Origin of the sequence: Thermocatellispora tengchongensis (assembly GCF_014202315.1) — a bacterium.
GTDB lineage: Bacteria > Actinomycetota > Actinomycetes > Streptosporangiales > Streptosporangiaceae > Thermocatellispora > Thermocatellispora tengchongensis.
The window spans coordinates 1-115,343 of record NZ_JACHGN010000018.1 but is presented as its reverse complement, the minus strand read 5'-3'; the positions used below and the strand labels follow the sequence as shown (position 1 = coordinate 115,343).

At 74.6% G+C, this 115,343-nt stretch carries 6 protein-coding genes (1 of these 6 running past the window's edge); all 6 read right to left on the bottom strand.

Annotated elements, in window-relative coordinates; all coding sequences use genetic code 11:
* Positions 1 to 25,639, bottom strand: the 5' portion of a protein-coding gene (locus tag HNP84_RS55475) for a type I polyketide synthase (RefSeq protein ID WP_281396388.1). It extends 11,159 nt beyond the left edge of the window; only the first 25,639 of its 36,798 coding nucleotides appear in the window; it begins with the start codon at positions 25,637 to 25,639; its stop codon lies beyond the left edge, outside the window.
* Between the two features lie 27 nt (positions 25,640 to 25,666).
* On the bottom strand, positions 25,667 to 46,918 hold the full coding sequence (locus tag HNP84_RS53955) for a type I polyketide synthase (RefSeq protein ID WP_185054384.1): 21,252 nt from the start codon (positions 46,916 to 46,918) through the stop codon (positions 25,667 to 25,669).
* A gap of 28 nt (positions 46,919 to 46,946) precedes the next feature.
* Entirely contained in the window at positions 46,947 to 63,698 is a 16,752-nt protein-coding gene (locus HNP84_RS55470) for a type I polyketide synthase (RefSeq protein ID WP_281396387.1), read from the bottom strand.
* Between the two features lie 200 nt (positions 63,699 to 63,898).
* Entirely contained in the window at positions 63,899 to 83,965 is a 20,067-nt protein-coding gene (locus HNP84_RS53935) for a type I polyketide synthase (protein ID WP_185054383.1), read from the bottom strand.
* Between the two features lie 28 nt (positions 83,966 to 83,993).
* On the bottom strand, positions 83,994 to 103,103 hold the full coding sequence (locus tag HNP84_RS53930) for a type I polyketide synthase (RefSeq protein ID WP_185054382.1): 19,110 nt from the start codon (positions 103,101 to 103,103) through the stop codon (positions 83,994 to 83,996).
* A gap of 27 nt (positions 103,104 to 103,130) precedes the next feature.
* Positions 103,131 to 115,334: a type I polyketide synthase gene (locus tag HNP84_RS53925; RefSeq protein ID WP_312926480.1), complete on the bottom strand. Its 12,204-nt coding sequence runs from the start codon at positions 115,332 to 115,334 to the stop codon at positions 103,131 to 103,133.
* Positions 115,335 to 115,343 lie beyond the last annotated feature (9 nt).

Sequence of the window (115,343 nt, the reverse complement as noted above, 5' to 3'; positions counted from 1 at the left end):
CCACGGCGGCGGCAGCACCCGAGATCACCACCGACGACGGACCGTTCACCGCCGCCAGGGACACCCCCTCCACCCCGGCCAGCTCCGCCAGGACCTCGGCCTCGCTCGCCCCGATGGCGGCCATCGCCCCACCCGACGGCAGGTCCTGCATCAGCCGCGCCCGGTTCGCCACCAACCGGCAGGCGTCCCGCAGGGTCAACACCCCGGCCGCATACGCCGCCGCGATCTCACCCACCGAATGACCGGCCACCACGTCCGGGACGATCCCGGCCGCGGCCAGCAGCGCGACCAGACCCACCTCCACGGCGAACAGGCCCGTCTGGGCGAACAGGGTCTGGTCCGCACGCTCCAGTCCGGCGCCGTCGTCCCCGACGCCCAAGACCACGTCCCGGACCGCCACATCCAGCTCGGCCTCCAGCAAGGCGCACGCCTCATCGAACGCCGCCGCGAACACCGGACTGGCCTCATACAACTCACGGCCCATACCGGCCCGCTGCGCACCCTGACCCGCGAACACGAACCCGACCCGCCCCGGCCCACCGGCAGGAGCCGCACCCGAGACCGCACGGCCCACCGACCGGCCCGCCGACACCGCCTCCAGACCACTCACCAGCTCGCCGCGATCGCCACCCCACACCGCCGCGCGATGCTCAAAGATCGACCGCGTCGTCGCCAGCGACCAAGCGACATCCGCCGGGTCCAGCTCCGGACGCGCGACGACATGGCTCAGCAGCCGGCCCGCCTGCGCGGCCAGTGCCTGCGCCGATCGTCCCGACACCAGCCACATCAGCGGCCCGCCCGTCAGCACCGGCACCGGCGCTTCCTCGACCGTCACCGTGTCGGCGTCCTCATCCGCAGGAGGTGACTCCAGCTCCGGAACGAGCAGGGGCGCTTCTTCGATGATGACGTGCGCGTTCGTGCCGCTGATCCCGAACGAGGACACACCCGCCCGGCGCGGACGCCCATCCGCCGGCCATTCCTGCGGCTCGGCCAGCAACCGGATGTTCCCCGCCGTCCAGTCCACATGCGGCGACGGCTCATCGGCATGCAAGGACTTGGGCAGCAGGCCGTGCTGCATCGCCAGCACCATCTTCATCACCCCGGCCGCACCCGCCGCGGCCTGGGTGTGCGCGATGTTGGACTTCACCGATCCCAGCCACAGCGGCCGGTCTTCGGGCCGGTCCTGACCGTAGGTGGCCAGCAGCGCCTGCGCCTCGATCGGATCGCCGAGCACCGTGCCGGTGCCGTGCGCCTCGACCGCGTCCACGTCGGCGGCCGAGAGCCGGGCGCTGGCCAGCGCCGCCCGGATCACCCGCTGCTGGGCGGGTCCGTTCGGCGCGGTCAGGCCGTTGGAGGCGCCGTCCTGGTTGATCGCGCTGCCGGCCACCACCGCCAGCACCGGATGCCCGTTCCGGCGGGCGTCGGACAACCGTTCCAGTACCAGCACGCCCACGCCCTCGGCCCACCCGGTGCCGTCCGCACCCGCCGAGAAGGACTTGCACCGGCCGTCGGAGGCCAGGCCCTGCTGCTCGGCGAACGCCGCGAACGCCGCCGGCGTCGCCATCACCGTCACCCCACTGGCCAACGCCAGCGAACACTCCCCCGCCCGCAACGCCTGCGCCGCCAGATGCAACGTCACCAGCGACGAAGAGCATGCGGTGTCCACCGTCACCGACGGCCCCTCCAGGCCCAGGACGTAGGAGACCCGGCCGGACAGCACCGCGCCCGCGGTACCGGTCAGCAGGAAGCTCTCCGAACCACTGCCTTCCAGCCCCACGCCATACCCGGTCGGGGTCCCACCGGCGAACACGCCGGTCTGGCTGCCGCGCAGGGACCGCGGCTGGATCCCGGCCCGCTCCAGCGCCTCCCAGGAGGTCTCCAGCAGCAACCGCTGCTGGGGATCCATCGCCAGCGCCTCACGCGGGCTGATCCCGAAGAACCCCGGATCGAACTCACCCGCGTCATACAAGAACCCACCCTGAGCCGTCGCACCGTCCAGACCCGGCGCCCCCAGAAGACCGATGTCCCAGCCCCGGTCCACCGGGAAACCCGACACCGCGTCCGTCCCCGAAACCACCAACTCCCACAACTGCTCCGGGCTACGCACCCCACCGGGATAACGACACCCCATCCCGACGATCGCGATCGGGTCGCCGTCCACCACCGTCGCCATAGGCACGGCCGGAACATCGGGCGCATCGCCGAGCAGTTCCGACCTCAAATGCCGCGCCAACTGGGCCGGAGTCGGATAGTCGAAGATCAGCGTCGCCGGGAGCCGGACCCCGCCAAGGGCCGAGAGCCGGTTGCGCAGCTCGACCGCGGTCAGGGAGTCGAAGCCGACATCGCTGAAGGCCCGGTCGGCCTCGATCGCCTCCGGAGTCGGGTGATGCAGCACCGCCGCCGCCTCCGCACGGACCAGCTCGGTGAGGATCTCCTCCTGCTCCTCCGACGGACGACCCACCAGCCGCACCGCCAGCTCACCCGCAGGCCGGGACTCCCCGACAACGGCACCACCGGCGGGAACGAACGCCCGGATATCGGGCAACTCCCGCAGGAAGGGCACCTGCGCCGGATCACTCAGGGCGGCCGCGATCTGGGACCAGTCGATGGCCGAGACCGTCAGCCCGGCCTCACCGTCCTCCAACGCCTGCCCCAGCACCTGCAAGGCAACATCGGGGTCCAGCGCACTACTGGGCCCACCGGCCACGCGACGCGCCACGGTCGCATCGGACTGGGCCATTCCGCCGCCGGCCCACGCCCCCCAGGCGAGCGAGGTCGCGGCCAGGCCACGACCACGCCGGTTATCGGCCAGCGCGTCCAGGAACGCGTTCGCCGCCGCGTAGTTGCCCTGACCACCGGCGCCGAACGTCGCCGCCGCCGAGGAGAACAGCACGAACGCCGACAGATCCAGATGCGCCGTCAGCTCATCGAGATGAACCGCCCCGCCCGCCTTCGCCGCGAGCACATTCCCCAGCCGGGCCGGGCTCATCCGGTCCAGCACCCCGTCATCCAGCACACCCGCGGTATGCATCACCCCGGCCAAAGCCGGACCATCCGCCGCGATCCACTCCAGCAGAGCGGCCACCTCGTCCTTGCGGGCCACGTCACCGGCCAGCACGGCCACGGCCGTCCCGGCGGCGGCGATCCGCGCGGCCAGGCCGGCGATCCCCGCCGCGCCCGGACCCGAACGGCTCCACAACACCACCCGCGCCGCACCACGCTCCGCCAGCCACACCCCCACACGCCCGCCCAGCGCACCGGTACCGCCGGTCACCAGCACCGTGCCCCGGGAGAAGGAGTCACGGACGCTGGAATCGGGCGCACCCACCGGACGGGGAGCCCGCACCAGCCGCCGGCCGAAGATACCGGCGGCACGGATCGCGACCTGGTCCTCACCACACCCGGCCAGCACACCCGCCAGCCGCGTCGCCGCCCGCGCGTCCCACGTCTCCGGCAGGTCTACCAGCCCGCCCCACCGATCCGGGCTCTCCATCGCCAGAACCCGGCCCAGCCCCAGAACCTGGGCCTGAACCGGACTCGACACAAACTCCCGGGCACCGGCGGCCACCGCACCCTGGGTCACCATCCACAGCGGCGCGTTAACCCCGGCATCTCCCAGGCCCTGCATCAGGCCCACCGAGCCGGCCAGACCCGACGGCACGAACGCGTGATCGGGCAGCGGCGCCTCCTCCAACGCCAGCAGCGACAGCACCCCGGCCACCAGACCGCCCTCGGCCACCTCACCGATCCGCGCCGCCAGCACCTCCCGCGAGACATCCTCCGCAGCGACCGGCGCCACAACGGCCCGCGCCCCCTGAGCGCCCAGCGCCCGGACGCATTCGGCGGCCAGGTCCACACCCGACGGACCGGCCACCACCAGCCACGTGCCACTCAACCGGGACAGCTGCGGATCGGCGACCGGCACCCACGAGACCCGGTACCGCACATCCGCGACCGCCGACGCCTCGCGGTCCCGCTGCCGCCAGGAGGCCAGCACCGGCAGCACCTCGCTGAACGGCTGCTGCGCGTCTACTTCCAGGGCACCGGTCAGTCCAGCGAGGTCGCCGCGCTCGACCGCGGCCCAGAACTGCGTTTCCGCCTCCGTCCCGCTGCCGATCTGGGGCCGCAAGGCGGCCTGCGCCAGCGAGATCTCCGGCCAGAACCGCTGCTGCTGGAACGCATACGTCGGCAGGCCGACCCGCTGCCCGGCCGGCAGCACCGCCGGCCAGTCCACCTTCACGCCCTGAACGTGCGCCTGAGCCAGCCCGGTCAGCACCGCCTCGGCCGCCGGGACGCTCGGGTTCAGCACCGGAATGAAGCGCGCATCCGACTCCTGGTCGAGAACCGACGCCCCCATCCCCGACAAGGTCCCGTCCGGGCCGATCTCGATGAACACCGAGACCCCAAGACCGGCCATCGTCGCCACCGCATCGGCGAACCGGACCGGCTGCCGCGCCTGAGCCGCCCAATACCCGGCCTCCGGCACCGCGATCAGCTCACCCGACAGTGCTCCCACCCACGAAACCTTCGGCGCAGCAAGCTCCAGACCCGCCGCCACCTCGCCCAGCTCATCCAGCACCGGGTCCATGAGCGCCGAATGGAAGGCATGGCTGACCCGCAGCCGCCGCACCCGCCGGCCCCGGCCCCGCCAGTCTTCGACGATGCGTTCCACCGCGGCGGCCTCACCGGAGATCACGACCGATTCCGGGCCGTTCACCGCCGCCAGGGACACCCCCGGCTCACCCTCCAACGCGGCAGCCATCTCAGCCTCGCTCGCCCCGATGGCCGCCATCGCCCCACCCGACGGCAGGTCCTGCATCAACCGCGCCCGGCCGGCCACCAACCGGCACGCGTCCTGCAAGGTCAACACCCCGGCCGCATACGCCGCCGCGATCTCACCCACCGAATGACCCGCCACCACGTCCGGCACGATCCCAGCCGCCCCCAGCAGCGCGACCAGACCCACCTCCACCGCGAACAGGCCCGTCTGCGCGAACAGGGTCTGGTCCGCACGCTCCGGCCCGGCGCCGTCGTCCCCGACGCCTCCCAGGACCACGTCCCGGACCGAAACCCCCAGCTCGGCCTCCAGCAGGGCGCACGCCTCATCGAACGCCGCCGCGAACACCGGACTGGCCTCATACAACTCACGGCCCATACCGGCCCGCTGCGCACCCTGACCCGCGAACACGAACCCGACCCGCCCCGGCCCACCGGCAGGAGCCGCGCCCAGAAGCAGCCGGCTGACGGACCGGCCCGCCGACACGGCCTCCAGACCACTCACCAACTCGGCCCGATCAGCACCCCACACCGCCGCGCGATGCTCAAAGGCCGACCGCGTCGTCGCCAGCGACCAAGCGACATCCGCCGGGTCCAGCTCGGGGCGCGCGACGACGTGGCTCAGCAGCCGACCCGCCTGCCCGGCCAGTGCCTGCGCCGATCGTCCCGACACCAGCCACATCAGCGGCCCGCCCGACAGCACCGGCACCGGCACCGGCACATCCTCCACCGGCATGCCGTCGAAGAAGCCCTCACCGATCGCATCCTCCGCCACCGGCTCGGGCGCTTCCTCGATGATGACGTGCGCGTTCGTGCCGCTGATGCCGAACGAGGACACACCCGCCCGCCGCGGACGGCCGTTCGCGGGCCATTCCTGCGGCTCGGCCAGCAATCGGATGTTCCCCGCCGTCCAGTCCACATGCGGCGACGGCTCATCGGCGTGCAAGGACTTGGGCAGCAGGCCGTGCTGCATCGCCAGCACCATCTTCATCACCCCGGCCGCGCCCGCCGCGGCCTGGGTGTGGGCGATGTTGGACTTCACCGATCCCAGCCACAGCGGCCGGTCTTCGGGCCGGCCCTGACCATAAGTGGCCAGCAGCGCCTGCGCCTCGATCGGGTCACCCAGAACCGTGCCCGTGCCGTGCGCCTCCACCACATCCACGTCCGACGTCGACAACCGGGCGCTGGCCAGCGCCGCCCGGATCACCCGCTGCTGCGCGGGACCGTTCGGCGCGGTCAAGCCGTTCGACGCCCCGTCCTGGTTGACCGCGCTGCCGGCCACCACCGCCAGCACCGGATGCCCATTACGCCGCGCATCCGACAACCGTTCCAGTACCAGCACGCCCACGCCCTCGGCCCACCCGGTGCCGTCCGCACCCGCCGCGAACGACTTGCACCGGCCGTCGGAGGCCAGGCCCTGCTGCTCGGCGAACGCCGCGAACGCCGCCGGCGTCGCCATCACCGTCACCCCACTGGCCAACGCCAGCGAACACTCCCCCGCCCGCAACGCCTGCGCCGCCAGATGCAACGTCACCAACGACGACGAACACGCCGTGTCCACCGTCACCGACGGACCTTCCAAGCCCAGGACGTAGGACACCCGGCCGGACAGCACCGCGCCCGCGGTGCCGGTCAGCAGGAAACTCTCCGAACCGCTGCCTTCCAGACCCACGCCATACCCGGTGGGGGTCCCGCCGGCGAACACGCCGGTCTGGCTGCCCCGCAGGGACCGCGGCTGGATCCCGGCCCGCTCCAGCGCCTCCCACGAGGTCTCCAGCAGCAACCGCTGCTGCGGGTCCATCGCCAGCGCCTCACGCGGGCTGATCCCGAAGAACGCCGGATCGAACTCACCCGCGTCATACAGAAAGCCACCCTGAGCCGTCGCACCGTCCAGACCCGGCGCACCCAGAAGACCGATGTCCCAGCCCCGGTCCACCGGGAAACCCGACACCGCATCCGTGCCCGAGACCACCAGCTCCCACAACTGCTCCGGGCTACGCACACCACCGGGATAACGACACCCCATCCCGACGATCGCGATCGGGTCGCCATCCACTACCGCCACTGCAGGTGCAGCGGCGGCGGCCGGAACATCGGCCACATTGCCCAGCAGTTCCGAGCGCAGATACCGGGCCAGTTGCACCGGGGTCGGATAGTCGAAGATCAGCGTCGCCGGCAAGCGGACCCCTGCGAGAGCGGAGAGCCGATTGCGCAGCTCCACCGCGGTCAGAGAGTCGAAGCCCACATCGCTGAAGGCCCGGTCGGCCTCGATCGCCTCCGGAGATGGGTGATGCAGCACCGCCGCCGCCTCCGCGCGGACCAACTCGGTGAGGATCTCCTCCTGCTCCTCCGCAGCACGACCCACCAGCCGCACCGCCAGCTCACCCGCAGGCCGGGACTCCGCCACAACGCCACCACCGGCGGGAGCGAACGCCCGGATGTCGGGCAGCTCCCGCAGGAAGGGCACCTGCGCCGGATCACTCAGGGCGGCCGCGATCTGGGACCAGTCGATGGCCGAGACCGTCAGCCCGGCCTCACCGTCCTCCAGCGCCTGCCCCAGCACCTGCAGCGCCAGATCCGGATCCAGCGCACTGCTCGGGCCACCGGCCACCCGCCGCGCCACGGTCGCATCGGACTGGGCCATACCGCCGCCGGCCCACGCCCCCCACGCCACCGACGTCGCGGCCAGGCCACGACCACGCCGATTGTCCGCCAGCGCGTCCAGGAACGCGTTCGCCGCCGCGTAGTTGCCCTGACCACCGGCGCCGAACGTCGCCGCCGCGGAAGAGAACAGCACGAACGCCGACAGATCCAGGTCCGCCGTCAGCTCATCGAGATGAACCGCGCCGCCCGCCTTGGCCGCGAGCACGTTGCCCAGCCGGGCCGGGCTCATCCGATCCAGCACCCCGTCATCCAGCACACCCGCGGTATGCATCACCCCGGCCAAAGCCGGACCATCCGCCGCGATCCACCCCAGCAGCCCGGCCACGTCGGATCGGCTCGCCACGTCACCCGCCATGACAGCCACGGCCGTCCCTGCTGTGGCCATCCGCGCGGCCAGCCGGGAAACTCCCGCGGCCTCCGGGCCGGAGCGGCTCCACAGCACGACCCGCGCGGCGCCACGCTCGGCCAGCCACACACCCACACGCCCGCCGAGCGCGCCGGTACCGCCGGTCACCAGCACGGTGCCCCGCGCGAAGGAATCCCGCACCGCCGACTCGGGCGCCCCCGCAGGACGAGGAGCCCGCACCAACCGCCGGCCGAAGATCCCCGCGGCACGGATCGCGACCTGGTCCTCACCACACCCGGCCAGCACACCCACCAGTCGCGTCGCCGCCCGCGCGTCGAACACCACCGGCAGATCGACCAGCCCGCCCCACCGATCCGGACTCTCCATCGCCAGAACCCGGCCCAGCCCCAGAACCTGAGCCTGCACCGGACGCGACACCCACTCCCCCGCACCGGCAGCCACCGCACCCCGAGTGACCATCCACAGCGGCGCCTCGATACCGGCGTCTCCCAGAGCCTGCAGCAGGCCTACCGAGCCGGCCAGACCCGACGGCACGAACACATGGTCGGCCAGCGGCGTCTCCTCCAGCGCCAGCAAGGACACCACCCCGGCCACCGGACCGCCCTCGGCCACCTCACCGATCCGCGCCGCCAGCACCTCCCGCGAGACATCCTCCGCAGCGACCGGCGCCACCACGACCCGCGCCCCCTGAGCACCCAGCGCCCGGACGCACTCGGCAGCCAGGTCCACACCCGACGGACCCGCCACCAACAGCCAGGTCCCCGCCAGGCGGGGCACCTGCGGATCGGCGACCGGCACCCACGAGACCCGGTAGCGGACATCGGCCGCCCGCGCCTCCTCACGCTCCCGCTGCCGCCACGACGCCAGCACCGGCAGCACCTCGTCGAGCCGGCTTCCGGCATCCACCTCCAAAGCACCGGCCAGCCCGGCCACATCACCACGCTCAACTGCCGCCCAGAACTGCGCCTCCATCGCCGACCCCGAACCGGCCGACAGCACGCCCGCACCGGCACCCGGCGCCAGCGAGACCTCCGGCCAGAACCGCTGCTGCTGGAACGCATACGTCGGCAGGCCGACCCGCTGACCGGCCGGCAACACCGCCGGCCAGTCCACCTTCACACCCTGAACATGCGCCCGGGCCAGGCCGGCCAGCACCGCTTCGGCCGCGGGCAGCGACGGGTTCAGCATCGGGATGAACGGCACCTCTTCGGTGAGCGTGGCCGGGCCCATGCCCGACAGGGTTCCGTCCGGGCCGATCTCGATGAACACCGAGACCCCCAGACCGGCCATCGTCGCCACCGCATCGGCGAACCGGACCGGCTGCCGCGTCTGAGCCGCCCAATACCCGGCCTCCGGCACCGCGATCAGCTCACCCGAAAGCGCTCCCACCCACGAAACCTTCGGCGCGGCAAGCTCCAGACCCGCCGCCACCTCACCCAGCTCATCCAGCACCGGATCCATCAACGCCGAATGGAAGGCATGACTCACCCGCAGCCGCCGCACCCGCCGGCCCCGGCCCCGCCAGTCTTCGACGATGCGTTCCACCGCGGCGGCCTCACCGGAGATCACCACCGACGACGGGCCGTTCACCGCCGCCAGCGACACCCCCGGCTCACCCTCCAACGCGGCGGCCATCTCAGCCTCACTTGCCCCGATCGCGGCCATCGCCCCACCCGACGGCAGGTCCTGCATCAACCGCGCCCGGTTCGCCACCAACCGGCAGGCATCCTGCAGGGTCAACACCCCGGCCGCATACGCCGCCGCGATCTCACCCACCGAATGACCCGCCACCACATCCGGGACGATCCCGGCCGCGGCCAGCAGCGCGACCAGACCCACCTCCACGGCGAACAACCCGGTCTGCGCGAACAGAGTCTGGTCCGCACGCTCCGGCCCGGCGCCGTCGTCCCCGACGCCTCCCAGGACCACGTCCCGGACCGAAACCCCCAGCTCGATCTCCAGCAGATCCGCCGCCCGATCAAACGCCGCCGCGAACACCGGGCTGGCCTCATACAACTCACGGCCCATACCGGCCCGCTGCGCGCCCTGACCCGCGAACACGAAGCCCACCCGGCCCACCCGGCCCGCCGGGACCACGCCCGAGATCACACCTGCCACCCGCTCACCGGCGGCCAGCGCTCCCAGCCCCATGACCAGCTCATCCGCGCCGGCGCCCAGCACGACCGCCCGGTGTTCGAAGATCGACCGAGTGGTCGCCAGCGACCAGGCCACGTCCGCCGGGTCCAGATCCGGGCGCGCGACGACATGGCTCAGCAGCCGACCGGCCTGCGCGGCCAGCGCCTGACCCGACCGCGCCGACACCAGCCACGCCACTGGTCCATCTGCCAGCACCGGCACCGGCGCATTCTCCGCGGGCATGCCGCCGGGCAAGCCCTCACCGATCGCTTCCTCCGCCACCGGCTCGGGCGCTTCCTCGATGATCACGTGCGCGTTGGTGCCGCTGATCCCGAACGAGGACACACCCGCCCGGCGCGGACGGCCATCCGCGGGCCATTCCTGCGGCTCGGCCAGCAACCGGATGTTCCCCGCCGTCCAGTCCACATGCGGCGACGGCTCGTCGGCGTGCAAGGACTTGGGCAGCAGGCCGTGCTGCATCGCGAGCACCATCTTCATCACCCCGGCCGCGCCCGCCGCGGCCTGGGTGTGGGCGATGTTGGACTTCACCGATCCCAGCCACAGCGGCCGGTCTTCGGGCCGGTCCTGACCGTAGGTGGCCAGCAGCGCCTGCGCCTCGATCGGATCGCCGAGCACCGTGCCGGTGCCGTGCGCCTCGACGGCGTCCACGTCGGCGGCCGAGAGCCGGGCGCTGGCCAGCGCGGCCCGGATGACCCGCTGCTGGGCAGGACCGTTCGGCGCGGTCAGGCCGTTCGACGCCCCGTCCTGGTTGATCGCGCTACCGGCCACCACCGCCAGCACCGGATGCCCATTACGCCGCGCGTCAGACAGCCGTTCCAGTACCAGCACGCCCACGCCCTCGGCCCACCCGGTGCCGTCCGCACCGGCCGAGAAGGACTTGCACCGGCCGTCGGAGGCCAGGCCCTGCTGCTCGGCGAACGCCGCGAACGCCGCCGGCGTCGCCATCACCGTCACCCCACTGGCCAACGCCAGCGAACACTCCCCCGCCCGCAACGCCTGCGCCGCCAAATGCAACGTCACCAGCGACGAGGAGCATGCCGTGTCCACCGTCACCGACGGCCCCTCCAGGCCCAGGACGTAGGACACCCGGCCGGACAGCACCGCGCCCGCGGTGCCGGTCAGCAGGAAACTCTCCGAACCACTGCCTTCCAGCCCCACGCCATACCCGGTCGGGGTCCCGCCGGCGAACACGCCGGTCTGGCTGCCCCGCAGCGACCGCGGCTGGATCCCGGCCCGCTCCAGCGCCTCCCAGGAGGTCTCCAGCAGCAACCGCTGCTGCGGATCCATCGCCAGCGCCTCACGCGGACTGATCCCGAAGAACCCCGGATCGAACTCACCCGCGTCGTAGACGAACCCGCCCTGAGCCGTCGCGCCATCACCCAGCAGGCCAGCATCCCAGCCCCGATCCACCGGAAAGCTGGATACCGCGTCCGTCCCCGAAACCACCAACTCCCACAACTGCTCCGGGCTACGCACCCCACCGGGGTAGCGGCAGCCCATCCCGACGATCGCGATCGGGTCGCCGTCCACCACCGCCGCCGCCACAGGCACGGCAGCGGCCGGAACATCGGCCACGTCGCCGAGCAGTTCCGACCTCAGATGCCGCGCCAACTGGGCCGGGGTCGGATAGTCGAAGATCAGCGTCGCCGGCAAGCGGACCCCTGCGAGAGCGGAGAGCCGATTGCGCAGCTCCACCGCGGTCAGTGAGTCGAAGCCGACATCGCTGAAGGCCCGGTCGGCTTCGATCGCCTCCGGAGTCGGGTGATGCAGCACCGCCGCCGCCTCCGCACGGACCAGCTCGGTGAGGATCTCCTCCTGCTCCTCCGACGTACGGCCCACCAGCCGCACCGCCAGCTCACCCGCAGGCCGGGACTCCCCGACAACGGCACCGCCGGCGGGAACGAGCGCCCGGATGTCGGGCAGTTCTCGAAGGAAGGGCACCTGCTCCGGATCGCTCAGGCCCATGGCGATCTGGGACCAGTCGATGGCCGAGACCGTCAGCCCGGCCTCACCGTCCTCCAACGCCTGCCCCAGCACCTGCAAGGCAACATCGGGGTCCAGCGCACTACTGGGCCCACCGGCCACGCGACGCGCCACGGTCGCATCGGACTGGGCCATTCCGCCGCCGGCCCACGCCCCCCAGGCGAGCGAGGTCGCGGCCAGGCCACGACCACGCCGGTTATCGGCCAGCGCGTCCAGGAACGCGTTCGCCGCCGCGTAGTTACCCTGACCACCGGCGCCGAACGTCGCCGCCGCCGAGGAGAACAGCACGAACGCCGACAGATCCAGATGCGCCGTCAGCTCATCGAGATGAACCGCCCCGCCCACCTTGGCCGCGAGCACATTCCCCAGCCGGGCCGGGCTCATCCGGTCCAGCACCCCGTCATCCAGCACACCTGCGGTATGCATCACCCCCGCCAGCGCCGGACCATCCGCGGCGATCCACCCCAGCAGCCCGGCCACCTCGGATCGGCTCGCCACGTCACCCGCCATGACCGCCACGGCCGTCCCGGCGGCGGCGATCCGCGCGGCCAGGCCGGCGACTCCCGCCGCGCCCGGACCCGACCGGCTCCACAACACCACCCGCGCCGCGCCACGCTCGGCCAGCCACACCCCGACACGCCCGCCCAGCGCCCCGGTACCGCCGGTCACCAGCACCGTGCCCCGGGAGAAGGAATCCCGCACCGCCGACTCGGGCGCACCCACCGGCCGAGGAGCCCGCACCAACCGCCGGCCGAAGATACCGGCGGCACGGATCGCGACCTGGTCCTCACCACACCCGGCCAGCACACCCACCAGCCGAGCCGCGGCCCGCGTGTCGAACGCCACCGGCAGGTCTACCAGGCCGCCCCACCGGTCCGGGCTCTCCATCGCCAGAACCCGGCCCAATCCAAGGACGTGGGCCTGCACCGGACTCGACACCGACTCCCGGGCACCGGCAGCCACCGCACCCCGAGTGACCATCCACAGCGGCGCGTCAACCCCGGCATCTCCCAGGGCCTGCACCAAGCCCACCGATCCAGCCAGACCGGATGGCACGAACACGTGATCGGGCAGCGGCACCTCCTCCAACGCCAGCAACGACAACACCCCGGCCACCCGGCCGTCCCCGGCCACCTCACCGATCCGCCCCGCCAGCACCTCCCGCGAAACGTCCTCCGCGGCGACCGGCACCACGACCGCATCCGCCCCCCGAGCACCCAGCACCCGGACACACTCCGCGGCCAGATCCACACCCGACGGGCCCGCCACCACCAGCCAGGTCCCCGTCAGGCGCGTCGGCTCCGGATCGGCGACCGGCACCCACGAGACCCGGTACCGCACATCCGCGACCGCCGACGCCTCACGCTCACGCTGCCGCCACGACGCCAGCACCGGCAGCACCTCGTCGAGCCTGCTTCCGGCATCCACCTCCAAAGCACCGGCCAGACCGGCCACATCACCACGCTCGACCGCCGCCCAGAACTGCGCCTCCATCGCCGACCCCGAACCGGCCGGCAGCGCACCCGCCCCAGCCCCGGGTGCCAGCGAGATCTCCGGCCAGAACCGCTGCTGCTGGAACGCGTACGTGGGCAGATCAACCCGCTGTCCAGGCTCCAGTACGGCCGCCCAGTCGACCGGCATCCCCACAACATGGGCCTGGGCCAGAGCGGCCAGCACGGCCTCGGCCGCGGGCAGGGACGGGTTCAGCATCGGGATGAACGGCACCTCTTCGGTGAGCGTGGCCGGGCCCATCCCCGACAGAGTTCCGTCCGGGCCGATCTCGATGAACACCGAGACCCCGAGACCGGCCATCGTGGCCACCGCGTCCGCGAACCGGACCGCACCACGCGCCTGCTCCGGCCAGTACCCGGCCTCCGGCGCCGTCACCACCTCGCCCGAGAGTGCTCCCACCCAGGTCACCGTCGGCGACGCATGCTGCAAACCGGCGGCCACCTCGCCGAGCTCATCCAGCACCGGGTCCATGAGCGCCGAATGGAAGGCATGGCTCACCCGCAGCCGCCGCACCCGCCGGCCCCGCTCCCGCCACTCCCGCACAACCTCATCGACCGCCGCCTCGTCACCAGAGACGACCACCGACGACGGGCCGTTCACCGCCGCCAGCGACACCCCCTCCACCCCGGCCAGCCCCGCCAGGACCTCCGCCTCACTCGCCCCGATCGCGGCCATCGCCCCACCCGACGGCAGGTCCTGCATCAACCGCGCCCGATTCGCCACCAACCGGCAGGCGTCCCGCAGGGTCAACACCCCGGCCGCATACGCCGCCGCGATCTCACCCACCGAATGACCCGCCACCACGTCCGGGACGATCCCGGCCGCGGCCAGCAGCGCGACCAGACCCACCTCCACGGCGAACAGGCCCGTCTGCGCGAACAGAGTCTGGTCCGCACGCTCCGGCCCGGCGCCATCGTCCCCGACGCCTCCCAGGACCACGTCCCGGACCGAAACCCCCAGCTCGATCTCCAGCAGATCCGCAGCGCGATCAAACGCCGCCGCGAACACCGGGCTGGCCTCATACAACTCACGGCCCATCCCGGCCCGCTGCGCACCCTGACCCGCGAACACGAACCCGACCCGCCCCGGCCCACCGGCAGGAGCCGCACCCGAGACCGCACGGCCCACCGACCGGCCCGCCGACACCGCCTCCAGACCACTCACCAGCTCGCCGCGATCGCCACCCCACACCGCCGCGCGATGCTCAAAGATCGACCGAGTGGTCGCCAGCGACCAAGCGACATCCGCCGGGTCCAGCTCCGGGCGAGCGACGACGTGGCTCAGCAGCCGGCCCGCCTGCGCGGCCAGTGCCTGCGCCGATCGTCCCGACACCAGCCACATCAGCGGCCCGCCCGCCAGCACCGGCACGTCCTGAGCCGTCGCCTCGTCGGCGGCATCCGCGCCCTCGGGCACCGATTCCAGCTCCGGAACGAGCGAGGGTGCTTCCTCGATGATGACGTGCGCGTTCGTGCCGCTGATGCCGAACGAGGACACACCCGCCCGGCGCGGACGGCCATCCGCGGGCCATTCCTGCGGCTCGGCCAGCAACCGGATGTTCCCCGCCGTCCAGTCCACATGCGGCGACGGCTCGTCAGCATGCAACGACTTCGGCAGCAGACCGTGCTGCATCGCGAGCACCATCTTCATCACCCCGGCCGCACCCGCCGCGGCCTGGGTGTGCGCGATGTTGGACTTCACCGATCCCAGCCACAGCGGCCGATCCTCCGGCCGGCCCTGACCATAAGTCGCCAGCAACGCCTGCGCCTCGATCGGGTCACCCAGCACCGTGCCCGTGCCGTGCGCCTCCACGACATCCACGTCCGAGGTGGACAGCCGGGCGTTGGCCAGCGCCGCCCGGATGACCCGCTGCTGGGCGGGTCCGTTCGGCGCGGTCAGGCCGTTGGACGCGCCGTCCTGGTTGATCGCGCTGCCGGCCACCACCGCCAGCACCGGATGCCCATTACGCCGCGCATCCGACAACCGCTCCAGCACCAGCACGCCCACGCCCTCGGCCCACCCGGTGCCATCCGCACCCGCCGCGAACGACTTGCACCGCCCATCCGAGGCCAGGCCCTGCTGCTCGGCGAACGCCGCGAACGCCGCCGGCGTCGCCATCACCGTCACCCCACTGGCCAACGCCAGCGAACACTCCCCCGCCCGCAACGCCTGCGCCGCCAAATGCAACGTCACCAACGACGACGAACACGCCGTGTCCACCGTCACCGACGGCCCCTCCAGACCCAGCACATACGACACCCGGCCCGACAGCACCGCCCCTGAGGTGCCCGTCAGCAGGAAACTCTCCGAACCGCTGCCTTCCAGACCCACGCCATACCCCGTCGGGGTCCCACCGGCGAACACACCGGTCTGACTGCCGCGCAGCGACCGCGGCTGGATCCCGGCCCGCTCCAGCGCCTCCCACGAGGTCTCCAGCAGCAACCGCTGCTGCGGATCCATCGCCAGCGCCTCACGCGGGCTGATCCCGAAGAACCCCGGATCGAACTCACCCGCGTCATACAAGAACCCACCCTGCGCCGCGGACAAGGCGGCACCATCGAGCATGCCGATGTCCCAGCCCCGATCCACCGGGAAACCCGACACCGCATCCGTCCCCGAGACCACCAGCTCCCACAACTGCTCCGGACTGCGCACGCCACCGGGGTAGCGGCAGCCCATCCCGACGATCGCGATCGGGTCGCCGTCCACCACCGTCGCCATAGGCACGGCCGGAACATCGGGCGCATCGCCGAGCAGTTCCGACCTCAGATGCCGCGCCAACTGGGCCGGGGTCGGATAATCGAAGATCAGCGTCGCCGGCAGGCGCACCCCCGCGAGAGCGGAGAGCCGATTGCGCAGCTCCACCGCGGTCAGAGAGTCGAAACCCAGATCGCTGAAGGCCCGGTCGGCTTCGATCGCCTCCGGAGTCGGGTGATGCAGCACCGCCGCCGCCTCGGACCGAACCAGCTCGGTGAGGATCTCGTGCTGTTCGGCCAGCGGACGTCCCGCCACCCGTACGGCCAGTTCTCCGGCCGTACGGGACTCGGTAGTAGCGGCACCGCCCGCAGCGACTAACGCCCGGATGTCGGGCAGCTCCCGCAGGAACGGCACCTGCTCCGGATCGCTCAGCCCCATGGCGATCTGGGACCAGTCGATGGCCGACACCGTCAGGCCGACCTCGCCGTCCTCCAGCGCCTGCCCCAGCACCTGCAACGCAACATCGGGGTCCAGCGCAGTACTGGGCCCGCCGGCGACCCGACGCGCCACCGTCGCATCGGACTGAGCCATACCGCCGCCGGCCCACGCCCCCCAGGCGAGCGACGTCGCGGCCAGGCCACGACCACGCCGATTGTCCGCCAGCGCGTCCAGGAACGCGTTCGCCGCCGCGTAGTTGCCCTGCCCACCGGCACCGAACGTCGCCGCCGCGGAGGAGAACAGCACGAACGCCGACAGATCCAGACCCGCCGTCAGCTCATCGAGGTGAACCGCGCCGCCCGCCTTGGCCGCGAGCACGTTGCCCAGCCGGGCCGGGCTCATCCGGTCCAGCACCCCGTCATCCAGCACACCCGCGGTATGCATCACCCCGGCCAGCGCCGGGCCGTCCGCGGCGATCCACCCCAGCAGCCCGGCCACGTCGGATCGGCTCGCCACATCACCCGCCATGACCGCCACGGCCGTCCCGGCGGCGGCCATCCGCGCAGCCAGCCGGGAGATTCCCGCGGCCTCCGGGCCGGAGCGGCTCCACAGCACGACCCGCGCGGCGCCACGCTCGGCCAGCCACACCCCCACACGCCCGCCCAGCGCGCCGGTACCACCGGTCACCAGCACCGTGCCCTGGGAGAAGGAGGCACGGACGGTGGAATCGGGGGCACCCACCGGACGAGGAGCCCGCACCAGCCGCCGGCCGAAGATGCCGGCGGCACGGATCGCGACCTGGTCCTCACCACACCCGGCCAGCACACCCACCAGCCGGCCCGCCGACCGCGCGTCCCACGTCTCCGGCAGGTCTACCAGGCCGCCCCACCGATCCGGACTCTCCATCGCCAGAACCCGGCCCAGCCCCAGAACCTGGGCCTGCACCGGACGCGACACAAACTCCCGCGCACCGGCGGCCACCGCGCCCTGGGTGACCATCCACAGCGGCGCCTCGATACCGGCATCTCCCAGGGCCTGCAGCAGGCCCACCGATCCGGCCAGACCCGACGCCACATAGGGGTGATCGGGCAGCGGCGCCTCCTCCAATGCCAGCAGCGACAACACCCCGGCCACCCGGCCGTCCCCGGCCACCTCACCGATCCGCGCCGCCAGTACCTCCCGCGAGACGTCCTCCGCGGCGACCGGCACCACGACCGCATCCGCTCCCCGAGCACCCAGCGCCCGGACACACTCCGCGGCCAGATCCACACCCGACGGACCCGCCACCACCAGCCAGGTCCCCGCCAGGCGGGACACCTGCGGATCGGCGACCGGTGCCCACGAGATCCGGTAGCGGACATCGGCCGCCCGTGCCTCCTCACGCTCACGCTGCCGCCACGAGGCCAGCACCGGCAGCACCTCACTGAACGGCCGCTGCGCGTCCACCTCCAGGGCACCGGCCAGCCCGGCCACATCGCCGCGCTCCACCGCCGCCCAGAACTGCGCCTCCATCGCCGACCCCGAACCGGCCGACAGCACGCCCGCACCGGCACCCGGCGCCAGCGAGATCTCCGGCCAGAACCGCTGCTGCTGGAACGCATACGTCGGCAGATCAACCCGCTGCCCGGCCGGCAACACCGCCGGCCAATCCACCTTCACACCCTGAACATGCGCCTGAGCCAGGCCGGCCAGCACCGCCTCGGCCGCCGGGACGCTCGGGTTCAGCACCGGAATGAAGCGCGCATCCAACTCCTGGTCGAGAACCGAGGCACCCATCCCCGACAAGGTTCCGTCCGGGCCGATCTCGATGAACACCGAGACCCCAAGACCCGCCATCGTCGCCACCGCATCGGCGAACCGGACCGCACCACGCGCCTGCTCCGGCCAGTACCCCGCCTCCGGCGCCGTCACCACCTCACCCGAGAGTGCTCCCACCCAGGTCACCGTCGGCGACGCATGCTGCAAACCGGCGGCCACCTCGCCGAGCTCATCCAGCACCGGGTCCATGAGCGCCGAATGGAAGGCATGACTCACCCGCAGCCGCCGCACCCGCCGACCCCGGCCCCGCCACTGTTCAGCGATGCGCTCAACGGCGGCGGCCTCACCCGAGATCACCACCGACGACGGACCGTTCACCGCCGCCAGCGACACCCCCGGCTCATCCCCCAACGCGGGGGCGATCTCGGCCTCACTCGCCCCGATCGCGGCCATCGCCCCACCCGACGGCAGGTCCTGCATCAACCGGGCCCGGTTCGCCACCAGCCGGCACGCATCCTGCAAGGTCAACACCCCGGCCGCATACGCCGCCGCGATCTCACCCACCGAATGACCGGCCACCACGTCCGGCACGATCCCAGCCGCGGCCAGCAGCGCGACCAGGCCCACCTCCACGGCGAACAGGCCGGTCTGGGCGAACAGGGTCTGGTCCGCACGATCGAGTCCGGCGCTGTCGTCCCCGGCCCCCAGGACCACGTCCCGGACCGCCACATCCAGCTCGGCCTCCAGCAGGGCGCACGCCTCATCGAACGCCGCCGCGAACACCGGAGACGCCTCATACAACTCACGGCCCATCCCGGCCCGCTGCGCGCCCTGCCCCGCGAACACGAACCCGACCCGGCCCGGCCCACCGGCAGGAGCCGCACCCGAGACCGCCCGCCTCACCGACCGGCCTGCCGACACCGCCTCCAGACCACTCACCAGCTCGCCGCGATCGCCACCCCACACCGCCGCGCGATGCTCGAAGGTCGACCGAGTGGTCGCCAGCGACCAGGCCACATCACCCGGATCCAGCTCCGGATGACCGGCCACATGGGTCACCAACCGGCCCGCCTGCCCGGCCAGCGCCTGCGCCGATCGTCCCGACACCAGCCACATCAGCGGCCCGCCCGCCAGCACCGGCACCGGCGCATTCTCCGCGGGCATGCCGCCGGGCAAGCCCTCACCGATCGCATCCTCCGCCACCGGCTCGGGCGCTTCCTCAATGATCACATGCGCGTTGGTGCCGCTGATCCCGAACGAGGACACACCCGCCCGCCGCGGACGACCATCCGCCGGCCACTCCTGCGGCTCGGCCAGCAACCGGATGTTCCCCGCCGTCCAGTCCACATGCGGCGACGGCTCATCAGCATGCAAGGACTTCGGCAGCAGGCCGTGCTGCATCGCCAGCACCATCTTCATCACCCCGGCCGCACCCGCCGCCGCCTGAGTGTGCGCGATGTTGGACTTCACCGACCCCAGCCACAACGGCCGATCCTCCGGCCGGCCCTGACCATAGGTCGCCAGCAACGCCTGCGCCTCGATCGGGTCACCCAGCACCGTGCCGGTGCCGTGCGCCTCCACCACGTCCACATCGGCGGCCGACAGCCGGGCACTGGCCAGCGCCGCCCGGATCACCCGCTGCTGGGCAGGACCGTTCGGCGCCGTCAGGCCATTCGACGCCCCGTCCTGGTTGACCGCGCTACCGGCCACCACCGCCAGCACCGGATGCCCATTACGCCGCGCATCCGACAACCGCTCCAGCACCAGCACGCCCACGCCCTCGGCCCACCCGGTGCCATCCGCACCCGCCGCGAACGACTTGCACCGCCCATCCGAGGCCAGGCCCTGCTGCTCGGCGAACGCCGCGAACGCCGCCGGCGTCGCCATCACCGTCACCCCACTGGCCAACGCCAGCGAACACTCCCCCGCCCGCAACGCCTGCGCCGCCAAATGCAACGTCACCAGCGACGAGGAGCATGCCGTGTCCACCGTCACCGACGGCCCCTCCAGGCCCAGGACGTAGGACACCCGGCCCGACAGCACCGCACCCGCGGTACCGGTCAGCAGGAAACTCTCCGAACCACTGCCTTCCAGCCCCACGCCATACCCGGTCGGAGTGCCACCGGCGAACACGCCGGTCTGACTGCCCCGCAGCGACCGCGGCTGGATCCCGGCCCGCTCCAGCGCCTCCCACGAGGTCTCCAGCAGCAACCGCTGCTGCGGATCCATCGCCAGCGCCTCACGCGGACTGATCCCGAAGAACCCCGGATCGAACTCACCCGCGTCATACAAGAACCCACCCTGCGCCGCGGACAAGGCCGCGCCATCGAGCATGCCGATGTCCCAGCCCCGATCCACCGGGAAACCGGATACCGCGTCCGTCCCGGAGACCACCAACTCCCACAACTGCTCCGGACTGCGCACGCCACCGGGGTAGCGGCAGCCCATCCCGACGATCGCGATCGGGTCGCCATCCACCACCGCCACTGCAGGCGTAGCGGCGGCGGCCGGAACATCGGCCGCATCACCCAGGAATTCCGATCGCAGGTACCGCGCCAGTTGAGCCGGGGTCGGATAGTCGAAGATCAACGTCGCCGGGAGCCGGACTCCACCAAGGGCGGAAAGCCGATTGCGCAGCTCGACCGCGGTCAGGGAGTCGAAGCCGACATCGCTGAAGGCCCGGTCGGCCTCGATCGCCTCCGGAGACGGGTGATGCAGCACGGCCGCCGCCTCCGCACGGACCAGCTCGGTGAGGATCTCCTCCTGCTCCTCCGACGGACGACCCACCAGCCGCACCGCCAGCTCACCCGCAGGCCGGGACTCCGCCACAACGGCACCGCCGGCGGGAACGAGCGCCCGGATGTCGGGCAGTTCTCGAAGGAACGGCACCTGCTCCGGATCACTCAGGCCCATGGCGATCTGGGACCAGTCGATATCCGACACCGTCAGGCCGGCCTCACCGTCCTCCAGCGCCTGCCCCAGCACCTGCAGCGCCAGATCCGGGTCCAGGGCCCTGGTCGGCCCGCTGCCGATCCGCTGCTCCACCGTCGCGGACTGGGCCATACCACCGCCGGCCCACGCCCCCCACGCCACCGACGTCGCGGCCAGGCCACGACCACGCCGATTGTCCGCCAGCGCGTCCAAGAACGCGTTCGCCGCCGCATAGTTACCCTGACCGCCGGCGCCGAACGTCGCCGCCGCGGAAGAGAACAGCACGAACGCCGACAGATTCAGATGCGCCGTCAGCTCATCGAGATGAACCGCCCCGCCCGCCTTGGCCGCGAGCACATTGCCCAGCCGGGCCGGGCTCATCCGGTCCAGCACCCCGTCATCCAGCACACCCGCGGTATGCATCACCCCGGCCAACGCCGGACCATCCGCCGCGATCCACCCCAGCAGCCCGGCCACCTCGTCCTTGCGGGCCACGTCACCCGCCATGACCGCGACCGCCGTCCCCGCGGCGGCCATCCGCGCGGCCAGAGCGGCGATCCCCGCCGCGCCCGGACCCGACCGGCTCCACAACACCACCCGCGCCGCGCCACGCTCGGCCAGCCACACCCCGACACGCCCGCCCAGCGCGCCGGTACCACCGGTCACCAACACCGTGCCCCGCGCGAAGGAATCCCGCACCGCCGACTCGGGCGCACCCACCGGACGAGGAGCCCTCACCAACCGCCGACCGAAGATCCCCGCGGCACGGATCGCGACCTGATCCTCACCACACCCGGCCAGCACACCCACCAGCCGGCCCGCAGCCCGCCCGTCGAACACCACCGGCAGATCGACCAGCCCGCCCCACCGATCCGGACTCTCCATCGCCAGAACCCGGCCCAGCCCCAGAACCTGGGCCTGCACCGGACGCGACACAAACTCCCGCGCACCGGCGGCCACCGCGCCCTGGGTGACCATCCACAGCGGCGCGTCAACCCCCGCATCTCCCAGGGCCTGCACCAGGCCCACCGATCCGGCCAGACCCGACGCCACATAGGGGTGATCGGGCAGCGGCGCCTCCTCCAACGCCAGCAACGACAACACCCCGGCCACCCGGCCGTCCCCGGCCACCTCACCGATCCGCCCCGCCAGCACCTCCCGCGAGACATCCTCCGCGGCGACCGGCACCACGACCGCATCCGCTCCCCGAGCACTCAGCGCCCGGACACACTCCGCGGCCAGATCCACACCCGACGGACCCGCCACCACCAGCCAGGTCCCCGCCAGGCGGGACACCGGCGGATCGGCGACCGGTGCCCACGAGATCCGGTAGCGGACATCGGCCGCCCGCGCCTCCTCACGCTCCCGCTGCCGCCACGAGGCCAGCACCGGCAGCACCTCACTGAACGGCCGCTGCGCGTCCACCTCCAGGGCACCGGCCAGCCCGGCCACATCGCCGCGCTCCACCGCCGCCCAGAACTGCGCCTCCGCCTCCGTCCCGCTGCCGATCTGAGGCCGCCCGGCCGGCGTCTGCGAACTCTGCGGCCAGAACCGCTGCCGCTGGAACGCGTAGGTGGGCAGGTCAACCTGCTGTCCGGGCTCCAGTACGGCCGCCCAGTCGACCGTCACCCCCTCGACATGGGCCTTGGCCAGGCCGGTCAGCACCGCGTCGGCCGCCGGGACGCTCGGGTTCAGCATCGGGATGAAGCGCGCATCCGACTCCAGAGCCGACGCGCCCATCCCCGAAAGGGTTCCGTCCGGGCCGATCTCGATGAACACCGAGACCCCAAGACCCGCCATCGTGGTCACCGCATCGGCGAACCGGACCGCACCACGCGCCTGCTCCGGCCAGTACCCCGCCTCCGGCGCCGTCACCACCTCACCCGACAACGCCCCGACCCACGTCACCGACGGCGACGCATACGCCAGACCCGCAGCCACCTCACCCAGCTCATCCAGCACCGGATCCATCAACGCCGAATGGAAGGCATGGCTCACCCGCAGCCGCCGCACCCGCCGGCCCCGGCCCCGCCACTCCTCGACCACCCGCTCCACAGCGGCGGCCTCACCCGAGATCACCACCGACGACGGGCCGTTCACCGCCGCCAGGGACACCCCCTCCACCCCGGCCAGCTCCGCCAGGACCTCGGCCTCGCTCGCCCCGATCGCCGCCATCGCCCCACCGGACGGCAGGTCCTGCATCAACCGCGCCCGGTTCGCCACCAACCGGCAGGCATCCTGCAGGGTCAACACCCCGGCCGCATACGCCGCCGCGATCTCACCGACCGAATGACCGGCCACCACGTCCGGGACGATCCCGGCCGCGGCCAGCAGCGCGACCAGACCCACCTCCACAGCGAACAGGCCGGTCTGCGCGAACAGGGTCTGGTCCGCGCGGGCGGACCCGGCGCTGTCGTCCCCGGCCCCCAGGACCACGTCCCGGACCGCCAGACCCAGCTCGGCCTCCAGCAGGGCGCACGCCTCATCGAACGCCGCCGCGAACACCGGACTGGCCTCATACAACTCACGGCCCATACCGGCCCGCTGCGCGCCCTGCCCCGCGAACACGAAGCCCACCCGGCCCACCCGGCCCGCCGGGACCACGCCCGAGATCACTCCTGCCGCCGGATCGCCGGCGGCCAGCGCCGCCACGCCCGACACCAACTCGTCCGCGTCGGCGCCCAGCACGACGGCCCGGTGTTCGAAGGTCGACCGCGTCGTCGCGAGCGACCAGGCCACGTCCACCGGGTCCAGGCCCGCGCCCTGTTGTACGAGGCTCGCCAGCCGCGCCGCCTGGGCCGCCAGGGCCGCTTCGGTGTGCCCGGAGACCAGCCAGGCGGGAGGGGTCCCCGTCAGCACCCGGGGGGACCCGTCGGGCGTCGCGGCCGAGTCGGCCGCGACGTCGTCTTGAGAATCCTGGCCCTCGCGCCGGCCGCCGGAGCCGGCTGGGGGCGCCTCCTCGATGATCACGTGGGCGTTGGTGCCGCTGATCCCGAACGCCGACACGCCCGCCCGCCGCGGGCTGTCGCCCGCCGGCCACGGCACCGGCTCCGACAGCAGCCGGACGTGACCGGCACTCCAGTCCACGTGCGGGGAGGGCTCTTGTGAGTGCAAGGACTTCGGCAGCATGCCGTGTTGCAGGGCCAGCACCATCTTGACGACCCCGGCCGCGCCCGCCGCGGCCTGGGTGTGCGCGATGTTCGACTTCACCGATCCCAGCCACAACGGCCGGTCCTCCGGCCGGTCCTGACCGTAGGTGGCCAGCAGCGCCTGCGCCTCGATCGGGTCACCCAGCACCGTGCCGGTGCCGTGCGCCTCGACGACGTCCACGTCCGAGGTGGACAACCGGGCGCTGGCCAGCGCCGCCCGGATCACCCGCTGCTGCGAGGGGCCGTTCGGCGCCGACAATCCGTTCGACGCGCCATCCTGGTTCACCGCGCTGCCGCGCACCACCGCCAGTACGCGATGCCCGTGCCGGCGCGCGTCCGACAACCGCTCCAGCACCAGGATGGCGGCTCCCTCGCCCCAGCCCGTGCCGTCCGCCCCGGCCCCGAACGACTTGCACCGGCCGTCGGAGGCCAGCCCTTGCTGCTCGGCGAACGCCGCGAATCCCACGGGCGTCGCCATCACCGTCACGCCGCCGGCGAGTGCCAGCGTGGACTCCCCCGACCGCAGCGACTGCAGCGCCAGATGCAGGGCCACCAGCGACGATGAACACGCCGTGTCCACCGTCACCGACGGCCCCTCCAGACCCAGCACGTACGAGACCCGTCCGGAGATCACGGCGCCGGAGGTACCGGTCAGCACGTATCCCTCCGAGCCGCTGCCTTCCAGGCCGGCGCCGTACCCGGTGGGCGTCCCCCCGGCGAACACCCCGGTCTGGCTGCCGCGCAACGACCGCGGATCGATTCCCGCCCGCTCCAACGCCTCCCATGACGTCTCCAGCAGCAACCGCTGCTGCGGGTCCATCGCCAGCGCCTCACGCGGACTGATCCCGAAGAAACCCGGATCGAAATCACCCGCGTCGTGAATGAACCCTCCCTGAGCCGCGGATGACATCGCGCCGTCGAATCCCGGCGCACCCAGCATGCCGCTGTCCCAGCCTCGATCCACCGGAAAAGCCGACACGGCGTCCGTACCCGAAACCAGGAGCTCCCAGAAATCTTCCGGGGCACGGACACCACCCGGGAATCGACAACCCATCCCGACAATCGCGATCGGCTCGCTCAATGCCGCGATGAAGCGCTTGTTCTGACGCCGCAGACGCTCGTTGTCGACCAGCGATCCCCGCAGTGCGGCAATCAGCTCTTCCGTGGACGATGCCATCGTGGGCTCCTGTTCAATCTTCTTTTCGTGCATTTAAGTGAGTGATCCGGGCTCGGGGCGTCAGAGGAGATCTTCGGAGCCGGCGCGGTCGCGGGCGATCCTGATCAGATCGGCGACATCCATGTCCTCGATGCTCACGGATTCTTCATCCGGTTCCGGTGCATCTTCTGGGACCTTGGCCAGTTCGAGGATGGATTCGAGCAGTCCGGCGCTTCTCAGCAGGCTGAGCGGAACGGACGAAAGGATCTTTCTGACTTCGGCCTCTTCGGTATTCTCGGTGCCACTTTCGCCTATCGACGGGAGGAGTTCCGACTTCAGATACCGGGCCAGCCCCTCGGGGGTCGGATAGTCGAAGATCAGCGTGGCGGGCAGCCGCTGACCGGTGGCGGTGGACAGCCGGTTGCGCAGTTCGACCGCGGTGAGGGAGTCGAAACCCAGGTCTTGGAAGGCCTGCCTGGCGCCGATGGAGTCGGGGGACTCGTGTCCGAGCACCGTCGCGACCTCGGCCCGGACCAGGTCGGTCAGGATCCGGTCCTGCTCTCCCGGGGAAACGGCGGTCAACCGCTCGATCAACGGGCCGCGTGCCGCTCCCGGAACCTCGTCCTCCCCAGCGGCGGCCTCGCTGAGGACCCGGCGTACCTCGGGCAGGTCACCAAGCAGAGGACTGGATCGACGCAGGTTGAAGACCGGAACGAAACGCTCCCAGTCGATATCGGCGACCGTCACCGACCGCTCACCGCCGTCCAGCGTCGCGGCCAGCGCGGCGATTGCCCGATCCGGATCCATCGTCCGGATGCCCATCCGCTCCATCGCAGTCCTGGCATCCCCACCGGCCCGGGCGCCCATTCCGCCGCCGCCCCACAGGCCCCATGCCACCGACGTGGCCGCCAGACCACGCCCCTGGCGGTTCTCGGCCAGCCCATCGAGGTAGGCGTTGGCCGCGGCATAGGCCGACTGGTGCCCGCTGCCCCAGATGGCGGCGATCGAGGAGAACAACACGAACGCGTCCAGGTCGAGCCCGGCCGTCAGCTCGTCCAGATACGCCGCCCCGGCCGCCTTCGGCGCCAGCATCGCCTCCAGCTCCCGCGCCCCGGCGGCCTGCAACGCACCGCCCTGTTCCGCCCCGGCGGCGTGGAAGACCGCGCTCAGCGGCACATCACCGGCCCCGATCCAGGCCAGCAGCCCGGCCACCTGCGCCCGCTCGGCGGTGTCACAGGCGATCACCTCGGTCCGGGTTCCGGCCGCCGCCAGCTCGGCGGCCAGCGCGGCGACACCCGCCGCCGCCGGGCCCGACCTGCTGGACAGCACCACCCGCCTCGCACCGCGTCCAGACACCCATCGGGCCACCCGGCCACCGATCGCGCCGGTGCCGCCCGTCACCAGGACGGCGCCGCCAGGCGCCCACGGCCGGCCCGCGCCCGGCCGCCCACCCTGGACCAGACGGCGGGCCAGGATTCCCGAGTTCCGGATCGCCACCTGATCCTCACCGCACCCGGCGAGCACCGCGCCCAGCCGGGCCACGACGCGATCGGCCGGCTCCAGCGGCACATCGATCAGGCCACCCCACCGATCCGGGAACTCCAAAGCCGCCACCCGGCCCAGTCCCCACACCTGCGCCTGCACCGGACTGTGCACACTCTCCCCGGCACCGGTGGCCACCGCCCCCTGGGTCACCACCCACAACGGCGCGTCCACCCCCGCGTCCCCGAGCACCTGGATCAGCCCCTGAGTGGCGGCCAGACCGCCCGGCACCGACGGGAACCCTGGTATCGGGGCCTCCTCCAAGGCCAGCAGCGACAGCACCCCGCCGATCGGCCGCGCCGGGCCATCGGCCGTATAAAGGGCCTCCCCCGTCGCCGACCGGACCTCGCTCAGCCGGACACCCAGCGTCTCCCGGTCCACATCACCGGCACCGACCTCGACCTGAATCGCCGTCGCCCCCAGGCCGGTGAGCATCTGCACGCAGTCGCCTGCCAGGTCGAGGCCCGACGCACCGGTCACCACCAGCCAGGTTCCGGTCAGGGAGGCCGGTTCCGGGTCGGTGACCGGCGTCCAGGTGATCCGGTAGCGCCAGTCCGCGACCGCCGACGCCTCACGCTCCCGCTGCCGCCACGACGCCAGCACCGGCAGCACCTCACTGAACGGCCGTTCCGCGTCCACCTCCAGGGCGGCCGACAAACCGGCCAGATCACCCTGCTCGACCGCGGCCCAGAACTGCGACTCCGCCGCCGTTCCGCTCCCCGCCGTGATCTCGGCCGGGATCGTCACCGGCTCGGCCCAGAAGCGTTTGCGGGCGAAGGCGTAGGTCGGCAGATCGATCCGCCGTCCGGTGGGCAGGACGGCGGGCCAGTCCACGTCCACTCCCCGGATGTGGGCGCGGCCGAGCGCGGTCAGGACCGAGGCCGAGGCCGGCGTGCTGGGGCGGAGCATCGGGATGAAGTCCGGCTCGTCGCCCTGGTTCTCGTCGGGGAGGGTGAGCGCCGTCGATCCCATCGCGGAGAGGGTTCCGTCCGGGCCGATCTCGATGAACACCGAAACACCCAGCGCGGCCATCGCGTTCACCGCGTCCGCGAACCGGACCGGCTGCCGGGCCTGGGCCGCCCAGTATCCGGGCTCCGGGGCCGTGACCAGCTCACCCGTCAGGGCGCCCACCCACGGCACCGCCGGCTTGCGGTGCCGCAGACCGGCGGCCAGCTCGTCCAGTTCCGGCAGCACCGGGTCCATCCGGGCCGAGTGGAAGGCATGGCTCACCCGGAGCCGGCGCACCCGCCGGCCCCGCTCCCGCCACAGTTCCACCATCTCATCGACGGCGGCCGCATCGCCCGAGACGACCACCGACTGCGGCCCGTTCACCGCCGCCAGCGACAGCCCGGAAACGCCGTCCAGCTCGGCCAGGATCTCGGCCTCACTCGCCGCGATCGCCGCCATCGCCCCACCCAGTGGCAGCCCCTGCATCAGCCGGGCCCGGGTCGCCACCAGGCGGCACGCATCCTCCAGGCTCAGCACTCCGGCCGCGTACGCCGCCGCGAGTTCACCCACGGAATGACCGGCCACCACGTCCGGGACGATCCCGGCCGCGGCCAGGACGGCGACCAGGCCGACCTCCATCGCGAACAGGCCCGTCTGGGCGAAGACCGTCTGGTCGGCCCGGGCCGTGTTCACCGCGTCGCCCGCGGGCGAGGCGCCGTTCAGATCACGCACATCGGGGACGCTGAGGACGACGTCCCGGATGGCCACTCCGAGCTCGGCTTCCAGCACATCGACGACCCGATCGAACGCCGCCGCGAACACCGGGCTGGCCGCGTACAGTTTCTGGCCCATCCCCGCCCGCTGGGCCCCCTGCCCGGCGAACAGGAACCCGACGCGCCCCGCCCGGAGGGCCGGAACCTCGCCCGTGAGCACGTTGCCGGCCCGCTCGCCCGCGGCCAGTGCCATCGAACCCCACAGCAACTCGGCCATGTCCGCCCCCAGCACCACGGCCCGGTGCTCGAACACGGACCGGGTCGTGGCCAGCGACCAGCCCACGTCGACCGGGTCCAGGTCCCCGCCCTCGTGCACCCGCGCCGCCAGCCGCCGCGCCTGTCCGGCCAGGGCGTCCGGCGTGCGGGCCGAGAGCAGCCACGCCAGGGGGGCGTCGGCGAGCACCTCCGGCCGGTCGGCCGGCGCGCTCGCGGTGCCGTCCGGCGGCGTGTCCGCACGGTCGCCCGGCGCTTCCTCGATGATGAGGTGGGCGTTGGTGCCGCTGATCCCGAACGAGGACACACCGGCGCGGCGAGGACGCTCGCCCACCGGCCACGGCGTCGCCTCGGTCAGCAGCCGGGCCTCGCCCATGGTCCAGTCCACGTGCGGCGACGGCTCCTCCGCGTGCAGGGTGGGCGGCAGGATCTCGTTCTCCAGCGCCAGCACCATCTTGATCACACCGGCCACGCCGGCGGCGGCGCCGGTGTGCGCGATGTTCGACTTCACCGATCCCAGCCACACCGGCCGGCCCTCGGGCCGGTCCTGGCCGTAGGTGGCCAGCAGCGCCTGGGCCTCGATCGGGTCGCCGAGCACCGTGCCGGTGCCGTGCGCCTCGACCGCGTCCACGTCGCCCGTCCGCAGCCGGGCGTTGGCCAGGGCGGCCCGGATCACCCGCTGCTGGGACGGCCCGTTCGGCGCGGTGAGCCCGTTCGAGGCGCCGTCCTGGTTCACCGCGCTGCCGCGGATCACGGCCAGGACGCGGTGGCCGTTCCGCTGCGCGGCGGAGAGCCGTTCCAGCAGGATGATGGCGGCGCCCTCGCCCCAGCCGGTGCCGTCCGCCGACGCGCCGAAGGACTTGCAGCGCCCGTCGGAGGCGAGCCCGCCCTGGCGGGAGAACTCGGTGAACAGCCCCGGCGTCGCCATCACGGTGGCGCCGCCGGCCAGGGCGAGCGTGCACTCGCCCGACCGCAGCGCCTGGCAGGCCAGGTGGATGGCCACCAGGGAGGAGGAGCAGGCGGTGTCCACGGTCACCGCCGGGCCTTCCAGCCCGAGCGCGTAGGACACCCGGCCGGACATGACGCTGCTCGCGCTGCCGGTGATCCCGTAGCCCTCCTGACCGATGGCGTACCAGGACCCGCCGTAGCCGCCGGCGAAGACGCCGGTCGCGCTGCCCCGCAGGGTCGCCGGATCGATCCCGGCGCGTTCCAGGGCCTCCCAGGAGGTCTCCAGCAGCAGCCGCTGCTGCGGGTCCATGGTGAGCGCCTCTCGGGGGCTGATACCGAAGAACCCGGGGTCGAACTCGGCCGCGTCGTAGAGGAATCCGCCGAGCCGGGTGGTCGAGGCCGCGCCGTCGGAGCCGGCGGCGTAGACGGTCTCGACGTCCCAGCCCCGGTCCGTCGGGAATCCGGAGATGGCGTCGGTGCCGGTCCGCAGGAGTTCCCAGAAACGCTCCGGGGTGTCGGCGCCGCCGGGGAACCGGCAGCCGATGCCGACGATCGCGATCGGCTCGTCCGGCGCCGCCGCGGTCACGGCCGGCAGCTCGGGCCGGGCCCCTTGGCCGGGCCGGCCCTGCTGCTGCAGCTCGGTGCGCAGGTGGGCGGCCAGCACCGCCGGCGCCGGGTAGTCGAAGATCAGGGTCACCGGCAGTTTCAGCCCGGTGACGGCGGCCAGCCGGTTGCGCAGCTCGACGGCGGTCAGCGAGTCGAATCCGACGTCCCGGAACGCCCGGCCGGCCTCCATCATCTCGGCCGGGGCGTGGCCGAGCACGGCCGCGGCGTGGGCGCGGATCAGGTCGGTCAGCGTACGGTCCACCTCGGCCGGGGACAGGCCGGCGAGCTGCGCCCGCAGCGCCTCCCCTGCCGTCCCGCTCGCCGCGATCGGGCGGTTCGAGCCGCCGGACAGGGTCCGGAGCAGGGGCGGGACCAGGGCGTTGGTACCGGCCTGCGCGACCTGGGCCCGCAGGGCGGCCACGTTGAGCCGGGCAGGGACCAGCAGGGCGTCGCCCAGGGTCAGGGCGAGGTCCAGCAGCGCCAGCCCTTCCTCGGCGGACATCGCCCCGACGCCGCCGCGGGTCATCCGGTCGCGGTCGTTCGCGCTGAGGTGGCTGGTCAAGCCGCTGACGTCCGCCCACAGACCCCAGGCCAGCGAGACCGCGGTCAGACCGGCGCCACGGCGGTAGGCGGCCAGGGCGTCCAGGAAGGCGTTGCCGGCCGCGTAGTTGCCCTGCCCGGCGGCGCCGAACGTCGCCGCCGCGGAGGAGAACAGGGCGAAGAAGTCGAGGTCCAGCCCGGCGGTGAGCCGGTGCAGGTTCCAGGCGGCGTCCGCCTTGGGGCGCATCACGGCGTGGACGCGTTCGGCGGTCAGCGACGTGATGATGCCGTCGTCGAGCACGCCCGCGGTATGGACGACCCCCGTCAGCGGAGTGTGGGCCGGTATCCGGGCCAGCAGACCGGCCAGGGCGGCCGGATCGGCGACATCGCAGGAGACGACCTGCACGCCCGCCCCGGATTCGGCGAGACCGGCGGCGAGAGCGGCGACGCCGGCGGCCGACGGGCCGCTGCGGCCGGCCAAGAGCAGCCGGCTCGCGCGGCCGGTCACGGCCAGGTGCCGGGCGACCAGTCCGGCCAGGGTGCCGGTGCCGCCGGTGATCAGCACGGTCCCGGCCGGGTCGCGCGGCGGCTTCGCCGGGGCGGGGACGGCGGCCCGGCGGACGAGCCGGCGACCGTACCCGTGACCGGCGCGGATCGCCAGCTCCGGTTCGCCTGATCCGAGAGCGGCCGCGAGCACGCCGATCGCCGCGGCGGTCTCCGCCGGATCGGCGCTCTCGACGCCGTCGGTCGGATCGGCCGGCAGGTCGGCGAGGATCAGACGGCCGGGATTCTCCGACTGCGCGGAGCGGACCAGACCCCAGGCGGCGGCGGCCGGAAGGTCGGTGATCGCGTCGCCGGGCCTGGCTGCGACGGCCCCGCGGCTGACGATGACCAGCCGGGCCTCGTCCAGGGCGTCCAGCGCCAGCCACTGCTGGATCAGTTCCAGCACCTCGGCGGTGGTCCTGCGCGCGGCCTCGGCCGGGCCGGCTTCGCCCGCCGCCTCGGTGCCGCCGATGCAGGCCAGCACCAGTTCCAGGCCCGGCCGGCCCGGTACGCCGGTTCCGGCGGCTCCGGTTCCGGCGGCTTCGGTTTCGAGGGACTCGGTTTCCAGGGACTCGGTTTCCAGGGCTTCGACGAGCGCGGTGAGGTCGGCGTGGGCGTCGACGTCGACCCCGGCCGCGACCAGCGAGCGGGTGAGGTTCAGCCGGTCGTCGCCGATGACGGCCCAGCGGCCGGCCGAGGCGGCCACCGGAACCGGCACGGGGACCCAGTCCACGCCGAACATGGCGTCGCGCGCACGGGCGGCGCCGGTCCGCAGCCTGTCGGCCGGGACCGGCCGCAGCGTAAGGGATGTCACCGACACCACCGGGGCGCCGGTGGCGTCGACCGCGACCAGCGACACTCGTCCGTCGCCGGGCCGGGCGTCGGCGGGGCGGCTGAGCCGGGCCCGCAGCGTCGAGGCTCCGGCGGCGTGCAGGGTCATCTCGGTCCAGCCGGCCGGCAGGAGGATCTCGTCGGGACCAGCGCTCGGCCAGCCGTCGCCGGCGAGCGCGACCGCGTCCAGGATCGCGGCCGGCAGGGCCGGGTGCAGCCCGAACGTCGCCGCACTGGTCTCGTCGGGCAGGGCGACCTCGGCGAGGATGTCGTCCCCGTCGCGCCAGGCGGACCGGAGCGGGCCGTCCGCGGCGTCGTCGCCGCTGAGGAGCGGGATCGCACCGGCCGGCGGCCAGATGCCGTAGTCGCCGGACGGCGACGCGTCCCGGGCCGGGTCCAGCCGCCCCTGGGCGTACCGGGTCCAGGGGTCGTCGGTACGCGCGCGCCGGGCGTAGATCTCGACGGTCCGCTGCCCGTCGCCGTCGGGGCCGCCCACGGTGACCTGGACCTGCAGCGGCGCGCCGGCCTCGATCACCAGCGGCCCGGCCGCGGCGAGTTCGGCGATCCAAGGGCATCCGGCCTGGTACCCGGCCACGACCGCCAGCTCGGTGAGCACGGTCGCGGCCGCCGTGGGCTCGGCGAGCCAGGGCTGCTCGGCGAGGCTGAGGCGCCCGGTGATGACCAGCCCGTCGGCGTCGGCGAGTTCGACCGCGGCGCCGAGCAGCGGGTGGCCGACCGGGTCGAGCCCGGCGGAGCTGACGTCCACGGCGCCGGGCAGGGACGGCCGGTACCAGTACCGCTCGTGCTGGAAGGCGTAGGTCGGCAGGCTGATCCGGCGCGCGGTCGGGAGCACCTTGGCCCAATCGACGGCGACGCCGTGCGCGTGCACCTCGGCCAGGGCGGCCAGGACCCGGACCGGGCCGCCGTCGTCGCGCCGGAGGGTGCCGGTGACCACCCGGCCGCCCTGCGGCTCGGCAGGCTGGTCGGGGCCGGGGGCGTCGAGGGTGGCCTGGACGGCGGTGGTCAGCACCGGATGCGGGGAGGTCTCGACGAAGACCGTGTAGCCGGCGTCGCCCAGCACCTGGACGGCCTCGGCGAACTGGACCGGGGCGCGCAGGCTGGCGTACCAGTAGCCGGCGTCGGCCTCGATCCCCTCCAGGATCTCGCCGGTCATGGACGACGCCATCGGGATGCGTCCGGCCCGGGGGGTGATCGGCTCCAGCAGGGTGAGGATCTCCTCGCGGAGCTCCTCGACCTGGGGGCCGTGGGAGGCGTAGTCGACCGGGAGCCGGCGGGCCCGGACCCCGGCCGCCTCGCACTCGGCGGCGAGTTCGTCCAGGGCGTCCGGGTCGCCGGAGACGACGGTGGCGTCCGGGCCGTTGACCGCGGCGATGTCCACCCTGCCTTCGCGCGAGACCAGCCGGTCCGCGACCGCTTCGGCGGACTCGGCGAGCGAGAGCATGCCGCCGCGCCCGGACAGCGCGGTCAGCGCGCGGCTGCGCAGGGCCACGACCCTGGCGGCGTCCTCCAGGCTGAGGATCCCGGCCACGTACGCGGCGGCGATCTCGCCCTGGGAGTGCCCCAGCACGGCGTCCGGGTGCACCCCGGCGGCCTGCCACACCGCCGCCAGCGACACCATCACCGCCCACAGGGCGGGCTGGACGACATCGACCCGGTCCAGGCTCGGCGCGCCCTCCCGGCCGTGCAGCACGTCGTCCAGGGACCAGTCCACGTACGGAGCCAGCGCCTGACCGCACTCGGCCAGCCGCGCCGCGAACACCGGCGACGACTCCGCCAGCTCCCGGCCCATCCCGGCCCACTGCGAACCCTGGCCCGGGAACACGAACACCACGCGCCCGCCGCCGCCACCGGCCGGGACGGTCCCGGTCACGACCGCGGCCGACGGCAGGCCGGTCGCGACCGCCGTCAGCCCGGACAGCAGTTCCTCCCGGCTGTGCCCCAGGACGACGGCCCGGTGCTCGAACACCGATCGGGTCGTGGCCAGCGACCATCCGATGTCCGCGATGCCGGCGGCCTTGGCGGTCTCGTCGGCCCCGAGGAACTCGGTCAGCCGGGCCGCCTGCTCGGCCAGGGCGGCGGCGGTGCGCCCGGACACCAGCCAGGCGGTGCCGTCCGACACCACTGACGGTTCGGCCGGCTCGGGGTTCTCCGCCGGAAGGGCGGCCTCCTCGATGATGACGTGGGCGTTGGTGCCGCTCATCCCGAACGACGACACCCCGGCCCGGCGGGGGCGGTCGCTCACCGGCCACGGCCTGGCCTCGGCCAGGAGTCGGACGTCTCCGGCCTCCCAGTCGATGTTCTCCGCCGGCTCGTCCGCGTGCAGGCTGCGGGGCAGTTCCTGATGCCGCAGGGCCAGCACGATCTTCATCACCCCGGCCGCACCGGCCGCGCTCTGGGTGTGGCCGAGGTTGGACTTCACCGAACCGAGCCACAGCGGCCGGTCCTCGGGCCGGTTCTGCCCGTAGGTGGCCAGCAGCGCCTGCGCCTCGATCGGGTCGCCGAGCACCGTGCCGGTGCCGTGCGCCTCCACCACGTCGATGTCCGTGGCCGTCAACTTGGCGTTGGCCAGGGCGGCGCGGATCACCCGCTGCTGGGACGGGCCGTTCGGCGCGGTCAGGCCGCTGGACGCGCCGTCCTGGTTCACCGCGCTGCCCCGGATCACGGCCAGCACCGGATGCCCGTTACGCCGCGCGTCCGACAACCGCTCCAGCACGATCATCCCGGCGCCCTCGGCCATGCCCATGCCGTCGGCGTGGGCCGAGAACGCCTTGCACCGCCCGTCCTGGGCCAGGCCGCGCTGACGCGAGAACCCGACCAGCGCCCCCGGCGTCGCCATGATGGTCACCCCACCGGCCAGGGCCAGCGAGCACTCCCCCGCCCGCAGCGCCTGCGCCGCCAGGTGCAGGGCGACCAACGAGGAGGAGCAGGCCGTGTCGACGGTGACCGCCGGGCCTTCCAGGCCGAGGGTGTAGGAGACGCGCCCGGAGATGACGCTGGTCGAGGCGCCGGTCATCAGGTGTCCCTCGGAACCGCCCCCGCCGGACGCGCCGTAACCCCACGACGAACCGCCGGCGAAGACCCCGGTGTGCGACCCGCGCAGGCTGAGCGGGTCGATCCCGGCCCGTTCCAGCGCCTCCCACGAGACCTCCAGCAGCAGGCGCTGCTGCGGGTCCATCGCCTGGGCCTCGCGAGGGCTGATCCCGAAGAAGCCGGCGTCGAACTCGGCCGCGTCGTGCACGAACCCGCCCGAGCGGGCGTAGGACGTGCCGGTCTTCTCCGGGTCGGGGTCGTAGAGGGCGTCGAGATCCCAGCCGCGGTCGCCGGGCAGGTGCGTGATCGCGTCCTCGCCGGCGGAGAGCAGCCGCCACAGTCCTTCGGGGTCGTGGATGCCGCCGGGGAAGCGGCAGCCCATCCCCACGATGGCGATCGGTTCTCCCGTCGCGGGCGCGCTGATCGCCGGGACGGACGCGTCCTGCACCAGGACGCCGAGCAGTTCGGCTCCCAGGTGCCCGGCCAGGACGGTCGCGGTCGGGTAGTCGAAGACGAGGGTGGCCGGCAGCCGCAGCCCGGTGGCCTCGTTCAGCCGGTTGCGCAGCTCGACCGCGGTGAGCGAGTCGAACCCCATGTCGCCGAACGCCCGGCCGGGCTCGATCGCATCGGGTGACGCGTGCCCCAGCACGGCCGCGACATGGGTGCGGACCAGATGGAGCAGCATCCGGTCGCGTTCGGCCACCGGCACCCGGGCGAGCTGCTGCCGCAACGCGCTGGACCCGGCGCCCGAGTTCACCGCCGACGTCACCCCGGCGCGGATCGGGCCGGCCAGCCCGTGCAGCAGCGGCGGCAGGCTTCCACCGCGCGCGGCCACCGCCCGCAGTCCGGCGACGTCCAGCCGGAACGGCACGAGCAGCGGCTCGTCCCGGGTGAGGGCCAGGTCGAACACGGCCAGGCCCTCCTCGGCACCCAGCTCGGCGGTCCCGCCGCCGGTGGCCCGGGCCAGCAGGCCCTTGCTCAGGTTCCGGCCGATCCCGGCCCCGGCGACCCACGCTCCCCAGGCCAGCGACAGGCCGGGCAGCCCGGCCGCCCGGCGGTGGGCGGCCAGGCCGTCCAGGAACGCGTTGCCGGCCGCGTAGTTGCCCTGGCCGCCGCTGCCGAACGTGGCCGCGGCCGAGGAGAACAGGACGAACAGGTCCAGGCCGAACCCCTCGGTCAGCTCGTGCAGGATCCAGGCCGCGTCGGTCTTGGGGCGCATCACGGCATCGACGCGCTCCGGGGTCAACGACCCGATCACGCCGTCGTCGACGATCCCGGCGGTGTGGACGACGCCGGTCAGCGGGTACGCCGCGGGGAGGCCGGCCAGGAGCCCGGCCATGGCGGCACGGTCGGCGGCGTCGGCGGCCACGACGTGGACGTCGGCGCCCGCCTCGGCGATGCCGGCGGCCACGGCGGCCGCACCGGAGGCCGCCGGGCCGGAACGGCTGACCAGCAGCAGGTGCCGCGCCCGGCCCGTCGCGGCCAGATGCCGGGCGGTCAGGGCGGCCAGCGTGCCGGTACCACCGGTGATGAGCACCGCGCCCGGAGTCCGCTCCGATCCGGCCGCGCTGGATTCGCCGGAGTCCGTCGAGCCGGCAAGGGCGGCCGGGCGGACGAGGCGGCGTCCGTAGCCGCGCTGATCCCGGACGGCCAGTTCCGGTTCGCCGGCGCCGAGCGCACCGATCACGCTCGCCCAATCCGGGTTCTCACCGCTGGGCAGATCGACCAGCACGATGCGGCCGGGGTTCTCCGACTGCGCCGACCGCACCAGGCCCCAGACCGCCGCGGCGCCCAGGTCGGTCACGTCCTCACCGGGCCGGGCCGCGACCGCGCCGCGGGTGACGACGACCAGGCGGCCGTCGGCGAGCGGCTCCAGGGTCAGCCACCGCTGGAGCAGGGCCAGGACCTCGTTGGTCAGGTGCCGGGCCGTCCGCCCCGGATCGGAACCATCGATCTCGCCGGTGCCGGCGGGGAGAAGCAGCACCTCGGGGATCGGGTCACCGGAATCGGTCAGCGCGGTCAGGTCCGGGTACGCGGCCGGCTCCATTCCGGCCGCGGCCAGGCCCTCGGTCAGGCCGAGACGATCGGGGCCGACCACGGCGCACCGCCCGGCCGCCGCCGGTTTCGCGGCCGGGAGCGGGACCCACTCCACGCCGAACAGCGCGTCCCGTACGGCATCGCCTGCTCCCGGCGCCGCCACCGGCCGCAGCACCAGCGAGCCGACGGAGACGACCGGCGTCCCGGCGCCGTCCACGGCCAGCAGCGACACCGCGCCGGTCGCGTCCTGCCGCAGCCGGGCCCGCAGCATCGTCGCGCCCGCCGCGTACAGCGACACGTCCGACCAGGCGAACGGCATCCGCGGGCCGGCGTCGGCCGGGGAGGTCAGCCAGACCGCTTGCAGCGCGGCGTCGAGCACGGCCGGGTGCAGGCCGAAGGCCGCCGTGTTCGTGCCGGTCCCGTCGGGCAGGGCCACTTCGGCGAAGACGTCGCCGCCGCGCTGCCAGGCGGCGCTCAGTCCCCGGAACGCCGGGCCGAAGCCCTGCCCGGCCGCCTCCAGCGCGTCGTACAGACCGTCCACCGCGAGCGGAGTGGCGCCTTCCGGCGGCCAGGCGGCGAAATCGGCCGTGTCCAGGCCGGCCGCCGGCCCGGACGGGCCCACCCGCCCGGCGGCATGCCGGGTCCAGCCCGTGCCGGCGTCCTGCGGCCGGGCGAAGATCTCCACATCCCGCAGGCCGTCCTGGTCCGGGCCGCTCACGGTGACCTGGACCTGGACCTCCTCCTCGGGGAGCAGGATCAGCGGGGCGGCCAGGGTCAGCTCATCGATCCGGGTGCACCCGGCGAGGTGACCGGCCACCACGGCCAGCTCCACGTAACCCGTTCCGGGGAAGAACGCGGTCCCGCCCAGAACGTGATCGGCCAGCCACGGCTGGGTCCGGGCCGACAGCCGTCCGGTGATCACCAGGCCGTCGCCGTCGGCCAGCTCGACCGCCGCGCCGAGCAGCGCGTGACCGACCGAGTCCAGACCGGCCGAGCGCAGATCCCCGGCGCCCGCCGCCGGCGGCGAGGGCCAGAACCGCTGATGCTGGAACGCGTAGGTGGGCAGGTCGATCCGGGCTCCGCGGGCCAGAACCGCGGGCCAGTCCACGGCGACCCCGCGGACGTGGACCTCGGCCAGGGAGGCCAGCATCCGCGCGGCGCCGCCGTCGTCACGGCGCAACGTCCCGGCCACGACGGGCGCCGAGGTGGACCGGGCTTCGCCGCGGGTGCCGGCCATGCTCTCCAGGGTGGCGCCGATGGCCGCGGTCAGGACCGGGTGGGCCGACACCTCGATGAAGACCCCGTACCCGCCCTGGCGCAGCACCCTGACGGCGCGGTCGAACCGGACGGACGCGCGCAGGCTGGCGTACCAGTAGTCCGCGTCGGCCTCGGGTCCGGCCAGGTGCTCGCCGGTCATCGCCGACACCATCGGCAGGGTGGCCGGCCGCGGGGCGATCCCGGACAGCACGCGCAGGACCTCGTCCCGGATCTCGTCCACCTGCGGGCCGTGCGAGGCGTAGTCCACCGGCAGGATCCGGGCGCGGACGCCGTCACGCTCGCACTCGTCCCGCAACCGCCGCAACGCGCCGGGGTCGCCGGAGACGACGGTCGCGTCCGGGCCGTTGACGGCCGCGATCGCGACCTGGCCGCCGTGTGACGCCAGGCGGGCCTGAACCAGCTCGGCGGGCTCGGCGATCGAGAGCATGCCGCCGCGGCCGGACAGCGCGGTCAGCGCCTGGCTGCGCAGTGCCACGACCTTGGCGGCGTCGTCCAGGGTGAGGATTCCGGCGACGACGGCGGCGGCGATCTCGCCCTGGCTGTGACCGACGACGGCGTCCGGCCGCACCCCGGCGGCCTGCCAGACCTCGGCCAGCGACACCATCACCGCCCACAGCGCGGGCTGGACGACGTCCACACGGTCCAGGCCGGGCGCGCCCTCGCCACCGGCCAGGACCTCGCTCAGCGACCACTCGACGTACGGGCTCAGCGCCTGCTCGCACTCGGCCAGGCGGGCGGCGAAGACCGGGCTGGTCCGGGCCAGTTCCCGGCCCATTCCGGCCCACTGCGAGCCCTGGCCGGGGAAGACGAACACGGTCGGGCCGGGGGTGGCGGCCACGCCGGTGATCAGGCCGGCGGCCGGGTGGCCGGCGGCGAGCGCGGACAGGCCGCTCAGCAGCTCGTCGCGGGTGCCGCCGAGGACGACGGCGCGGTGCTCGAAGGTGGACCGGGTGGTGGCCAGGGACCAGCCGACATCGGCCGGGGTCGCCTCCGGGGCGGCGCCGACGCGGGCGGCCAGGCGCTCGGCCTGGGCGGCCAGGCCGGCCTGGGTCTGGGCGGAGACGAGCCACGCGGCCGGCGGGGCCGGGGCGTCGTCATCGCCGCCGGTCACGGTGTCGTACGCGATCACGGCCGGGCCGGGTGCCGGGGCCGGCGTGGGCGCGGCGGCCGGGGCCGGCGGGTCCTGGATGATCATGTGGGCGTTGGTGCCGCTGATGCCGAAGGAGGAGATCCCGGCCCGGCGGGGGCGGCCGTTCGCCGGCCAGGGCACCGGCTCGGTGAGGAGCCGGATGTCCCCCATGCTCCAGTCGATGTGCGGGGACGGTTCTGCGGCGTGCAGGGTGACCGGCAGCTCGCCGTGCTGCAGGGCGAGGACCATCTTCATCACCCCGGCCACGCCGGCGGCCTGCTGGGCGTGACCGATGTTCGACTTCACCGAGCCCAGCCACAGCGGCCGGCCCTCGGGACGGTCCTGGCCGTAGGTGGCCAGCAGGGCCTGTGCCTCGATCGGGTCGCCCAGGGTCGTTCCCGTGCCGTGCGCCTCGACGGCGTCCACGTCGGCGGCGGACAGACCCGCGGTGGCCAGGGCGGCCCGGATCACCCGCTGCTGGGACAGGCCGTTCGGCGCGGTCAGCCCGTTGGAGGCGCCGTCCTGGTTGATCGCGCTGCCGGCCAGCACGGCCAGGACCGGGTGCCCGTTGCGGCGGGCATCGGACAGCCGTTCCAGGACGACCATGCCGGAGCCCTCGCCGAGCCCCATCCCGTCGGCGTCGGCGGAGAACGCCTTGGACCGGCCGTCGGCGGCGAGTGCCCCCTGCTGGGAGAAGCTGAGGAACTCGGCCGCGTCGACCATGACCATCACACCGCCGGCCAGGGCCAGCGAGCACTCCCCCGTCCGCAGCGCGGTGGCGGCCAGGTGCAGGGCCACCAGGGACGACGAGCAGGCCGTGTCCACCGTCACCGCAGGGCCCTCCAGGCCGAGGGTGTAGGAGACGCGCCCGGAGATCACGCTGGGGATGTTCCCGGTGAGCAGGTGCCCCTCGGCGCCGTCGCCGGTGACGCCCAGGGCCGAGTATCCGGACGCGGCGGCGCCGACGAAGACGCCGGTCATCGTGCCGCGCAGCGAGGCCGGGTCGATCCCGGCGTGTTCGAGCGCCTCCCAGGAGGTCTCCAGCAGCAGCCGCTGCTGCGGGTCCATGGCGATGGCCTCGCGCGGGCTGATCCGGAAGAACGCGGGGTCGAAATCGCCGGCGCCCTCGATGAACCCGCCCTCGTTGGTGTAGGAGGTGCCGGGGTTGTCGGGGTCGGGGTCGTAGAGGGCGGCGGTGTCCCAGCCCCGGTCGGCGGGGAACCGCGAGATCGTGTCCGTGCCGGTGCTGAGCATCCGCCACATGTCGTCGGGGCTGTTGACGCCGCCGGGGAACCGGCAGCCCATGCCGACGATGGCGACCGGATCGCCGGTCACCGCGGCCACCGCGGCCGGGGCGGCCGCGGGCCCGACGCCGGCCAGCCGGTCGCCGATGTGGCGGCTCAGGGCGCGCGGGGTGGGGTGGTCGAAGACGAGGGTGGCGGGCAGCCGCAGGCCGGTGGCCGCGTTCAGCCGGTTGCGCAGCTCGACGGCGGTGAGGGAGTCGAAGCCGAGTTCGGCGAAGGTCCGGCTCGGCTCGATCGCGTCCGGGGAGGCGTGCCTGAGCACGGCGGTGACGTGGGTGCGGACGAGCTCGCCCACGATCCGGTCGCGTTCCGCCGCCGGCACCCGGGCCAGTCGCTGGTGCAGCGCGCTGGACCCGGCGGTGTTCACGGCCGCACCCGGGCGGATCGGCCCGGCCAGTCCGTGCAGCAGCGGCGGCACCGCTCCACCGCGGGCGGCCGCGGCCCGGAGCGCGGCGACGTCCAGCCGGAACGGGACCAGCACCGGCTCGTCCCGGCCCATGGCCAGGTCGAGCAGGGCCAGCCCTTCCTCGGCCCCCAGCTCGGCGGCGCCGTCGCCGGTGGCGCGGGCCAGCCGGGCACCGCTCAGGTTCCGGCCGATCCCGGCTCCGGTGACCCACGATCCCCAGGCCAGCGACAGGCCGCTGCGGCCGGTGGCCCGGCGATGGGCGGCCAGCCCGTCCAGGAACGCGTTGCCGGCCGTGTAGTTGCCCTGTCCGGGCCCGCCGAAGGTGGCGGCGGCCGAGGAGAACAGGACGAAGAAGTCCAGGTCGTGGCCCTCGGTCAGCTCGTGCAGGATCCAGGCCGGATCGGTCTTCGGCCGCATCACCGCCTCGACGCGTCCGGGGGTGAGTGATCCGATCACGCCGTCGTCGATGATCCCGGCGGTGTGCACGACGCCGGTCAGCGGATGCGTGCCGGGGAGCGCCGCCAGCAGTCCGGCCACGGACGCGCGATCGGCGACGTCGGCCGCGGCGATCCGCACGTCGGCGCCGGCCTCGGCGAGGCCGGCGGCCAAGGCGGCGGCCCCGGAGGCGGCCGGGCCGGAGCGGCTGACCAGCAGCAGGCGCCGGGCGCGGCCGGTGGCCGCGAGGTGCCGGGCGGTCAGGCCGGCCAGCGTGCCCGTACCGCCGGTGATCAGGACGGTGCCGGGGACCCGCTCGGCCGCATCGGGCTCGCCGGACGGCTCCGTGGCCGGCGGGACGGCGGCCGGGCGGACCAGGCGGCGTCCGTGGGCGCGCTGATCCCGGATCGCCAGCTCCGGTTCCGCGGAACCGAGCGCACCGGCGAGCACCCCCACCGAGAGCGGGCTCACGGCCGTGCCGTCTTGTGGGCTCTCGCCCGTGCCCTCTTGGGGGCTCTCGCCCGTGCCCTCTTGAGAGCTTTCGCCCGTGCCCTCTTGTGGGCTCTCGCCCGTGTGCTCCCCGGCGGGCAGATCGACCAGGACGAACCGGTCCGGGTTCTCCGACTGCGCCGACCGCAGCAGGCCCCAGACCGCCGCCGCCCCCAGGTCGGCCACGTCCTCGCCCGGCAGGGCGGCGACGGCGCCGCGGGTGACGACGACCAGGCGGCTGTCGAGCAGCGGCTCCGACGTCAGCCAGTGCTGCGCCAGCTCCAGCGCCTCGACGGTGAGCCGCCGGGCCTCCTGCGCCGGGTCGCCGTCGGCGGTCCGGGCGCTCTCGATCCCGGCCAGCACGACCTCGGGTACGGGGTCGCCGGACTCGGCCGCCGCGGCGAGCGAGGCCATGTCCGGATAGATGGCGAGTTCCACCCCGGCCTCGGCCAGCGCCGCGGCCAGACCGAGGGAGTCGGCGCCGACGACGCCCCAGCGTCCGACCGGAGCCGCCGACACCGGAACCGGGACCCACTCCACGCCGAACAGCGCGTCGCGCGGCGCGTGTCCGGCCGTCCGCGCCGGGGACGCCACCGGCCGCAGCTCCAGCGAGCCGACGGAGACGACCGGCGTCCCGGCGCCGTCCACGGCCAGCAGCGACACCGCGCCGGTCGGGTCCTGCCGCAGACGGGCCCGCAGCATCGTCGCGCCCGCCGCGTACAGCGAGACGTCCGACCACAGGAAGGGCATGTGCGGGACGGCGCCGGCATCGGGCCGCTGGGTCAGCCAGGCCGCCTGCAGCGCCGCGTCCAGGACGGCCGGGTGCAGGCCGAAGGCCGCTGCGCTGGTGGCGGCCTGCTCCGGGAGCGCCACCTCGGCGAAGACGTCCTCGCCGCGTCGCCAGACCGCGGTCAACCCCTGAAACGCCGGGCCGAAGTCCTGTCCGGCCTCCGCCAGCGCCTCGTACAGGCCGTCGAGCGGGATCGGATCGGCGTCCTGCGGCGGCCAGACCGCGAAGTCAGCGGTGTCCGAATCGGCCGGTGCCACCGCGGCGACCCGTCCGGCCGCGTGCCGGGTCCACTCGCCCCCGGCGTCCGCCGGCCGGGCGAAGATCTCCACCCCGCGCAGGCCGTCCTGGTCCGGGCCGCTCACGGTGACCTGGATCTGCACCTCCTCGTCGGGGAGGAGCACCAACGGGGCGGCCAGGGTCAGCTCGTCGATCCGGGTGCAGCCGACCAGGTAGCCGGCGACGACGGCCAGCTCCACATAGCCGCTCCCGGGGAAGAACGCCGTGCCGCCGACCATGTGATCGCCCAGCCACGGCTGGGCGCGCACCGACAACCGCCCGGTCAGGACCAGGCCGTCGCCGTCGGCCAGTTCCACCGCGGCGCCGAGCAGCGGATGGCCGACCGGGTTCAGGCCGGCCGACCGCAGATCCCCCACGCCTCCGGACAGCGACGACGGCCAGAACCGCTGACGCTGGAACGCGTAGGTCGGCAGGGCGACCCGGGCTCCGGTGGGCAGGACGGTGGTCCAGTCCACGGGGACGCCGTGGACGTGGACCTCGGCCAGCGACGCCAGCAGCCGGGCCGGGCCGCCGTCGTCCCGCCGCAGCGTCCCGGTCACCACCGGCGCGGCGCCCTCGGGCCCGCCAAGGCCCTCCAGGGTGGCGGCCATCGCCGCCGTCAGCACCGGATGCGGCGAGACCTCGATGAACACCCCGTACCCGTCACGGGCCAGACGCTCGACACCGCGGCTGAACTGAACCGTGGCGCGCAGGCTCTGGTACCAGTACTCCGGGCCCGCCTCCCCGCCATCGAGGTAGTCGCCGGTCATCCCGGAGACGATCGGGATCGCCGCCGGGCCGGGGGTGATGCCGTCCAGGACGGCCAGGACCTCGTCCCGGATGCCCTCCACCTGCGGGCCGTGCGGCGCGTAGTCCATCGGCACGAACCGGGCCCGCACCCCATCACGCTCACACTCGGCCGCCAACGCCTGCAAAGCGTCCACCGCACCCGACACCGTGACGGCCTCCGGCCCGTTCACCGTCGCCACCGACACCCGCCCGTCCCCGCCACGCAGCCGGGCCTCCACGGCCTCCAGCGACGCGGCGATCGACAGCACGCCGCCCCGGCCGGCCATCGCCATCATCGCCTGACCACGACGCGCCACGACCCGCGCGCCGTCGGACAGGGACAGCACCCCGGCCACACACGCGGCCGCGATCTCCCCCTGACTGTGACCGATCACCGCATCCGGACGGACACCCGCCGCCTCCCACACCGCCGCCAGCGAGACCATCACCGCCCACAACGCCGGATGCACCACATCGATCCGCGACAGACCCGGAGCACCGGGACCGGCGGCCAGAACCTCGGCCAGATCCCAGTCCACAAACGGAGCCAACGCCCGCCCGCACTCCGCCAGCCGCGCCGCGAACACCGGACTCGTCCGGGCCAGCTCCTGACCCATGCCGACCCACTGGCCACCCTGACCGGGGAAGACGAACACCTTCCGGCCGGGGCTGCCCCCGGCCGGGATCGCGCCGCTGACCAGACCGGCCGCCGGTGCGCCGGCGGCGAGCGCGTTCAGGCCGGCGGTCAGTTCGTCGCGGCCGGCGCCGATGACGACGGCGCGGTGCTCGAACAGGGAGCGGGTGGTGGCCAGCGACCAGCCGATGTCCGCGGGGTCCGGGCCGGTCGTCCTGGCGCCGAACTCGGCCAGCCGGGTGGCCTGGGCGGCCAGTGCGGCGGCCGTCCGGGCGGACACCAGCCAGGCCGTGTCCGGGCCGGTGAGGACCTTCGGCTTCGGCTCATCGGTCACGGGGGCTGCCTCGCCGCCCGCGTCCGCGGGGCTGTCGCCGGCCGCCTCGTCCGGGGCCTCCTCGACGATGAGGTGGGCGTTGGTGCCGCTGATGCCGAAGGCGGAGATCCCGGCCCGGCGCGGCCGGGTCCTGCCCGTGGCGTCGTCCGCGCCGGGCTCCCAGGGCCGGGGGTCGGTGAGCAACCGGACCTCGCCGGCCGTCCAGTCCACCCGGGGCGTGGGTTCGTTGACGTGCAAGGTGCGGGGCAACCGCCGGTGCCGCAGGGCCTGCACCATCTTGATCAGGCCGGCGGCCCCGGCGGCGGCTCCGGTGTGGCCGATGTTGGACTTCACCGAGCCGAGCCAGAGCGGCCGGTCCGCGGGCCGGTCGCGACCGTAGGTGGCCAGGATGGCCTGGGCCTCGATCGGGTCGCCGAGCACGGTGCCGGTGCCGTGCGCCTCGACCGCGTCCACCTCGGACGGGGACAGGCGGGCGTTGGACAGCGCGGCGCGGATGACCCGCTGCTGGGCCGGGCCGTTGGGGGCGGACAGGCCGTTGCTGGCGCCGTCCTGGTTGACGGCGCTGCCGCGGATCACGGCCAGCACCTGGTGACCGTTGCGGCGCGCGTCGTCGAGGCGTTCCAGCAGGAACATCCCGGCGCCCTCGCTCCAGCCGACGCCGTCGGCGGCACCGGCGAAGGCCTTGCAGCGCCCGTCCGCGGCCAGGCCGCCCTGCTCGGCGAAGTCGGCGAAGGAGTCGGGGTTGGCCAGGACGGTCACGGCGCCGGCCAGCGCCATCGAGCACTCCTGCGAGCGCAGCGACTGGCAGGCCAGGTGGAGGGCGACCAGCGCCGACGAGCAGGCCGTGTCCACGGTCACCGCCGGGCCCTCCAGGCCCAGCGTGTACGCGATCCGGCCGGAGATCACGGCGGTCAGGCCGCCGGTGAGCATGTACCCCTCTGTGCCCTCGATGCCGGCCACGCTCACGCCGTACCCGGAGTTGGTGCCGCCCGCGAAGACACCGGTCTTCGACCCGCGCAGGCCGGCCGGGTCGATCCCGGCGTGCTCGATGGTCTCCCAGGCGACTTCGAGCAGCATCCGCTGCTGCGGGTCCATGGCCAGGGCCTCACGCGGGCTGATGCCGAAGAAGCCGGGGTCGAACCGCGGCGCGTCCTGGACGAACCCGCCGGCCTTGACGTACTTGGTCTCCGTGCCCGCGACGACGGCCTCCCAGCCGCGGTCGTCGGGGAACTCGCTGATCGCGTCGCCGCCGGCGGCCACCAGGTCCCACAGTTCCTCCGGGTTGTTCACCCCGCCCGGAAACCGGCAGCCCATGCCCACGATCGCGATCGGCGCCCAGGTCGAGGCGGTCAACTGCCGGTTGCGCCGGCGAAGCCGCTCCGTTTCCTTCAGGGAGGCCCGCAGGGCGTCGAGAACCTTGTCCGCCGGCATGGTCATTTCGACAACCTCCACGAATCACAGAGCATCAGTAGTCAGCACCTTCGGAATCCAGCGCCATGCGGACCAGGCTCTCGGCGTCGAGCTCGTCGATGTCGTCGGCGCGGGCGTCCCCGCCGGAGCCCGCGGTTTCGCTGTCGGGGTCGGCCAGGCGCATGAGGGCGTCGAGGATTCCGGCGTCGCGGAACCGGGACATCGGGGTGGTGGCCAGGATGCGCCGGAGCGCTTCCTCCTCGGCGTCCACGCCGCCGGCGCCGTCGAGCACCAGGCACTCACGCAGGTACTCCGCCACCGCCGCCGTGGTGGGGTAGTCGAAGACGACCGTGGCGGGCAGTTTCAGGCCGGTCGCCGCGTTCAGCCTGTTGCGCAGCTCGACCGCGATCATCGAGTCGAACCCGAGGTCGCTGAAGGCGCGGCGAGGCTCGATCGCCTCGGGCGAGCCCTGACCGAGGACGGCGGCCACGTGCGCCCGGACCAGGCCGAGCAGCGTCCGCTCCTGATCCTCCGGCGACAGCTCCGCCAGTTGCCGGCGCAGGGCCTCGGTGACCTCGGCGTGGTCGTCCTCCGGCTCCGCCGCGGCCACGGACCCGGCCAGGCTCCGCCACACGGGCGCCGGTTCCCGGCCTGTCCCCGGCTCGGCCGGGGCGCGCAGCCGGCCCAGGTTCAGCCGCGCCGGCACCAGGAAGTCCTCCTCGCGCTCCAGCACGAGATCGAGCAGCGCCAGCGCGTCGTCCTCGCTCAGGTCGCCGACGGCGGCAGGGCGCGTGTCCGGCGGCGGTTCGGAGGCGGGGCCGGAGCTTCCGCCGGACGACGGTCCCCAGGCCAGCGCGACGGCGGGCAGGCCGGCCGCGCGGCGGTGGGCGGCCAGGGCATGCAGGAAGCCGGCCTGGGCGCTCATCCGGCCGGTCGCCTCGGGGGCGCCGAGGACGGCGGTGAGGGTGGAGAACAGGACGAACGCGTCCAGGTCGAGATCGGCGGTGAGCCGGTGCAGGTTCCACGCCGCATCGGGCGCGGCCGGGTCGTCGCCGTCCTCGGCCTCGTGGATCACGATCCGCACCGGGGCCTCGGGCGCCGCCAGGGCGGCGAGGCCGGGACGGTCGTCCCGGGCGGCCAGGTCGCAGGCGACGATCCGGACGCCGGCCCCGGCGGTGGCCAGGGCGGCGGCCAGGGCGGCGGCGCCGGGGGCGGCCGGGCCGGGACGGGTGGCCACGGTCACGGCCGCGGCCCGGCCGGTCCGGGCCAGGTGACCGGCGGCGCGAGCCGCCGCCGTCCCGGGTCCGCCGGTGACCAGGACCGTCCCCGGCGTGTGTTCCGTGGGCGGGTTCGTGGGGATGACGCCGCCGGCCGGGCGGGTCAGGCGCCGTCCGTACACCGTGTCGCCCCGCAGGGCGAGTTCCGGCTCGTCGGAGGTCAGGGACGCGGCGAGCATGCTCAGCCGGTCGTTCGCGCCGTCGTTCCCGGGCGACAGATCGGCCAGGATCAGGCGGCCCGGGTGCCGCGACTGGGCCGAGCGGACCAGCCCCCAGACGGCGGCCCCGGTCAGATCCGGCGCGGGCTGGTCCGGCCCGGTCGCGACCGCCCCCCGGGTCACCAGCACCAGGCGGGCCCCGGCCGGCGATTCGAGCGCCGGCCACCGCTGTACCAGGGCTTCGACCTCGCCGGTCACCCTGCGGACGGCCTCGCCCGGTCCCTCGGCGGTCTTCGCCGCCGTCTCCAGGCAGGCGACGACGAACTGCGGGACCGGTTCACCGCCCTCGACGGCGGCGGCCAGGGCGTCCAGGTCCGGATGATCGGCCACGGTGGCGCCGGCCGCGCGCAGTCCCGCGCCGAGTCCGATGAGGTCGGCTCCGATCACCGCCCACGGTCCGGTGACCGCGACGGTGGGATCGGGGATCGGCACCCAGGACAGGCCGAACAGGGCGTCGCGCAGGGTGTTCCCCGCCATCCGGAGCTGACCGGCCGTCACCGGCCGCAGCGCCAGCGAGGCGACGGACGCGACGGGCATGCCGGTGCCGTCCGCCGCGGTCAGCGACCAGCCGTCGGAGCCGGAGCGGAGCCGGACCCGCAGCCGGGACGCGCCCGGCGAGTACACCGAGAGGCCGGTCCAGGAGAACGGGACCCGGGTCCCCTCCCCCGCCGTCTCGCCGGGGCCGGGGAACAGCGCCGTGGCCTGGAAGGCGGCGTCGAGCAGGGCGGGGTGGATTCCGAACGCGCCGGCCTGGGCGGCGACCGGTTCGGGCAGCGCGACCTCGGCGACGATGTCGTCCCCCTGCCGCCACGCGGCACGCAGGCCGCGGAAGGCCGGGCCGTACGCGTGCCCGGCGGCGGTCTGGGCGTCGGCGAGGCCGGAGAGGTCGATCGGTTCGGCGCCGGTGGGCGGCCAGGTGAGGAATTCCCGGGCCAGGGCGGGCTCGGCCGGGCGGGCCGGGGTCAGCACGCCGCTCGCGTGCCAGGTCCAGGCCGGGGCGCCGTCGGCCGGCTCGCTCATCGGGTCGCCGGGGTTCTCGGTGCGGGCGTAGATCTGGACGGTACGCCGGCCGGGCTCAGGGCCGTCCTCCGGGGCGCCGAGGGTGATCTGGACCTGGGTCGGGTGGTCGGCGGACAGCACCAGCGGCGCGGTCAGGGTGAGCTTCTCGATCCGGGGGCACCCGGCGTGGTGACCGGCCACGACCGCGAGTTCGGCGAGCGCCGTGCCCGGCAGCACCACGATCCCGGCGACCGCGTAGTCGGCCAGCCAGGGCTGGGCGCGCAGCGACAGCCGGCCGGTGACGACCAGTCCCTCGCCCTCGGCCAGTTCGACGCTCGCGCCCAGCAGCGGGTGACCGACCGATTCGAGACCTGCCGAGGTGAGGTCCCCGGCCCCGGACGCGACCGGCGCAGGCCAGAACCGCTGGGACGCGAACGCGTAGGTCGGAAGGTCCACCCGCTCGGCCTCGGCCAGGACCGCACTCCAGTCCACCGCGACACCGCGCACGTGCACCTCCGCCAGGGAGGCCAGCAGCCGCGCCGGGCCGCCGTCGCCCCGGCGCAGGGTCCCGGTGACCACCGGGTCGGTGGTTGCGGACAGTCCTTCGAGGGTGGCGGTGACCGGGGCGGTCAGCACCGGGTGAGGAGAGGTCTCGACGAACACCCCGTACCCGGCCCGGCCCAGTGCTTCGATCGCGCGGGAGAACTCCACGGTCGCGCGCAGGCTGGCGTACCAGTACCCGGCGTCCATCTCCGGGCCTTCCACGAACTCGCCGCTCATCGCCGACACCATCGGGACCCGGCCCGGCTGGGGAGTGACACCGTCCAGCAGCTTCAGGATCTCCTCGCGGAGTTCGTCCACCTGGGGGCCGTGCGAGGCGTAGTCCACCGGCAGCATCCGCGCCCGGACACCCTCCCGCTCACATGCGGCCAGGACCTCCGCCAGCGCGTCCGGATCACCCGAGACCACCGTCGCGACCGGGCCGTTCACCGCCGCGACCGACACCCGCTCACCCCACGACTGCACCCGGCTCCGGACGGCGGTGACGGACTCGGCGATGGAGAGCATCCCGCCCCGGCCCGACAACGCGGTCAACGCCCGGCTCCGCAACGCCACGATCTTCGCGGCGTCATCCAGCGACAGAATCCCCGCGACCACCGCAGCGGCGATCTCGCCCTGGCTGTGGCCGACGACCGCGTCCGGTTCCACTCCGGCGGCCTGCCACACCGCGGCCAGCGACACCATCACGGCCCACAGCACCGGCTGCACGACATCCACCCGGTCCAGGCTCGGCGCGCCCTCCCGGCCGTGCAGCACGTCGTCCAACGACCAGTCCGCGTACGGAGCCAGCGCCCGGCCGCACTCGGCCAGACGGGCCGCGAACACCGGCGACGACTCCGCCAGCTCCCGGCCCATCCCGGCCCACTGCGAGCCCTGGCCGGGGAAGACGAACACCACGCGGCCGGTGCCGCCGCCGACCGGGACCTCCCCGGTGACGACGCCGGCGGCCGGCAGGCCCGCGCTCACCGCCGACAGGCCCGGCAGCAGTTCCTCCCGGCTCCGGCCGGTGACCACGGCCCGGTGCTCGAACACCGACCGGGTGGTGACCAGCGACCAGGCCACGTCGGCGGCGTCCAGTTCGGGACGGGCCGCGACGAATTCGGCCAGCCGGGTCGCCTGACCGGCCAGCGCGGCGCGGGTCCGGCCGGACACCGGCCACGCCGTGATGGAGCCGGTGAGGACGGGAACGGACCCGATCTCGGCCCTGTCCGGCGGAACCGGGGCGGGAGCCTCCTCCATCAGCAGGTGGACGTTCGTGCCGCTGATCCCGAACGACGACACCCCGGCCCGGCGCACCCGCCCGTTCGCGGGCCACGGCTGGGCCTCGGCCAGCAGCCGGATGTCACCTTCGGTCCAGTCCACGTGGGTGGACGGCCGGTCGGCGTACAGGCTGCGCGGCAGTTCCTGGTGTTGCAGGGCCAGCACCATTTTGATCACGCTGGCCACCCCGGCGGCGCACTGCGTGTGCCCGATGTTGCTCTTCACCGAGCCGAGCCAGAGCGGACGCCCGTCGGGACGGTCCTGCCCGTAGGTGGCCAGCAGCGCCTGCGCCTCGATCGGGTCGCCCAGCTCGGTTCCGGTGCCGTGGGCCTCGATCGCGTCCACGTCGGCCGGGGACAGCCCGGCGTTCGCGAGCGCGGCCCGGATGACGCGCTGCTGGGAGGGGCCGTTCGGCGCGGTCAGGCCGTTGGAGGCGCCGTCCTGGTTCATCGCGCTGCCGCGGATCACGGCCAGCACCGGGTGCCCGTTCCGCTGAGCGTCCGAGAGCCGTTCGATGACCAGCATGCCGACGCCCTCGGCCATGCCCATGCCGTCGGCCATGGTCGAGAACGCCTTGCACCGTCCGTCGGCGGCCAGGGCCTGCTGCTGGGAGAAGCTGACCAGGCCGCCCGGGGTCGCCATGATCGTGGCTCCGCCGGCCAGCGCCATCGTGCACTCCCCGGCCCGCAGCGCGGCCACGGCCATGTGCAGGGCCACCAGCGAGGACGAGCAGGCGGTGTCGATCGTGACCGCGGGCCCTTCCAGGCCCAGCGTGTACGAGATCCGCCCGGACATCACGCTGGCGGCGGTGCCGGTCATCATGTGGCCGGCCAGTTCGAGCGGCAGGCCGGCACCGTACCCGGAGAACGCCGCCCCCACGTAGACGCCGGTCGCGGAGCCGCGCAGGGTGGCCGGGTCGAGACCGGCCCGCTCCAGCGCCTCCCACGAGGTCTGCAGCAGCAGCCGCTGCTGCGGGTCCATGGTCAGGGCCTCGCGCGGGCTGATCCCGAAGAAGCCGGGGTCGAAATCGGCGGCGCCGGTGATGAATCCGCCCTGGCCGGTGTTCGCGCCGCCGTGGCCGAGGTCCGGGTCGGTCAGGCCGGCGGTGTCCCAGCCGCGGTCGCCCGGCAGCGGGGAGATCGCGTCGGTGCCGGCGGCCAGGAGTTCCCAGAATCCTTCGGGGTCTCGGACGTCGCCGGGGAAGCGGCAGCTCATGGCCACGATCGCGATCGGCTCCGTGGCCGCGGCGGTCACGGCCGGCGCGACCCTCACCAGGGCGCCTTCGCCCAGGAGCCGGCCCCGCAGGTGGTCGGCGAGGGCCGAGGACGAGGGGTGGTCGAACACCACCGTGGCCGGCAGCCGCAGGCCGGTGGCGGTGGAGAGCCGGTTGCGCAGTTCGACCGAGGTCAGGGAGTCGAAGCCGAGGTCGCGGAAGGCGCGGCGCGGCTCGACGGCCTCGGGCGAGGTGTGTCCGAGGACGGCGGCCGCGTGGCCGCGGACCAGGTCCAGGAGCAGCCGGTCCCGGTCCGGTCCGGAGCGTTCGGCGAGCTGCCGGCGCAGCGCCTCCGCGGCCGATCCTCCGCGCGCGCCGGCCGCGGACGCCATCGGCGGCCGGGCCGGGCCGCCGGTGAGGGCCCGCCACAGCGGGGCGAGTTCGGTGCCCATCGCGGCCTGCGCCCTGATCCCGGCCAGGTCGAGCCGGGCCGGGACCAGGAGGGCGTCGTCCCGGGTCAGGGCCAGGTCCAGCAGGCCGAGCCCCTGTTCGGCGCTGAGGGCGCCGACGCCGCCTTGGGCGATCCGGTTCACGTCCTGGGCGCTGAGGTTCTCGGTCATGGCGCTGGCGTCGGCCCACAGACCCCAGGCCAGGGAGACGGCGGGGAGCCCGGCCGCGAGCCGGTGGGCGGCCAGAGCGTCGAGGAAGGCGTTGGCGGCGGCGTAGTTGCCCTGCCCGGCGGCGCCGAAGGTGGCGGCGCCGGCCGAGAACAGGACGAAGGCGTCCAGGTCCATGCCCTGGGTGAGTTCGTGCAGGTTCCAGGCGGCGTCGGCCTTGGGCCGCATCACCGCGTCGATCCGGGCGGGAGTCAGCGACCCGATCACGCCGTCGTCGAGGACGCCGGCGGCGTGGACGACGCCGGTCGGTTCCTCACCGGCCAGCACCGTGGCCAGCGCGGACCGGTCGGCGGCGTCACCGGCGACGACGCGCACGCCGGCGCCGGCCGTGGCCAGCTCGGCGGCCAGGGCGGCGGCGCCGCGGGCGGCCGGTCCCGACCGGCTGGTCAGCACCACCCGGGCGGCGCGTCCGGTGGTGGTCAGATGCCGGGCGACCAGGCCGCCCAGGGTTCCGGTCCCGCCGGTGATCAGCACCGTGCCGGGGCGGCGGACGGCGGCGGGGCCGGGCGGGACGGTCAGCACGATCTTCCCGACGTGCCGGGCCTGGCTCATGAACCGGAACGCCTCCGGCGCCCGGCGCACGTCCCAGACCCGCATCGGGGGCATCGCCAGGGTGCCGGCCGCGACCAGCCCGGTGGTCTCGGCCAGGATCTCGGTGAGGCGCTCCGGCGGGGCGTCGCCGGTGACGAAGGGCCGGTAGTCGACGCCCGGGTGCTCGCGGGCGAGCTCGGCCGGGTCCCGGAGGTCGGTCTTGCCCATCTCCAGGAAGGTGCCGCCGCGGGGCAGCAGCCGCAGCGACGCGTCGGTCAGCTCCCCGGCCAGGGCATTGAGGACGATGTCCATGCCCTCGCCGCCGGTGGCGGCCAGGAAGGCGGTCTCGAACTCGGCCGTCCGGGACGAGGCGATGTGGTCGTCGTCCAGGCCCATCGCCCGCAGCGCGGGCCACTTGGCCGGGCTCGCGGTGGCGTAGACGTCGAGGCCAAGGTGCCTGGCCACGGCGACCGCGGCCGTTCCGACGCCGCCGGCCGCGGCGTGCACGAGCAGCCGCTGACCGGGCCGCGCGGCGGCGAGGTCGACCAGCGCGTACCAGGCGGTCGAGTAGGCGATCGGTACGGTGGCGGCCTCGGCGAACGACCAGTCCGCCGGCATCCGGGTCAGGAGGCGGGCGTCGGCGACGGTGAGCGGGCCGGCGCCGCCGGCCGCGATCCCGAGCACGCGATCCCCGGCGCTCAGGTGGGTCACCCCGGGGCCGGTCTCGGTGACGATGCCGGCGATCTCGGTGCCGACCGGCGCCTCCACCGGGTACATGCCGAGGGCGATCAGGACGTCGCGGAAGTTCAGGCCGGCGGCGCGCACGGCGATCCGGGCCTCCCCGGGCCGCAGCGGCGCGGTCGCCTCCGGGTACGGCACGAGGGCCAGGCCGGCCAGGGTGCCCTTCTCGGGGGCGTCCAGCCGCCAGGGGCCGGTGGCCGGCGGGGTCAGCGGCGGTGCGGCCGAGCGCACCAGCCGCCGCCCGTACGCGGTGTGATCGCGGATGGCGAGTTCCGGTTCGCCGGAGCCCAGCGCGGCGGCGAGCACGCCGAAGGCGTCACCGCCGGTACCGGCCGCGGGGACGGCGTCGGCGCCGGGCGCGGGGAGATCGGCCAGGATCAGCCGGTCGGGGTTCTCCGACTGCGCGGAGCGGACCAGGCCCCAGACGGCCGCGGCGGCCGGATCGGCCACCTTCGCGCCGGCTTCGGTGGCGACGGCCCCGCGGGTGACGATCACCAGCCGGGCCGGCGCGAGCGCGTCCAGGGCGGCCCACTGCTGGAGGAGGCCGAGCGCGTCTGCGGTCAGCCGCCGGGCGGCCTCGGCCGGGCCGGCGGCGTCACCGGTTCCGTCGATGCCGGTGAAGACCAGGTCGGGGATGGGCTCGCCGGCGTCGATCGCCTGGGCCAGGTCGGTCAGGCCGGCGTGTCCGCGCGTCTGGACGCCGGACGCGGTGAGGCCGGCGGCCAGCCCGAAGGGATCGGCGCCGATGACGGCCCAGGTCCCGGGGGTGGCGTCCGGGGTGGTGCCGGTGGCGCCGACCGGCGTCCATTCGACGGCGAACAGGGAGTCGTCGAGGGCGCTTGCGGCCGTCTGGAGGGCCCCGGCGGCGACCGGGCGCAGCACCAGCGAGTCGGCGCGGACCACGAGCGCGCCGGTGGTGTCGGTCGCGACGAGCGCGATCCCGCCGCCGGCGGCGTCCTGCCGCAGGCGGACCCGCAGCCGGGCGGCGCCGGCCGCGTACAGGGACAGCCCGGTCCAGGCGAACGGCAGCAGGACCTCCTGTCCCCCGGCGGCGAGGGGGCCGGTCCAGGCGTCCCCGGCCAGCCCGGCGGCGTGCAGGGAGGCGTCGAGCAGGGCCGGGTGCAGGCCGAAACCGGCGGCGTCGTCGGCCGCCTCCTCAGGTAGGGCGACCTCGGCGAAGATGTCGCCTCCGCGCCGCCAGGCCGAGCGCAGTCCGCGGAACGTCGGCCCGAACGCGTAGCCGCCCTCGGCCTGGGCCTCGTACCGGCCGGTGAGGTCCACCGCTTCGGCGCCCTCCGGCGGCCAGACCTGGAAATCGCCGGGCTCGTGGTCCGCCGGGGCCGTGGCCGGGGCGAGCAGACCGGCGGCGTGCCGGGTCCAGGCCGCGTCGCCGGCCGCGTCCTCCGCCTGGCCGTACACCTCGACCGCCCGGTGGCCCCGCTCGTCCGGGGCGCTCACGGTGACCTGCACCCGGACCGCGCCGTCGGGGGGCAGGACCAGCGGCGCGGCCAGGGTCAGTTCCTCGATCCGTGGGCAGCCGGCCTGGTATCCGGCCCGTACGGCGAGCTCCACGAACGCCGTCCCGGGCAGCAGGACGGTTCCGGCGATGGCGTGGTCGGCCAGCCAGGGCTGGGACCACAGCGACAGCCGTCCGGTGAACAGTAGTCCCTGGCCGCCGGCCAGTTCCACGGCCGCGCCCAGCAGCGGATGGCCGGCCGCGGCCAGGCCCAGGGCGTTGGCCCCGGCGGAGGTGGCCGCCACCGGCTTCGGCCAGTACCGCTGACGCTGGAACGCGTACGTGGGCAGGCCGACCCGGGCCCCGGTGGGCAGGACCGTGGTCCAGTCAACGGGGACGCCGTGGACGTGGACCTCGGCCAGCGACGCCAGCAGCCGGGCCGGGCCGCCGTCGTCCCGCCGCAGCGTCCCGGTCACCACCGGCGCGGCGCCCTCGGGCCCGCCCAAGCCTTCCAGGGTGGCGGCCATCGCCGCCGTCAGCACCGGATGCGGCGAGACCTCGATGAACACCCCGTACCCGTCACGGGCCAGACGCTCGATGCCGTGCGTGAACCGGACCGTCGAGCGGAGGCTCGCGTACCAGTACTCGGCTCCCGCCTCGGACCCGTCCAGGTAGTCCCCGGTCATGCCCGAGACCATCGGAATCAGGGCGGGGCCGGGGGTGATGCCGTCCAGGACGGCCAGGACCTCGTCCCGGATGCCCTCCACCTGCGGGCCGTGCGGCGCGTAGTCCATCGGCACGAACCGGGCCCGCACCCCATCACGCTCGCACTCGGCCGCCAGCGCCTGCAAAGCGTCCACCGCACCGGACACCGTGACGGCCTCAGGGCCGTTCACCGTCGCCACCGTGACCCGCCCGTCCCCGCCGCGCAGCCGGGCTTCGACGGCCTCCAGGGACGCGGCGATGGAAAGCACGCCGCCCCGGCCGGCCAAGGGGATCATGGCCTGGCCACGGCGGGCCACGACCCGGGCGGCGTCGGACAGGGACAGCACCCCGGCCACACACGCGGCCGCGATCTCCCCCTGACTGTGACCGATCACCGCATCCGGACGGACACCCGCCGCCTCCCACACCGCCGCCAGCGAGACCATCACCGCCCACAACGCCGGATGCACCACATCGATCCGCGACAGACCCGGAGCGCCGGGACCGGCGGCCAGAACCTCGGCCAGATCCCAGTCCACAAACGGAGCCAACGCCCGCCCGCACTCCGCCAGCCGCGCCGCGAACACCGGACTCGTCCGGGCCAGCTCCTGACCCATGCCGACCCACTGGCCACCCTGACCCGGGAAGACGAACACCACCGGCCCGGCGGCCCCGGCGGTGCCGGTGACGACCCGGGGCGACGGTTCGCCGGCCGCGAGCGCGGCCAGAGCGGCCATGAGGTCGTCGCGGTTCTCGCCGTGCACCACGGCCCGGTGCTCCAGCGCGGTGCGGGTGGTGGCCAGCGACCAGCCGACGTCGGCCGGGTCGAGCTCCGGGCCGGCGTCGAGGTGGGCGGCCAGCCGCCGGGCCTGGTCGGTCAGGCCGGCCGGGGTGTGTCCCGACACGAGCCAGGCCAGGGCTCCGGCGGTGAGGACCTTGGGCTCGGACGGCTCCGCGCCGTCGCCGTGGTCCGGGCCCTCGGCGGCCTCGGCGGGCTCGGCGGGCTCGGCGGCCGGGGGCTCTTCGAGGATGACGTGGGCGTTGGTGCCGCTGATCCCGAAGGACGAGACGCCGGCCCGGCGGGGGCAGCCGCCCGGCGTCCAGTCCGCCGGCTCGGTCAGCAGCCGGACGTCACCGGCCGTCCAGTCCACGTGCGGGGACGGCACGTCCGCGTGCAGGGTGGCCGGCACCAGGCCGTGCTGCAGGGCCAGGACCATCTTCATGATCCCGGCCGCGCCGGCGGCCTGCTGGGTGTGCCCGATGTTGGACTTCACCGACCCCAGCAGCAGCGGCCGGTCCTCGGGCCGGTCCTGCCCGTAGGTGGCCAGGATGGCCTGGGCCTCGATCGGGTCGCCGAGCGCGGTCCCGGTGCCGTGGGCCTCGATCACGTCGATGTCGCCCGGCCGCAGCCCGGCGCTGGCCAGGGCCGCCCGGATCACCCGCTGCTGCGACGGGCCGTTCGGCGCGGACAGGCCGTTGGAGGCGCCGTCCTGGTTCACCGCGCTGCCGGCCACCACCGCCAGGACGGGGTGCCCGTTCCTGCGGGCGTCGGAGAGCCGTTCCAGTACGAGCACCCCGACGCCCTCGGCCAGGCTCATACCGTCCGCGTCGGCCGAGAACGCCTTGCAGCGGGCGTCGGCCGCCAGCGCGCCCTGCTGGGAGAAGCCGATGAACTCGGTCGGGTCGGTGATCACCATGACGCCCCCGGCCAGGGCCAGGTCGCACTCGCCGCCGCGCAGGGCCTGCGCGGCCAGGTGCAGCGCGACGAGGGCCGACGAGCAGGCGGTGTCCACCGTCACCGCCGGGCCTTCCAGGCCGAGCGTGTAGGAGACCCGGCCGGAGATCACGCTGGTCAGGTTCCCGATCATCAGATGGCCTTCGGAACCCGCCACCCCGGCCCCGAAGCCGGCCAGGCCGGCGTACCCGGAGGACGACGCGCCGGTGAAGACGCCGGTCAGCGAGCCCCGCAACGTCGCCGGATCGATCCCGGCCCGTTCCAGGGCCTCCCACGACGTCTCCAGCAGCAGCCGCTGCTGCGGGTCCATGCCCAGCGCCTCGCGCGGGCTGATCCGGAAGAACGCTGGATCGAAGTCGGCCATCCCGGTGATGAAACCGCCCTCGGGGGCGTACGACGGCTCGCCGGAACCGGGGCCGGCCAGGCCGGTGAGGTCCCAGCCGCGGTCGGCCGGGAAGCCGGAGATGGCGTCCCTACCGGTCGCCAGCAGCTCCCACAGCGCCTCGGGGCTGTCCGCGCCGCCGGGGAACCGGCAGCCCATCCCCACGATCACCACCGGGTCGTCCGACGACACGGGGGTCACTCGCGGCTGGTCCGCCGTCAGGGCCGCCGACCCGATCAGCCGGGTCAGGATCTCCCTGGCCAGCAGCAGCGGGGACGGATAGTCGAACACCACGGTCGAGGGCAGTTGCAGGCCGGTGGCCTGGTTCAGCCTGCCGCGCAGCTCCACCGCCGTCAGCGAGTCGAACCCCATGTCCCGGAAGGCCCGCGTGGCGTGGACGGCGTCCGGTGAGCTGTGGCCCAGGACGGCGGCCGCGTGCCCGCGCACCAGGTCCGTCACGATCCGCTCGCGCTGCACCGGCGACACTCCGAGCAGGCGGGCGAGCAGACCGGCCGCCTCGCCCGACACCGCGACGGCCCCGGTTTCGGCCACCGCCTGACGGGCCTCGGGGATCTCGTCCAGCAGGCGCCAGGACCGGGCCGCGTTGAACACGGCCGAGAACCGGGGCCAGTCCACGTCGGCGACGGCCAGCGCGGTCTCGTCGGCGGCCAGCACCTGGCTCAGCGCCACCAGGGCCCGTTCCGGGTCCAGGAGCCGCAGGCCCTGACGGCGCAGCCGGTCCGGGATCAGGCTCTGCGGCAGCCATTCGGCGGCGGGAACCGGCTCGCCCGGCCCCCCTGTGGCGATCTCGTCGAATCGGCCGCCCGAATCCCACACGCCCCAGGCCACCGAGGTCGCGGGCAGGCCGCGGGAGCGCCGGTTCTCGGCCAGCGCGTCCAGGTAGGCGTTGGCGGCGGCGTAGGAGCCGTGATCGCTGACGCCCCAGGTGGCGGTGATCGAGGAGAACAGGACGAACGCGTCGAGATCCAGGCCGGAGGTCAGTTCGTCCAGGTGGGCCGCCCCGGCGACCTTGGCGCCGCAGGCGAGGGCCAGCTCGGCGACGTCGATGTCCCGCAGCGGGGTGAGCTCGACGGCGACCGCCGCGTGGATCACCACCGACAGCGGAGGCGCCACCGCCGGGATCCAGCGCAGGAGTCCGGCGACGCTGTCGCGGTCGGACACGTCGCACACGGCCATGGTCACGGCGGTGCCGGCTTCGGCCATGGTCGCGGCCAGGGTCGCGGCGCCGGGGGTCTGCGGGCCGCGGCGGCTGACCAGCACCGTGTGCGGTACCCGCGAACGGGACAGCCAGGCGGCCAGGTCCGGGCCGATCGCGCCGCCGGCCCCGGTCACCAGCACGCTGCCGCGGGTCGTCCACGACGGTTCGGGGTCGGTCCGGCGGGTGGCCGAGCGGACCAGCCGCCGGGCCCGGATGCCGCCGGGCCGGATCACGATCTGGTCTTCACCGCATCCGGCCAGCACGGCGCCCAGGCGATCGGCGGCCGGTTCGTCGAGCACGGGCGGCAGATCGACCATGCCGCCCCACCGGTCCGGGTGCTCCAGGCCGGCGACCCGGCCCAGGCCCCAAACCTGGGCCTGGATCGGGTTGGTCAGCGGCTCGTCCGGGCCCGCCGCGACGGCGCCCTGGGTGAGCAGCCACAGCGGGGCCGCGATCCCGGCGTCGCCGAGCGCCTGGACCAGGGCGAGGGTGCCGGCCAGGCCCGCGGCCACGACCGGCTGTCCGGCCAGCGGCGCCTCGTCCAGCGCCAGCAGCGAGAGCACCCCGGCCGGCGGCGCGGCCGATCCGGCGGCCGTGGCGAGCCGCGCGGCGAGCGTCTCGCGGTCGAGCGCGTCCGGAGCGACGTGCAGCGTGACGACATCGGCGCCGCGGGCGGACAGGGCCCGTACGACCCCGGCGGTCAGGTAGTCGTCCGCGTCTCCGGGGCCGGCCGGCTCGGAGGCGGGGGCCAGGACGAGCCAGGTTCCGGACAGGGTGGCCGGCCCGGGGTCGGCGACCGGCACCCAGGCCACCCGGTACCGCCAGTCGGCCACCGCCGACCGCTCGCGCTCGCGGCGGCGCCAGGAGGCCATCGCCGGAACGACGTCGCTGAACGGCCAGCCCTCCTCGACCGAGAGCGCGCCGGCCAGGCCGGTCACGTCCTCGGCCTCGACGGCGGCCCAGAACCGGGCCTCGCCCTCCGACACCGGGTCCGTCCGGCCCGTCGCGGACCCGTTGTGCGCGCCGGCCGGAGCCGGCTTCGGCCAGTAGTACCGGCGCTGGAACGCGTAGGTCGGCAGGTCGATCCGCTCGCCCTCGGCCAGCACCGACGGCCAGTCCACGGCGACGCCGCGTACGTACACCTCGGCCAGGGACGCCAGCAGCCGGGACGGCCCGCCGTCGTCGCGGCGCAGCGTCCCGGACACGACCGGCACGGTCAGGGCGCCGGTCTCGAAGGTGGCGGCTATCGCGGTGGTCAGGACCGGGTGCGCGGAGACCTCGATGAACGCGTCGTACTCGGCCCGGCCCAGCATCTCCACGGCCCGGGAGAACTGCACCGGCGCCCGCAGGCTGGCGTACCAGTACCCGGCGTCCGCCTCGGGGCCCTCCAGGTGGTCGCCGGTCATCGCCGAGACCATCGGCAGCCGGCCCGGCCGCGGGGTGATGCCCGCGAGCAGGCTCAGCACCTCGTCGCGGATCGCGTCCACCTGCGGCCCGTGGGAGGCGTAGTCCACCGGCAGCAGGCGGGTCCGCACCCCGCCCCGCTCGAACTCGGCGGCCAGCTCGGCCAGGGCGGCGGGCTCACCGGAGACGACCGTGGCGCTCGGTCCGTTGACCGCCGCCACCGACAGCGATCCGCCGCTCGAACCCAGCCGGCCGGCGACGGCGTCGGCCGGGGCGGCGATGGACAGCATGCCACCGGCTCCGGACAGGGCGGTCAGGGCCCGGCTGCGCAGCGCGACCACCTTGGCCGCGTCGTCCAGGGACAGGATCCCGGCCACCACCGCCGCCGCGATCTCACCCTGCGAATGCCCGACCACGGCATCGGGCTTCACCCCGGCGGCCTGCCACAGCTCAGCGAGCGAGACCATCATGGCCCACAGCACCGGCTGCACCACATCGACCCGGTCGAAGCCGGGCGCCCCCTCCCGGCTGGCCAGGACGTCGTCCAGGGACCAGTCCACGTACGGGGCCAGCGCCTGCCCGCACTCGGCCAGCCGCGCCGCGAACACCGGCGACGACTCCGCCAACTCCCGGCCCATCCCCACCCACTGCGACCCCTGGCCGGGGAAGACGAACACGACCCGGCGGGAGGGCTCGGCGACGCCGGTCACCACCGCGGCCGACGGGGCCGAGGCGGCCAGCGCCGACACCGCTGCGACCAGCTCGTCGCGGTCGTCGCCGAGCACGACGGCGCGGTGGTCGAGGGCCGCGCGGGTGGTGGCCAGCGACCAGGCGACATCCACCGGGGTCGCCTGCGCCGCGCGCGCGTTGAGGTGGGCGGCCAGCCGCGACGCCTGGGCCCGCAGGCCGTCGGCGCTCTGGCCCGACACCAGCCAGCCCACCGTGCCGCTGTTCAGCACGGGCGGTTTCGCGGGCTCGGCGGGGGACGCCGCCTCGCCGCCGGCGGGCTCATCGGCGTCGCCGGGGGTGGACTCGCTTGTGGCGGGAGCCGGAGCCGGCGGCTCCTCCAGGATGACGTGGGCGTTGGTGCCGCTGATCCCGAAGGCGGAGACGCCGGCCCGGCGTGGCTCCCCGCCGACCGGCCACGGCACCGGCTCGGTCAGCAGCCGGACGTGCCCGGCCGACCAGTCCACGTACGGGGAGGGGTCTTCGGCGTGCAGGGTGCGGGGCAGCAGGCCATGCCGCATGGCCAGCACCATCTTGATCACGCCGGCGACGCCGGCGGCCGACTGGGTGTGGCCGATGTTCGTCTTGACCGAGCCCAGCCACAGCGGCCGGTCCTCGGGCCGGTCCTGGCCGTAGGTGGCCAGGATGGCCTGGGCCTCGATCGGGTCGCCGAGCACCGTGCCGGTGCCGTGCGCCTCGACCGCGTCCACCTCGGCGGCCGACAGCCGGGCGTTGGCGAGCGCGGCCCGGATCACGCGCTGCTGGGAGGGGCCGTTGGGCGCCGTCAGCCCGTTCGACGCGCCGTCCTGGTTCACCGCGCTGCCGCGGACCACGGCCAGCACCCGGTGGCCGTTGCGGCGCGCGTCGGACAGGCGCTCGACGACGAGCATGCCCACGCCCTCGCCCCAGCCGGTGCCGTCGGCGGCGGCGGAGAACGCCTTGCACCGCCCGTCGAAGGCGAGGCCGCCCTGCCGGGAGAACTCCGCGAACGTCCCCGGCTCCGCCATCACGGTCACGCCGCCGGCCAGAGCCAGCGTGCACTCGCCCGAACGCAGCGCCTGGACGGCCAGGTGCAGCGCGACCAGGGAGGACGAGCAGGCCGTGTCCACGGTCACGGCCGGGCCTTCGAGCCCGAGCGTGTACGCCACCCGCCCGGAGATCACGCTGGTGGCGTTGCCGGTGACCACGTAGCCTTCGGCGTCACTGGCGGGCACCGCCGCGCCGTAGGCGGAGAAGCCGGCGCCGGCGAACACGCCGGTGGCGGTGCCGCGCAGCGTGCCGGGATCGATGCCCGCGTGTTCCAGGGCCTCCCAGGACGTTTCGAGCAGGAGCCGCTGCTGCGGGTCCATGGCCAGTGCCTCGCGCGGGCTGATCCCGAAGAAGCCGGCGTCGAAGCCCGTCGCGTCGTAGACGAACCCGCCCTGACGGGTCGTCGATGCCTCGGAGCCGGGAGTGGCGCCGTAGACGCCCTCGGTGTCCCAGCCGCGATCGACCGGGAAGCCCGAGATCGCGTCCACGCCGGTGGCGAGCAACTGCCAGAAGCCGTCAGGATCCCCGACCCCACCCGGGAAACGGCAGCCGATGCCGACGATCGCCACCGGTTCCTGGGCGCGATCCTCCAGTTGCCGCACCCGCCGGCGGGCCTTGCGCAGGTCGGCCGTGGCCCGCTTCAGGTAGTCGAGAAATTTCGCTTCGTTGTCCATGGAAACGGCTCCTCGCACATCGTCCCGGCGTCGGCCTTGACGCCGAGCCTTTTTCAACCGCCTCTTCCCATGGGGTGGGAAGGCCGCCCGGAATCGAGTTGTGACCAGGGTCGCCTGGCACGACTCGATTCCGGCCCCTCGGCTCTCGGCCCGCTTCCCTGCTCCGAGCGGACGGGATGAGGTTGAAAAAGGGGCACTCGTTAATCGGCGAGCTCGTTGTCGAGAAGATCGAAGATGTTCTCGACCGTGGCTGCCTCGATGTCGTTGTCGGCCGCGTCGCCGGCCGCCGCGTCGTGATCGCTCTCCAAGGTCAGCAGCAGAGCTTTCAGACGCGCGGCCAGTGCGGCTCGCGCACCATCACCGGAGGGAACTCCCTTGATCAGCTTTTCAAGTTTGCCGACTTCGTCCAGGACGGCCGAGCCCGAGCCGGCCTGGTCATAGCCGATCTCCCGTTTGATGTATTCAGACAGGGCGGCCGGCGTCGGGTAGTCGAATGCGAGGGTCGCGGGCAGTTTCAGCCCGGTGGCGGCGTTCAACCGATTCCGTAGCTCCAAAGCGGTCAGCGAGTCGAATCCCAGATCCTTGAAAGCCCGTCCGGCTCCCACGGCGTCGGCCGAGGAATGACCGAGAACGGCGGCCGCATGCGTGCGAACCAGGTTCATTAGTATCCGGTCGCGGTCGGATTCGGCTACCGCGTTCAACTGCTGCCGCAGCAGCCGCCCCGCTTCCGCGCCGCCGGCGGAGGACGCCGGCCGCAGCGGGTTGCCGGTCAGGGTGCGCCAGAGCGGGGCCGGCGGCTCGCCTCGGGCGGCCTGGCCTCGCAGGGCGGCCACGTTCAGCCGGGCCGGGACCAGCAGCGCCTCGTCCCGGGTCAGGGCCAGATCCAGCAGGGCCAGGCCGTCCTCGGCCGTGATCTCGCTCATCAGGCCGCGGCCGGCCCGCTGCCGGTCATCGGCGCTGAGGTGCCCGGTCATCGCGCTGGCGTCGGCCCACAGTCCCCAGGCCAGCGAGATCGCGGGCAGCCCGGCCGCCCGCCGGCCGGCGGCCAGGGAGTCGAGGAAGGCGTTGCCGGCCGCGTAGTTGCCCTGTCCGGGAGCGCCGAAGGTCGCGGCCCCGGCCGAGAACAGCACGAACGCCTCCAGATCGGCGCCCTGGGTCAGTTCGTGCAGGTTCCAGGCGACGTCGGCCTTGGGCCGCATCACCGCGTCGATCCGCTCGGTGGTCAGCGATCGGATCACGCCGTCGTCCAGGACCCCGGCGGTGTGGACGACGGCGGTCAGCGGGCCCTCGCTCCGGGCGAGCACCGCGGCCAGAGCGGGCCGGTCGGCGGCGTCAGCGGCCAGGATCCGCACCCCGGCCCCGGCCTGCGCGCAGTCGGCGGCCAGGAGCGCGGCCCCCTCGGCGGACGGGCCCGAACGGCTCAGCAGCGTCAGCCGCCCGGCCCGCCCGGTCGCCGCCAGGTGCCGGGAGACCAGTGCCCCCAGCATGCCGGTTCCCCCGGTGATCAGGACGGTGCCGCGGCCGGGCTCCCGCGCGTCCCCGACGAGGTCCGCGTCCGGCTCCGGCCGGCTCGCCGGGCGGGTCAGCCGCCGCCCGTAGGCGCCCTGGTCGCGGATCGCCAGTTCCGGCTCCTCGGACGCGACGGCCGCGGCCAGGCGCCCGATCGCGTCCGCGCCGCCGTCCGCCGGGAGATCGATCAGGACCAGGCGGCCCGGCTCCTCCGACTGCGCGGAGCGGACGAGCCCCCACACCGAGGCCGCGGCCAGGTCGGTGACCGGCTCGCCGGGCCGCGCCGCGATGGCGCCCCGTGTCAGGATCACCAGCCGGGCTTCGGACAGGGCCGGGAGCGTGAGCCAGTGCTGGACCAGGCCCAGGGTCTGGCCGGCGATCAGCCGGGAGGTCTCGGCGACGCCGGGGGCGGCCTCGCTGCCCGCCGTGGCGGTCTCGGTGCCGATCTCGGCCAGCACCAGGTCCGGTGCGGGCAGTCCGGCCTCGATCGCCTCGGTCAGGGCGGCCAGGTCCGGATGGGTCTCCAGCGTCACGCCGGTGGCGGCGAGCCGGTTGCCGGCCGCCTCGATCCCGAACGGGTCGGCGCCGATCAGCGCCCATCGGCCGGCGGACGACGTCTCGGCGCCGCCGACCGGGATCCATTCGACGCCGAAGAGGGCGTCGCGCAGGCCGTTGGCGGCGGCTTGCAGGGCTCCGGCCGCGATCGGCCGCAGCACCAGGGACTCCACCGACACGACGGGACGGCCGGTGGGATCGGCCGCGTCCAGGACGAGGCCGCCGGCGCCGTCCTGGGAGAGCCGGACCCGCAGCGTGGCCGCGCCGGCCGCCTGGAGCGAGACTCCGGTCCAGGCGAAGGGCAGCCGCACGCCGTCCGATTCGCCGCCGTCCGATTCGCCGCCCTCCGATCCGCCGCCGTCCGATCCGCCGGCAGCCTGGCCGGTACCGGTGAGCAGGCCGGCCGCGTGCAGGGACGCGTCCAGCAGGGCCGGGTGGATGCCGAACCGGGCGGCGTCGGAGGCGGCGGTGTCGGGCAGGGCGATCTCGGCGAAGACGTCGGCACCGCGCCGCCAGGCCGCCCGCAGGCCGCGGAAGACCGGCCCGTAGCCGTATCCGCCCGCGGCCTGGGTCTCGTACAGGCCGGAGACATCGACGGCTTGCGCGTCCGCAGGGGGCCAGACCAGGAAGTCGGCGGGCTGCGGCAGGTCGGCGGGCCGGTCCGGCGCGAGCCGCCCACTGGCGTGCTGGGTCCACGGGACGCCCTCGGACTCGTCGGGGCGGGAGTAGATCTCGACGGTCCGGTGTCCGTCCTGATCCGGTGCGCCGACCGTGACCTGAACCTGGACCGCGCCGGTGGCCGGCAGGACCAGCGGCGCCGCCAGGGTCAGCTCGACGATCCGGGCACACCCGGCCTCGTACCCGGCCCGCACCGCGAACTCCACGAACGCCGTGCCCGGCAGCACCACCGTGCCGCCGACGGCGTGATCGCCGAGCCAGGGCTGCGAGCGCAGGGACACCCGTCCGGTCAGGACCACCCCTTCCCCGCCTGCCAGTTCGACGGCCGCGCCGAGCAGCGGATGGCCGACCGCGCCCAGCCCGGCCGACCGGACGTCCCCGGCTCCGCCGAGGGACATCCGGGACCAGTAGCGCCGGTGCTCGAAGGCGTACGTGGGCAGGTCGATCCGCCGTCCGGCGGGCAGCACCTTCGGCCAGTCCACGCCCACGCCGTTGACGTGAGCCTCGGCCAGCGACTGCAGGAGCCGGGCGGGACCGCCGTCGTCGCGGCGCAGCGTCCCGGCCACCACCGGCGTCCGGTTGGAGCCGCCGTCCTCGGCCCGCTCCAGGGTGGCGGTGATCGCCGCGATCAGCACCGGGTGCGGCGAGGACTCGATGAACACCCGGTATCCGGCCCGGCCGAGCGTCTCGATCGCCGCAGAGAACCGCACCGGCGCGCGCAGGCTCGCGTACCAGTAGTCGGCGCCGAGCTGGGAGGCGTCGAGGAACTCTCCGGTCATCGCCGACACCATCGGCAGCCGGGCGGGCCTCGGGGTGATCCCCGCGAGTGCGGTGAGCACGTCGTCCCGGATGGCGTCCACCTGGGGGCCGTGGGAGGCGTAGTCCACCGGCAGGACCCGGGCCCGTACGCCGTCGTGCTCGCACTCGGCCGCCAGTTGCTCGATGGCGTCCGGGTCGCCGGAGACGACGGTGGCGTCGGGTCCGTTGACCGCCGCGACCGTCAGCCGGCCGTCCCGGGCCGCGACCCGGGCCTCCACGGCCTGCGCCGGTTCGGCGACGGACAGCATGCCGCCGCGCCCGGACAGCGCCGTCAGCGCCTGGCTGCGCAGGGCCACGATCTTGGCGGCGTCGTCCAGGGAGAGGATCCCCGCGACGCAGGCGGCGGCGATCTCGCCCTGGGAATGCCCGACCACCGCATCCGGTTCGACGCCGGCCGCCGACCAGACCTCGGCCAGCGACACCATGACCGCCCACAGTGCGGGCTGGACGACGTCGGCCCGGTCCAGGCTCGGCGCGCCTTCGGCTCCGGCCAGTACGTCGTCCAGGGACCAGTCCACGTACGGGGCCAGCGCCTGACCGCACTCGGCCAGCCGGGCCGCGAACACCGGCGACGACTCCGCCAGCTCCCGGCCCATGCCGAGCCACTGCGACCCCTGGCCGGGGAACACGAACACCGCGCGCCGGTCGCCGGCCGGGACCGTCCCGGTCACGACCCCGGCGGCCGGCTCACCGGCCGCCAGCGCGGTCAGCCCGGCGATCAGGTCGCCGGCTCCGGTGCCGGTGACCACGGCCCGGTGCTCGAACGCCGCCCGGGTGGTGGCCAGCGACCAGGCGATGTCGGTGATGTCGGCGATGTCGGCGATATCGGTGATGTCGGCGATGTCGGTGATGTCGGCGACGCCCGTGACGTCCCCGGCGTCGGGTGCGGGGCCGGCCTGGCAGTGCTCGGCCAGCCGGTGCGCCTGCCGGGCCAGGCCGGCGGCGGTCTTGGCGGACACCAGCCATGCGGCCGGCCCGCCGGTGAGGACCGGCCGCCCGGCGCCGGCCGTCCCGGTCTCCGTCGCCGAGTCGTCCTGCTCGTCCGGTTCTTCGAGGACGGGCGGCTCGCCGGGGGCGGGCGGTTCCTCCAGGATGATGTGCGCGTTGGTGCCGCTGACCCCGAAGGACGACACCCCGGCCCGGCGCGGCCGGCCGTTCACCGGCCACGGCACCGGCTCGCTCAGCAGCCGCACGTCGCCGGCCGACCAGTCCACGTGCGGGGACGGCTCCTGCGCGTGCAGGGTGGCGGGGAGAACCTCGTGCCGCATCGCCAGGACCATCTTGATGATCCCGGCCACGCCGGCGGCGGCCTGGGTGTGACCGATGTTCGACTTCACCGAGCCGAGCCACAGCGGCCGGTCGCCGGCCCGGTCCTGCCCGTAGGTGGCCAGCAGGGCCTGCGCCTCGATCGGGTCGCCCAGCACCGTGCCGGTCCCGTGGGCCTCGACGGCATCGACGTCGGCCGGGGTCAGCCCGGCGTCGGCCAGCGCGGCGCGGATGACCCGCTGCTGGGACGGGCCGTTGGGGGCGGTGAGCCCGTTGGAGGTGCCGTCCTGGTTCACCGCGCTGCCGCGGACGACCGCCAGCACCCGGTGGCCGTTGCGGAGCGCGTCGGACAGCCGCTCGACGACCAGCACCCCGACGCCCTCACCCCAGCCGGTGCCGTCGGCGCCCGCCCCGAAGGACTTGCACCGGCCGTCGCCTGCCAGGCCCTGTTGCACGGCGAACTCGGCGAACGCCCCGGGGGTCGCCATCACCGTCACCCCGCCGGCCAGGGCCAGCGAGGACTCCCCCGAGCGCAGCGACTGGCAGGCCAGGTGCAGGGCGACCAAGGACGAGGAGCACGCCGTGTCCACGGTCACGGCCGGGCCCTCCAGCCCGAGCGTGTAGGCCACCCGTCCGGAGATCACGCTGGTGGCGCTGCCGGTGAGGAAGTAGCCCTCGGCGCCGGCGGAGTCGCCGGAGGGGTGCAGGCTCATCCCGTAGCCGGACGACCAGGCGCCGGCGAACACCCCGGCCGCGGTGCCGCGCAGCGATCCGGGGTCGATTCCGGCGTGTTCCAGGGCTTCCCACGAGGCTTCCAGCAGGAGCCGCTGCTGCGGGTCCATCGCCAGCGCCTCGCGGGGGCTGATCCCGAAGAACGCGGCGTCGAAATCGCCCGCGTCGTAGACGAACCCGCCGACCGGGGTGAACGAGCCGGCCTCGCCGCCCCCGGCGTCGAAGGTCTCCCAGCCGCGGTCGGAAGGGAAGCCGGAGATGGCGTCGGTGCCCGTGGCCAGCAGGGTCCAGAAGTCGTCGAGGGTGCCCGAGCCGCCGGGAAGGCGGCAGCTCATCCCGACGATGGCGATCGGCTCGTCGGACGCCGCCGCCACCTGGGCCGGGACCGGGGCCCCGGCCTGCTCGCCGGTCAGGCCGGCGCGCAGGTGCTCGGCCAGCGCGGCCGGGGTCGGGTAGTCGAAGACCGACGTGGCCGGGAGCTTCAGGCCGGTGGCCGTGTTCAGCCGGTCGCGCAGTTCCACGGCGGTGAGCGAGTCGAAGCCGACGTCCTTGAACGCCCGGCCGGCCTCCACCGCGTCGGGCGAGGGATGCCCGAGGACGAGCGCCGCCTCGGTCCGGACCAGATCGGTCAGGATGCGGTTCTGGTCGGGCCGGGCGAGGCCCCGCAGCCGCTGCCCCAGCTCGCTCGCGGCGCCGGTGGCCTGGCCGTCGCCGTCGGAGGCGGGTTCGGACAGCGCCAGCCGGACCTGGGGCAGTTCGCTGATCAGAGCGCTGGGCCGGTGCAGGGTGAACACCGGGGCGAAGCGGGCCCAGTCCAGGTCGGCCACGGTGACCAGACCCTCGCCGTGGTCCAGGACGGTGGCCAGCGCGCCGACGGCCGGCTCGGGGTCCATCTCCCGCAGGCCGAGCCGTTGCAGTTGGGCGCCGCCTTCGCCCTCGCCCATCCCGCCGCCGCCCCACAGGCCCCAGGACACCGAGGTCGCGGGCAGCCCGCGGCCGAGGCGGTTCTCGGCCAGCGCGTCCAGGTAGGCGTTGGCGGCGGCGTAGGCCGCCTGCAGCCGGCTGCCCCAGATCGCCGCCCCGGAGGAGAACAGCACGAAGGCGTCCAGCTCCCGGCCGGCGGTGAGTTCGTCCAGGTGCGCGGCCCCGGCGGTCTTGGCGCTCGCGGCGGTGGCCAGATCCCCGACCGTGGTGTCCAGGACCGCGGCGCCCTGCGGGACGCCGGAGGCGTGGAAGACGGCCCGCAGCGCGGGCCCGCTCCCGTCGATCCAGTCCAGCAGCGCCGCCATCTGGGCCCGGTCGGCCGTGTCGCAGGCGACCACCGCGACGGCGGTGCCCTCGGCGGCCAGCCGCGCGGCCCGCTCGGCCACGCCGGAGGCGCGGGCACCCGACCGCGAGACCAGCACGGCCCGGGGGACGCCGCGCTCGGCCAGCCAGTGGGCCACCCGCCCGCCGATCGCTCCGGTGCCGCCGGTGACCAGGGCGCTGCCCGGCGAGGTCCAGTCGCCGTTCCCGAGTGGCCGCGGGGCCGGGAGGAGCCGCCGGCCCAGGATTCCGCTGCCGCGGATCGCGAGCTGGTCCTCGCCCCGGGCGACGGACCCGGCCAGGACGGCGACCAGCCGGGCCGTGGTCCGCTCGTCCAGGGCGGGCGGCAGGTCGATCAGGCCGCCCCAGTGGCCGGGGTGTTCCAGGCAGACGATCCGGCCCAGGCCCCAGACCTGGGCCTGCACCGGGCTGGTCAGCGTCTCGCCAGGGCCGGTCGCGACCGCGCCGCAGGTCGCCGCCCAGACCGGGGCGTCGATCCCCAGGTCGGCGAGGGCCTGGACCAGGCCGAGGGTCCCGGCCAGGCCGGTGGCCACGGCCGGCGAGCCGGCCAGCGGCGTCTCGTCGGTGGCCAGCAGTGACAGCACCCCGGCCACCGGCGGCGTCAGGGCGTCGTCGCCGTCGCCGTGGGCGCCGGCGAGGGCCCGGCGGATGAGGGCGGCCAGGCCGCCCCGATCCATCTCACCGGCGGCGGCCCCGGCCAGGACCACCTGGGCTCCGGCACCGCTCAGGGCCTCGGCGCAGGCACGGGTCAGGTCCGACTCCGTGTCCGGGCCCGTGTTCGTGGAGACGACGAGCCAGGTTCCGGTCAGCGTGGCCGGAGCCGGGTCGGGCACCGGCGTCCAGGAGATCCGGTAGCGCCATCCCGCCGTCAGCGATTCACGCCGGTCGCGCCGGCGCCAGGACGCCAGCGCCGGAAGCACCTCGCGGAACGGGCGTTCGCCGTCCACGTCCAGGGCTCCGGCCAGTCCGGCCAGGTCGCCGTGTTCCACCGCGGCCCAGAACCGGGCCTCGGCCTCGGTCCCGGTTCCGTCACCGGTGGGGACCGCGGCGGGGGCGGGGTTGGGCCAGTAGTGCCGATGCTGGAAGGCGTACGTGGGCAGCTCCACGATCCGCCCGGCCGGCAGGACCGCGGACCAGTCGAGGTTCACCCCGCGCACGTGAGCACGGGCCAAGGCGTCCAGTACGGACGCCTGCGCGCCGGTGTCCGCCCGCAGCATAGGGATGAACGCGGCTTCGGCGCCGTCCCCCTCGCCCGTCTCCGGCAGGGCCGCCGGACCCATCGCCGACAGCGTCCCGTCCGGGCCGATCTCGATGAACACCGAGACGCCCTGACCGGCCATCGTCGTCACCGCGTCGGCGAAGCGAACCGGCTGCCGGGCCTGCTCCGCCCAGTAGCCGGCGTCCGGCTCCCTGATCAGCTCGCCGGTCAGGGCCCCGACCCAGGCCACCGCGGGCGGCGAGTGCTCCAGCCCGGCGGCCACCTCGCCGAGCTCGGCCAGCACCGGGTCCATGCGGGCCGAGTGGAACGCGTGGCTGACCCGCAGCCGGCGTACCCGCCGCCCGCGTTCCCGCCACACCTCGGTCACCGCCTCCACCGCGGCGGCGTCGCCCGAGATCACCATCGACGACGGGCCGTTGACGGCCGCGATGGACACCCCGGGCGTGCCTTCGAGCGTGGCGAGCACCTCGGCCTCGGTGGCGGCGATGGCCGCCATCGCCCCGCCGCCGGGAAGGGCCTGCATCAGCCGGCCCCGGGCCGCGACCAGCCGGCACGCCTCGGCCAGGGTCAGGACGCCGGCCGCGTGCGCGGCGGCGATCTCCCCGACCGAGTGGCCGGCGACCGCGTCCGGGACGATCCCGGCCGCCGCCAGCAGGGCGACCAGCCCCACCTCGACCGCGAACAACCCGGCCTGGGCGTAGAGGGTCTGGGTGGCCCGATCGTCGCCGTCCTCTCCGCCGTCCTTCTCGCCGTCCTCGCCGGCGCCGAGCACCACGTCCCGGATCGGGAGCCCGATCTCGGCCTCCAGCAGGGCGCAGGCGTGATCGAACGCCTCGGCGAAGACCGGCGACGCGGCGTGCAGATCGCGGCCCATGCCGGCGCGCTGGGCGCCCTGCCCGGCGAAGAGGAAGCCGACCCGGTCGGCTCCGCTCGCGGGGACCGCGCCCCGGGTCACCCCGGCCGCGGACGCGCCCGCGGCGAGCGCGGTCAGCCCGGAGGTCAGGTCGCCGGTGATGACCGCCCGGTGCTCGAACGCCGACCGGGTCCGGGCCAGCGACCATCCGACGTCGATCGGGTCGAGATCCGGACGGGCGGCGAGGTGGGCGGCGAGCCGTCCGGCCTGGGCGGCCAGAGCGGCGGCCGACTTGCCGGAGACCGGCCACGCGGACGGGGCAGGCTCCAGCACCGGAACCGGTCGCGGCGGGGTGGCGCCGGTCTCGGCGGCATCGGTGACATCCGTGAGGCCGGTGGCGGCGTCATCCGCGACGGCCGGCGGTTCTTCCAGGATCACGTGCGCGTTGGTGCCGCTGACCCCGAACGCCGACACGCCCGCCCGCCGGGGGCGGCCGTTCGCCGGCCAGGCCACCGGCTCGGTCAGCAGGCGCACGTCGCCGGCGGACCAGTCCACGTGCGGGGACGGCTCGTCGGCGAAGAGGGTGACCGGCAGGACCTCGTGCCGCATGGCCAGCACCATCTTGATCACGCCGGCGACTCCCGCCGCGGCCTGGGTGTGGCCGATGTTCGACTTCACCGATCCGAGCCACAGCGGACGGTCCTCGGGCCGGTCCTGGCCGTAGGTGGCCAGCAGGGCCTGTGCCTCGATCGGGTCGCCGAGCACCGTGCCGGTGCCGTGGGCCTCGACCGCGTCCACGTCCGACGCGGTCAGGCCGGCGCCGACCAGGGCGGCCCGGATCACCCGCTGCTGGGACGGCCCGTTGGGGGCGGTGAGCCCGTTCGACGCGCCGTCCTGGTTCACCGCGCTGCCGCGGACGACGGCCAGGACCCGGTGGCCGTTGCGGCGGGCGTCCGAGAGCCGTTCCAGCACCAGGACGCCGGCGCCCTCGCCCCAGCCGGTGCCGTCGGCGCCCGCGCCGAACGACTTGCACCGCCCGTCGAAGGCCAGGCCCTGCTGGCGGGAGAACTCGGCGAACGCTCCGGGGGTCGCCATCACGGTGACCCCGCCGGCCAGGGCGAGCGAGCACTCCCCGGCGCGCAGGGCCTGAGCGGCCAGGTGCAGCGCGACCAGGGACGACGAGCAGGCCGTGTCCACGGTGACGGCAGGGCCCTCAAGGCCGAGGGTGTAGGAGACGCGGCCGGAGATCACGGCGGTCGCGTTCCCGGTGAGCACGTAGCCCTCGGAGCCGCTGCTCTCGACCAGGCCCGCGCCGTAGGCCGAGTAGCTGGCCCCGGCGAAGACGCCGGTCTGGCTGCCCCGCAACGAGGCGGGGTCGATGCCCGCGCGTTCCAGCGCCTCCCAGGTGGTCTCCAGCAGCATGCGCTGCTGGGGGTCCATCGCCAGCGCCTCGCGGGGGCTGATGCCGAAGAACGCGGCGTCGAAGCCGGGCGCGTCGTAGACGAATCCGCCCTGGCGGGTGGTGGACGCGCCGGCGTCGGGGGCGGCGTCGTAGAGGTGGTCCACGTCCCAGCCCCGGTCGGCGGGGAAGGCGGAGACGGCGTCGGTGCCGGTGGCCAGCAGCTCCCAGAAGCTCTCCGGGCTTCCGGCTCCGCCGGGGAACCGGCAGCCCATGCCGATGATGGCGATCGGCTCGCCCGGGTCGGCGGCCACGAGAGCCGTCGCCGGCGGAGCGGACTCGGTCAGGGCGCCGAGCAGCTCCTCCCGCAGGAACCGGACGACCGCGGCCGGGGTGGGGTGGTCGAAGACCAGCGTGGCCGGCAGTTTCAGGCCGGTGGCCGCGTTCAGCCGGGTGCGCAGATCGACGGCGGTGAGGGAGTCGAAGCCGAGGTCCTTGAACGCCCGCCCGGCCGGCACCGCCTCCGCGGACGCGTGCCCGAGGACGGCGGCGGCCTCGGCCCGGACCAGGTCGGTGAGGATCCTCTCCTGCTCGGGCCGGTTCAGGCCGCGCAGCCGCCGTCCCAGCGCCGTCCCGGCCTCCTTCGCGCCGTCGCCGGAGGTCATGTGAGCGTCCAGGGCCCGCTGGGCGTCCGGCAGGTCGGCCAGCAGCGGGCTGGGCCGCTGCACGGTGAACACCGGGGCGAACCGGGCCCAGTCGATGTCCGCGACGGCCACCAGGGCCTCTCCGGCGTCCAGCACCCCGGCCAGCGCCGTGATCGCCGGCTCCGGGTCCATCTCCCGCAGGCCGAGGCGCTGCAGCACCTCTCCGGCCGGGCCGTCGCCCATGCCGCCGCCGCCCCACAGGCCCCAGGCGACCGACGTCCCGGCCAGTCCGCGCCCGCGCCGGTCCTCGACCAGGGCGTCCAGCGCCGCGTTCGCCGCCGCGTACCCGGCGAGCTGACCGCTGCCCCAGGCCGCCGCGCCGGAGGAGAACACCACGAACGCGTCCAGATCGAGGCCGGCGGTGGCCTCGTCCAGGTGGACGGCGCCACCGGCCTTGGCCTGCGACACGTCCGCCAGCTCCGAGGCCACCATGCCGTCGATCGGGCCGCCCAGCCCGGCCCCGGCGGCGTGCATCACCGAGCTCAGCCGCGGGCCGGTGGCGCCGATCCAGTTCACCAGGCCGGTCACCTGCGCGCGCTCGCCGGCGTCGGCGGCGACGACGGCCACCGCCGTCCCGGCGGCGGCCAGCTCGGCCGCCAGGGCCGGCGCACCGGCCGCGGCCGGACCGGAACGGCTGGACAACACCACCCGGGCGGCGCCGCGCCCGGTCAGCCAGCGGGCCACGTGGCCGCCGACGCCGCCGGTGCCGCCGGTCACCAGCACGCTGCCGCCCGGCAGCCACCGGCCGCCGGGACGGGGCCGGGGCGCGCGCACCAGACGCCGGCCCAGCACTCCCCCGGCCCGGATCGCCACCTGGTCCTCGCCGCACCCGGCCAGGACCGCGGCCAGGCGACCGGCCGACCGGGCGTCCCACGTCTGCGGCAGGTCGATCAAACCGCCCCACCGGTCCGGATGCTCCAGACCGGCGACGCGGCCGAAGGCCCACGTCTGCGCCTGGAGCGGGCCGGTGGGGACCTCACCGGCGCCGGCTGCGACCGCGCCCGACGTCAGCACCCACAGCGGGGCGCCGATCCCGGCGTCGCCCAGTGCCTGGACCAGGCCCATCGTCGCGGCCAGGCCGCTCGGCACCACCGGCCACCGCGGCATCGGCGACTCGTCCAGCGCCAGCAGCGACACCACCCCGGCCACCACCGGACCGCGATCCGGCCCGGCCTCCTCGCCGCCGTCCTCCGCCGCCGCGTGGAGGGTCTCGCTGATCCGGCCGGCCAGCGCCTGCCGGTCGGCCTCACCCGGGGCGATCCCGGCGAGCAGCACCCGTGCGCCGTGGCCGGTCAGAGCCTGTACGCACCGCTCGGTCTCGGCCGTGCTCGACTCGCCGGCGGGGGCGACCACCAGCCAGGTCCCGGACAGGGTCGCGGAGCCGGGCACGGTGACCGGAGCCCAGGTGATCCGGTACCGCCAGTCCGCGACCGTCGACTCACCGCGTTCACGCCGCCGCCAGGCGGCCAGCGCCGGCAGCACCTCGCGTAGCCGCTGCCCGTCCACGGCCAGGGTCTGCGACAGGCCGTCCAGGTCGCCGCCCTCGACCGCGGCCCAGAACGCGCTCTCGCCCGCCGGGACGGCGCTCGCCGGGGCCGTGGCCGGAGCCGGCTTGGGCCAGTACCGCTGCCGCTGGAACGCGTAGGTCGGCAGGTCGATCCGCTCGCCGGCCGGCAGCACCGCGGTCCAGTCCACGAAGACGCCGTGGGCGTGAAGCTGGGCCAGCGAGGCCAGAGCCCGGAGCGGTCCGCCGTCGTCCCGCCGGAGGGTGCCGGTGACGACCGGTTCCCGTACGGACCCCGGCCCCTCGCCGGTGCCGGACGTACGCCGGAGGTCGTCGAGCGTGTCGGTGATGGCGGCGGTCAGCACCGGGTGCGCGGAGGTCTCGACGAACACCCCGTACCCGGCCCGGCCCAGCACCTCGGTGGCGCGGGAGAACTCCACGGGCGCCCGCAGGCTCGCGTACCAGTACCCGGCGTCCATCTCGGGACCGGTCAGGAACTCGCCGGTCATCGACGACACCATGGGGATGACGCCGGGCCGCGGCGCGACCGTCTCCAGCAGGCTCAGCACCTCGTCGCGGATCGCGTCCACCTGCGGCCCGTGCGAGGCGTAGTCCACCGGCAGCATCCGGGCCCGTACGCCGTCCCGCTCGCAGCCCGCGAGCAGCTCCGCCAGGGCCTCCGGCCGACCCGAGACGACCGTCGCCGCGGGGCCGTTCACGGCCGCGACCGAGATCCGCCCGTCCCAGGGCGCGATCCGAGCCGTCACCGCCTCGGCCGGTTCCGCGAGGGACGCCATTCCGCCGCGTCCGGACAGGGCGGTCAGGGCCCGGCTGCGCAGCGCCACCACCTTGGCGGCGTCCTCCAGCGACAGGATCCCGGCCACCACGGCCGCCGCGATCTCACCTTGCGAATGCCCCAGCACCGCGTCCGGGATCACCCCGGCCGCCTGCCAGAACGCGGCCAGCGACACCATCACGGCCCACAGCGCGGGCTGCACCACATCGACCCGGTCGAGACCCGGCGCGCCCTCGCGGCCGGCCAGGACGTCTTCCAGGGACCAGTCCACGTACGGGGCCAGCGCCTGCCCGCACTCGGCGAGCCGGGCCGCGAACACCGGCGACGCCGCCGCCAGCTCCCGACCCATCCCGATCCACTGCGAGCCCTGGCCGGGGAAGACGAACACGACCGGACCGGTGGCGCCGGCCACCCCGGTCACGACACCGGCGGCGGGCTTGCCCGCCGCCAGCGCGCCGAGCCCGGCCATCAGTTCGTCCCGGCCGGCGCCGGTGATGACGGCGCGGTGCTCGAACATGGACCGGGTGGTGGCCAGCGACCAGCCGACGTCGAGCGGGCCGAGGTCCGGGTGGGCCGCGAGGTGGCCGGCCAGCCGCCGGGCCTGGTCGATGAGGCCGGACGCGGTGTGGCCGGACACCAGCCAGGCCTGGGTGTCCGGCAGCAGCACCGGGGCCGGCGGTTCAGCGTCGTCCGGTTCAGCGTCGGCGTCGGCCGGCACAGGTGCTTCTTCCAGGATGACGTGGGCGTTGGTGCCGCTGATCCCGAAGGCCGAGACGCCGGCCCGGCGGGGGCGGCCGTTGGGCTGCCACTCCACCGGTTCGGTCAGCAGCCGGACCTCACCGGCGCTCCAGTCCACGTGCGGGGACGGAACGCCGGCGTGCAGGGTGGCCGGCAGCAGGCCGTGCCGCAGGGCCAGGACCATCTTGATGATCCCGGCCGCGCCGGCGGCCTGCTGGGCGTGGCCGATGTTGGACTTCACCGTGCCCAGCCACAGCGGACGCCCCTCCGGGCGGTCCTGCCCGTAGGTGGCCAGGATCGCCTGGGCCTCGATCGGGTCGCCGAGGCGGGTGCCGGTGCCGTGGGCCTCGACCGCGTCCACATCGGCGGTGCCGAGGCCGGCGCTGGCGAGCGCGGCGCGGATCACCCGCTGCTGGGAGGGGCCGTTGGGGGCGGTCAGCCCGTTGCTGGCGCCGTCCTGGTTGATGGCGCTGCCCGCCACCACGGCCAGCACCGTGTGACCGTTGCGGCGGGCGTCGGAAAGCCGCTCCAGCACGATCATGCCCGCGCCCTCGGCCAGGCCCATCCCGTCGGCGTCGGCCGAGAACGCCTTGCACCGGCCGTCCAGGGCCAGAGCCCCCTGCTGCGAGAAGCCGATGAACTCGGCCGGGTCGGCGATCACCATCACACCGCCGGCGAGGGCCAGGTCGCACTCGCCGGCGCGCAGGGCCTGGGCGGCCAGGTGCAGCGACACCAGGGCCGAGGAACACGCGGTGTCCACGGTCACCGCAGGGCCTTCGAGGCCGAGGGTGTAGGAGACCCGGCCGGAGATCACGCTGGTCACGTTGCCGGTGAGCAGGTGCCCTTCCGCGCCGTCGATGCCGGCGCCGTAGCCGGTCTGGGCGGCGTAGCCGGACGCGGCCGCGCCGACGAAGACGCCGGTCAGCGAGCCGCGCAGGGTCGTCGGGTCGAGCCCGGTGCGCTCCAGCGCCTCCCAGGCCGTTTCGAGGAGGAGGCGCTGCTGCGGGTCCATCGCCAGGGCCTCACGCGGGCTGATGCGGAAGAACGCCGGGTCGAAGTCCGCCGCCCCGGCGACGAATCCGCCTTCACTGGTCACCGAGGCCAGCGCCGAGCCGGGGACGGCGTCGAGCAGGCCGGCGATGTCCCAGCCCCGGTCCGCCGGGAACCCGGAGATCGCGTCACCGCCGGTCGCCAGCAACCGCCAGAGCGCTTCGGGGCTGTCCACCCCGCCGGGGAACCGGCAGCCCATCCCGACGATCACGACCGGATCGGCGGCAGAGACCGGTGTGACCCGCGATTCGGCCGTCACGAGCTGCTGGGTGCCCATCAACCGGGTCACGATCTGCCGGGCCAGCATCGCCGGGGACGGGTAGTCGAAGACCACCGTGGAGGGCAACTGCAGACCGGTGGCCTGGTTCAGCCGGCCGCGCAGCTCGACCGCGGTCAGCGAGTCGAACCCCATTTCGCGGAAGGCCCGGTTCGCCTCCACCTCGTCGGCCGAGGCGTGGCCGAGGACCGCCGCCGCGTGGCCGGCGACCAGGTCCGCGACGATCCGTTCCCGCTGACCGGCCGACACTCCGGCCAGGCGTTCCAGCAGCGCCGCGGCCTCCCCCGAGGTCACGACGGCCGTGCCGCCCGGACCGGACTCGATCTGCCGCGCCTCGGGGATCTCCTCCAGCAGCGGCCACGACCGCATGGCGTTGAACACCGCCGAGAAGCGCGGCCAGTCCACATCGGCCACCGACAGCACGGTCTCGTCGTCGGCGAGCACCTGACCCAGCACGCCCAGTGCCCGCTGCGGCTCCAGCAGCCGCAGTCCCTGGCGCCGCAACCGCTCCGGCACCAGGCTCTGCGGCCGTTCCGGCTCGGCCGGGTCGCGGGGGGCGTTCGCGGAGTCGTCGAACCGGCCGCCGGAGCTCCAGACCCCCCACGCCACCGACGTCGCCGGCAGACCCCGGGCACGCCGGTTCTCCGCCAGCGCGTCCAGATGCGCGTTCGCCGCAGCGTACGTACCGTGCTCACCCACCCCCCACGTCGCGGTGATCGACGAGAACAACACGAAGGCATCCAGATCGAGATCCGCCGTCAGCTCGTCCAGATGCGCCGCCCCGCCGACCTTGGCACCCAGAGCCAGCGCGAGCTGATCGACATCGGCCTGCTCAAGCGCCATCAACTCCACCGCCACCGCACCATGGATCACCGTGGACAACGGCGGAGCCACCGTCGGAATCCAGCCCAGCATGCCGGCCACCGCATCCCGATCCACCACATCACAGGCGACCATCGTCACCGCAGTACCCGCCTCGGCCAAAAGGGCCCCGAGCACCGACGCGCCCGGCGTCCCCGGACCCCGGCGACTCGACAACACCACATGCTCGGCACCGGCGTCCGCCAGCCAAGCGGCCAGATCCGGGCCGATCGCGCCACTGGCCCCGGTGAGCAGGACGGTCCCGCGCGGCGTCCACGCGCGGTCGCCGTGGCGGCGGGGGGCGCGGACCAGGCGGCGGGCCACGATCCCACCGGCCCGGATCGCGACCTGGTCCTCACGCGTGCCGCCGAGCACTCCGGCGAGGCGGGCCTGCGCCCGGTCGTCCAGGACCGGCGGCAGGTCGATCAGGCCGCCCCACCGGTCCGGATGCTCCACCCCGGCCGTGCGGCCCAGCCCCCACACCTGGGCCTGGATCGGCCTGGCCGGGACATCGCCGTCGCCGGTCGTGACGGCGCCCTGGGTCAGCACCCACAGCGGCGCGGTCGTCCCCATGTCGCCGAGCGCCTGCAGCAGTCCCATCGTCCCGGCCACGCCGGCCGGCACCACGGGCCGGTCGGCCAGCGGTGACTCGTCCAGCCCCAGCAAGGAGAGCACACCCGCCACCGGCGCCGGCATCCCGTCGTCCGTGCCCGGGAGGAGGGCTTCGCCGATCGTCTTGGCCAGGCCCGACCGGGTCACCTCACCCGGGGCGACCTCCGCGATTACCACCCGGGCGCCACGCTCGCCCAGCGCCCGCGCACAGGCGGACACCAGGTCGCCGCCCGCCAGGTGGGCCCCGGCCACGACCAGCCACGTCCCGGACAGCACCACCGGGGCCGGGTCACGGACCGGCACCCAGGAGACCCGGTACCGCCAGTCGGCCGTCAGCGACTCGTCCCGCTCCCGCCGCCGCCACGACGCCAGGGCCGGCACCAGCTCACCCAGTGTCGTTCCGTCCACCGACAGCGCCCGGGACAGTCCGTCCACGTCACCGGCCTCGACGGCGGACCAGAACCGGGCCTCGGCCACGGAGCCGGCGCCACCGCCGAGGGCGACGGGGGCCGGGATCGGCTTGGGCCAGTACCGCTGCCGCTGGAACGCGTACGTCGGCAGCTCCACCCATGGCGCGGCCGGCACGACGGTGGTCCAGTCCACGGCCACGCCGCGCACGTGCACCTCGGCCAGCGAGGCCAGCAGCCGCGCCGGGCCGCCGTCGTCGCGGCGCAACGTCCCGGTCACCACCGGGGCCGGCCGGGAGAGACCTTCGGCCTCCTCGGGGTCCGCCAGACTCTCCAGCGTGCCGGCGATCGACGCCGTCAGCACCGGGTGAGGGGAGGTCTCGACGAACACCCCGTAACCCGCCCGGCCCAGCACCTCGACCGCCCGGGAGAACTCCACCGTCGCGCGCAGGCTGGCGTACCAGTACCCGGCGTCCATCTCCGGACCTTCCACGAACTCGCCGCTCATCGCCGACACCATCGGGACCCGGCCCGGCTGGGGGGCGACCCCGTCCAGCAGCTTCAGGATCTCCTCGCGCAGCTCGTCCACCTGGGGACCGTGCGAGGCGTAGTCCACCGGCAGCATCCGCGCCCGCACACCCTCCCGCTCACATGCGGCCAGGACCTCCGCCAGCGCGTCCGGGTCACCGGAGACGACCGTCGCGACCGGGCCGTTCACCGCCGCCACCGACACCCGCTCACCCCAGGGCTCCACCCGCACCCGCACGGCGGTGACGGACTCGGCGATCGAGAGCATCCCGCCCCGGCCCGACAACGCGGTCAACGCCCGGCTCCGCAACGCCACGACCTTGGCCGCGTCCTCCAGGGTGAGGATTCCGGCCACCACGGCCGCGGCGATCTCACCCTGGCTGTGACCCACGACCGCGTCCGGTTCCACTCCGGCGGCCTGCCACACCGCCGCCAGCGACACCATCACCGCCCACAGCACCGGCTGGACGACATCCACCCGGTCCAGGCCCGGCGCACCCTCACGAGCGTGCAGCACGTCGTCCAACGACCAGTCCACGTACGGGGCCAACGCCCGGCCGCACTCGGCCAGACGGGCGGCGAACACCGGGCTGGCCTCGGCCAGCTCCCGGCCCATCCCGGCCCACTGGCTGCCCTGACCGGGGAAAACGAACACCACCCGGCCGCCACCGCCACCGGCCGGAACCACCCCGGTGACGACGCCGGCGGCCGGCTCGCCGGCGGCCACCGCCGACAGTCCGGACAGCAGCTCATCCCGGTCCTGGCCCAGGACCACGGCCCGGTGCTCGAAGACCGAGCGGGTCGTGATCAGCGACCAGGCGACCCCGGCGACGTCCAGTTCGGGACGGGCCTGCGCGAACTCGCCCAGCCGGGCGGCCTGCGCCGCCAGCCCGGGCGTGGTCCGGGCCGACACCAGCCAGGCCGGCACCGACCCGGTCAGCACCGGCAGAGCGACACTCGTCGTGCCGGCGCCTTCGGCCGCCGCGCCGGCAGGATCGGCGGCGTCGGCAGGGTCGGCAGGGTCGGCGTCGGGATCGGCGGCCGGGTCGGTCACCGGCGGCGCCTCTTCGATGATGGCGTGCACGTTGGTGCCGCTGACCCCGAACGCCGACACCCCCGCCCGCCGGGGACGGCCGTCGTTCGCGGGCCACGGGACGGGCTCGTTCAGCAGCCGGACCTCGCCCGCGCTCCAGTCCACGTGCGGGCTGGGCTCCTCGGCGTGCAGGGTGCGCGGCAGCTCCCGGTGCTGCAGCGCCAACACCATCTTGATGACCCCGGCCACCCCGGCCGCGGTCTGCGTGTGCCCGATGTTGGACTTGACCGACCCCAGCCAGAGCGGGCGGCCGTCCTCGCGGTCCTGCCCGTAGGTGGCCAGCAGCGCCTGCGCCTCGATCGGGTCGCCCAGCACCGTCCCGGTGCCGTGGGCCTCCACCGCATCGACCTGGTCCGCGCGGAGGCCGGCGTTCGCCAGCGCGCTGCGGATCACTCGCTGCTGCGACGGGCCGTTCGGCGCGGTCAGGCCGTTGCTGGCCCCGTCCTGGTTCATCGCGCTGCCGGCGATGACGGCGAGCACCCGGCGGCCGTTCCGCCGCGCGTCCGAAAGCCGTTCCAGGACGAGTATGCCGACGCCCTCGCCCCAGCCGATGCCGTCCGCGTCGGCGGAGAACGCCTTGCACCGGCCGTCGAAGGCCAGGCCCTGCTGCCGGGAGAACTCGGAGAACGCGCTCGGGATCGACATGACCGCCACGCCACCGGCCAGGGCCATCGAGCACTCGCGCGAACGCAGCGCCTGACAGGCCAGGTGCACCGCGACCAGGGACGACGAGCAGGCCGTGTCCACCGTCACCGCCGGGCCCTCCAGCCCGAGCGTGTAGGACACGCGGCCGGAGATCACCGACGTCAGGCTGCCGATCATCAGGTAGCCCTCGGAGCCGCCCTCTTCGGCCAGACCGGTGCCGTAGGCGCCGTATCCGGCGCCGGCGAAGACCCCGGTCGCGCTGCCCTTCAGGGACGCCGGGTCGATCCCGGCCCGCTCGACCGCCTCCCAGGCCGTCTCCAGCAGCAGCCGCTGCTGCGGGTCCATGGTGATCGCCTCACGCGGGCTGATCCCGAAGAACCCGGGGTCGAAGTCGGCCGCGTCGTAGAGGAAACCGCCCACGCGCGTGGTGGACGCCTCGCCGTCCAGCCCGGCGTAGATGCCTTCCGGGTCCCAGCCCCGATCGGTCGGGAACGCGGAGATCGCGTCGGTGCCCGCGGCCAGCAGGTTCCAGAAGTCCTCCGGTTCGCGGACGCCGCCAGGGAACCGGCAGCCGATGCCGACGATCGCGATCGGCTCGCGGTCGCGGTCGCGAAGCCTCTTGCGGGTACGACGCAACGTGGTGGTTACCTGCTTGAGGTAATCACGAAGCTTGTCCTCGTTTTCAACCGCAGCCATGTTCACTACCCCTAAGAAGCTTTGTGCATCAATCGAAGTCGGCAGCGCGGAGCTCTTTTTCCACAAAGTCGAACATCTCGTCGTCGGTCGCCGACTCAAGCTCCCGATCGGTATCCGGCTCGTCGCCGTTGTGCCGGGCGCGCAGTTCCTGGCCGATCGATTCGAGCCGGGACGTGATGTCGAAGCGCTCCTCGCTGCTCCAGGTGGCCCTGGAGAGGACGGCCTGCAGTTTCTTGAGTTCCGCCACCGCGATGGCGTAGTCGGTCTGCTCGTTGACGGCCTTGGCACGGATGAAATCGGCCAGGACGGCGGGCGTGGGATAGTCGAAGACCAGCGTGGCGGGCAGTTTCAGCCCGGTCGCCGCGTTCAGCCGGGTGCGCAGGTCCACGGCGGTGAGGGAGTCGAAGCCGAGGTCCTTGAACGCCCGTCCGGCCGGTACTGCCTCCACCGAGTTGTAGCCGAGGACGGCCGCGGCCTCCGCCCGGACCAGGTCGGTGAGGACCCGCTCCTGCTCGGCCCGGCTGAGTCCCTCCAGCCGCCGGCCCAGGGCCGTCGGCTCCGTGCCGTCGCCCGACGGCGTGGAGTCGCGCAGGGCCTGCTGGGCCTCGGGCAGGTCGGCCAGCAGCGGACTGGGGCGTTGCACGGTGAAGATGGGCGCGAACCGGTCCCAGTCGATGTCCGAGACCGCGACCAGGGTCTCCCCGGCGTCCAGGATCGCCGCCAGGGCACCGACGGCGGCCTGCGGGTCCATCTCCCGCAGGCCCAGTCGCTGGAGCATGTCCCCGGCCGGGCCCTCGCCCATGCCGCCGCCGCCCCACAGCCCCCAGGCCACCGACGTCCCGGCCAGGCCCCGGGCGAGGCGGTCCTCGACCAGGGCGTCGAGGGCGGCGTTCGCCGCCGCGTACCCGGCCAGCCGGCCGCTGCCCCAGGCCGCCGCGCCGGAGGAGAACACCACGAACGCGTCCAGGTCCCGGTCCGCCGTCAGCTCGTCCAGGTAGGTAGCGCCGCCGGCCTTGGCCTGCAGCGACTCGGTCAGGTCCGCCGTCACCATGGCGTCGAGAGGGCCGCCCAGCCCGGCGCCGGCCGCGTGCATGATCGAGCTGAGCGCGGGGCCGTGGGTGTCGATCCAGGTCAGCAGGGCGGCGGTCTGGGCGCGGTCGCCGACGTCGCCGGCGAGGACGGCCACGTCGGTGCCGGCGGTGGCCAGCTCTGCGGCCAGCGTCGCCGCGCCCTGCGCCCCCGGACCGGAGCGGCTGGACAGCACGATCCGGGCGGCGTCACGGCCGGTCAGCCAGCGGGCCACGTGCCCGCCGACGCCACCGGTGCCGCCGGTCACCAGGACGGCGCCGCCGGGCTTCCACTCGGTCGCCGGCCGGGTCAGGCGGGGAGCGCGGACCATCCGCCGGCCCAGCACCCCACCGGAACGGATGGCGACCTGGTCCTCGCCGCATCCGGCCAGGACCGCGACGAGCCGGTCGGCGGTGCGGTCGTCCCACGCCGGGGGCAGGTCGATGAGTCCGCCCCAGCGGTCCGGATGCTCCAGACCGGCGACGCGGCCGAACGCCCACGACTGTGCGGGCACCGGACTGACGGGCACCTCACCGGCGACCGCCGCCACCGCGCCCGACGTCAGCATCCACAGCGGTGCGCCGATCCCGGCGTCGCCCAGGGCTTGGACCAGCGCCATCGTCCCGGCGAGGCCCGTGGGCACGACGGGCGCCCCGTCGAGGGGCGACTCGTCCATAGCTAGCAGGGACACGACCCCGGCCACCGGCAGCCCGTCGCCATGCTCGTCCAGGGTCTGGGTGATGCGGGCGCACAGTGACTGCCGGTTCGGCTCGCCGGGGGCGACCTCGGTGATCAGCACCTGCGCGCCGTGGCCGGTCAGGGCCTGGACGGTGGGGGCGGTCAGGCCGGAGCCGGCCTCGCCCGCGGGGGTGACCAGCAGCCAGGTGCCCGCCAAGGCTGCGGGGGCGGGCTCGGAGACCGGGGTCCAGGTGATCCGGTAGCGCCACTCGGCGACCGCCGACTCGCCCCGCTCACGCCGCCGCCACACCGCCAACGCCGGCACCACCTCCCGCAGACGCTCCCCGTCCACGGCCAGCGTCCGCGCCAGACCCTCCACATCACCACCGGCCACCGCGGCCCAGAACGCACTCTCCTCCGCCGTCACCCCGTCCTCACCCGAACGACGAGGAGCCGGCACCGGCTTGGGCCAATACCGCTGCCGCTGGAACGCATACGTCGGCAACCCGACCCGCTCCCCCACCGGCAGCACCAGCGGCCAATCCACCCCGACACCGCGCACGTGCACCTCCGCCAGGGAGGCCAGCAGCCGCGCCGAGCCACCGTCGTCCCGCCGCAGGGTCCCGGTGACCACCGGGTCGGCCGCGCCGGACAGCCCTTCGAGGGTGGCGGTGACCGGGGCGGTCAGCACCGGGTGAGGAGAGGTCTCGACGAACACCCCGTACCCGGCCCGGCCCAGTGCTTCGATCGCGCGGGAGAACTCCACGGTCGCGCGCAGGCTGGCGTACCAGTACCCGGCGTCCATCTCCGGACCTTCCACGAACTCGCCGGTCATCGCCGACACCATCGGCACCCGGCCCGCCTGCGGGGTAATCCCGTCCAGCAGCTTCAGGATCTCCTCGCGGAGCTCGTCCACCTGGGGGCCGTGCGAGGCGTAGTCCACCGGCAGCATCCGCGCCCGGACGCCATCCCGCTCACATGCGGCCAGGACCTCCGCCAGCGCGTCCGGGTCACCGGAAACCACGGTGGCGTCGGGGCCGTTCACGGCCGCGACCGACACGCGGTCACCCCACGGCTCCACCCGGCTCCGGACGGCGGTGACGGACTCGGCGATGGAGAGCATCCCGCCCCGGCCCGACAACGCGGTCAACGCCCGGCTCCGCAACGCCACGATCTTCGCGGCGTCATCCAGGCTCAAGATTCCGGCCACCACCGCAGCGGCGATCTCACCCTGACTGTGACCGACGACCGCGTCCGGTTCCACTCCGGCGGCCTGCCACACCGCGGCCAGCGACACCATCACCGCCCACAGGGCGGGCTGGACGACATCCACCCGGTCCAGGCCCGGCGCGCCCTCCCGGCCGTGCAGCACGTCGTCCAACGACCAGTCCACATACGGAGCCAGCGCCTGACCGCACTCGGCCAGCCGCGCCGCGAACACCGGGCTGGCCTCGGCAAGCTCCCGGCCCATACCGGCCCACTGGCTGCCCTGACCGGGGAAGACGAACACCACCGGACCGGTGGCATCGGCCGCGCCGGTGACCAGGCCGGCGGCCGGTCGCTCGGCCACCAGGGCGGACAGCCTGGCGATCAGGTCGTCGGTGGTGGCGCCGGTGACGACGGCCCGGTGCTCGAACGTCGATCGGGTGGTCGCCAGCGACCAGCCGACATCGACCGGATCGAGGTCCGGGTGCGCGGACAGGTGGCCGGCCAGCCGGGATGCCTGTGCCCGCAGAGCGGCCGGGGATTGGCCGGACACCAGCCAGGACGTGGTCTCACCGGTCAGTACGGACGGCGTCTCCCGGGCCGGGTCGCCCTCGCCGCCCGCGGACTCGTTCTCGACGGCCTGGTCGAGTTCGGCCGGGGGTTCTTCGAGGATGACGTGCGCGTTGGTGCCGCTGATCCCGAAGGACGACACGCCGGCCCGACGGGGGCGGCCGTTCGCGGACCAGGCCACCGGTTCGGTGAGCAGCCGGACGTCGCCGACGCTCCAGTCCACCTCCGGCGACGGGACATCGGCGTGCAGCGTGGCCGGCAGCAGGCCGTGCCGCAGGGCCAGGACCATCTTGATGATCCCGGCCGCGCCGGCGGCCTGCTGGGCGTGGCCGATGTTGGACTTCACCGTGCCCAGCCACAGCGGGCGGCCCTGGGGACGGTCCTGCCCGTAGGTGGCCAGCAGGGCCTGGGCCTCGATCGGGTCGCCGAGACGGGTGCCGGTGCCGTGCGCCTCGACCGCGTCCACGTCACCCGGCTCCAGCCCGGCACTGGCCAAGGCGGCACGGATCACCCGTTGCTGCGACGGGCCGTTCGGCGCCGACAACCCGTTCGACGCCCCGTCCTGGTTGACCGCACTACCGGCCAGCACCGCCAGCACCGTGTGGCCGTTGCGGCGGGCGTCGGAAAGCCGCTCCAGCACGATCATGCCCGCGCCCTCGGCCAGGCCCATGCCGTCGGCGTCGGCGGAGAACGCCTTGCACCGGCCGTCCAGGGCCAGGGCCCCCTGCTGGGAGAAGCCGATGAACTCGGCCGGATCGGCGATCACCATCACACCGCCGGCCAGGGCCAGGTCGCACTCGCCGGCGCGCAACGCCTGAGCGGCCAGGTGCAGCGACACCAGGGCCGAGGAACACGCCGTGTCCACCGTCACCGCAGGGCCTTCGAGTCCCAGGGTGTAGGAGACCCGGCCGGAGATCACACTGGTCACATTGCCGGTGATCAGGTGGCCGGCCGAGCCCTCGTCGAACCCGGCCTGCCCGGCATACCCCGACGACGCCGCACCGGCGAACACACCCGTCAGAGAGCCGCGCAACGACACCGGGTCCACCCCGGCGTTCTCCAGCGCCTCCCACGACGTTTCCAGCAACAACCGCTGCTGCGGATCCATCGCCAGCGCCTCACGCGGACTGATCCGGAAGAACGCCGCATCGAAGTCCGCCGCCCCGGCGACGAACCCACCCTCCCGGGTGACCGAGGTCAGCGCCGAACCGGAGACGGTGTCCAGGAGGCCGGTAAGGTCCCAGCCCCGGTCGGTGGGGAAGCCGCCGATGGCGTCCCCGCCTGCCGACAGCAGCTTCCACATCGCCTCGGGGCTGTCCACCCCGCCGGGGAACCGGCAGCCCATTCCGACGATCACCACCGGATCGCTCGCCGACACCGGCGTGACCCGCGAGGTCGCCGACGCCGACTCCTGAGTGCCCATGAGCCGGGTCAGGATCTGCCGGGCCAGCGCCAGCGGCGATGGGTAGTCGAACACGACCGTCGAGGGCAGTTGCAGGCCCGTCGCCTGGTTCAGCCGGCCCCGCAGATCCACCGCCGTCAGGGAGTCGAATCCCATCTCCCGGAAGGCTCGGGCCGCGTCCACCTCATCGGCCGAGGAATGGCCGAGTACGGCCGCGGCGTGGCTGCTGACCAGGTCGGTGACGATCCGCTCCCGCTGCGCCGGCGACACCCCGACCAGCCGTTCCAGCAGCGCCGCGCCGTCACCCGAGGCGACGACGCCGGCCCCGGGCGCGGCGGCGTCAACCTGACGGGCCTCGGGGATCTCGTCCAGCAGGGGCCAGGACCGGGCCGCGTTGAACACCGCCGAGAACCGCGGCCAGTCCACATCGGCCACCGACAGCACGGTCTCGTCGTCGGCGAGCACCTGACCCAGCACGCCCAGGGCCCGCTGCGGCTCCAGCAGCCGCAGGCCCTGGCGCCGAATCCGTTCCGGGATGAGGCTCAGCGGCCGATCCGGTACGGATGCGCCGGGTTCGCTCGGGTCGGGTTCGTCGAACCGGCCGCCGGAGCTCCAGACCCCCCACGCCACCGACGTCGCCGGCAGACCACGGGCACGCCGGTTCTCCGCCAGCGCGTCCAGATGCGCGTTCGCCGCGGCGTACGTACCGTGCTCACCCACCCCCCACGTCGCGGTGATCGACGAGAACAACACGAAGGCGTCCAGATCGAGATCCGCCGTCAGCTCGTCCAGATGCGCCGCCCCGCCGACCTTGGCACCCAGAGCCAGCGCGAGCTGATCGACATCGGCCCGCTCAAGCGCCATCAACTCCACCGCCACCGCACCGTGGATCACCGTGGACAACGGCGGAGCCACCGTCGGAATCCAGCCCAGCATGCCGGCCACCGCATCCCGATCCACCACATCACAGGCGACCATCGTCACCGCAGTACCCGCCTCGGCCAAAAGGGCCCCGAGCACCGACGCGCCCGGCGTCCCCGGACCCCGGCGACTCGACAACACCACATGCTCGGCACCGGCCTCCGCCAGCCAAGCGGCCAGATCCGGGCCGATCACTCCGCTGGCTCCGGTCATCAGCACGGTCCCCCGCGGCGCCCATCCGCCGGGACCGGCGAGACGAGGGGCGGCCCGGACGAGGCGGCGGGCCAGAACGCCGCCGATCCGGATCGCGACCTGGTCCTCGCCGCCATCGGCCAGGACTCCGACGAGGCGGGCCAGCGCCCGGTCGTCCAGGACCGGCGGCAGGTCGATCAGGCCGCCCCAGCGGTCCGGATGCTCCACCCCGGCCGTACGGCCCAGGCCCCACACCTGGGCCTGCACCGGGCTGACCGGCCGGTCGGCGGCACCGGCCGTGACCGCGCCCTGCGTGACCGCCCACAGCGGGGCGGTGACCCCGGCGTCACCCAGTGCCTGGACCAGCGCCAGGGTTCCGGCGACGCCGGCCGGGACCACGGGCCGGTCGGCCAGCGGCGTCTCGTCGAGACCGAGCAGGGACAGGACCCCGGCCGGCGGTGCCGAGTCGAAGGCTTGGCCGATCCGGGTGGCCAGCGCGTGCCGGTCCAGGCCGGTCGCGGGGATCTCGGCGAGCACCACGTGGGCGCCCCGGTCGGTCAGCGTCCGCCGGCAGGCGGCGGCCAGATCGCCGCCGGCCAGCTCGGCGGGGACGACGACCAGCCAGGTACCGGACAGTACGGCCGGGGCGGGGTCGCGCATCGGCTTCCACGAGATCCGGTACCGCCAGTCGGCGGTCAGCGACTCGTCGCGTTCGCGCTGCCGCCAGGACGCCAGGGCCGGCAGCACCTTGCCCAGGTACTCCCCGTCCACGGCCAGCGTCTGGGACAGGCCGTCCAGGTCGCCGGCCTCGACCGCGTTCCAGAACCGCTCCTCGCCGGCGGCTCCGGTGCCATCGGCGCTCGCGGCCGGTGCGGGGACCGGCTTGGGCCAGTACCGCTGCCGCTGGAACGCGTAGGTCGGCAGTTCCACCACCTCGGCCTGGGGCAGGATGGTGGTCCAGGCGACCGGGACGCCGTGGACGTGCACCTCGGCCAGGGAGGCCAGCATCCGGGCGGGGCCGCCGTCGTCGCGGCGCAGGGTCCCGGTCACGACCCGGGCCGGCGCGAAGAGGCCGGAGGTGTTCTCGTCGGCGCCACGGTCGAGGGTGTCGCTGATCGCGTTGGTCAGGACGGGGTGCGCGGAGGTCTCGACGAACACGCCGTATCCGGCCCGGTCCAGTGCCTCGATCGCCTGGGAGAACTCCACGGTCGCGCGCAGGCTGGCGTACCAGTACCCGGCGTCCATCTCCGGGCCTTCCACGAACTCACCGGTCATCGCCGACACCATCGGGACCCGGCCCGGCTGGGGGGTGATCCCGTCCAGCAGCTTCAGGATCTCCTCGCGCAGCTCGTCCACCTGGGGGCCGTGCGAGGCGTAGTCCACCGGCAGCATCCGCGCCCGGACACCGTCCCGCTCACACCCGGCCAGGACCTCCGCCAGGGCGTCCGGGTCACCGGAGACGACCGTCGCGACCGGGCCGTTCACCGCCGCCACCGACACCCGCTCACCCCAGGGCTCCACCCGCATCCGCACCGCGGTGACGGACTCGGCGATCGAGAGCATCCCGCCCCGGCCCGACAACGCGGTCAACGCCCGGCTCCGCAACGCCACGACCTTGGCCGCGTCCTCCAGGGTGAGGATTCCGGCCACCACGGCCGCGGCGATCTCGCCCTGGCTGTGGCCCACGACCGCATCCGGGTTCACCCCGGCGGCCTGCCACACCGCGGCCAGGGACACCATCACGGCCCACAGGGCGGGCTGGACGACATCCACCCGGTCCAGGCCCGGCGCGCCATCGCGGCCGTGCAGCACGTCGTCCAACGACCAGTCCACATACGGAGCCAGCGCCCGGCCGCACTCGACCAGACGCGCCGCGAACACCGGGCTGGCCTCGGCCAGCTCCCGGCCCATCCCGGCCCACTGGCTGCCCTGACCGGGGAAGACGAACACCACCCGGCCGCCACCGCCACCGGCCGGAACCGTCCCGGTCACCACGCCCGCCGCCGGGCGACCGGCCGCCACCGAGGACAACCCCGACAGCAACTCCGGCCGATCCCGGCCGACCACCACCGCCCGGTGCTCGAACACCGACCGGCTCGTCACCAGCGACCACGCCACATCCGCGACATCCAGCTCCGGACGAGCCCGCACGAACTCACCCAGCCGGCCCGCCTGCGCCCCCAGCCCGGCACTCGACCGCGCCGAAACCAGCCACGCCGCCACCGGGCCGGTCAGCACCGGCGTCGCCGTCTCGTCGTCGGCCGCCTCGGCGGCCCCGGTGGGCGAGTCGGGCGAGTGCGGCGAGTCGCCGGGATCGGCGACCGGCGGGGCCTCTTCGATGATGGCGTGCACGTTGGTGCCGCTGATGCCGAACGCCGACACTCCGGCCCGCCGGGGACGGCCGTTCGCCGGCCACGGGACGGGCTCGTTCAGCAGCCGGACCTCGCCCGCGCTCCAGTCCACGTGCGGGCTGGGCTCCTCGGCGTGCAGGGTGCGCGGCAGCTCCCGGTGCTGGAGGGCCAGGACCATCTTGATGACCCCGGCCACCCCGGCCGCGGTCTGCGTGTGCCCGATGTTCGACTTCACGGAACCGAGCCAGAGCGGCCGGTTCTCGGGCCGGCCCTGCCCATAGGTGGCCAGCAGGGCCTGGGCCTCGATCGGGTCGCCCAGCCGGGTGCCGGTGCCGTGGGCCTCCACCGCATCGACCTCGTCCGCGCGCAGGCCGGCGTTCGCCAGGGCGGTCCGGATGACCTTCTGCTGGGAGGGGCCGTTCGGCGCCGTGATGCCGTTGCTGGCGCCGTCCTGGTTCATCGCGCTACCGCGCACCACGGCCAGCACCTTGTGCCCGTTTCGCCGGGCGTCGGAGAGCCGTTCCAGGAGGATCATCCCGGCGCCTTCGCCCCAGCCGATGCCGTCCGCGTCGGCGGAGAACGCCTTGCACCGGCCGTCGAAGGCCAAGCCCTGCTGGCGGGAGAACTCGGAGAAGGCGGTCGGGGTGGACATGACGGCCACGCCACCGGCCAGCGCCATCGAGCACTCGCGCGAACGCAGCGCCTGACAGGCCAGGTGCAGCGCGACCAGGGACGACGAGCAGGCCGTGTCCACGGTCACCGCAGGACCTTCGAGGCCGAGCGTGTAGGACACGCGGCCGGAGATCACCGAGGTGAGGCCGCCGATGAGCACGTACCCCTCGGTGCCGGCCTCTTCGGCCAGGCCGTACCCGTACCCGCCGTAGCCGGCGCCGGCGAAGACCCCGGTCGCGGTGCCCTTCAGGGACGCCGGGTCGATCCCGGCCCGCTCGACCGCCTCCCAGGCCGTCTCCAACAGCAGCCGCTGCTGCGGGTCCATGGTGATCGCCTCACGCGGGCTGATCCCGAAGAACCCGGGGTCGAAGTCGGCCGCGTCGTAGATGAATCCGCCCACGACGGTGGTGGCCGCATCGGGGTCCAGCCCGGCGTAGAGTCCTTCGGAGTCCCAGTCGCGGTCCGTGGGGAACCCGGAGATCGCGTCGGTTCCGGCGGCGAGCAGATCCCAGAACTCCTCGGGTTCGCGGACGCCGCCGGGGAACCGGCAGCCGATCCCGATGATGGCGATCGGCTCGCCGGGGTCGGCGACTGTGTGGGCCGCGGTCGGCGTCTCGGAATCGGCCAGGACGCCGAGCAGTTCGGTCCGCAGGAACTGCACGACCGCGGCCGGCGTGGGGTAGTCGAAGACGAGCGTGGCGGGCAGTTTCAGCCCCGTCACGGTGTTGAGCCGGGTGCGCAGGTCCACGGCGGTGAGGGAGTCGAAGCCGAGGTCCTTGAACGCCCGCCCGGCCGGTACGGCCTCGGCCGACGCGTGCCCGAGGACGGCGGCGGCCTCGGCCCGGACCAGGTCGGTGAGGACGCGCTCCTGCTCGGCCCGGTTGAGGCCGGTCAGCCGGCGGCCCAGCTCGGTCCCGGCGACGGCCTGCGTGCCGGACGTCTGGGCGTCGTTGAGCGCCTGCCGGGCTTCCGGCAGGTCGGCCAGCAGGGGGCTGGGCCGTTGGACGGTGAAGATGGGGGCGAACCGGTCCCAGTCGATATCCGAGACCGTGACCAGGTCCTCCCCGGCGTCCAGGATCGCCGCCAGCGCGCCGACGGCCAGACCGGCGTCCATCTCCCGCACCCCGAGGCGCTGGAGCACGTCTCCGGCGACGCCCTCGCCCATGCCCCCGCCGCCCCACAGCCCCCAGGCGACGGACGTCCCGGCCAGGCCGCGGGCCCGGCGCTCCTCGACCAGGGCGTCGAGTGCGGCGTTGGCGGCCGCGTAGCCCGACAGCCGGGCGCCGCCCCAGGTGGCCGCGCCGGAGGAGAAGACGACGAACGCGTCCAGGTCCCGGTCCGCGGTCAGGTCGTCCAGGTAGGCCGCGCCGCCGGCCTTGGCCTGCAGTACCGCGGCCAGGTCGGCCGGGCTCATGTCGTGCACGGGGCCGCCCAGTCCGGCGCCGGCGGCGTGCATGATCGAGCTGAGTGCGGGGCCGTGGGTGTCGATCCAGGTCAGCAGGGCGGCGGTCTGGGCGCGGTCGCCGACGTCGCCGGCGAGGACGGCTACGTCGGTGCCGGCGGTGGCCAGTTCTGCGGCCAGCGTCGCCGCGCCGGGCGCGCCCGGACCGGAGCGGCTGGACAGCACGATCCGGGCGGCGTCACGGCCGGTCAGCCAGCGGGCCACGTGCCCGCCGACGCCGCCGGTGCCGCCGGTGACGAGGACGCTGCCGTCCGGAGCCCAACGTCGTCCGCCGGAGACCGGACGGGCGACGCGGACCATCCGCCGGCCCAGGACTCCGCCGGAGCGGATGGCGACCTGGTCCTCGCCGCATCCGGCCAGGACGGCGACGAGCCGGTCGGCGGTGCGGTCGTCCCACGCCGGGGGCAGGTCGATGAGGCCGCCCCAGCGGTCGGGGTGTTCCAGCGCGACGACCCGGCCGAAGGCCCAGGTCTGCGCCTGCACGGGAGCGGCCGGGACTTCACCGGCGGCCACCGCCCCCGAGGTCAGCACCCACAACGGCGCACCGATCCCGGCGTCCCCGAGGGCCTGGACCAGGCCCATGGTCCCGGCCAGGCCGGCGGCCACGACCGGCGATTCGGCCAGGGGGGACTCGTCCAGGGCCAGCAGCGAGACGATTCCGGTCACGGCGGGAGCGTCGTCGGCGTTCTCCGTCGCCGTGCGGAGGGTTTCCGCGATCCGCTCGGCCAGCGCCGACCGGTCCACCTCTCCCGCCGGGATCTCGGCGAGCAGCACCCGCGCGCCGTGGCCGGTCAGGGCTCGGCGGCAGTCGGCGATCAGGGCCTCGTGGGCCGATCCGGCCGGGGCCACGACCAGCCAGGTGCCCGGCAGCGTCACCGGGCCGAGGGGGGCGAGCGGGGTCCAGGTGATCCGGTAGCGCCACTCGGCGACCGCCGACTCGCCCCGCTCACGCTGCCGCCACGCCGCCAACGCCGGCACCACCTCCCGCAGACGCTCCCCGTCCACGGCCAGCGTCCGCGCCAGACCCTCCACATCACCACCGGCCACCGCCGCCCAGAACGCACTCTCCTCCGCCGTCACCCCGTCCTCACCCGAACGACGAGGAGCCGGCACCGGCTTCGGCCAGAACCGCTGCCGCTGGAACGCATACGTCGGCAACCCGACCCGCTCCCCCACCGGCAACACCACCGGCCAATCCACGCCGACACCGCGCACGTGCACCTCCGCCAGGGAGGCCAGCAGCCGCGCCGAGCCACCGTCGTCCCGCCGCAGGGTCCCGGTGACCACCGGGTCGGCCGCGCCGGACAGCCCTTCGAGGGTGGCGGTGACCGGGGCGGTCAGCACCGGGTGAGGAGAGGTCTCGACGAACACCCCGTACCCGGCCCGGCCCAGTGCCTCGACCGCGCGGGAGAACTCCACCGTCGCGCGCAGGCTGGCGTACCAGTACCCGGCGCCCATCTCCGGACCTTCGACGAACTCGCCGGTCATCGCCGACACCATCGGCACCCGGCCCGGCTGCGGGGTGATCCCCGCGAGTGCGGTGAGCACGTCGTCCCGGATGGCGTCCACCTGGGGGCCGTGCGAGGCGTAGTCCACCGGCAGCATCCGCGCCCGGACGCCATCCCGCTCACACCCGGCCAGGACCTCCGCCAGCGCGTCCGGGTCACCGGAAACCACGGTGGCGTCAGGGCCGTTCACGGCCGCGACCGACACGCGGTCACCCCACGGCTCCACCCGGCTCCGGACGGCGGTGACGGACTCGGCGATGGAGAGCATCCCGCCCCGGCCCGACAACGCGGTCAACGCCCGGCTCCGCAACGCCACGATCTTCGCGGCGTCCTCCAGGCTCAGGATTCCGGCCACCACGGCCGCGGCGATCTCGCCCTGGCTGTGGCCCACGACCGCGTCCGGGTTCACCCCGGCGGCCTGCCACACCGCGGCCAGCGACACCATCACCGCCCACAGGGCGGGCTGGACGACATCCACCCGGTCCAGGCCCGGCGCACCCTCCCGGCCGTGCAGCACGTCGTCCAACGACCAGTCCACATACGGAGCCAGCGCCTGACCGCACTCGGCCAGCCGCCCCGCGAACACCGGGCTGGCCTCCGCCAGGTCCCGGCCCATACCGGCCCACTGGCTGCCCTGACCGGGGAAGACGAACACCACCGGACCGGTGGCATCGGCCGCGCCGGTGACCAGACCGGCGGCCGGTCGCTCCGCCACCAGGGCGGACAGCCCGGCGATCAGGTCGTCGGTGGTGGCGCCGGTGACGACGGCCCGGTGCTCGAACGTCGATCGGGTGGTCGCCAGCGACCAGCCGACATCGACCGGATCGAGGTCCGGGTGCGCGGACAGGTGGCCGGCCAGCCGGCGGGCCGCAGCCGTCAGTCCGGGCGCGGTCTGGCTGGACACGAGCCAGGCCGTCGCGTCCGACAGCACCGGAACCGGCGCGATGGCCGCGTCGTCGTCCGTCTCGGGCTCGGTGCCGGCCGGGGCCTCCTCCAGGATCATATGGGCGTTGGTGCCGCTGATCCCGAAGGACGACACGCCGGCCCGGCGAGGGCGGCCGTTCGCGGACCAGGCCACCGGTTCGGTGAGCAGCCGGACCTCACCGGCGCTCCAGTCCACCTCCGGCGACGGAACATCGGCGTGCAGCGTGGCCGGCAGCAGGCCGTGCTGCAAGGCCAGGACCATCTTGATCACTCCGGCCGCGCCCGCGGCCTGCTGGGCATGGCCGATGTTGGACTTCACCGAGCCCAGCCACAACGGCCGCCCCTCCGGCCGGTCCTGCCCGTAGGTGGCCAGGATCGCCTGGGCCTCGATCGGGTCCCCGAGACGGGTGCCGGTGCCGTGCCCCTCCACCGCGTCCACGTCACCCGGCTCCAGCCCGGCACTCGCCAAGGCGGCACGGATCACCCGCTGCTGCGACGGGCCGTTCGGCGCCGACAACCCGTTCGACGCCCCGTCCTGATTGACCGCACTACCGGCCACCACCGCCAGCACCGTGTGGCCGTTGCGGCGGGCGTCGGAAAGCCGCTCCAGCACGATCATGCCCGCGCCCTCGGCCAGGCCCATCCCATCCGCCTCAGCCGAGAACGCCTTGCACCGGCCATCGGCCGCCAGCGCCCCCTGCTGCGAGAAACCGATGAACTCGGCCGGATCGGCGATCACCATCACACCGCCCGCCAGCGCGAGATCGCACTCACCGGCGCGCAACGCCTGAGCGGCCAGGTGCAACGCCACCAGGGCCGAAGAACACGCCGTGTCCACCGTCACCGCAGGACCTTCGAGACCCAGCGTGTAGGAGACCCGGCCCGAGATCACACTGGTCACATTGCCGGTGATCAGGTGGCCGGCCGAGCCCTCGTCGAACCCGGCCTGCCCGGCATACCCCGACGACGCCGCACCCGCGAACACACCCGTCAGAGAGCCACGCAACGACACCGGGTCCACCCCGGCGTGCTCCAGCGCCTCCCACGACGTTTCCAGCAACAACCGCTGCTGCGGATCCATCGCCAGCGCCTCACGCGGACTGATCCGGAAGAACGCCGCATCGAAGTCCGCCGCCCCGGCGACGAAGCCACCTTCACGGGTGACCGAGGTCAGCGCCGAACCGGGAACGGTGTTCAACAGGCCGGCGAGGTCCCAGCCCCGGTCGGCCGGGAAGCCGCCGATGGCGTCCCCGCCGGTCGCGAGCAACCGCCACAGTGCTTCCGGGCTGTCCGCACCGCCGGGGAACCGGCACCCCATTCCGACGATCACCACCGGATCGCTCGCCGACACCGGCGTGACCCGCGAGACCGGCGACGCCGGCTCCTGGGTGCCCATGAGCCGGGTCAGGATCTGCCGGGCCAGCGCCAGCGGCGACGGGTGGTCGAACACGACGGTCGAGGGCAGGTGCAGACCGGTGGCCTGGTTGAGCCGGGTGCGCAGCTCCACCGCCGTCAGCGAGTCGAACCCCATCTCCCGGAAGGCGCGGTCGGGCTCGACCGCGTCGGGGGAGGCGTGTCCGAGCACGGCCGAGGCGTGGGCGCGGACCAGTTCCGTCACGATGTGTTCCCGCCGGCCGGGTGTCGCGCCCGACAGCCGGCCCAGCAGCTCGGCCGCCTCGCCCGAGGTCACCACGGGGGTGCCGGTCGGGCCGGAGGTGATCTGCCGCGCTTCGGGGATCGCGTCCAGGAGCGGCCAGGAACGCATGGCGTTGAACACGGCCGAGAACCGGGGCCAGTCCACGTCCACGACCGACAGCACGGTCTCGTCGTCGGCGAGCACCTGGCCCAGGGCCGACAGGGCCCGATCCGGGTCCAGCAGCCGCAGGCCCTGGCGCCGCAACCGTTCCGGGATCACGCTCAGCGCGCGGTCGGCCTGGTCGGATTCCTGGCCGGTGTCCCAGACTCCCCAGGCCACCGACGTGGCCGGCAGGCCGCGGGCACGCCGGTTCTCCGCCAGCGCGTCCAGATGGGCGTTGGCCGCCGCGTACGTGGCGTGCTCGCTGACGCCCCAGATCGCGGCGACCGAGGAGAACAGGACGAACTCATCCAGGTCCAGATCGGCGGTCAGCTCGTCCAGGTGCGTGGCTCCGGTGACCTTCGCGCCCAGGGCCAGCGCCAGATCGTCCACGCCGGTGTCCGTCAGGGGCAGCAGCTCCACCGCCGTGGCCGCGTGGATCACCGTGGACAGTGCCGGTCCGATGCCGTCGATCCAGGTCAGCAGGCCGGCGACGGCGTCGCGATCGGTGACGTCGCACGCCGCGAGGCTGACCGAGGTTCCGGCGCCGGCCAGGGCCGCGGCCACGGCGGCGGCCCCCGGGATCACCGGTCCGCGCCGGCTGACCAGCGTCAGGTGGGGGGCGCCGGCGTCGGCGAGCCAGCGCGCCAGGTTCGGGCCGATCTCGCCGCTCGCTCCGGTCACCAGTACGGTGCCGCGTGGCCGCCATGCTCCGGTACTGCGGGACGGCCCGGTGCGGACCAGCCTGCGGCCCACGACTCCGGCCGAGCGGATGGCCACCTGGTCCTCACCGCATCCGGCCAGGACGGCGCCGAGGCGCTTGGCGGCCCGTGCGTCGAGCGTGGGCGGCAGGTCGATGAGACCACCCCAGCGATCGGGGTGTTCCAGGCCCGCGACCCGGCCCAGGCCCCAGACCTGCGCCTGGGCCGGGCTGGTCAGCGGCTCGCCGGGGGCGGTGGCCACCGCTCCGGACGTCAGCACCCACAGCGGCGCCGCGATCCCGGCCTGGCCGAGAGCCTGGACCAGGCCCAGCGTTCCGGCCACGCCGCTGGTCACCATCGGCCGGCCGGGCAGCGGTGTGGCGTCCAGCGCCAGCAGCGACACGACTCCCGCCACCGGCCTCTCGCCATCGGGCGGGGACTCCGGCGACCGGGCGAGAACGTCTGCGATCCGGGCGGCGAGCGAGCTCTGATCGACCTCCCCGGCAGGCACCTCGGCGAGCACGACGTCGGCGCCGCGAGCGGTCAGGGCGCGTACGCATTCGGCGATCTGCTCTCCCGCGTTCCCGCCGGCCGGGGCCACGACGAGCCAGGTCCCGTGGAGGGCGGACGGCGCCGGGTCGGGCACCGGCACCCAGGAGACCCGGTATCGCCAGCTCGCGGTCGCCGAGTCGTCGCGCTCCCGGCGTCGCCAGGACGCCAGGGCCGGGACGATGTCGTTGAGGCGGTGTTCGTCCACGGCGAGGGTGTCGGCCAGGGTGTCCACGTCGCCGTTCTCGACGGCGGCCCAGAACCGGGCCTGCGCCGGCGAGTCGTGCTCGCCCGGGGTGGCGACGCCGTTCGCGGCCGGGACCGGGTCCGGCCAGAAGCGCTGACGCTGGAACGCGTACGTCGGCAGGTCGATCCGCCGTCCGGCGGGCAGAACCGAGGACCAGTCGACGCCGACGCCGTGGACGTGAGCCTCGGCCAGCGACGCGAGGAGCCGGGCCGGGCCGCCGTCGTCCCGGCGCAGCGTGCCGGTCACCACCGGCGCCGGGCCGGAGACGCCGTCGCTCTCGCCGGAGCCGGCGAGGTTCTCCAGGGTGGCGGCGATCGAGGTGGTCAGCACCGGGTGCGCGGAGGTCTCGATGAACACGCTGTGACGGGACCGGCCCAGCGCCTCGATGGCGCGGGAGAACCGCACCGGGGCGCGCAGGCTCGCGTACCAGTACTCGGGCCCGAGCTCCGGACCGGCCAGCGTCTCGCCGGTCATCGACGACACCATCGGCAGCCGCGCCGGCCGGGGAGCGATCCCGGCCAGCATGCTCTGGATCTTGTCCTGCAGCCAGTTCACCTGGGGACCGTGCGAGGCGTAGTCCACCGGCAGCATCCGCGCCCGCACGCCGTCGCGCTCGCACGCGGCCTGGATCTCCCGCAGGGCCTCCGGCGTGCCCGAGACGACGGTCGCGGCCGGGCCGTTCACCGCCGCCACCGCCACCTGGTCGGCCCAGGGCGCCACCCGGGCGGTCACCGCCGGCTCCGGCTCGGCGATCGACAGCATCCCGCCCCAGCCGGACAGGGCGGTCAGGGCCTGGCTGCGCAGCGCCACCACCTTGGCGGCGTCGTCGAGGGTCAGGCCGCCGGCCACGACCGCCGCCGCGATCTCGCCCTGCGAGTGCCCCACCACGGCGTCCGGCTCCACCCCGGCGGCCTGCCACACCGCCGCCAGGGACACCATCACGGCCCACAGCGCCGGCTGGACGACGTCCACCCGGTCGAGCCCGGGAGCCCCGTCGGCGCCGGCCAGTACGTCGTCCAGGGACCAGTCCACGTACGGGGCCAGCGCCTGCCCGCACTCGGCCAGCCGCGCCGCGAACACCGGCGACGACTCCGCCAGCTCCCGGCCCATGCCGAGCCACTGCGACCCCTGGCCCGGGAAGACGAACACGACCCGCCGCGGGCCGCGGCCGGTCGCGACCACCCCGGCGGCGACGCCGGCGGCGGGCCGGTCGGCCGCCAGCGCCGCCAGTCCCGCCAGGAGCTCGTCCCGGTTCTCGCCCCGGACCACGGCCCGGTGCTCGAACACCGATCGGGTCGTCGCCAGGGACCACCCGATGTCGGCCAGATCCCGGGCCTCCATGCCGGCCCGGTTCCGGGCGAAATCGGCCAGCCGTTCGGCCTGGGCCTTCAGGCCGTCCGCGGTGCGCGCCGACACCAGCCAGGCCGTGCCCTCGGACAGCACCGGCACCGCCAGGGCCGCGGCGTCCGCGGGCGGGGGGTTGTCGGCGAGGTCGCCGTCGGCGTCCCCCTCGGCGGGGGCCTCCTGGAGGATGAGGTGGACGTTGGTGCCGCTGGCGCCGAACGCCGAGACGCCGGCCCGGCGCGGCTGCCCGCCGGCGGGCCACGGCACCGCTTCGGTCAGCAGCCGCACGTCGCCCACCGACCAGTCCACCTGCGGCGAGGGCACATCGACGTGCAGGGTGGGCGGCATCAGGTCGTGCTGGAGGGCCAGCACCATCTTGATGACCCCGGCGACCCCACCCGCGGCCTGGGTGTGACCGATGTTCGACTTCACCGATCCCAGCCACAGCGGCCGGTCCTCGGGCCGGTCCTGGCCGTAGGTGGCCAGCAGCGCCTGCGCCTCGATCGGGTCGCCGAGCACCGTGCCGGTGCCGTGCGCCTCGACCACGTCCACCTGGTCGGCCCGGACCCGGGCGTTGGCCAGGGCCTCGCGGATGACGCGCTGCTGCGAGGGCCCGTTCGGCGCGGTCAGCCCGTTGCTGGCGCCGTCCTGGTTCACGGCGGTGCCGGCGATCAGCGCCAGCACCGGGTGGCCGTTGCGGCGCGCGTCGGAAAGCCGTTCCAGGACGAGCAGTCCGGCGCCCTCGCCCCAGCCCATGCCGTCCGCCGCACCGGCGAAGGCCTTGCAGCGCCCGTCGGCGGCCATGGCGCCCTGCTGGGAGAATTCCGCGAACGCCCCCGGAGTGACCATCACGACGACGCCGCCGGCCAGCGCCAGGGAGCAGTCTCCCGAGCGCAGCGCCTGAGCGGCCAGGTGCAGGGCGACCAGGGACGACGAGCAGGCGGTGTCCACCGTGATCGCCGGGCCCTCCAGGCCGAGGGTGTAGGCCACCCGGCCCGAGATCATCGCGGTCTGGCTCCCGGTCAGCAGGTAGCCCTCGGAGCCGGTGTCGGCCTCGACCAGGCCCTCGCCGTACCCGGCGAAACCGGCTCCCACGAACACGCCGGTCGAGGAGCCCCGCAGCGAGCGCGGCTCGATCCGGGCCCGCTCCAGCGCCTCCCACGCAACTTCCAGCATCAGCCGCTGCTGGGGGTCCATCGCCAGCGCCTCACGCGGGCTGATCCCGAAGAACCCGGCATCGAACTCCGCGGCATCATGAACGAAACCACCCTGGAGGGCGAACGAGAGGCTCGCACGGTCCGGGCCGGCGGGCCGGAGTGCCTCCCACCCCCGGTCGGCCGGGAATCCGCCGATCGCGTCCGTGCCGGAAGCCACCAGGTCCCAAAAGCTCTCCGGGTCATGGACACCGCCCGGGTACCGGCAGCCCAGACTCACGATCGCGATCGGTTCCTGCTCGGCCGCCTCCATCCGGCGCAGCCGCTTACGGGTTTCCTGAAGCTCGGCCGACGCCCTCTTGAGGTAGTCAAAAAGTTTTTCTTGGCTATCCATCACGGACTCCCAGAAGCAATGAGCGGATCAATTAGTCTGTGGCGTCGATCGCGGTGGCCCGAGTTCCTGGTCCAGGAAGCTGAACACCTCGTCGGGTGTGGCCGACTGGAATTCGATGTCGGTGCTCACGGGTTCTTCCGCTCCGTGCGTGTCTATCCAGTTCGACAACAGCCCCCGCAGCAGCCTGGTCACGTCGTCGCGCATCTCGAAGCCGGAGGTGACGCCGGCGAGGGCCGACTGAAGCCGCTCGATCTCGGTGATGATCGACGGCGATTCGGTCCCCTCGCCCGGGTTCATCGCGCTCCGTACGTGGCCGGCCAGAATCTCCGGCGTCGGGTAGTCGAAGACCAGCGTGGCGGGAAGTCTCATCCCGGTTGCCTTGTTCAGCCGATTACGCAGCTCCACAGCGGTGAGTGAGTCGAAACCCAGGTCCTTGAAGGCGCGGTCGGCCTCCACCACGTCCATGGAGGCGTGCCCGAGGACGGCGGCGGCCTCGGCCCGGACCAGATCTGTCAGCATCCGCTCCTGCTCGATTCGGGACAACCCGTTCAACTGCTGCCTGAGGGTGCCTTCCACACGTCCGTCGTCCTGACCGTCGGGCTCGGACGCGTGCGCGGACAGGGCCTGTCGCACCTCGGGCAGGTCGGCGATGAGGGCGCTCGGGCGGTGGAGGGTGAACACGGGCGCGAACCGGGCCCAGTCCACGTCCGCGACGGTCACGGTCGCCGTCGCCGTTTCACCGGCGGCCGAGCCGGTCGAGCCGGTCGAGGCGTCGATGATTCCGGCCAGCGTCTCGATCGCCAGGTCCGGGTCCATCTCCCGCAGGCCCAGCCGCTGCAGCCGGTCACCGCTCTCGCCCTGGCCCATGCCGCCGCCGCCCCACAGGCCCCAGGAGACCGACGTCGCCGCCAGTCCCCGGCCGCGGCGGTGCTCGGCCAGGCCGTCCAGGAAGGCGTTGGCCGCGGCGTACGCGGCCTGTCCGGCGCTGCCCCAGATCGCGGCGCCGGACGAGAACGTCACGAAGGCGGTCAGCTCCCGGCCGGACGTGAGCTCGTCCAGGTTCACCGCTCCGGCCAGCTTCGCCGCGGCGGTCTCGGCCAGGCCGGCGACGGTGAGGTCGCCGAGCGGGGTGACGTCGTTGGTCCCGGCGGCGTGGAAGACCGCGGTCAGCGCCGGCCCGGACCGATCGATCCGGTCGAGCAGGGCGGCGGCCGGCTCCCGGTGGGCGGTGTCGCAGGCGACCACCTCGACGGCGGCGCCGGCTTCGGCCAGCGTGGCGGCGAGCGCGGCGGAACCGGTGGCGGCCGGCCCGGAGCGGCTGGACAGGACGATCCGGGGGGCACCACGGCCGGCCAGCCAGCCGCCGACCCGGCCGCCGACGGCTCCGGTCCCGCCGGTCACCAGGACCGTTCCGGTCGGCGTCCAGCGCTCGGCTCCGCCGGTCCGGGGCGCCCGGACCAGACGGCGGACGCGGATTCCGTCGCCGCGGATCGCCACCTGGTCCTCCCCGGACAGGGTGTCGCCGGCGGCCAGGAGCCGGACCAGCCGATCCGCGGCCCGCTCGTCCAGTTCCGAGGGCAGATCGATCAGGCCGCCCCACCGGCCGGGATGCTCCAGGGCCGCGACCCGGCCCAGGCCCCACACCGGCGACTGACCGGGCGAGGCGAGCGTCTCGCCGGGTCCGGCGGCGACGGCTCCCCGGGTCAGGACCCACAGCGGCGCCTCGATCCCGCGGTCGCCGAGGGCCTGAAGCAGGGCGAGCGTTCCGGCCAGGCCGGTGGTGACCACCGGCGCGCCGGGCAGCGGGGCCTCGTCCAGGGCCAGGAGCGAGACCACTCCCGCCGGCGCCGGGCCGGGGTCGAGCCGGTCCGCCAGCGCCTGCCGGCCGGTCTCGCCGGGTGCGGTCTCGACGAGTACGACGTCGGCGCCGGCCGCGTCCAGGGCGGACATGCAGGCGCCGGCCAGTTCCCGCTGGGCGGGGGCGGCGACGAGCAGCCAGGTCCCGGTCAGCGGCGCCGGCCGCGGGTCGGGCAGGGCCGGCCAGGAGATCCGGTACCGCCAGCCCGCGGTGACCGTTTCGCCGCGTTCGCGCTGCCGCCAGGACGCCAGCGCGGGCAGGACCTCGCGGAACGGCTTGTCCGGGTCGACGGCGAGCGTGCCGGTCAGGCCGGCCAGGTCGCCGTCCTCCACGGCGGCCCAGAACCGGGCCTCGGCGGGGTCGCCGCTCCGGAGTGCCTTTCCGGTCTCCAGCCAGAACCTCTGGTGCTGGAAGGCGTACGTGGGCAGATCGACCCGTGCTCCGGTGGGCAGGACGGCGGCCCAGTCCACCGGGACGCCGTGGACGTGCACCTCGGCCAGGGAGGCCAGCATCCGATCCGCGCCGCCGTCGTCGCGGCGCAGGGTTCCGGTCAGCACCGGCGGCCGGCGTAGGCCCCGGGCGGTACCGGGTTCCGCCGGGTCGTCGCCGGGCCGGGCGTTCTCCAGGGTGGCGCCGATGGCGGTGACGAGCACCGGGTGCGCGGAGGTCTCGACGAACACCCCGTATCCGGCCCGGCCCAGCGCCTCGATCGCCCGGGAGAACTCCACGGGCGCGCGCAGGCTGGCGTACCAGTATCCGGCGTCCATCTCCGGGCCTCGCAGGAACTCACCGGTCATCGCCGACACGATCGGGACCCGGGCGGGCCCGGGAACGACGCCGTCCAGGAGCCGCAGGATCTCCTCGCGCAGCTCATCGGCCTGCGGGCCGTGCGAGGCGTAGTCCACCGGCAGCATCCGCGCCCGCACGCCGTCCCGCTCGCACCCGGCCAGGACCTCCGCCAGGGCGTCCGGGTCACCGGACACCACGGTGGCATCCGGCCCGTTGACCGCGGCCACCGACGCGCGCCCGTCCCAGTGCGCCACCCGGGCGGCCACGGCGTCCGCGGACTCGGCGATCGAGAGCATCCCGCCCCGGCCCGACAACGCGGTCAGCGCCTGGCTCCGCAACGCCACGATCTTGGCGGCGTCCTCCAGGGTGAGGATTCCGGCCACCACGGCCGCGGCGATCTCGCCCTGGCTGTGACCGACGACCGCGTCGGGTTCCACTCCGGCGGCCTGCCACACCGACGCCAGCGACACCATCACCGCCCACAGGGCGGGCTGGACGACATCGACCCGGTCCAGGCCCGGCGCGCCCTCGCGGCCGTGCAGCACGTCGTCCAACGACCAGTCCACGTACGGGGCCAGCGCCCGGCCGCACTCGGCCAGCCGGGCGGCGAACACCGGGCTGGCCTCGGCCAGCTCCCGGCCCATCCCGGCCCACTGGCTGCCCTGACCGGGGAAGACGAACACCACCCGGCCGCCACCGCCACCGGCCGGAACCGTCCCGGTCACCACGCCCGCCGCCGGGCGACCGGCCGCCACCGAGGACAACCCCGACAGCAACTCCGGCCGATCCCGGCCGACCACCACCGCCCGGTGCTCGAACACCGACCGGCTCGTCACCAGCGACCAGGCCACATCCGCGACATCCAGCTCCGGACGAGCCCGCACGAACTCACCCAGCCGGCCCGCCTGCGCCCTCAGCCCGGCACCGGATCGCGCCGAAACCAGCCACGCCGCCACCGGGCCGGTCAGCACCGGTACGGCGGGCTCCGGATCACCTGCGGTGGACGGGGGATCGCCGGCGGCGGGGGCTTCTTCGATGATGACGTGGGCGTTGGTGCCGCTGATGCCGAAGGCCGACACTCCGGCCCGCCGGACCCGCCCGTTGACCGGCCAGGGCCTCGGCTTGGCCAGGAGCTCGACGTTCCCGGCCGACCAGTCGATGTTCTCCGCGGGCTCCTCGGCGTGCAGGGTGCGGGGGAGTTCCTGGTGCCGCAGGGCCAGCACCATCTTCATCACCCCGGCCGCACCCGCCGCGCTCTGCGTGTGCCCCAGGTTGGACTTCACCGAACCGAGCCACAACGGACGATCCTCGGGCCGGTCCTGCCCGTAGGTCGCCAGCAGGGCCTGGGCCTCGATCGGGTCCCCGAGGGTCGTGCCGGTGCCGTGCGCCTCCACCGCGTCCACCTCCGCGGCCGACAACCGCGCGTTGGCCAGCGCCGCCCGGATCACCCGCTGCTGCGACGGGCCGTTCGGCGCGGTCAGACCGTTCGAGGCGCCGTCCTGGTTCACCGCGCTGCCCCGGATCACCGCCAGCACCGGATGCCCGTTCCGCCGCGCGTCCGACAACCGCTCCAGCAGCATCATCCCCGCGCCCTCGGCCATACCGATGCCGTCGGCGTGCGCCGAGAACGCCTTGCACCGCCCGTCCTGGGCCAGCCCGCGCTGGCGCGAGAAACCGACCAGCGCCCCCGGCGTCGCCATGATCGTGACACCGCCGGCCAGGGCCAGCGAGCACTCCCCCGCCCGCAGCGCCTGCGCGGCCAGATGCAGCGCCACCAGCGAGGAGGAACAGGCCGTGTCCACGGTGACCGCCGGGCCCTCCAGCCCCAGGGTGTAGGAGACGCGCCCGGACAGCACGCTGGTCGAGCCCCCGGTCAGCAGGTGGCCTTCGGAGCCGGTCGAGGCGAACAGTCCGTATCCCAGGGCCGAGCCGCCGGCGAAGACCCCGGTCTGCGAGCCCCGCAGGCTCATCGGGTCGATCCCGGCCCGTTCCAGCGCCTCCCACGAGATCTCCAGCAGCAGCCGCTGCTGCGGGTCCATGGCCAGTGCCTCGCGGGGACTGATCCCGAAGAAGCCCGGATCGAACTCGGCGGCGTCGTGCACGAATCCGCCGCTGCGGGCGTAGAAGGTGCCGGCGGTGTCGGGGTCCGGGTGGTACATGCCGGCTATGTCCCAGCCCCGGTCCAGGGGCAGCTCTGTGATCGCGTCGCCCCCGGCGGACAGCAGTTCCCACAACGATTCCGGGTCGCGGACGCCGCCGGGGAACCGGCAGCCCATCCCCACGATCGCGATCGGTTCGCCGGGCTCGATCGGGACGGCGGTGAGCGCGGGCCGGGTCGCGTCCGGGCTCAGGACGCCGAGCAGCTCGGAGGCCAGATGACCGGCCAGGACCCCGGCCGTCGGGTAGTCGAACACCAGCGTGGCGGGCAACCGCAGCCCGGTCGCGGCGCTCAGCCGGTTGCGCAGCTCGACGGCGGTCAGCGAGTCGAACCCGAGGTCGGTGAACGCCCGGCTCAGCTCGACCGCGTCCGCCGACGTGTGCCCCAGGACGGCGGCCACGTGGGTGCGCACGAGATCCGTCAGCACCCGGTCGCGTTCGGCCGGGGACACTCCGGCGAGCCGCCGGCGCAACGTGTCCGCTCCGGCGCCCTGGCCCGCGGCCGAGGCCGTGGACAGCCGGACGGGACCGGCCAGACCTCTCAGCAGGGCCGGGACCTCGGCGCCGCGGGCGGCCTGGGCGCGCATCCCGGCGACGTCGAACCGGACCGGCATCAGCACGGCCTCGTCCCGGGTGAGGGCCAGATCGAGCAGGGTGAGGCCCTCGTCGGCGGACAACTCGCCGGCGCCGGCGCGGGTGATGCGGTCCAGCAGGCCCTTGCTCAGGTTGCGGCCGATCCCCTCGCCGGCCATCCAGGCTCCCCAGGCCAGGGAGACCGCGGTCAGGCCGTCGGCGCGGCGGCGCTCGGCCAGCGCGTCGAGGAAGGCGTTGCCGGCCGCGTAGTTGCCCTGCCCGGGTCCGCCGAACGTGGCCGCGACCGAGGAGAACAGGACGAACAGGTCCAGATCCAGGCCCAGGGTCAGCTCGTGCAGGGCCCAGGCCGCGTCGGTCTTGGGCCGCATCACGGCATCGACGCGCTCCGGGGTCAGCGAGCCGATGATGCCGTCATCGACGACTCCGGCGGTGTGGACGACGCCGGACAGTCTGGTCCCGGCGGGAAGACCGGCGAGCAGGGCGGTCAGGGCGGCCCGGTCCCCGGCGTCGCAGGCGGCGACCATCACGCCGACCCCGGTGGCGGCGATGCCGGCGGCCAGGGCGGCGGCCCCGGCGGCGCCCGGCCCGGAGCGGCTGACCAGGATCAGATGGGCGGCGCGGCCGGTCGCGGCCAGGTGCCGGGCGGTGAGGCCGGCCAGCGTCCCGGTGCCGCCGGTGACCAGAACGGCGCCGGGAACACGGGGGGACGTGCTCTCGTCGCCCGGGTTCGCCTCGTCGTCCGGGGCCGTCTCGTTTGTGGCGCCCGCCGGTGCCGCGACGGCGGACGGGCGGGCCAGGCGGCGGGCGTAGGCGCCGCCGCCGCGGACGGCGATCTCCGGCTCCGCGGTGTCCAGCGCGGCGACCAGCACCCCGGCCGGGTCCGGAGCGGCACCGGCGTCGCCGGGCAGGTCGATGAGGATCAGCCGGCCGGGGTTCTCGCTCTGCGCCGAGCGGAGCAGACCCCGGGCGGCCGCGGCGCCCAGGTCGGCCACGCCCTCGCCGGGTTCGGTCGCGACCGCCCCCCGGGTGACGACGACGAGCCGCGCCGGCAGGTCCAGCGCCAGCCACCGCTGCGCCAGCTCCAGCGCCTCACCGGTCACCCGCCGGGCGGCCGCGCCCTCGTCCGCGTCCTCCTGGATGTGAGCCGCCGTCCCGAGACCGGCCAGCACGGTCTCCGGAGCCGTTCCGCCCGCCTCGATCGCGGCCGCCAGCGCGGCCAGATCGGCGTACGCGCTCACCTCGACGCCGGCCGCGCCCAGGCGCTCGGCCAGCCCCAGCCGGTCGGGCCCGACGACCGCCCAGCGGCCACCGGAGGCGGGCGCCGGCACCGCGACGGGGGTCCATTCGACGCGGAACAAGGCGTCCCGCAGGGCGCTCCGGGCCGCCGCCGAGGCCGAGGCCGGGCGCAGGACCAGCGATTCCACCGACACGACCGGCGCGCCCGTCGCGTCGGCCGCGACCAGCGACACCGCGCCGGCCGGCGACTGCCGCAACCGGGCGCGCAACACCGATGCGCCGACCGCGTACAACGACAGCCCGGACCAGGCGAACGGCATCCGAGCGCCATCCCCGCCGACGACCGGCCCGGCGTGCCAGACGGCGCTCAGAGCGGCGTCCAGCAGGACCGGGTGCAGGCCGAAGTCGGCGGCGTTGCCGGCGATCGCCTCGGGCAGGACGACCTCGGCGAAGACATCGCCGTCGCGCCGCCACACCGCCCGCAGTCCCTGGAACGCGGGCCCGATCGCGGCCAGGTCCTGGTGCACGCCGTCCAGCGGCACGGCCACGGCACCGGCCGGGGGCCAGACGGTGAACTCGCCATCGGCGAAATCGGCGGGCGGCGGGGCCGGGGCGACCCGCCCGGCGGCGTGCCGGGTCCACGGGACGCCGGCGTCCACCGGCCGGGCGAAGATCTCGACGTCCCGCCGGCCGTCACCGCCGGGGGCGCTCACGGTGACCTGGACCTGCACGTCGCCGGTCGCGGGCAGCACCAAGGGCGTGGCCATGGTCAGCTCGTCGATCCGGGTGCACCCCAGCCGCGCCCCGGCCACCGCCGCGAGCTCGGCGAACCCGGTCCCGGGGAAGAAGACGGTTCCGCCCACCTCGTGACCGGCGAGCCAGGGGTGGGCCGTCAGTGACAGCCGCCCGGTGAACACCAGGGCGTCGCCGTCGGCCAGTTCGACCACGGCGCCGAGCAACGGATGCCCGACCGATCCCAGCCCGGCCGAGGCGACGTCGGCGGCGCCGGCCACGCTCACAGGCCAGTACCGCTGATGCTGGAAGGCGTAGGTCGGCAGGGCGACCCGCCGCCCGGCGGGCAGGACCGCCGCCCAATAGACGGCGACACCGTGCACGTGAACCTCGGCCAGGGAGGCCAGCAGCCGGCTCGGGCCGCCGTCGTCCCGGCGCAGCGTGCCCGCCACCACCGCGTCCTCCACGGTGTCGGCGACGGCGGCGGTCAGCACCGGGTGCGCGGAGACCTCGACGAACACGCCGTACCCGGCGCCGAGAACCTCGATCGCGCGGCGGAACCGCACACTGGAGCGCAGGCTCGCGTACCAGTACTCGGCGTCCATCTCGGGACCGGCCAGGAACTCACCGGTCATCGCCGACACCATCGGCACGCGCGCCGGCCCGGGGGCGACCCCGGCGAGCAGGGTCAGGATCTCGTCCCGGAGGGTGTCCACCTGCGGGCCGTGGGAGGCGTAGTCCACCGGCAGGACCCGGGCCCGGACGCCGTCCCGCTCGCACCCGGCGGCCACCTCGCTCAGCACGGCGGGCTCACCCGAGACCACCGTGGCGGCGGGGCCGTTCACGGCCGCTATCGCCACCTGGCCGTCCCAGGCGGCCACCCGAGCCTCTACGGCGTCGGCGGACTCGCCGATGAACAGCATCCCGCCGCGTCCCGACAGCCTGGTCAGGGCGCGGCTACGCAGGGCCACCACCTTCGCGGCGTCCTCCAGCGTCAGGATGCCGGCCACGCAGGCCGCGGCGATCTCGCCCTGACTGTGACCGACGACGGCGTCCGGCCGCACCCCGGCGGCCTCCCAGACGGCGGCCAGCGACACCATGATCGCCCACAGCGCCGGCTGGACCACGTCCACCCGGTCCAGGCTCGGCGCGCCCTCGCCTCCGGCCAGCACGTCGTCCAACGACCAGTCCACGTACGGCGACAGCGCCCGCGCGCACTCCGCCAGCCGGGCGGCGAAGACCGGGCTGTTCTCGGCCAACTCCCGGCCCATCCCGGCCCACTGCGAACCCTGGCCCGGGAAGACGAACACGACCCGGCCGACCTCACCGCCGGCCGGAACCGTGCCGCCGATCACCCCGCCGATCACGCCGCCGGCCGGTTCGCCGGCGGCGAGCGCGGCCAGTCCCGCCGTCAGCTCGTCCCGGTTCTCGCCGAGCAGGACCGCGCGGTGCTCGAACGCCGACCGGGTGGTGACCAGGGACCAGCCCACGTCGATCGGGTCCGGCGGTTCTCCGGCCGAGGCGAACTCGCCCAGCCGCTCGGCCTGGGCGGCCAGCCCGGCGGCGCTGCGGGCCGAGAGCAGCCAGGCCGTGGGGCCGCCGGTCAGCACCTTCGGGGCGTCATCCGGGGTGTCGGTCGTGTCGCCGGTGCCGGGCTCGGTGGCGGGGGCTTCCTCCAGGATGACGTGGGCGTTGGTGCCGCTGCCCCCGAAGGCCGACACCCCGGCCCGGCGGGGGCGGTCGCCGATGGGCCAGGCCACGGCCCGGTTCAGCAGGCGTACCTCGCCGGAGGACCAGTCGATGTGGGGTGAGGGCTCGTCCGCGTGCAGGGTTCGCGGCAGTTCCTGGTGTTGCAGGGCCAGCACCATTTTGATCACGCCGGCCATCCCGGCCGCGGCCTGGGCGTGACCGATGTTCGACTTCACCGACCCCAGCCACAGCGGACGATCCTGCGGCCGGTCCTGCCCGTACGTCGCCAACAGGGCCTGCGCCTCGATCGGGTCCCCGAGGGTCGTGCCGGTGCCGTGTGCCTCCACCGCATCGACATCCCGGGGCGCCAGCTTGGCGTTGGCCAGCGCCGCCCGGATCACCCGCTGCTGCGACGGGCCGTTCGGCGCCATCAGCCCGTTCGAGGCGCCGTCCTGGTTCACCGCGCTGCCCCGGACCACCGCCAGCACCCGGTGCCCGTTCCGCCGGGCGTCCGACAACCGCTCCACCACCAGGACGCCCACGCCCTCGGCGATCCCCATTCCGTCCGCTGCGGCTCCGAACGCCTTGCAGCGGCCGTCTCTCGCCAGGCCGAGCTGGGCGTCGAAGCCGGTGAACATGACCGGGGTCGCCGCCACGAACGCGCCGCCCGCCAGCGCCAGCGTGCATTCGCCCGACCGCAGCGCCTGGCCTGCCATGTGCAGCGCGACGAGAGAGGACGAGCAGGCCGTGTCCACCGACACCGCCGGCCCTTCCAGGCCCAGCGTGTACGAGACCCGGCCGGACAGCACGCTGCTCGACATGCCGGTGAACAAGTGCGCCTTGTCACTGTCCGCTTCCTGCCGGTCCAGGCCGTATCCGGACCAGGAGGCCCCGATGAACACGCCGGTCGGCGACCCGCGCAGCAGTCCCGGGTCGATTCCGGCCCGCTCCAGCGCCTCCCAGGAGGTCTCCAGCAGCAGCCGCTGCTGCGGGTCCATCGCCATCGCCTCACGGGGACTGATGCCGAAGAACCCGGGATCGAACTCGCCCGCGTCGTAGACGAACCCGCCACGAGGGCCCTGCCCCGGCTCGGCCGAGGCCGCGTCATAGATGGCCGACATGTCCCAGCCGCGGTCGGTCGGCAGGTCCGAGACCACATCGGCGCCGCCCGCCAGCAACCGCCAGAAGTCCTCCGGACCACGCACCCCGCCCGGGAAACGACACCCGATGCCGACGATCGCGATCGGCTCATCCGAAACGGCTGCAGTGACGACCGCGACCTCGTCCCGGTCCCCCAGCAGCCGCGAACGCAGGAACCCTGCCAGCGCCGCCGAGGTCGGGTAGTCGAACACCAGCGTGGCCGGCAAGCTCATCCCGGTCGCGGCGTTCAGCCGGTTGCGCAGGTCCACCGCCGTGAGCGAGTCGAAGCCGAGATCCTTGAACGCCCGCCCGGCCGCCAGCGCCTCAGGAGAGGAGTGGCCCAGGACGATAGCCGCCTCGGTCCGCACCAGATCGGTGAGCATCCGGAGTTGGTCGGCTCGGTTCAGGCCGGTCAGCCGGGTCGTCAGCTCGCCACCGGCGGTTCCCTGCTCAGCCGCCGGCTCGCTGAGTGCTTCCCGCGCTTCGGGCAGGTCACCGATCAACGGGCTGGGCCGATGCACCGTCAGAACCGGCGCGAACCGCGCCCAGTCGATGTCGGCGACCGTGATCGGCCCCTCGCCGTGATCCAGGGCCTGCGCCAGCACGCCGATCGCGAGGTCGGGGTCCATCTCCCGCAGGCCCATCCGCTGCAACATCGCCCCGGACCAGCCCTCGGCCATCCCGCCGCCGCCCCACAGCCCCCACGCCACCGACGTCCCCGCCAGCCCGCGCGCACGGCGGTCCTCCACCAGCGCGTCCAGGAACGCATTCGCCGCCGCATACCCGCCGAGGTGGGAGCTGCCCCACGTCGCCGCACCCGAGGAGAACGTCACGAACGCGTCCAGATCCACCGCCAGCGCATCCAGATGCGCCGCGCCACCGGCCTTGGCCGCCATCGACACGCCCAGACCGGCCACGTCCAGGTCGGCCAGCGCGTCACCGCCACCCACACCGGCCGCGTGGAACACCGAACTCACCCCGGGCCCGCTCGCACCGATCCACTGGATCAGGGCGGCCACCTCGGATCGGACGGCTACATCACCGGCCAGCACCGCCACCGACGTCCCCGCCGCCGCCAGTTCCGCCGCCAGCGCGCCGATCCGGGTGGCAGCCGGACCGGAACGGCTCGTCAGCACCACCCGCTTCGCGCGCCGGGTCGCGGCCCAGCGGGCCAGCCGGCCACCGATCGCGCCGGTTCCCCCGGTCACCAGAACGCTCCCGCGCGGCGCCCACACGCCTCCAGCTCTCGGCCGGGGGGCGCGTACCAGGCGGCGGGCCAGCACGCCCGTGTCCCGGATCGCCACCTGGTCCTCACCCGACCCGGCCAGCACGGCGCACAACCGCTCCGCCGCCACGCCGTCCAGGACCTCGGGCACGTCGATCAGGCCGCCCCACCGGTCCGGGTGCTCCAGAGCGGCTACCCGCCCCAGCCCCCACACCTGGGCTTGGATCGGACTGGTGAGGGGATCGCCGTCGCCGGTCGTGACGGCGCGCTGGGTCAGCACCCACAGCGGCGCGGTCGTCCCGGCGTCGCCGAGAGCCTGGATCAGCGCGACCGTGGCGGCCAGACCGACCGGCACCACCGGAGCGCCCGCCAGCGGCTCCTCATCCAACGCCAGCAGCGACACCACCCCGGACACGGCCTGCGTCCCGACGGCTTCCCGCACCCGGGCCGCAAGGGCCTCCCGGTCCGCCGCCGAAACCTCGGCCAGCACGACCTCCGCGCCATGACCGGCCAGCGCCTGGACGCATTCACGAGCCGAACCCGCGCCCGCCGACCCGGTGACCACGAGCCACGTTCCGCTCAGCACGGCGGGGCGGCGGCCCGCGACCGGGACCCAGGTGATCCGGTACCGCCAGTCCGCCGTCCGCGGCCGATTCCCGTCCCCACGCCGTGACGCCGCCGGCACTCCCTGGGCCCAGTACCGCTCCCGTACGAACGCATATGTCGGCAGATCCACCGGCCGTGCGGGCGTCAGCACCGCCCGCCAGTCCACCGGCACACCCCGGACGTGCACCTCGGCCAGGGACCGCACGACCCGCTC

Bases quoted from the DNA above. Each gene is read 5' to 3' on its own strand.
- HNP84_RS53955 (WP_185054384.1), bottom strand. From the start codon at position 46,918: ATGACCATGCCGGCGGACAAGGTTCTCGACGCCCTGCGGGCCTCCCTG.
- HNP84_RS55470 (WP_281396387.1), bottom strand. From the start codon at position 63,698: ATGGACAACGAAGCGAAATTTCTCGACTACCTGAAGCGGGCCACGGCC.
- HNP84_RS53935 (WP_185054383.1), bottom strand. From the start codon at position 83,965: ATGGCTGCGGTTGAAAACGAGGACAAGCTTCGTGATTACCTCAAGCAG.
- HNP84_RS53930 (WP_185054382.1), bottom strand. From the start codon at position 103,103: ATGGATAGCCAAGAAAAACTTTTTGACTACCTCAAGAGGGCGTCGGCC.